We start from the raw sequence: 114,764 nt of genomic DNA on the forward strand, positions 1-114,764 counted from the left end.
TCTCCCCGTCCCTATACGGGGAGAAGTGCCCGGCAGGGCGATGAGGGGTGGCGCTAGCTTCGCAAACCGAAATCATGGCGTGAGGAGAGCAAGATGACCTACGGCTGGCCAACCCTGCTCCCCCTGATCTTCGCCGGACTGATGGGCCTTGCCATTCTGATCTACGTCATTCTCGACGGTTTCGACCTTGGCATCGGCATCCTGTTCGCCGCCGCCGAGGACACCGAGCAGGACACCATGATCGCGGCGATCGGCCCGTTCTGGGACGCCAACGAAACCTGGCTGGTGCTGGCCGTCGGCCTGCTGCTGGTCGCCTTTCCGCTGGCGCATGGCGTCATCCTGACGGCGCTCTACATTCCGGTCTTCGTCCTGCTGGTCGGCCTGATCCTGCGCGGCGTCGCCTTCGATTTCCGCGCCAAGGTGCCGGCGGGGAAGAAACATCGCTGGAACCGTATTTTCTTCCTGGGCTCGCTCATCGCCTCGCTGGCGCAAGGCTATATGCTGGGCGTCTACGTGCTCGGCCTCGATGTCGGGCCAGGCGGCATGGCGTTTGGCGTGCTGGTGGCGTTCTGCCTGGCGGCGGCCTACGCGGCGATGGGCTCCGCCTGGGTGATCTACAAGACCGAAGGCGCGCTGCAGAAGAAGGCGGTGCTCTGGCTGCGCACCGCCCTGGTGCTGACCGCGCTCGGCATGGCCGCCGTATCGCTGGCGACGCCGTTCGCCAGCCCGCGCATCTTCGCCAAATGGTTCGTCTGGCCTGAGATGCTCTATCTGTCGCCGCTGCCGATCCTGTCGGCGCTGCTGTTTGCCTGGCTGTGGCGGCAGACCTTCCATCTGCCGAGGCCTGACGATCGCCATTCGCTGACGCCGTTCCTGACGCTGGCCGCCATCTTCGCGCTCGGCTTTGCCGGCCTGGCCTGGTCGTTCTATCCCTATGTGGTGCCCGATCGCCTGACCATCTGGCAGGCGGCGTCGGCGCCCGAAAGCCTGGCGATCATCCTGGCCGGCACCGTGGTGGTGCTGCCGGTCATCATCTTCTATTCGTTCTATGCCTACCGCGTGTTCGGCGGCAAGGCGACGGATCTGACTTATGATTGAGGGATCCCGGCAGGACCCCCCTCTGCCCTGCAGGACAGAGGGGGGCGCTGGCCCGCCGGCATTTCGAGGCGAGCGCCGCTCAGCTCAGTTGCTCGCCGACAGCACCAGCACCGGCTTTTCGCTGTAAAGCGCCGGGAACAGCGTCTTCAAATTCGCCACCTTGGGCAGGTCGTTGTAGACGATGTAGGGATAGGTCGGGTTCAGCGTCAAAAAGTCCTGGTGGTAGGTCTCGGCCGGATAGAAGGTCTTGCCGGTCTCCAGCGTGGTGACGATCGGCTCGCCGAACACTTTGGCCTTGTCGAGCTGGGCGATGTAGCTCTGCGCGATTTTCTTCTGGGCGTCGTTTTCGGCGAAGATCGTCGAGCGGTACTGGGTGCCCGAGTCCGGACCCTGGTAGTTGAGCTGGGTCGGGTTGTGGGCGACCGAGAAATAGACCTGCAGCAGCTGGCCGTAAGTGACCTTGGACGGATCATAGGTGATCTCGACGGACTCTGCGTGGCCGGTGCGGCCGGTGCCGACCGTCTCGTAGACGGCGTCGTCCTTGGCGCCGCCGGTATAGCCCGAGACCGCCTTGCTGACGCCCTTGACGTGCTGGAACACGCCCTGCACGCCCCAGAAGCAGCCGCCGGCGAAGATCGCCTTCTCTGTGCCGGTGGCCGCTTTTTCGTCGATTGCCGGCGGCGGGATCTTCACGGCATCCTCGGCGGAGATGGCCGGCGTCAGCCAGAAGGCGGCGCCCGCGACGGCAAGGGCGAGTGCGGCGAGCGCCCCCCGGACAAAGCCTGTCGAACGTTTGTTGATAGTGGTCATGGTTGCACTCCTCATGGCTTCCATTTGGGATCAGTCTATTGGATCAGCTACGGTGGCGCGATGCGTGAGTTGCGGCGGAGGCTCACATTCGCGTGCGCCTGCGGACTTTCTGTTTCGACCTCGTTGCCGAAGCAAAACCGCTTCAAGCCTTTCCCGGGGCTTCAGCAACTGTCCCCGGCTGGACAGGGAGCCCGCCAGGGACAGAAGGCCACGCACCAATCTCAATTGGCGGTGGCATCCGTTGCCGGCTTCATCGCGTCGGTCGCCGGTTTCATCGCATCCGTGGCAGGCTTCATGGCGTCCGTAGCGGGCTTCATGGCGTTGGTCGCCATCGGGTCGGCCGGCTTCATCGCGTCGGTTGCCGGCTTCATGGCGTCCGCGGCCGGCGCCATGGCGTTGGCGGCGGGCTTCATTGCATTGCTGGCATCGTCGGCGCGCGCAATGCCGCCGGCAAATAGCGCCGTGGAGCACAAAGCGAGGGCGAGCGCCGGCAGCGTCAGGCGGGAGAAAGTGGTCATGGTCGGTTCCTTGGGTTTACGGGTTGATGGCACGCCCTTTGGGCGGCCGGGCTCTTGCACCGCTGCTCATGCGGCGGTGCAAATCTCTGTTTTAAAAATCTCTGCTCGAACGCGATCTAGTTGGCGGCGGCGGCCAGGATCGGTCCGCCGCCGGGCGACTGCACCAGCACGGCGGTGCTGAGGCCGCCCGAGGCCGCCGGCACATCGAGCGTCTTGGCGTCGCCGCTCCAGCTGCCGAGTTTTGTCAGCGCATGCACGACATTGGCATGCGGCAAGGTGCGGCCGGTGTTCTCGCCGCGCCCCACGGGCACCTCGACGACACCCTTGGTGTAGCGCACCAGCCAGACATCGGCATGGCCGCCCGGAGCGGCGCCGGCGCCGATCGCGACCTTGCCGCCCTCAAGCGCCAGCGACGGGCCGCCGGTCTTGGCCGTGGCCGCGATCAGATGTTCGATCTCGCCGGGTGCGGCGCCGACGACGTCGGCATGGCCGTTGACCACCACTTGCGGCGTGAATGGCCCGTCATGGCCGAGCGGCGGCTCATAGGACACCTGGCGCTGCGTGAATTCCTGCTTGCCGAACGTGTCCTTCCAGCCGAGGTAATCCCAGTAGGTGACGTTGAACGACAGCGCCAGCACGCCGGGCCGGTCCTTGACCTTGATGAGGTTGGCGTTGGCCGGCGGGCAGGACGAGCAGCCCTGGCTGGTGAACAGCTCGACCACGGTGAGCGGCTGGGCGACGGCGCCGGCAAGCGATCCGGCGAGCGCCAGCGCGGCGAGGCCGGACAGTGCGAAAAACCTGCTTGATAGGACTGGCGACATCGGCTTGCTCCGTGGGGACGACGCCACGATGCGCCGCTCATATCCCCACTTCGCCGCCACGGACGGCTTCGTTACAACGCTCACCGGTTTGTGATTGAAGAGCGCTCTGCCCTGCGCGCCTCAGAGATTGGCGAACACGGTCGCCAGCTCCAATCTCACCCACGAGGGGAGATCGGCAGCGTCACTGTGTCAGCAGCGTGTCGGATGCCCGCTTGTTAAAGGCGCACTTGCCCATCACGCTGTAAAAGAAGTCGGCGTTCGTAACGTCTGGAAGTGGGGGATTGTTGCCGCCGTCTTCCCATGCCTGGTCGCTGGTCTCGCTGCAGGGCACAGCGCCGAAGATGTCGACGATTGTGTTGCTGTTGACCTCGACGGGGAGGTATTTGGAAGGGCTCAGGGCCTTTTGTGCCGCAGTGCTGTACCCGGCACCGAGGTAGAGCCGATTCGACGTGCTTGCACTATTCGACTTGAGCGGGTTGACCGGTCCGGACGGCACATCCATCTGCAGATAAACCTGATCCATCATGCTCACGTCGACTGTCGCACCACTGCTGCTTCCGGCGGAATTCGTGGTCACGCATGTCGTTTTGAAATAGATGGTGGAGCCGGTCGTACTTCCGCTTTTTGCTACCGCGGTACTCCTGTAAGTTCCCGCAGTCGGAGTGAAATCGGTTGTTTGTCCTACTGGCGTGCACACTTGGCTCTGAACCACCTTCGCAGATGTTCCCGACCCCGTGGAAATAGTGGTCGTACCGTAACCTTTCGGGTCCGCAGCGGTATAAGTCTTACCCCCGCTCGTGTAGGAATAATTATACGCCTTGTAGGCGTAGTCGATCTTCATCATCGCGGTAGGCGTCGTATTGGAGTTCCACCCAAACGGAAGGCCATACAGGGTCATGGTTTTGTTCCAGTAGCCTGAAACGTGATCGACGTTGAAGGTAGCTTCAACCAGCGCTGGTGTCTTGCTCACAGCCGAGGAGACGCCGACTGGTACGGTGTTGATCCTGGCGATCTGCATAAAAAGGGTCGGCATGGCGAAATTCGCCGAGGCCTGCGCGGTGGCAGTACCATCGGCGGCGACGGTGAAAGTGTTCAGCGTCGCGTCGCCCTGTCCACCGTTGGCCACGTAGGAAGCCTGCATCGCCACCTGGCGCTGCGCTTTTGTCGAAGCCGTATCCATCGTGGTAATCGACAGGATCGCGGCATCGAGTGCCGCTTGCTCGGTCGACCGGGTCTGCACCGCAGAGGTGTAGTCGACCGCAAAGCCTACCGCGCTGATTAGCGGGATCATGCTGAGGACAATTATGGGCGCGAACGAGCCGCTCCTCGAGCTGACAAACCTACCTGCTAACCCCCGCATGCCTTGATCCTTAAAACGAATATCTCTCCGGCTAACATGGCAGTCGCAAATTATGCTCTAACGGACTTGGTTAATGTTTATCGATTTTTCGGCAAAGTCCCGTGAAAAGCCGACAAGTTCGGCGCGTAACTTTGACGCCGGAATTGGTGCACGCAACGCGGGTGGATTCTCTTCCCCTTTATAAGATCGGCGGGTACACCCGTTTGCCCCAGGCAGCCCTTGGGCGCCAAGCCTTGCCGCCGCTTGCCGCCCCTGCTAAAGCGCGCGGCATGAGCACGCCCCTCGACCACATCCGGAATTTTTCCATCGTCGCCCATATCGACCATGGCAAATCCACGCTTGCCGACCGCCTGATCCAGTCCACCGGCGGGCTGGAGCTGCGCGACATGAAGGAGCAGGTGCTGGACTCGATGGACATCGAGCGCGAGCGCGGCATCACCATCAAGGCGCAGACGGTGCGGCTGAAATATCGCGCCAACAATGGCGAGGACTATATCCTCAACCTCATCGACACGCCCGGCCATGTCGACTTCGCCTATGAAGTGTCGCGCTCGCTCGCCGCCTGCGAGGGTTCGCTGCTGGTGGTCGACGCTTCGCAAGGCGTCGAGGCGCAGACGCTCGCCAACGTCTACCAGGCCATCGACAACAACCACGAGATCGTCGTGGTGCTGAACAAGGTCGACCTGCCGGCCGCCGAGCCCGAGCGCATCCGCGAGCAGGTCGAGGAGGTGATCGGCATCGACGCCTCCAACGCCGTGCTGATCTCGGCCAAGACCGGCCTCGGCATTCCCGACGTGCTGGAAGCCATCGTCCACCAATTGCCGCCGCCGCGCGAGGGCGATGCCACGGCGCCGCTCAAAGCCATGCTGGTCGACAGCTGGTACGACGCCTATCTCGGCGTCATCGTGCTGGTGCGCGTCATCGACGGCGTGCTGAAGAAGGGCCAGACCATCCGCATGATGGGCACCGGCGCCAAGTACCTGGTCGAGCGCACCGGTGTGTTCACGCCCGCCCGCATCAATGTCGACGAGCTCGGCCCCGGCGAGTTCGGTTTCTTCACCGGCTCGATCAAGGAAGTGGCCGACACGCGCGTCGGCGACACCATCACCGAGGACAAGCGCCAGACCGCGCATGCGCTGCCCGGCTTCAAGCCGGCGCAGCCGGTGGTGTTCTGCGGCCTGTTCCCGGTCGACGCCGCCGATTTCGAGGATCTGCGCGCCGCCGTCGGCAAGTTGCGCCTCAACGACGCTTCCTTCTCTTATGAGATGGAAACCTCCGCCGCGCTCGGCTTCGGCTACCGCTGCGGCTTCCTTGGCCTGCTGCATCTCGAAATCATCCAGGAGCGGCTGGAGCGCGAGTTCAACCTCGACCTCATCGCCACGGCGCCCAGCGTCGTCTACCGGCTGCTCCTCAATGACGGCTCGATGAAGGAACTGCACAACCCGGCCGACATGCCCGACGTGGTGAAGATCTCTGCCATCGAGGAGCCGTGGATCCGCGCCACCATATTGACGCCCGACGACTATCTCGGCGGAATTCTAAAGCTCTGCCAGGACCGGCGCGGCATCCAGGCCGACCTCTCCTATGTCGGCAAGCGCGCCATGCTGACCTACGACCTGCCGCTCAACGAAGTCGTCTTTGACTTCTACGACCGGCTGAAGTCGATCTCGAAAGGCTACGCCTCGTTCGATTATCACCTGACCGACTACCGCGAGGGCGATTTGGTGAAGATGTCGATCCTGGTCAACGAGGAGCCGGTCGACGCGCTGTCGATGCTGGTGCACCGCACGGCGGCGGAAAAGCGCGGCCGCCAGATGGTCGAGAAGCTCAAGGAGCTGATCCCGCACCACCTCTTCAAGATCCCGATCCAGGCCGCGATCGGCGGCAAGGTCATCGCCCGCGAAACCATCTCGGCGCTGCGCAAGGACGTCACCGCCAAATGCTACGGCGGCGACGTCTCCCGCAAACGCAAGCTCTTGGACAAGCAGAAAGAGGGCAAGAAGCGGATGCGCCAGTTCGGCAAGGTCGACATCCCGCAGGAGGCGTTTATCCAGGCGCTGAAGATGGGGGATTGAGAAGACGGTTGGGGCGTGTCTAGTCCCCCAGCTTGGGCTGCCGCAACAGATTGATCGCAACAGTATCTCCGAAGCAAGGACGCCCTGAGATAGCGGAGCTGATTTGTAGTCTATCGCGTTCGAGCGATGGTCGCTCAACCACAGACCAAGAGCACTGCCAATATATCACGTATCCATCATAAAGATAAACTCACCTTGGTAAAGAATGAGGCGGGGCAAAAGGCCAAGGATTAGAGTTTTTCAAAAAGTGCGCCGAGGAGCGCTCTCCAAGCATAAAAGTAGATTTTCTACACGAGCGAGGAGCCGTTCGCGACCAGGGTCCCGTTTGAGGACTAGCAAATTGCTGACACATAGGGCAGTTTCTAGAAAAGGGGAGGTGGTCCTATGAGCTTGTTTCCGGAGTCCATATTTGCCGATATTCGCGAAGGCCGAGCGGTTTTAGTCACGGGTGCAGGCGTTAGCGGCCAGGCTACAAATCGATTTGGTAGGCCGATCGTAGGTACACCGCAAATTGCTAAGCTCGTCGCTGAAGCGGGTGATCTTTCATACAACGGCGAGGACGTGAAGGAGGTCTTTGATGCAATAGGCAACTCACTGGGTTCTGCGAAATACAAAAAAATATTTGAGGATAATTTTACCAATACACGTCCCAGCGAAGCTCTAGTGCAAACCTTTACGGTTCCATGGCGTCGTGTATACACGTTTAACTTCGACGATACTATCGAGAATATACCTCGTCGCCAACGTTCCCAGAAGCTTTACTTCTACAACGCGCTAAAAGACCGAAGAGTGGAGTGGAAAGGGTATTCCGATTGCCAAGTTGTTCACCTTCACGGCTCTGCTTTAAATTCTGATGTGGGATTTATATTTTCGTCCACAGAATACGCCGAGGCATCGGCTAAAAATCCTGCGTGGTATTCGCAACTTGGCGAAGATTTTATCGACTACACTGTGATATTTGTCGGAACGACTTTGAGAGAACAGATATTGTTTCAAAGTGTGAGGGCGGCATTAACTAAGGATGCGGTCCCCGGCCGTTCTTTTTGTATTACGCCGGATAGCCTTACTGAAATTCAAAGCAAATCTCTGCAAAATCGCGGCATCGTTCATATCAAGGCGAGGCTCGAAGACTTTGCTCCTGAGCTAAATAGGAGATTTCCCGGTGGCTTGCTGCCTCGAGATGTAGAGTCTAGCGGGACAGCTGCAACAGCAAGCCAGCAAAGTCGATTTTCGGAGAACGACGTCGAAGCGCTTCGAACAGTATTCCCTATTTCAAAGAAGAATATAGAAAAGAGATTTTCAACTATAGTTCAGGATATATCAAAGTATCGCAGGCGTTTCTACGAAGGGTACGGTCCAACGTGGCCCATAGTTTCGACGTCCTCCTATGCGATACTCGGAGAGTTTAAGCGCGTCAGTCAAGAAATAGATATTTTACGAAACGAAAAGAGGGCGATAGTTGTGCTTGGCGAGGCCGGTTCTGGCAAATCGACCTTCGTCATGCATTATGCAATAAATTTGGCAGCTTCGGGGCAAGACATCTCTGTATTTGAGTATACGGAGGGGGGGCCTCCATTCAAGGAGGTAATGTATTCCTTGAAGAAGTTTCGCGGCGACAAGCCATGTGTGATCATTATCGACGACCTCCACGTTGTAGCCGAAGACATCTCCGAGGTTTTAAATGGTCGGTCCATGGAAGGGGCGACTATAGTAACAAGCGCCCGAACCGGTGAATGGCATGACCGACTTGGAAAGTTATTTGGGAGCAATGTCGATACCGTCAGATTTGATAGATTTAAGAGTGAAGATGTGGAAATTATCATCAAGGCAATTGAAGCGAATTTCGCGGCCCCCGCTTTTAATAAGCTGAGCCTTGTGGAGAAAAGGCAGCGGTTTACGAAGAGCCGCCAACAGCTGTTGATAGCCATGCTTGAGGCGACAGAATCGAAGGGCTTTGAAGAGATTATTGAAGACGAATTTTCTAGAATAACCGATACCGAGAGGAGATGGCTATTCTTGATGGTGGCTATTGCAACAGTTCCGCGTGTCGGGATTAGCAAGTCTATGGCATCAACCGTTCTTGGCCACCTGAACGTCACCCAGACTTTTGATCAATTGTCTAATGGTCTTCAGGGTATTGTGGATGTCGCGAAATCCGGTAGGTATCAAGCTAGGCATCAGATATACGCCTCTGAAATAGTTCAGAAATACGCCAGTATAGCTGACATTGAAACCGTTTTGGCGGCAATGGTCAGATACTATGTTCAATTTACTTCGCCGATAATTAGAAACCTTACGAGCCATGACGCTCAGTTATTCAAATATCTGTTAAATAGTAATAATATATACCAAATTTTTGCGACCGCTGGAGACAAGAGCGGCGCTGTAAAATTCTACGCCCAATTTGAGGTGTTGCTTCAGCTGGATGGGCATTTCTGGCTTCAATATGCGCTGCTATTGAGGCGTCTCGGAAGACAGCAGGAGGCACTGGAGATGCTGGGAAGATCTATCGAAGCCTTCCCGGGAAATAGGTACGCGCAACATGCTCTGGCGCAGCAGAAACTAATTGTCGCAGCCCATCATGATATGTTTACCACATCTACACAGAAGCTTATTGACGAGGCGGTCACGACGTTGATGGAGCGGCATCATTCAATGGGTGCGGAGAGATTGAAGGGCGCTCTGGATGAGTATCCAATAGTTACTCTTGGATATTACCACATTGATGCTCTAATGTCACACAGCCAGGTTGATAAGGCAGTTGCTGCGGCGAAGTTATATTTCAGCGAAGTCGACGGCTTATTAAAGAAGTATTCTGACCCTATTTTGATGGAGTTGAGGACCCGGCTATTGACGCTGGCGTCGACGTCAGAGTGGCGCCGTTTGTCTTATAAAGGTGGGCAAATCAACTACAACTGACCTACTCAGCGAAGGTGCGTCATGGTGCGGGCGTGGTTGCCTTAGCGCTATTCCCCGAATGGAAATAGCGCCTCGTGAGCAGAACCTGCCCAACAATCTACCTGAGAGGCTGATTCTCTTCTGCTCCCTTCCCGCACAAGCCCGCATCAACGTCGTCGGGAGGCTCTTTTTAGTTGTCGGGCAAGTTCATCAGCGGGCTTCTTGATGCCCAAGAAGCGCCCGTTGGACATCGGCGGCACCTTCATGGCAAGCAATGCGCTCCGGGCGATCCGCGCCGTGGCGCTGGTGGTAGCGACGGCGCTGTTGACGATGGAGATACCAGCGGCTCGGCGATGACTGCGTCGCAACCAGGTTCCGGACCTTCCTCGCCGGCCTGCTTTGCCAGACAATGCGGCGGGACTCGCCGACCTTGGCAATAGTAACTTCCCACCGAACCACGGTCGCCTCGTATTGACATCAGCTCCACACATGCGTCATTGGAAGCGGGCAATTGGGGGATTATCCGTGAAAAAGATCTATGCGAAGCCGACGCTGAGCAAGCGCGAGAGGCTTTCGGCCGTGACGGCTGTCGCGTGTCCAGTGTCGGTCTGCCTGCGCTAGAACGTTCTTGGGAACTGGCAGGGCTGCTACTGCTGCTCGCTCTCCCGCGACAAATCCCACGGCAGGGTTGGTACGAATTCATACCAAGCAGCCACCTCGGTTGATCGCGCGGCGCGGGGCCGGTACACAAATCGGGCGGCGGACCTCTGTAAGGTCGCTAGTGGCCGGCGCGGGGCTCAGGCAATTGTCTCACCGGCATCGCGCCGGCCATCTTCCCTGAATGATTTGAGCACCGCCCGGAGTTCCCGGTGCTGACTTTCGCAGGTTGGTACCTCCCTCCGCCCGCGACAGGAAAGTCAGCGTCGGCGCTCCTCCTCGCACGGCTTTGACTTCGCGGAGGGCGTCCCCCGCTCCGTCCCGGCTTCGCCGGGCCACCTCTCCCCCGCGCAGCGGGGGCGAGGAACTCAACGCCGCGTCCGCGTCAACTCTCGATCCACACCTTCTCAAAGTGCTGCTCCAGTGCCTGGTGCTGTTCGCAGCCTTCGATGCCCTTGCGGTAGGTTCGGTAGACCGAGCGCCAGTAGGGCTGGATGATGAGGCCTGAATCGCGCAAATTCTGCTCGATCTTGGCCATGATCTCCTTGCGGGCCTTGGGGTCGGGCATGGCCAGCGCCTTGTCGAGCAGTTCGTCGAACTCCTTCGAGGCATAGGCGCTCTCGTTCCAGGCGGCGCCCGATTTATACGCCAGCGCCAGCACCTGGACGCCGAGCGGGCGGCCGAGCCATTCGGTGCAGGAATAGGGGAACTTGCTCCAGTCGTTCCAGAAGGTGGCGGCCGGCAGCACGGTGCGCTTGATCTTGAGGCCGGCCTCGCGCATCTGCGCGGCGATGGCGTCGCCGGTGCTCTTCTGCCATTCGATGTCGACCGAGATCAGGTCGTATTCGTGGTCCGCCTTGCCGCTCTCGGCCAGCAGCTTCTTGGCCGCCTCGACATCCCGCTTGGCCGGACCGATATCGGCATATTCGGGGTGCATCGGGCCGACATGGTGGTTGTCGGCGGGCTTGCCGCGGCCATCGAGGCCGAGCTTCAGCACGGCGGAATTGTCAACCGCGAGCTGGGCGGCGCGGCGCACCTTGACGTCGTCATAGGGCGCGTTGGAGACATTGAAGCGGGCGACGATGGTCGAGCCGGTGGCGATCTCGGAGTTCTTCAGCCCCATCTTGTCGGTCTGCGAGACGGCGTCGGAAGCGGTCTCGTGATCGGTGTCGACCTCGCCGGATTCGAAGGCCGACAGCATGGCGTTAGGGTCGGAGCCGTAGTCGATCCACTGGATGCCATCGAGGTAGAACTCGCCCTTCCACCAGGGCTTGTCCCTGCGCTTGACCTCCGCGGCCGTCTCGGCGTCCCATTTCACCAGCTCGCACGGGCCGGTGGTTATCGCCAGCGCCTTCATCGGATCGCCGTCGCCCTCATAGGAGCGGTGCATGATCAGCGCGGGATAATCGGCCATGCCGGCGATCAGCGAGATGTCCGGCTTCGGCAGGTTGAGCTTGATGGTGTAGTCGTCGACCTTCTCGATGCCGCCATCGACCACCTTCTTGGTGTCGGCATTGACCAGCGCGCCCATGCGCGCGGCGACCGAATTGCCGGCAACGCCGGCTTCGCACCAGCGGGTGAGGTTGTGGACGACGTCGTCGGCGTTGAAGGCGTCGCCGTTCGACCAGGTGATGCCCTTGCGCACATGCAGCGTCAGCGTTTTGGCGTCGTCGCTCATCTCCCACTTTTCGAGCAGCCAGGGCTCGAAGGAGAAATCGGTGTTCCAGCGCACGAGATATTCGTTGCAGTGGCGCGCGATATTGGACATTTCGACGCCGTCGAAGGTGCGCGGGTCCTTAAATCCCTTGACGTTCATGGCGACGCGCAGCACGCCGCCCTTCTTCGGCTCGGCGGCGCGGGCGGGCGTCGGGGCGATGCCGCCCAGCGCAAAAGCGCCGGCGGCGCTGACGCCGAGCCCGGCCATCAGCGCCAGATATTCGCGGCGGCTGATGCCGCCCGTCCTGAAATCGTCGGCGACAGGTTTGGCGCGCGGGTGAAGTTTGCGGTCGGTCAGCATGAATTTCATCGTCGTTCCCTCTTTTGTTGGTGCATTGCCCAAAGTTCCCAGCGGTTTTGGGACGACGGCATGCACGGAAACAGGCTCGCCCCGGCTGACAAGCCGACGCGGCGCGGCTGCGACCGCCGGGGCGCCATTGCCTGAGAGGGAATGATAGGGCTGGGTGACGTGGCGGAATGTTCTGGAATCCGCAGGACTTGTGCGATGCTCCGCAGGGGTGGACGGACCTGGGCGCACCACCTCTTGTCTGCCAGCCATCTCCCCCGCAGGGGATCGGTCGGATTGCGAGCAAGAGCGATGCGTTTGCCTGCGGCTTCGCGTTTCACCAGCGGCTTCCCCCACTCCGTCTCGGCTTCGCCGAGCCACCTCTCCCCCTCCGGAGGGAGAGGAAGGAACGCGCTTGGCGAGGTCGCGCCTTTCCTCTACCCCGTCGATCGGGGGAGAGGTGTCGAGCGAAGCTCGACGGAGTGGGGGTCGACCCATGGCGCGATCGGTCAATCCACCAGAACAAAAAACCCGGCGCGAGGCCGGGTTTTTCAAGCGATGCCTGTCAGCCGAGGATCAGCTCACCTGGGTCTTGGAGGACGCGGCCTGGTCTTCGGCCAGCTTCTGCTGGAACATCTGCGCGAAGTCGATCGGGTCCAGCATCAGCGGCGGGAAGCCGCCATTGCGCGTCGCCTCGGCGATGATCTGGCGGGCGAAGGGGAACAGCAGGCGCGGGCATTCGATGAACAGGATCGGCAGCATGTGCTCCTGCGGGAAGCCCGAAATGGCGAAGACGCCGCCATAGACCAGCTCGACGTTGAACAGCACTTCCTGGTCGAAGGAAGCCTTGGCGTTCAGCGTCAGATTGACGTCGAACTGCTTGTCGGAGAGCGGGTTGGCGTTGACGTTGACGTTGATGGCGATGCCGGGCGCCTTGTCGCGGCCGCGCAGCGAGTTCGGCGCGCCGGGGCTTTCGAAGGACAGGTCCTTCACATACTGGGCCAGCACGTTGAGCGACGGCTGTGCCGCGTTGCCGTTGCCATTGGCGCCGACCGGCGCGTCATCATTGCTGGCCATGAGCCACTATCCTTTTCCCCTGGGCAGTCTCGCTCACCGAATTGAATCGGGGCTGACCGAATTGAAATCGGGCGTTCGCTACCATGGCCGGCATGACAAGACAAGGTTTGCCGCCGTGTGGTTCCGAGGCAATCGGCGCGGACGCTTTGTGACGGGAAGATCATCGCCGAGGGCAGTGCCGCCCCTCACCTGCCTGCCGGTGTCCTCTCCCCGTATAGTGACGGGGAGAGGGGTGCTGTCATCGGCGCTTTCGCCAATCGCCAACGTTGCAGGATTGAGCGCCAGCGCCGCCCCAATCAGCCCTTTCTCCCCGTCACTATACGGGGAGAAATGTCCGGCAGGACAATGAGGGGCGGCGCCGGCCTCTCAAAATGGGCCAGAACGCTGCGATCGCCACCTCAATCGTCCTTCAGCCGCCGCCACGGCGAATGGAAGTACGTGAGCACCGGAAGCGCAGGAAGCCGCCGTTTGCAGGCCGGCATCACCTGAATATCGATGCAGTCTCAATCGTCCTTCAGCCGCCGCCAAGGCGAATTGTGGTCCGGGCCGCGCTTGAGGTCGTCCTCGCGCGAATAGTCGCCGTCGTCGAGGTCGATGACCTTGTCGCGCTGCCGGCGGAAGCCGCCGGCGGAGAAATTGCTGGCCACGACGATGCGGCCCTTCAGCCTGCTCCAGGCAAGGTCGCGCACCGGCGGCAGGAACAGGAGCAGGCCGACAATGTCCGTGATGAAACCGGGAATGATCAGCAGCACCGCCGCGACCACGATCATGGCGCCGTGGGCGAGCTGGCCGCTGGGGTCGCGGCCGGCGGCCATCTCGGCGCGGATGCGGCTCATGACGCCGAAACCCTGGTGGCGCAGCAAAAGCACGCCGGCGAAGCTCGAAGCCAGCACCAGTCCGACCGTCGCCAGCGCGCCGACCTCACGGCCGACGACGACGAAACCGGCGATTTCCAGCAGCGGAAGCGCGAGGAGAAAGAGGGGAAGCAGCGAAATGCGCAAGTCTTTACCGATCATTCGATTGTTTTGTCCCGCTGGCGGCCAATCGCCGCTGGCACGGAGGCTGTTAGATAGGTATGCCTGCCTTTGATTTGAATGATTGCGCCTTGCGTTCTATATGCTTTGAATGGTGAACGCTATGCGACCGCGGCCTGCTGGGCTGGACGGTCCGGCCTAGAGGCAGGGATTGATTGGCGGAAAATATGGGCTTCTTCGACTTCGGCACGATTTTCTTCCTGATCGCGGCGGTGGTGATCTTCTTCCAGCTGCGCAACGTGCTGGGCCGCCGGACCGGTAGCGAACGGCCGCCCTTCGACCCTTACACGGCGGCACGCACCGACAAGGACGCCACGCAGAAGCCCGAGAACGTCGTTTCGCTGCCGCGCAAGCGGGCGCCCGGCGAGCCGGCGCCGGCCGACGCCTATACGGCCATCGACGCCTTCGCCAAGCCCGACACCGATCTCAACAAGGGCCTGCGCGCGATCAAGGACAATGACCCCTCCTTCGATCCCAAGGGGTTCGTCGACGGCGCCAAGATGGCCTATGAGATGATCGTCATGGCCTATGCCGACGGCGACCGCAAAACGCTGAAGAACCTGCTGTCGCGCGAGGTCTATGACGGCTTCGTCGCCGCGATCGGCGAGCGCGAGGCCAAGTCGGAAAAGATCCAGTCCTCCTTCGTCGGCATCGACAAGGCCGACATCGTCTCGGCCGAGATGAAGGGCGGCGAGGCGCATGTGACACTGCGCATCGTCAGCGAGCTGATCTCGGCGACGCGCGACCAGGCCGGCACGGTGATCGACGGCGATCCCGAGACGGTGGCCGAGGTCAAGGATGTCTGGACCTTCGCCCGCGACACACGCTCGCGCGATCCGAACTGGAAGCTCGTCGCCACCGAAGAAGAAGACTGAGTCCAGCAAAGGCAGGCTCCGGTGTCGCTGTCGCCTCTCCTCGTTGAAAGGTCCTTCGGCGACCTGCCCGGCTGGGGCGACGACGACCATCTGCCGGCTTTCGCCGCCTTTGCCCGGTCCGCCTTCCATGTGCCGGTAAAACCCTATCGCAGCGGCGCGCTGGGCGTCGACTTCGGCGCCTTCGCCGAGGCCTATGCGCAAGCACGCGAAGCCCCCGCCGCCAGTTCGTCCGAAGCGAGCGCCTTCTTCGAGCGCCATTTTGTCCCCATGCTGGTCCGGCCCGAAACCGGCGCCGGCCTCGTCACCGGTTTCTACGAACCGCAAGTCGAGGCCTCGCCGGTGCGGACGGAGCATTTTGCCGTGCCGCTGCTGTCGCGTCCGGCCGATCTCATCGATGTCGACGACGCCACCCGGCCCGCCGGGATGGATCCTTACCTCGCCTTCGCGCGCCGGACCGTCGATGGGCTGGCCGAATATCCCGACCGTGGCGCGATCGAGCGCGGCGCGCTCGCCGGCCAGGGGCTGGAGATCGCCTGGCTGGCAGACAAGGTCGATGCCTTCTTCATCCATGTCCAAGGCGCGGCCCGGCTTGCCATGACCGACGGGCGGCTTTGCCGCGTCACCTACGCCGCCAAGTCAGGCCAGCGGTTTACGGGCCCCGGCAAAATCCTGAGCGGGCTCGGCGAAATCCCGCTGGCCGAAGTGACGATGCAGTCGATCCGCGCCTGGTTCAAGGCGCATCCTGGGCAGGTCGACGAGATCCTGTGGCAGAACCGCTCCTACATCTTCTTCCGCGAGGCTGCAGTGGATGATGCCGCGCTTGGCCCGATCGCGGCCGCCAAGGTGCCGCTGACGCCGGGCCGCTCGATGGCCGTCGACCGGCTGCTGCACACATTCGGCACGCCTTTTTACATCGACGCGCCGACGCTCACCGCCTTCGACAAAAACCCGTTTCGGCGGCTGATGATCGCGCAGGACACCGGCTCGGCCATAACAGGGCCGGCGCGTGGGGACCTGTTCGCCGGCTCGTGCGATGCCGCCGGCGAGATCGCCGGCGTGGTGCGCAATGCCGCCGATTTTTATGCGCTGGTGCCGCGCGTGCTGGCCGGGGGCGCGAGATGAGCAAGCGCGGGGATAAACTCAGCGACGACGACCGGGTGCTGTGGAACCTGGTGGCGCGCACCGCCAAGCCGCTCAAGGGCCGCGCCGCCGTCGACATTCCGGACATGGCCGTCGATGCCAGGCCGGCGCCGGCGCAGCCGGTCCAGCCCGCCGCCAATGCGCCGGGCGCGGCAAAACCGAAAATCCAGCATGTCACGCACCGGCTCGACGAGCCGACGCTGGACAAGCTGCAAAAGGGCCGGCTGCCGATCGAGGGCCGCGTCGACTTGCACGGCATGACGCAGGACGAGGCCTATTCGCTGCTGTTCTCGTTCCTGCACCGGGCGCATGCCGGCGGCGTCCGCTATGTGCTGGTCATCACCGGCAAGGGGTCTTCCTCGGGCGGCGATGGCATCTTGCGGCGCGCCGTCCCGGCCTGGCTGTCGACACCCGCGTTCCGGCCGCTGGTCTCCAGCCACGACCATGCCGCCCGCAACCATGGCGGCTCGGGCGCGCTTTATATCAGGCTGCGGCGGGCGCGCTCGTGACGCCGTTCGGCGAGCGGCTGCGGGCGCTGCGGGCCGAGCGCGGCGTCAGCCAGAAGGACATGGCGGCGGCGATCGGCGTCAGCGCCGCCTATCTCTCGGCGCTCGAGCATGGCCGGCGCGGCGCGCCGACCTGGACGCTGATCCAGAAGATCATCGGTTATTTCAACATCATCTGGGACGATGCCGAGGAGCTGGCGCGGCTGGCCGAAACCTCGCATCCGCGGGTGAAACTCGATACGTCGGGCCTGTCCCCCGCCGCCACCGAGCTCGCCAATCTTCTGGCCGAGACCATCGAGAAACTCGATGAGGCCGAGCTTCTGCGCATCACCGCGTCGATCCGCGCGGCGCTGGGCCAGCGATCGTAGAAGACAGCGCCCGCCGGCGAGCAGCCGGCGGGCAGCCGTGGTGCGATCAATTCTTGCCGGCCGTGCTGCCGCCATTGCCGCCACGACCATGGTCGCCATGGCCCTGGCCGCCATTTCCACCGCCCAGGCAGTCCGACGCGCCGGCCTCGCCGCAACAGCGGCCGGCCCACAAATCGTTGAGGTTGCTGTTGGCGCAGCTTGGAATGGTCTGCCCGGCCAGAGCTGATCCGGTCAGGGCCGAAACGGCGGCCGCGGCGAGAAGCGTGTTGCGCAAAAAAGCGGTCATTTGAAGTCTCCATGATTTGGGTTTCTATCGTTCACGGCTATGTGTCGCCGGGCGAACGGAAATGGTTCACGGAGGGATGCGGAAATTTTCTGGAGGCCCCCAAGGGAGCCGTGGGTCAAGGCAGTGCGGCAATGGCAGAGGCCCCAGAGATTGCGGAACCTCCACGGTTCATCATCCACGGGCGGAGCGGACGCGCAGACCCGAGGATCCATGCCGCGATCTGCGAGCTTCGCAACCGTGCAGAATGCAATGGTATAGCCGCGCTGGGGTGGCGCCGCCTCAGGCAGGTGCCCCGCTATGGCCCTACTGCACCGAGCCGACCAGAACCTGCTGGCCGCCGCGGATCGAGACCCAGCGGCCGGTGTTGTCGATCGCCTGGCGCTTGAGGAAGCGGTAGCCGGTCTGGTCCCAGAACTTGACCTTGTCGGTCAGATTGTCCAGCACATAGTCGCCGCCGTCGGTGCGCACCGTCAGCACGGCGTGGCCTTCACCGTCGGGCTTGCGGACCACGGTTATCAGGAGATCGGCGAGCGACATGCCCATGTGGGACAGCTGGCGCCGCTTCTCCAGCACATAGTCCTCGCAGTCGCCGACACCCTTGTCGGGATAGGCCCAGACCTCGTCCTTGCCGTAGATGTCCATGTCGCTCATCGGCTTGACGGCGGCGTTGACCCTGGCGGTGACGTTGACCAGCTTGCGCATCAACCCGTCGGTCAGCACCGCCGGCGCGAGATTGGCCGGGCGGATCGAACATTCGCCTGGACGCTGCTTGCAGAAATCGTAGTGGCCGATCGGCTGCGAGGTGAGGCCCCCGGTGGCCATGGCGCCCGAAGCCCAGGCCGGTGCCATCCAGCCCCCCGTTAACGCCAGCCCTGCTGCCGCGCATACGCGCAGCCTTCGCATGGTTGAGGAATTCATTGTCCCCGCTCGCCCTGTTGTTAACGAAACGTTAAGGGCGATTTACACTCCGTGTCAATTACGACGTCGGCCTGATTCGCAGCATGGTTACCCGCGGGGAGGCAGAGCGGCACTTGTGCAACAAAATCGGACCCGCGTCCGGTTCCGTTTCAAAACCGCCTACCGCTTGGCGGTGCGGACCAGCTTCGGCTTCACCGCGACGCGGTTCTGGCGGCCATAGCTGGTGATGAAGTCGACGATGCGCGGCACGATCTCGGAGCGGAAGCGCGAGCCGTTGAAGACGCCGTAATGGCCGACTGCCGGCTGCATGTAGTGGGCCTTCTTGTCGGCGGGAATGTTGACGCACAAATCCTGCGCCGCCTTGGTCTGGCCAAGACCCGAAATGTCGTCGTTCTCGCCCTCGACCGTGAACAGGGCAACGTTGCGTATGACGGACGGATCGATCCTTGTGCCGCGATGCGTCATCTCGCCCTTGGGCAGCGCATGGCGCACGAAGACCGTGTCGACCGTCTGCAGATAGAACTCCGCCGTCAGATCCATCACCGCCAGATATTCGTCATAGAAGTCGCGGTGTTTTTCGGCATTGTCGCCATCGTGCTTCACAAGGTTCATGAAGAATTCCTTGTGGGCGATGATGTGGCGGTCGAGGTTCATGCTCATGAAGCCCGAAAGCTGCAGGAAACCGGGATAGACCTCGCGGCCGAAGCCCGGCACTGGCCAGGGCGCGCGCATGACGACGTTGTCGCGGAACCAGTCGATGCCCTTTTCCTCGGCCAGCAGATTGACGGCGGTCGGGTTGCGGCGGGTGTCGATCGGCCCGCCCATCAGGGTCATCGTCGAAGGCACGAAGGGATCGCCCTTGGCCTCCATCAGCGCCACGGCCGCAAGCACCGGCACGGAAGGCTGGCACACGGCCATCACATGCGTGTCCGGACCCAGCGTGTGCAGCATGTCGATGACGTAGTCGATATAGTCGTCGAGATCGAAGCTGCCATCGGCCAGCGGCACCATGCGGGCGTCGACCCAGTCGGTGATGTGGACATCGGCATAGGGCAGCATCGCCTCGACCGTGCCGCGCAGCAGCGTCGCATAGTGGCCCGACATCGGCGCCACGATCAAAAGCTTCGGGTCGGCCTTGCGCCCGGCGGGAACGGCGCGCTCGAACCGGACGAGATTGCAGAACGGCTTCGACCAGACGGTCTTCTCGGTGACCGCGACGCTCTTCCAATCGACCACCGTCTTGGCCAGGCCGAATCGCGGCTTGCCGTAGCGGCGCGTGGTGCGCTCGAACAGTTCGGCGCCGGCCGCGATGGAACGGCCCCAGGGCGTATGCGAAACCGGGTTGAGCGGGTTAGAGTAGAACAACCGGACCGCGTCGGCATAGAGCCGCGCCGGCTGCAAGGCCGCGTGGTTCATTTCGTAGAGCTGGTAGAACATACGTTACCCCGCGACCGAAGGGACGACGATCAGCGCCGAGCCCTAGATGTCTCGCGGGGAAGTTAACAACTAATTGCTGCGATGCAATACGTCACGTGGCGTGACCAATGCTTCTTTCGCCGAAAGCCTTGAAAACCCGGCACGGCCGGCCCAGCCGGCTCAATGTGCAGTGCCGAAATGTGTAGGATATGTGTCAGGCTTTCGCGGCGACCTGACCATGATGGTCCTGCGGTCGGGAAGGGATCATGGTCAGGAGACGATCAGATCAGACGCGCGCCATGCAGACGGAGGTCTGCCCGGAGCCGATGAAGCCGAGCTGGCCGGCGGCGCCTTTCGACAGGTCGAGCACCCGGCCCTTGATGAAGGGACCGCGATCGTTGATGCGCACGACGACGCTGCGGCCGTTGTTCTTGTTGGTGACCCGCAATTTGGTGCCGAAAGGCAGCGTGCGGTGGGCGGCGGTCATCGCCGAGGGGTTCATACGCTCGCCCGATGCGGTCCTCGAGTGCAGCGCGTACCAGGAAGCGCGGCCACACTGACCGGCGGCGGCGGTTGCCGAAGTGGCGGAGGCGCCGACCATCAGGCCAGCAGCGATCGTTACCGCGACAAGCGCGGTCTGTTTCGTGGTCTTCATATTTGGGGGATGGCTCCGTTTTTGACAGACCCAAGCCGTTAGGTGGGAAATAAGGCAGGAAATGCGGCAGTGATCTGGCGGTTCCATGGCAAGATCACACGTTTGGAGTCAGGGGGTAACAGTTTGTCAGGGATTTTCGGACCAGATTTCATCAGTTATCGATGATGTTCGTGCCGATATCCGAGATCCGTTTGACAAGATCCGGGATTAATCTCCAAGTAGAAACCGCTGGGATCGAGCCACTTCCTTTGGCTCTTTCATCGCGGCTGTGGCGCCGCTCTCGATCGACTGGGAAAGCGAGATCCGACAATGAGACTGACCAAAAATCTGCTGGCGTTGATTGTGCTGGCGATCGGTGCGTTGTGGTCGCTGCAAGGGATCGGCGTGGTCGGCGGCAGCTTCATGACCGGCCAATCGCAATGGCTCTATATCGGACTCGCCGCCATGCTGGTCGGCCTGGCCGGCCTGGTATGGGCGAACCGTGGGCATGGTTGATTTTCGAGCAAGCGCGCCCGCTGCCGAGCGCGCCGCCCGTGGCGACTGCGTCCACTGCGACCAGTACTGCCAGGCCCAGTAAAAACTCTCGTCGCGAGGTGGCAGGCGATCGCGCCCGGCGCGGAGATGGACCGGCGCCGGCGAGCGCGGGCTGTCGTCACTTGCCGCGTTCTCGTCGGAAGCAAGGCCGAGCAGCCAGGCGCTGACATGGGCAAACAACACGGCGGTGGAATGGGTCATCGTCATTCTCCTTTTCCGATCATTCCCGCCCCGCCCATGGGACCAGCACGCGCTCGATGCGGCGGATGGTGAATTCGAGCACGAAGGCGATGGCGGCGATCACCAATATGCCCATGATCACCACGTCGGTGACGAGGAACTGGGCCGCCGACTGGATCATGAAGCCAAGCCCGCGCGTTGCCGCCACCAGCTCGGCCGCGACCAGTGTCGACCAGCCGGCGCCGAGCGCGATGCGCAGGCCGGTCAGGATCGAGGGCAGGGCGCTGGGCAGGATCACGTGGCGGACCACTTGGCGTCGAGTCGCACCAAGCGAACGCGCGGCGTTGACGCGCTCCCGCGAGACGCCGCGGACGCCCGAGGCGGTCGACAGCGCGACCGGCGCCAGCATGGCGATGGCGATCACCAGGATTTTCGACGGCTCGCCGATGCCGAACCAGATGATGACCAGCGGCAGGTAGGCCAGCGGCGGGATCGGCCGCAGGAATTCGAGCAGCGGATCGAAGATGCCGCGCCCCACCGTGCTGATGCCTATGGCGAGCCCCACCGGCACGCCGACCAGGATGGCGGCGGCCAGCGCGGCAAAGACGCGGGCCAGACTGGCGACGACATGCTGCGGCAGCGTCGCGTCGACGAAGCCGTCGCTGATAACCACGATGAACTTGTTCCACACGGCAAGCGGCGAGGGCAGGAACACCGGCGACACCAGTTGCAGGCGGGCCGACAGTGTCCAGAGCGCCAGCACCGCCAGGATGGTGGCGGCGCTGACCATGCGGGCCGAAACGCCCGTCCGTTTCGCCCGTGGCCTCGACCAGGGCACCGACAGGCCGTCGGTTTCGTCTGTCCTTGAACCGGGCCGTTCGGTGTAGGAGGAAATCGTCATGCCGCCTCTCCCTCGAAGATCGCGTCGGTCAGTTCGCCGCGCGCCGCCGCGAAGGCCGGATCGGCCTTGATGGCGCGAATGGGCTCGCCCGCCGCGTAACGCCTGGAGAAGCCCGGCTCGAAGGTTCGCACCACGCGGCCCGGGCCGGGCGCCAGCACGACGATGCGGGTGGCGAGCACCAGCGCCTCCTCGATGCCGTGCGTCACCATCAGCACGCCGGCATGGCTTGCCGTCCAAAGGTCGAGCAGCGTCGTCTGCATGCGCTCGCGCGTCAGCGCGTCGAGCGCGCCGAGCGGCTCGTCGAGCAGCAGGAATTCGGGTTGGGCGGCGAGCGCCCGGGCAAGTCCGACACGCTGGCGCATGCCGCCGGACAGCTCCCAGATGCGTTTGTCGCCGGCTTCAGCGAGCTTGACCAGCGCCAGCAGTTCATCGGCGCGGCGCGCCCGTTCGGCTGGCCTCACACCGCGCAGCCTGAGCGCGAAGGCGACGTTCTCGCGCGTCGTGAGCCACGGAAACAGCGCATCGTTCTGGAACACCACGGCCCGGTCCGAACCGGGCCCGGTGATCGGCTTGCCATTGACCGTGGCACTGCCGCGCGCCGGTATGACCAGGCCGGCGGCGACGTTGAGCAGCGAGGTCTTGCCGCAGCCGGAGCGGCCGACAAGGACGACGAAATCGTTCTTGGCAACGCCGATCGACACGTGCTCGACGGCGGGTGCCGGCTGGCCGTCATAGTGGATGGAGATCTTGTCGAGCACGAGATGCGGCATGGGCCCTCGCCGATTGGAAGAATATCCGCCGGCCCCAAAACCGCGCCTCGTCTGCGGCTTCGGGACAGGCAACACGCGGCGTCAGGGAAGGAGAGCCGCGTGTGCGAGGCGTCAGTTCGAGGCCAGCGCCTCGGTGACGTATTTCGAAGTGACGTATTTCGAATAGTCCGGCAGCACCGCGTCGACCTTGCCTTGCTCCTTGAGGAAGGCGGATGCCGCCGCGATCGCACTGACCGTACCGCCGCCGAGGAACTTCCCGGATGCCTGCTCTTCCAGGGTGGGGAAGACATAACCCTTGAGCAGCTCCGGCACCTCTTCCAGCTTGGCGCCGGTGAGCTTGGCGATCGCGGCGGCCTGCGGCGACGACACCGACCAGGCGTCGGGCTTGGCGAGATAGTCCGCATAGGCGGTGCCCGTCACCTTGACGAAGTCGCGCACGGCTTCCGGGTTCTTCTCGGCGAAGTCGGTGCGCACGATCCAGGCGTCGAAGGTTGGCGCGCCCCAGGCGGCGACCTGCGAGGAATCCAGCACCACCTTGCCGGATGTCTTGATCTGGCCCAGCGCTGGGTCCCAGACATAGGCGGCGTCGATGTCGCCGCGCGCGAAGGCGGCGGCGATTTCCGGCGGCCGCAGGTTGAGGATCTGGACCGATTTCGGATCGACATTCTCGTGCTTGAGCGCGGCAAGCAGGCTGTAATGCGTCGTCGACACGAACGGCACGGCGACCTTCTTGCCGGCGAGGTCTGCGACCTTCTCGATGCCGGCGCCGTTGCGGGCGACCAGCGCCTCGGATTGCCCGATCAGGCCGACGACGAAAATGGTCTGGATCGGCAGTTCGCGGCTGGCGGCGGCCGCCAGCGGGCTCGAGCCGACATAGCCGATATCGACCGAGCCGGAGGCGACCGCGGCGATGACATCGGCGCCGGAATCGAATTTGCGCCAGTCGATGCTGGCCTTGGTCGCCTTTTCATAGGCGCCATCGGCCTGCGGCACTTTCGAGGGTTCGACCACCGTCTGGTAGCCGATGGTGATCTTCAGGTCTTCAGCGAGCGCCGGGCTGAGGAAGGCGGCGCCGGCGAGGGCGGCCGACGACAGAAGGAGAATGCGTCGCGAAATGGTGGGCATCAAAGGGCTCCATGAAAAGGGAAAACCGGATTGCATGTCCATAGTTCGCTAATTCCATGGTTCTTGTAGAGTTAAATCCTTCCAAGGAAGGAGAGCTTGTTGAAAAAAAGCCACTGGCGGCGGGCCGCCACGGCGGAAGTGACGGTTGCCGTCGTCCAAGAGCGGCGAGCCCATCAACTTTGCCCGAGGGCTCGACCTCGACCGTTGCAGATACAGACAGGTTCAAACGAGAATTCCGGGTTTTCCCTACCTCCAGCAAACTGATGCTTCGAATGGCACGGAATTTAGAATGAGGTTCCACGTGTCGGCACCTAAGTATAGTAATCTTATGGCACATAGGTGCGGGGTGCCGATGACAGGGCATCCCAAGCGTATCGTGGAGATCGCTGGCGTCGTCGGTTCCCAGCCGCGGGCCGTCATGCGAGCAAGCCTGGCGTCTGTGTCCTCGAAATCACAAGGCGGGCCTAAAATCGCCGCAACGAGTTGAAAATCAAGCAAGATTAACCGCAATTGGCTTGTATATCATGTCACTGGAATTTATGTGTCATGGAGGCTTCGGCGCGGCGGGGAGGCACGCGAGGCGTTTCGCAACGGATGGCCTAAGGCCATCGCACGACAGAGAAACGTTCGGTTCATGCTCACCAAAAAAGGCAAGTACGGCCTCAAGGCGCTCGTCCATCTCGCGCACATGCCGGCCGGACGGCTCGCCTTCGTCGGCGATATCGCGACCGGCAACAACATTCCGAAGAAATTCCTCGACGCTATACTGGGCGAGCTGCGCAATGCCGGCTTCGTCCAGAGCCGGAAGGGCAAGGAGGGCGGCTATCGCCTGGCCCGGCCCGCCGACGAGATCAAGGTCGGCCACGTCGTGCGCGTCCTCGACGGTCCGCTGGCTCCGATCCCCTGCGCCAGCCGCACACAGTATCAGCGCTGTGAAGACTGCAACGAGGCGACATGCCAAGTCCGACATCTGATGCTGGAAGTCCGGCAGGCGATCGCCGAGGTGCTCGACCAGCGCAGCCTCGCCGAGATGCGCGACATTGCCGACGACCTCCCGGTCGCGAGGGACGACCTGCCGGTAGTGCGGAACGACCTGTCGGTCGCGGTGAAGGTCCAGGCCTGAAGCCGGCACTTTGCATGGGGCTCGCTTGCGCATGACCGGGCGAACCAACCCGACCCGTTCCATCATCATCGTCGGCGGCGGCGCCAGCGGCGTCGTGCTGGCCGCGCATCTGCTCAAATCGCCCAATCCGGACCTGCGCGTCACGCTGATCGAAAAACGCCCGCATTTTGGCCAGGGCATTGCCTATTCGACGCTGCTGTCGGCGCATGTGCTGAATGTCAGCGCCGCAGGCATGAGCGCCTATGCCGACGATCCCGGCAATTTCTGGCGCTGGCTGCTGGAGCGGGGGCTTGCGACACCGGAGCAGGTTCCGGTCTATGCGCCGCGCAGCCTCTATGCGCGTTATCTCAAGGAATTGCTCGACGACCTGGAAACGCGCGAGCGCGAGAGCGGCCGGCTGCGCCTGATCCGTGAGGAGAGCCTGTCGATCACGCCGACGGCGTCCGGGGTCGAGGTGGCGCTGGCCAACGGCACCAGCGTGGTCGCCCATCTTGCCGTGCTCGCTACCGGCCATGACGAACAGCCCGCGCAGGGCCACGCGATCCGGATGGGCTCGGAAGCCGACACCGCGCTCGATCCAGATAGCCGCATCCTGGTGCTGGGCACGGGCTTGAGCATGGTCGATGCATTCCTTTCCCTGGAGCAGCGCGGCCATCGCGGCGACATCATCGCGGTGTCGCGGCGCGGCCTGCTGCCCTCGCCACACCGCAAGGGCAATCCGATCAAGCTCGACGTCGCCGATATCCCGCTTGGCACCCAGCTCTCCTATTTCGTCGGCTGGTTCCGCGACCTCATCCGTCAGAACCAGAAGGCCGGCGTCGACTGGCGCGACGTGGTGGACGGCCTGCGCCCTTTCAACCAGAAGATCTGGCAGAACTGGCCGGCCTCGGCCAAGCGCCGCTTCGTCGAGCACACCAAGGCCTGGTGGGACATCCATCGTCACCGCATGGCACCGGAGGTCTACGCCAGGGTGACGGAGGCCGTGCAATCGGGCCGCATCCGGCCGCTCGCCGGGCGCGTCGTCGCCGTCACGCCGGGCGACGGTTTCGCGGTGGAGGTCCAGTCGCGCCACACCCAGCGCCTCGAAACATTCGGCGTCGCCCGCATCTATGATTGCTCCGGTATCGTGCGCGACATCTCGACCTCGTCGAACAGCGTGGTGCGCTCGCTGGTCGACCGCGGCCTGGCGCGGCCGGATCCGCTGCGCATCGGCCTTGACGTCTCGCCCAATTGCGAGATCATCGCCGCCGATGGCACCGTTTCGCGAAAAATTCTCGCCGTCGGCCCGCTGACGCGCGGCACCTTCTTCGAGATCGACGCCATTCCCGATATCCGAGTCCAGTGCGCCAGGCTGAGCAAGCGGTTGCTGGGGTAGACAACCCCAGGCGGCGATTGTCTTTGGCAAGTGGTGCCCGCCTTAAGCCGCGAGCGTCTTCCGTGATCGCACCATATTCGGCTGGGCGTAGTCTGGTATTCGTCCTGAGCGGCCCTATGTCGGTCTGAACAACTTCCGTTCTTAACTATAAAACGGCAGGACTAAAGTCTTGCGCGCTAGCAGGCCTTGGTCCGAGGGGTCTTCGAACGTTCCGTGCTTGTCCATTGGACGTTCCATTACTTTAGTCAATCGAGATATACGTGGCTTGATATGGACCGCGGTAATCGGGATGCGAATCGGCCTGCCAAAAGGCGCGATCTTCCTTCCGTCGAGTGACCCAATGCCTCCCCAGCCGGTTTCGAGCCAGTGCTTTCCTATGCCCTCGGACCAAAAGAATGGCCGGTGCGGGGATGCTTGGGTTGGAAGCAGATCGCACCGGCCATCGCGGGTTAGGCTTCGATTGGGATCGTCCCCCGCACGACCAAGCTACATATATATTAGCTATTGCTCAACTAAGACTGAAGTCCCTCCAGCTACCAGCCGGAGGGATGGCGTTCAGCCCAAATGCCTCACACACGGCGCGCGCGGTCTCGGCGCCGGAAAAATTCTGCTGGCCGGTGATCAGGTTGCGACGCCTTCGCTGGACCGGATCATGCCGCCGTCCAGTCCCACGGCTTGGCGCTGTCTCGCTGGCGTTTCGGTCGGCACCGCCTCGCCTCGCCTGGATGACGGCCCCATGGAATTTCATTCCCCGTCTGGCCACCGGATTGGCACGATCTATCTTCTTTCCAACTGCGATCGGCTGGAAAAGACGCTAGGGTTGACCCATGGAGGCTCCGACATGAGTGAGCATAGAAAAACCACGGCCGACAGTGGCTCCTCGGATAGGGCGCTCTCGCGCCTCCGGCCGCCCTATGCGTCGTTGCTCGATCTGATCGGGCAGACGCCCATCGTCGAGCTGACCAAGTTCGACACCGGAAAATGCCGGCTGTTCATCAAGCTCGAGAGCCAGAACCCTGGCGGCTCGATCAAGGACCGTATCGCGCTGTCGATGATCGCGGCGGCCGAAAAACAGGGCAAGCTGAAGCCCGGCGGCACCATCGTCGAGGCGACAGCCGGCAATACCGGCCTTGGCCTCGCCCAGGTCGGCATTCCCAAGGGTTACCGCATCATCCTGATCGTGCCCGACAAGATGTCGCGCGAGAAAATCCAGCATCTGCGCGCGCTCGGCGCGGAAGTGCGCATGACGCGTTCCGATGTCGGCAAGGGCCATGCCGAATATTACCAGGACATGGCGGAAAAAATCGCCGCCGAACTGCCCGGCGCCTTCTACGCCAACCAGTTCGCCAATCCGGCCAACCCGCTGGCGCATCAGACGACCACCGGCCCGGAGATTTTCTCGCAGCTTGACGGGGATGTCGACGCGGTGGTGGTCGGCGTCGGTTCGGGCGGCACGCTGACCGGGCTTGGCCGCTACTTCGCCGAGGTGTCGCCGAAGACGGAGATGGTGTTGGCCGATCCTGTTGGCTCGGTGCTGGCGCCGCTGATCAAGACCGGCAAGATGGAAGAGGCGGGAAGCTGGACCGTGGAAGGTATCGGCGAGGATTTCGTGCCGCCCAATGCCGATCTGTCTTTGGTCAAGAAGGCCTATTCCATCACGGACAAGCAGAGCATGCTGGCGGTGCGGGATCTGTTGTCCCGGGAAGGCATCCTGGCCGGTTCTTCCTCCGGGACGCTGCTATCGGCGGCGTTGCGCTATTGCCGCGAGCAGACGGTGCCCAAGCGCGTCGTCACCTTCGTCTGCGACAGCGGCAACAAGTACCTGTCAAAAGTGTTCGACGATTTCTGGCTGGCGGAACAGGGACTGGCCGAACACGAACAGCATGGCGACCTGCGTGACCTCGTGATGCGCACTCACCGCACTGGCGACACCGTCTATGTCGGGCCGGACGAGAGCCTGCTCAACGCCTATGGACGCATGCGCCGCTCCGATGTCTCGCAACTGCCAGTGCTCGACAACGGCAAGCTCGTCGGCATCGTCGACGAGAGCGACATCCTTGCCCATGTCGACGGCCCCTATGACGGGCGCTGGGAGCGCTTCAACGGCCCGGTGCGCACAGCCATGACCTCGAACCTGCACACGCTGCAGGCCAGCCAGACGCTGGATGCGCTGCTGCCGGTGTTCGACCGCAACGAGGTTGCCATCATCTTCGACGGCGACGAGTTCGTCGGCCTGATTACCCGCATCGACCTGATCAACCATCTGAGGCGCGCACGATGACAACATCCGGAAAGAACCGCCTGGCGTTTTCGACGCGCACCATCCATGGCGGCCAGAGCCACGACCCGCTCACCGGTGCGGTGATGGTGCCGATCTACGCCACCTCGACCTATGGCCAGCAGTCGCCCGGCGTGCACAAGGGTTTCGAATATGCCCGCAGCCAGAACCCGACGCGATTCGCCTTCGAGCGCGCCGTGGCCGATCTCGAAAGCGGCTCGGCGGCTTTCGCATTCGCTTCCGGCCTGGCGTCGATCGCCACGGTGCTCGAATTGCTCGATGCCGGCGCGCATATCGTCGCCACCGACGACATTTATGGCGGCTCGTTCCGGCTGATGGAGCGGGTGCGCAAGCGCTCGGCCAATCTGCGGATTTCCTTCGTCGATTTCACCAATCTGGCCGCGGTCGAAGCCGCGATCCGGCCGGAAACAAAAATGCTTTGGGTCGAGACGCCGACCAATCCATTGCTGCGTATCGTCGATCTCGAAGGCGTCGCGGCGCTGGCGAAGCGCAAGGGGATCTTGTCCGTCGCCGACAACACCTTCTGCAGCCCCTACATCCAGCGGCCGCTGGAGCTCGGCATCGACATCGTGGTCCATTCGACGACGAAATATCTGAACGGCCATTCCGACATGGTCGGCGGCGTCGCCGTGGTCGGCGACAACAAGGATCTGGCCGACCGGCTGAAATTCCTGCAGAACGCCATCGGCGCCATATCGGGCCCGTTCGACAGTTTTCTGGCGTTGCGCGGTTTGAAGACCCTGGCGCTGAGGATGGAGCGTCATTCCACCAACGGCCTGAAGATCGCGCAGTGGCTGGAAGCGCGAAAAGATGTGCGCCGCGTCATCTATCCCGGCCTCGCCAGCCATCCCCAGCACGCCATCGCGGTCCAGCAGATGCATGCCTTCGGCGGCATGATCACGGCTGTGCTCGATCGCGATCTTGCCGGCACCAAACGCTTTCTCGAACGCACGCAGCTGTTCACGCTGGCCGAAAGTCTTGGCGGGGTGGAGAGCCTGATCGAGCACCCGGCGCTGATGACGCATGGCTCCATTCCCGCCGAGAAGCGGGCGGAGATCGGCATATCGGATTCGCTGGTACGGCTGTCGGCGGGGATCGAGGATGGCGACGATCTGATCGCCGATCTGGATCGGGCGCTGGGGGGCTGAGTGCCTTTCGGCTGACCGAGGCCCGTGTTGCTCGCGGGCATGCGCTGCGTCGCGCCTTGCTCCGCCCACGACGATGAACTGTCGTCTCGCCGATCTGAACCGGATCAGGCGTCGTGTTTGTGGCGATGCTTTCCGCGATCCTTCTCGGCGTGGGACTCTCCGGAGCGCACCGGCTTGGCGTCGTCCTTGTCGCGGCGCCCTCGGTGCTGGTCGCCTATGGGAGATAGCGGCACGCCGTGGCGCGCGTTTTTCGTTTCGAGACGGGTGATGAAAATATCGAAGCGATTGGGCATCGTCCGGTCAGTGCTCCGTCGTGCTGTCGGGTTTGTTGTCGGAAAGCCTGACATCCGTCGGCAAGGCAATCGCGGCCTGCTTGGTCAGGCTGGTGTCGTCCCGGGCTGGCAGCCGCTTGTCCTGGCGTGCGGCAATTCGGCCGCGGCCGGCATAGTAGGGCTCGAAAGCGTCCTGTATCGTCAGGCTGTCCATCCTGTCCTCCCTTGGGAATCAGGGGCTAAATCTGCCAAAACCGGTTTCGTTCCCTACTGTGGCGAAGGAATGGCGACTGCCTTACATCGGTGTGAGTTTTGCAAGCCGGCGCCAGCCATGCCAAATGGGTTTGGCAAGCCAACAGGCTGAACGGAGACGGCATCGGTGACTGGCGAAACGGGCAAGCGCAGCTATGTGGTCGGGCAGACCGAGATCGCGGCCCGTCCGCTCGATCCGGCGCTCTATCTGGTGGCGACGCCTATCGGCAACCTCGCCGACATCACGCTGCGCGCGCTGGAGACGCTGGCCGCCGCCGACATCGTCGCCTGCGAGGACACGCGCGTGTCGCGCGTGCTGCTCGACCGCTACGGCATCCGCCGGCGCACCACGGCCTATCATGAACACAATGCGGGCGAAGCCGGGCCGAAGCTGATCGCGGCGCTCGAAGCCGGCCAGAGCGTGGCGCTGATCTCGGATGCCGGCACGCCGCTGGTCTCCGATCCCGGCTACCGGCTGGTCGGCGAGGCGCTCGACCACGGCATCCGCGTCGTGCCGATCCCCGGCCCCTCGGCGCCGCTTGCCGCGCTGACGGCGTCGGGCCTGCCGTCGGACGCTTTCCTGTTCGCCGGCTTCCTGCCGGTTAAATCGGGACAACGGCTGGCCCGGCTGGAGGCCCTGAGAGCCGTGCCGGCGACGCTGATCTTCTTCGAATCGCCGCGCCGGCTGGCCGAGTCGCTCGGCGCCATGGTCGAGGCGCTCGGCGGCGAGCGCAAGGCCGCCATCGGCCGCGAATTGACCAAGACGTTCGAGGAGATGCGCACCGGCACGCTGCGGGCGCTCGCCGACCACTACGCGGGGGCCGATACGCCCAGGGGCGAGATCGTCGTCTGCGTCGGCGCCGCCGAGGCCAAGGCCGACGAACCTGAAGACATCGATCGCCTGCTCTTGTCGCTCGCCGCTGAAATGCCCGCCTCCAAGGCGGCGGCGGAAGCGGCGAAAATGACCGGCGGCCAGAAGCAGGCGCTATATCGGCGGCTGCTCGAGCTCAAGGACAGACCATGATCGCGAAAAGCGGAAAACGGTTTTCTCGGACAAACGGTTCCGTTTGTCCAAAAATCATGGCCGAGCAACGAGAAACCAGCGGTGGCTGAGCGCCCGAGCGCCAGCCGCCAAAAGGCCTACCGGCGCGGCCATCGCGGCGAATGGCTGGCGGCGGCCGCGCTGATGTTGAAGGGCTACCGGATTCTCGCGCGCCGCCACCGCACCCGCTTCGGCGAGATCGACCTGATTGCGCGGCGCGGCGACCTCGTCCTGTTCGTCGAGGTCAAGGCGCGGCGCACGCTGATTGAGGCCATGGAGGCGATCGGCCACGAATCGGAGCGCCGCATCGAGGGTGCTGCCGACATCTGGCTGTCGCGGCAGCCCGACTATGGCAGGCTGTCGATGCGCTTCGACATGGTCGCCGTGCTGCCCTGGCGCTGGCCGGTGCATGTCCCGAATGCGTTTTACGGGAGGAGTTGAGGCGGGGTACCGACGGGCGTTGCTCGCCCTTCGCAGGCTCCCTGCCCTTCGGGCCTTCACCATTCGTTGCTCAGGAAGCCAAGCAATTGGCTTTTTGTCCGCTTCGCGGATCGCTCCTCACCCCCAGATCATCAACGCCACCAGCCCGACGATCCCCACCACCAGGCGCCACCAGCCGAACAGCGAGTAGCCGTTGCGCGAGACGTAGTCGAGCAGGTAGCGCACCACGACCAAGGCCGTGACGAAAGCGGCGACGAAGCCGATGGCGATGATCGGCAGATCGGCCGAGGTCAGCACGTTGCGGTTCTTGAACAGGTCGAAGGCGAAGGCGCCGACCATGGTCGGGATGGCGAGGAAGAAGGAAAATTCCGCCGCCGCCCGCTTGTCTACACCCAGAAGCAGCGCGCCGACGATGGTCGAACCCGAACGCGACGTGCCGGGGATCAGCGACAGGCACTGGAACAGGCCGATCTGCAGGTAGAGTCTGGTCGGGAACCGCTCGACGTCGCGATAGACCGGCTTGAGGTTCATGCGGTCGACGACCAGCAGCACGACGCCGCCGATGATCAGCATGATGCAGATCAGTCGGGGTGATTCGAACAGCACCGTCTTGATGAAATCATGCGCCAGCGCGCCGATGATCGCCGCCGGCAGGAAGGCGATGAGGATGCCGATGACGAAATGCCGCGTCAGCCGGTCATGCGGCAGGTCGAGCAGCATCTGCCACAGGCGCCGGAAATAGACGCTGAGGATGGCCAGGATGGCGCCGAGCTGGATCAGGATCTCGAAGGCCTTGCCGGTCGACTGGAACCCGAGGAAATGGCCGGCGAGCAGGATGTGGCCGGTCGAGGACACCGGGATGAATTCGGTCAACCCCTCCAGCAGGCCAAGCAGCAGGGCTTCGACGATGGTCTGGCTTTCCATTTCTACCTCGGCATTGGCGTGACGGCTAACAGAATGGCTTGCTTGTCATGGCGCCGAAGTCCCCCTATAGGTCGCAACACCCCTGACGGCCCGATAGCCGGGCGGCCAAGACTTACCGGTGCGCCCTGCGATTCGCCAGTGTGGCAATCCGGAATTCGCCATACCTGGAACGAGCGCGACGCGCGAATTCCGGATTCTGAACGACACCAGTGCGCTTTATCATCGCGGAACCATGCTGACGCTTTTCCACCATCCCATGTTCGCTACCTGCCGCTTCGTCCGCCTCGCCTTTGGCGAGTATGGCGAGGAGCTGGCGCTGATCGAGGAAAAGCCGTGGACGCGGCGCAAGGAGTTCTTGGCGCTGAACCCGGCCGGCACACTGCCGATCCTGCTGGCCGAAGGTGACGTGCCGATCATCGGCGCGACGGTGATTTCCGAATATCTCGACGAGACGCGCGGCGTGCTCAAGCGCGACAAGCGGCTGTTCGCCGAGGATCCGATGCAGCGCGCCGAAATCCGCCGGCTGATCGACTGGTATCTCAACAAGGCCGAAAGCGAAGTGACGCGCCATCTGGTGCGCGAACGCGTGCTGAAGCCGGTGATGCCGGAAACGGCGGGCGGCGGCTCGCCCGATTCAGGCGCCATCCGCGCCGCGCGCGCCAACATCCGCCAGCACATGAAATACACCAACTGGCTGGCGGGCACCCGTCATTGGCTGGCCGGCGGCAGGGTCACCTATGCCGATCTGGCGGCCGCCGCGACGCTGTCGGTGCTCGACTATCTCGGCGAGATCGACTGGCGCGAACACCCCGCCGCGCGCGAATGGTACACGCGGGTGAAGTCGCGGCCCTCCTTCCGGCCGCTCCTGACCGACCGCGTGCGCGGCCTGTCGCCGGTATCGCACTATGCGGATCTCGACTTCTGACGCGTCGAAACTGCGCGCGCTGATCGACGCGGAGGCGCGGCGCGCCGGCTTCGACGCGGTCGCCGTCACCACCCCGGACGCCATCCCGCTGGCGCCGGCGCGCCTGGCCGAATTCGTCGCCGACGGCTTTCACGGCTCGATGGACTGGATCGCCGAGACGATTGCGCGCCGCGGCGAGCCATCCACGCTGTGGCCCGACGTGCGCTCGATCGTCGTGCTGGCGATGAATTACGGGCCGGACCATGATCCGCGCGACGTGCTGGCCAGGCGCGATCGCGGCGCGATCTCGGTCTACGCGAAAAACCGCGACTATCACGAGGTCATGAAGGGCCGGCTGAAGGAGATCGCCGGCAAGATCGTCGCGCGCGCCGGCGGCGACGTGAAGGTCTTCGTCGACACGGCGCCCGTGATGGAAAAGCCGTTGGCGGAAGCAGCGGGGCTGGGTTGGCAAGGCAAGCACACCAACCTAGTCAGCCGCGAGCACGGCTCCTGGCTGTTCCTTGGCACCATCTTCACCACGGCCGAACTGGAACCGGACAAGCCCGAGATCGACCATTGCGGCTCCTGCCGCGCCTGCCTCGACGCCTGCCCGACCGACGCGTTCCCCGCGCCCTACAGGCTCGATGCGCGGCGCTGCATCTCCTATCTCACGATCGAGAACAAGGGGCCGATCCCGCATGAATTTCGGGAAAAGATCGGCAACCGCATCTATGGCTGCGATGACTGCCTCGCCGCTTGTCCTTGGAACAAATTCGCCCGCGCCGCATCCGAGGCCAAGCTCGCCGCGCGCGACGATCTGCGCGAGCCGCCGCTCGCCGATCTCTTGGCCCTCGACGATGCCGGCTTCCGCGCCTTCTTTTCCGGTTCGCCGATCAAACGCATCGGCCGCGACCGTTTCGTCCGCAACGTGCTGATCGCCGCCGGCAATTCCTGCGACGGCGCGCTCGTCGGCGTCGTCCGGGACCTGCTCGGCGATGCCTCGCCGCTGGTGCGGGGCGCGGCAATATGGGCGCTGGCGCGGCTGGTGCCGGAAACCGAATATGCCGAACGGGCCGCGAACGGCTTGAACAGTGAGGACGACGCGGCGGTGCGCGAGGAATGGCGCCTGGCGCGGCCAAGCAGGGCGCATGCATGAGCGGAAAACAGGTCTTCATTTTCGGTGCCGGTTATTCCGGAAAGGCCTTTGCCCGCGCCAATAGGGGAACCGCCAGCATCTTCGGCACGACACGCTCCGAGGAAAAATTCGAAGCGCTGCGCCAGGCCGGCATCGTCCCACTGCTGTTCGACGGCAAGTTGACGAACGAAATCGGCGCTGCGCTGGAGAAAACCACGCATCTGGTGGTTTCGGTCGGCCCTGAAGAAGCCGGCGATCCGGTGTTGAATGCCGCTCGCCAGGCAATCGCAGGGATGCCGGCGCTGGAATGGATAGGCTATCTTTCGACCGTTGGCGTCTATGGGGATCATGGCGGCGCCTGGGTCGACGAGACGGCCGCCTGCCGGCCGGTGTCGAAGCGTTCGGTGATGCGGGTCGAGGCCGAGCGGGCGTGGTTGAGGCTTGGCGAGGACATCGGGCGCCCAGTGGCGATCCTGCGGCTGTCCGGCATCTACGGCCCCGGCCGCAACGCGCTGGTCAATCTGGAGAACGGCACTGCCAGGCGGCTGGTCAAGCCGGACCAGGTGTTCAACCGCATCCATTGCGACGACATATCAGGCGCGCTGTGGCTTCTGATCAGCGGCAATAGAGGCGGCATCTTCAACGTCACCGACGATGAGCCGGCGCCGCCGCAGGATGTCGTCGCCTACGCCGCACATCTGATGAGCGTTGAGCCGCCGCCCGAAATTCCCTTCGACACCGCCCAACTTTCGCCCATGGCGCGGTCCTTCTATGGCGAGAACAAGCGGGTCGCCAATGCGGCGATCAAGGCGGCGGGCTATCGGTTTCGCTTTCCCGACTATCGCGCCGCTTTCGACCATATGTGGGCAAGCGGCGACTGGCGTGACGGTGCGCCGCGCAGCCCGATGAGGGGCGTGAAGGGATAGGATGATCGAAGCGTGGCGCTTGGCGTGGTATGATTCGGCGATTGCAGGCACGGGGGTGCGGTTCATGAAATCATCGATGCGGTCGCTTTGCCCCAGAAATGCGGTATTGGCGGCAGCGCTGGCTCTGGCAGGCCTGGCCGCGCAGCCGGCAGCGGCCGAGGAGCGGGCGAAAGACCTGTTCGGCGCCGAGAAGCTGCCGACGGCCACCGCCCCGCAATCCTTCGGCTTCTATTCCAAGGGCTGTTTTGCCGGCGGCGTCGCCATTCCCATGGATGGTCCGACCTGGCAGGTGATGCGGCCATCGCGCAACCGCCGCTGGGGCCATCCGGCGATGATCGCGCTGATCGAGAGATTGTCGCGCGACGCCGTCGCCGACGGCTGGCCGGGCCTGTTGATCGGCGACATCGCGCAGCCACGCGGCGGCCCGATGCTATCAGGTCATGCCTCGCACCAGATCGGGCTCGACGCCGACATCTGGCTGACGCCGATGCCCGACCGCACCATGACCAGGGCGCAGCGCGAGACCATGAGCGCCACCTTGATGGTCGACGACAAGACGCATCTTGTGAAGGACGCGCTGTGGACGCCGGCGCACACGCGGCTTTTGAAGCGCGCGGCGAGCTATCCGGAGGTCGAGCGCATCCTGGTCAATCCCGGCATCAAGAAAAAGCTCTGCGACACGGTCAGGGGTGACCGCTCGTGGCTACGCAAGATCAGGCCGTTCTGGGGCCACGACTACCATTTCCACATGCGCATCGGCTGCCAGCCTGGCTCGCCCAATTGCAAGGCGCAGGAAGCAACGCCGGAGGATGATGGCTGCGGCAAGCCGCTGGCCTGGTGGTTCACGCAGGAGCCGTGGCGACCGAACAAGAACCCGGATGCGCCCAAGGCACGTGACCTGATGACGATGGCCAACCTGCCCAGGGAATGCCGCGCGGTGCTCGACGCGCCGGGGCCTGCCTCGGCCGAGGCCGCGACCTATCACGGCGACGCCGTGCCGGTCGCGGTGGCGGTGCCTGAGCCGGAAGCGCCGTCGCTGCCCGCCGTCACGGCAAGCGGCACCGCCGGCCTGCCAAGCGCGGTGAACGCCTTCACCGCGACGCCCGAGGTCGGCGTACCGGTGCCGCGGCCACGGCCGCCAGCGAAGTGATTGGCGCGCCACCCGCAGGCTCAATCGGTTTAGCCCCCGTTTTCATGAAACAGTGGCCGTTTGGCCGCAGAACCTGTCCCTGCGCGCCACCAGGCCCGAAAACCGTTTCCCTTTTCAAACTCATGCGCTAGTCAACGCAGGAACGGCGAATGCCGTCGCGGGCGCCGGGGACGGACGAGAGCATGCCAAGCACGGGCGATGACGAGACTTTGCTGCGGTTTCCGATCCTGATCGGCGATATCGGCGGCACCAATGCGCGGTTTTCGATCGTGCTCGACGCCAATTCCGAGGCCGGCGAGCCGATCATCGTCCAGACCGCCAATTACAACACCATCGACGAGGCGATCCAGGCGGCGGTGCTCGATCGGTCCTCGGTCCGCCCCAATTCGGCGGTGCTGGCCGTGGCCGGCCCGGTCGACGGCGACGAGATCGAGCTCACCAACTGTCCCTGGGTCGTCAAGCCGAGGCAGATGTTCGCCAATCTTGGGCTGAGCGACATTGTCGTGCTCAACGATTTCGAGGCGCAGGCGCTGGCCGTCGTGGCGCTTGGCGAAGAGCACATGGAAAAGATCGGCGGCGGCGCGCCGGAGCCCAATGCCGGCCGCGTCGTCCTTGGCCCCGGGACCGGGCTCGGCGTCGCCGGGCTGGTCCACGCGCTGCATCACTGGATCCCGGTGCCCGGCGAAGGCGGCCATATGGACATCGGGCCGCGCACACCGCGCGATTTCGAGGTTTTCCCGCATATCGAGAAGCTCGAGGGCCGCATTTCGGGCGAACAGATCCTGTGCGGACGCGGTCTCGTCAACGTCTACCGGGCGGTGGCCAAGGCGGATGGAAAGCCGTCGCCCTTCACCACGCCGGCCGAAGTCACCGGTGCGGCACTGGCCAAGACCGATCCGGTGGCGCAGGAAGCCCTCGAGACCTTCGTCACCTGCCTCGGCCGCACCGCCGGCGACCTGGCGCTGGTGTTCATGAGCAGGGGCGGCGTGTTCCTAACCGGCGGCATCGCGCAAAAGATCGTGCCGGCGCTGAAGCAAGGCAATTTCCGCGCCGCCTTCGAGGACAAGGCGCCGCACAGCGCGCTGATGCGCACCATGCCGGTCTATGTCATCACCCATCCGCTGGCTGCCCTTCTCGGCCTTGCCGCCTATGCCAGGAACCCCTCGCTGTTCGGCGTCCAGACATCGGGCCGGCGCTGGCGCGACGAAGTTAGCCACCCCAAGGCATAGGCAAGCCGGCTGCTTGGCGGTAATAGGGGTGCCGAATTGCCCGGCCACGGGAAGCGAAACCGACAAAGCCCTCTGATTTGACACTTCAAACTCCAAACAAGCTGAAAGCCCGGCCCGGCGAGGTCACAGCGGTGCTGCGCCGCATTCTCGCTGAGAACAGCCATGACTATCGCTGGACCTATGTGATGGTCATCACCTGCTCGCTCATCGTTTCGGGCACGACCGCCTTCACGGCCTGGATCATGGCCCCGATGGTCAACCAGATCTTCTACGAACGGCGTGGCGACGCGATCGTGTGGATCTGCGCAGGCTTCATGGCGGCCTTCCTGCTGCGCGGCTTTGCCGGCTATGGCCAGGCGGTGGCGCTGGCCAAGATCGGCAACAATCTGGTGGCGCGCTACCAGAAGCGCATTTTCGATCACCTGATGAAGCTCGGCGTCGGCTTCTTCAATGATACACGCTCCGGCCGGCTGGCGGCGCAGGTCAACGAAAACGTCGGCGGCATCCGCGACCTCCTGTCGTTGACGCTGACCTCGATCACCCGCGACGCGGTGACGCTGATCGGCCTGCTCGGCGTCATGGTCTACCAGGATCCGGTCCTGTCGCTGAGTTCGCTGCTGATCGGACCGCCGCTGATCTGGGCCGTCGTCTACCTCACCCGTCGCGTGCGGCGCATTACCCGCGAATCCGTGCTGATCAATTCGCGCCTGATCGGCGCCGTGCAGGAAGCCACGCAAGGCATCGCCATCGTCAAGGCCTTCACCATGGAGGACGAACTGTCCGGCCGCATCGGCAAGCTCGCCAGCGACGCCGAACAGCGCTCGAACAAGATTGCCCGCGTCTCCGAACGGCTGTCGCCGATTTCCGACATGCTGGCCGGCTTCGCCGTCACCTCCGTCATCGCCTATTCCGGTTATCGGGCTCTGGTTCTCGGGCAGCCGCCGGGCGCGGTCTTCTCGTTCATCACGGCGCTGATCCTGGCCTATGATCCGGCGCGCCGCCTGGCACGCATGCAGGTCGGAATGGAACGGGCTCTGGTCAACGCACGCATGATCTACGAACTGCTCGACCTCGAGCCGAAGCAGGCCGACGCGCCTGGCGCCACCAAGGCAAACTTCACCACGGGCGAAGTTCGCTTCAACAACGTGTCCTTCCGCTATGTCGAGGAGACGCCTGTCCTTCAGGACCTCAGCTTTGTCGCCGCCGCCGGCAAGATGACCGCCGTCATCGGCGCCTCCGGTGCCGGCAAGACCACACTGGTGGCGCTGCTGCAGCGCTTCTACGACGTCGAGAGCGGTACGATCGAGATCGATGGCCAGGACATTTCCAAGGTCACCAAACAGTCGCTGCGCGGCTCGATAGCCTATGTCTCGCAGGCGCCCTATCTGTTCGAGGGCACCATCCGCGACAACATTCGCTATGGCCGCCCCTCGGCCACCGATGCCGAGATCGAGCAGGCCGCGCGGCTGGCGGCGGCCGACGAGTTCATCCGCCAGCAGCCGCAAGGGTATGACACGCCGGTCGGCGAGAATGGCGCTACGCTTTCCGGCGGCCAGCGCCAGCGCGTGTCGATCGCCCGCGCCATCGTGCGTCAGGCGCCGATCCTGCTGCTCGACGAGGCGACATCGGCGCTCGACAACGAGGCCGAAGCGCGCGTCCAGCAGGCGCTCACCAAGGTCATGGAAGGGCGCACCACCATCGTCATAGCGCACCGCCTGTCCACCGTGGTCAATGCCGACCACATCATCGTGCTGGAACAGGGCCATCTGGTCGAAGAGGGCACGCATGCCTCGCTGATGGCCGACCCGCACAGCGTCTATGCCCGTTTCCACCGGATACAGGGCGTCAAGGGCCTGGGGCTTATCGACGACAGCGCCCCGGCCGAAACTTCGGTTCAGGAACTAGAGACCCAGGACATCGCCGGGAGCACGCCATGAGCGAGACCACATCAGGCGAGCCGGCCGGCGATATGGGCCTTGTGGTGGTCGGCGCGGCCGGCCGCATGGGCCAGACGCTGATCCGCGCCATCCACGCCATTCCGGGCGCCCGCGTCATCGGCGCGGTCGAGCGCCCGGATTCGCCTCACCTGGGCAAGGATGCGGGGGAACTCGCCGGCGTCGGCCGCATCGACGTGGCGATCGGCAGCGATCCGTTGCCGGTCTTCGCCAGGGCCGACGGCGTGCTCGATTTCACCACCCCGGCCTCGACGGTCGAGTTCGCCGGTTACGCGGCGCAGGCGCGCATCGTCCATGTCATCGGCACGACAGGCTGTTCGGCCGACGACAACGCGAAAATCGCTGCCGCCGCCCGCCACGCGACCATCGTCAAGTCGGGCAATATGAGCCTCGGCGTCAATCTGCTGGCGGTGCTGGTCGAACAGGCGGCACGCGCGCTCGACGCCGACGATTTCGACATCGAGATCCTCGAAATGCACCACAGGCACAAGGTCGACGCGCCTTCGGGCACGGCGCTTCTGCTCGGCGAAGCGGCCGCCGCCGGGCGCGGCATCGCGCTGGCCGGCAATGATGTGCGTTCGCGCGACGGCCATACGGGTGTGCGACAAACCGGCTCGATCGGTTTTGCCACGCTGCGCGGTGGCTCGGTAGTTGGCGACCACAGCGTGATCCTGGCCGGCACCGGCGAGCGCATCACGCTGTCGCACCATGCCGAGGACCGCGCCATCTTCGCCCGCGGTGCCGTCAAGGCCGCACTTTGGGCGCATGGCCAGAAGCCGGGACTGTATTCGATGCGGGACGTGCTTGGGCTTGCCTGAAACGACCCTGAACCATCTTCGTTCTTACGCAGGACGGAAAACCGCTACACACTTTTCCTGGAATGCTCAGACCCCAGAGGAGCAAAAATGTCGAGAACCCTCGTGCTCGTGCGCCACGGCCAGAGCGAATGGAACCTGAAGAACCTGTTCACCGGCTGGCGCGACGTCGACCTGACGGAGCAGGGCCATGCCGAGGCCAAGGCCGCCGGCCAAAAACTCAAGGCGCGCGGCCTGAAGTTCGATATCGCCTTCACCTCGGCGCTGACCCGGGCGCAAAAAACCTGCCAGCACATTCTCGACGCGGTCGGCCAGAGCGACTTGCAGACCGTTCGCGACCAAGCGCTGAACGAGCGCGACTATGGCGACCTCTCCGGCCTCAACAAGGACGACGCGCGCCAGAAATGGGGCGAGGAGCAGGTGCATGTCTGGCGCCGCTCCTATGATGTGCCGCCGCCCGCCGGCGAAAGCCTGAAGGACACCGGCGCCCGCGTCTGGCCCTATTACCTGCACGATCTGCAACCGCATGTGCTGCGCGGCGGCACGGTGCTGGTCGCCGCCCACGGCAATTCGCTGCGCGCGCTGATCATGGCGCTGGACGGCAAGTCGGGCGAGGAGATCGTCAAGCTGGAACTCGGCACCGGCGTGCCGGTGATCTACCAGCTCAACGCCGATTCGACCGTGGCTTCGAAGGAAGTGCTGGAAGGCTAAGCCGGCAAGCGAGCAGCGGGTTTAAAAAAGCGCGTTGACAGCAATCGCTTGCCCGCTTATTGAGCCCGCACCAGCCCAGATGGCGGAATTGGTAGACGCGCACGGTTCAGGTCCGTGTTCCGCAAGGAGTGGAGGTTCGAGTCCTCTTCTGGGCACCAAATTCCCGTTTTGAACCATTCGATCGGTTCAGAAACCCTGAGAAAAAGCCCGGTTCGTCCGGGCTTTTTTCTTGCCCGATGACCTGCCCTCCTGGCCAGTCCCCGAACAAACCGCTTCAAACCGCGCGCCCCCTTCGCTACGCTCGCGACCATGTCTCAATCCAGCACCGCGATCTTCGGCGCCCGCCGCGACCAGGCTTTTCCCGTCCTCGCCGAGGCGGACATCGAGCGCATGCGCCGGTTCGGCGAGGCCAGTGCCTATGCCGCCGGCGAGCACATTTTCGAGGCCGGCGATGTGTCCCCGGGACTGATCGTGGTGCTGGCGGGCAAGGTCGATATCACCCAGGACGGCAAATTTGGCCGGCGCGAGACGATCGTCACGCATGGCCCGGGCAGCTTCGCCGGCGAGCTGGCGCAGCTTTCGGCCCGTCCCTCGCTGGTCAATGCGCAGGCGGCCGAGCCGGTCGAGGCGTTCGTCATCCCGTCGCAGCGACTGCGCGACCTGATGGTGCAGGAGGCCAATCTCGGCGAGCGCATCATGCGGGCGCTGATCCTGCGCCGCGTCGGGCTGCTCGAGAGCGGCACGATCGGTCCCATCATCGTCGGACCTGCCGACAATGGCGACGTCCTTCGCCTGCAAGGCTTTCTCGCCCGCAGCGGCCAGCCCCACCGCGTGCTCGATTCCAAAACCGATCCTTGCGCGAAGACGCTTTTCGAGCACTTCCAGGTCGATCCCCACCACCTGCCGGTCGTGCTGTGCCCGAATGGCAGGCTGCTGCTCAATCCGGCGGAGAAAGACCTCGCCCGCTGCATTGGCCTGCTGCGGCCGGTCGACGCCAGCAAGGTCTATGACGTCGCCATAGTCGGCGCAGGACCGGCTGGTCTGGCGGCGGCGGTCTACGCGGCCTCCGAAGGGCTGTCGACCATCGTGCTCGATTGCCGTGCCTTCGGCGGCCAGGCCGGCGCCTCAGCGCGCATCGAGAACTATCTCGGCTTCCCCACCGGCATTACCGGCATGGCGCTGATGGCGCGCGCCTACAACCAGGCGCAGAAATTCGGCGTCGAGATGGTCATCCCCGACGAGGTGAAGCTGCTCGGTGCCGCCACCGACGGCGCGCGCTACCAGCTCGCGGTCGGCGACGGCGAGACGGTGCGCACGCGCTCGGTGGTGATCGCCAGCGGCGCGCGCTATCGCCGCCTCGATGTCGCCAATCTCGCCGAGTTCGAGGGCACCTGCGTGCATTATTGGGCCTCGCCCATCGAAGCACGGCTTTGCGGCGGCCAGGAAGTGGCGCTGGTCGGCGCCGGCAATTCGGCCGGCCAGGCGGCCGTCTACCTGGCCAGCCAGGTCAGGAAAGTGGCGCTGCTGGCGCGTGGCGGCAGCCTCGAGGCCTCGATGTCGCGTTACCTCGTCGAGCGCATCAGGGCGCAGCCGAACATCGAGGTGCTGACCGGCGCCGAAATCGAGGCGCTGGACGGCGAGGCAGGCAATCTCGCCACGGTACGCTGGCGCGACCGCTCGAGCGGCGCCTCGACGACGCGGCCGATCCGCCATCTCTTCCTGTTCATCGGCGCCGACCCGAACACCGATTGGCTCGCCCAATCCGACGTGGCGCTGGATGCCAGGGGTTTCATCCGCACCGGATCGGACATAGCATCGGCCCATGGCGTGATGGAGACCAGCCGCAGCGGCGTGTTCGCCATCGGCGACGTGCGCTCCGGCTCGGTCAAACGCGTCGCGGCGGCTGTCGGCGAGGGCGCCCAGGTGGTGGCGGCGCTGCATGCATTTCTTGCGCGGGACGGCAGCCAGGCCGGCGCGCCTCAGGTATGATCCCGAAAAGTGGGAAACCGGTTTTCGGAAAAGATCATGCTTCGAATGAGAGATAGGTCGGGAGAGTGTGATGGCGGATGAATGCAAGCACGCCGCTGGGATCAAGGACGTGACGCCGAGCGCGCTCGGCTGCGAGGAGTGCCTGAAGAGCGGCTCGTGGTGGGTGCATCTGCGGCTCTGCCGCACCTGCGGCCATGTGGGCTGCTGCGACGACTCCCCCAACCGCCACGCCACCAAGCATTTTCACGCCACCAGCCATCCCGTCATAGAGGGTTACGACCCGCCGGAAGGCTGGGGCTGGTGCTACGTCGACGAGGTTTTTCTGGACCTCGGCGACCGCACCACCCCGCAGAACGGCCCGATCCCGCGCTTCTATTGAATGCTGCGAAGAGCAGGGGGAAAGCGGGTTCGGCCTGATTTATCGCACCGAGCCCGTAACAGTTCGGTCGACATCCGGAACGGACTTGCGATCGTTGCCGGCAAGGGCAGCGATGAGCAGCAGGCTGGCCACGACCGGAACGAACAGCACGGCGATGCGGGCCTGTACATGAAGGATGGCGCGCCATTCGCTGCGCTTGTCGGGGCTGTCGCTCATCATACCCACTTTGCCATGGACCCCCCCGCGAGGTCACATAGCCGTCAACGGTTAAACAACTCCTTCCGACTTCGTTAACGCAGGGTTCGAGCACGAAATTCAGCCGAGCCCGATCCGCCTGGCGCCTTGCCGGAACAACGCCTCGGCGTCCGGCTCGAAGCGGAACGTGGCGATGAAATCGTCGGCGCGGTAGTCCGGCAACGCCTTGCGAATGGCGGCGGCAAAGCCGCGCGCCTCTTCGAGCCGCCCCGCCAGCGCCAGGCAATGTGCTGCGATCGCCAGGATGATGGCGTGCGCGTTTGGCCGGGCGGCTGCCTTCAGCGCCCATCCGGCCGCCTCCTCGAACTGGCCGAGCCGGACATGCGCCATGGCCCGCGCCCCCAGCATGCCGAACAGCAGCGGATCGAAAGGGCTCAGATGGCGCGAATGATCGGAAGAGCCGATCGCCGCCCGCGGGTCGCCCGACTGCGAATGGACGAAGGACAGCGCATAGTGGCCGAGCGCGAAATTGGGGCTGAGCTTGACCGCCTGTTCCAGTTCACCGAGCGAGCCGTCCTGTTCGCCCCGCAGCCACAGCGCCCGCCCCATCGCCCAGTGCGCGGCCGGATTGTGGTCATCGACCAGCAAGCTCTGCCCGGCGCTCTCGAAGGCCAGCGCGCTTTCGCGATCGCGGTCGCCCCAGCGCTGGAAGGCGTTCTGCCAATGGGTGAAGGACAGGCCGGCATAGGCGCGGGCGAAGGTTGGATCGAGCCGCAGGGCGCTGGCAAAGAAGTGCCGCGCCGTTTCGTTCTCGGCCTGCGTGAAACGGTACATGTGCCAGAGGCCGCGGTGGTAGGCCTCCCAGGCATTGAGCGAGTTGGGAGCCTTGAGCAGGGCGCGGTTGCGCTCGACCGTCTCGATCTCGGACGAGATCGACGACACGATGCTGTCGCCGATCTCGTCGAGCACGGTGAAGAGATCGTCCGACCGTCGCTCGAAGGTTTCGGCCCAGACGATTCTGGCCGTGCGCACCTCGATCAGTTCGATGTTGACGACCAGCCTGCCGGCCGGGTTGCGCACCGCGCCGGTGGCCACATAGTCGACATTCAGCCGGCGGCCCGCCTCCTCGGGCGCGATGGCTTCCTCGGCCAATGCAAACACCGACCCGCGCGCGATTACGAAGAAATCGCGAAGCTTGGCCAGCCGGGTGATGATGTCGTGTGTGAAACCGTCGGCCGGTCCGCCGCGCGCCTCTCCGGCAAACGGCATCACCGCCAGCGAAGCGTGGCTCGGCTCGGTGGTCTCGGCCACGGTCGGCCCGGCCACCGGCTGCGATACCATGGACAAGCCGGCCGGCCGCCGCTCGCGGATCGCTTGCCAGGCCGCGCGCAGCGGCGCGAAATCCAGCTCTTCCGACCCGAACAGCTGCTCGGCCGCCGCCAGATGTTGCTCGGCCGCGCCGACGGCGCCACGCCGCGCCAGACTGGCCAGCAGCGCCCGGTGCGCGCGCTCCTCGAACGGCGACAGTTCCAGCCATCTGTCGAGATGAGCGACCGCTTCGTCGCAATCCGCCGGCAAGGTTTCGACGAGCCTTTCCAGCACGGCCACGTGCCAGGCACCGAAGCGACGACGTTGTGCCGTCAGCCAGCTGTTGAAAAGCGGGCTTCGCTCGAGCTCCAGGCCGTCAAGGAACTCGCCGGCGAACAATTTCGCCAGCGTCCGCAGGCGCTCGACACCAAGCGTTGCGATGCCTTCGAAGCCGGCGCGGCTGACCTCCAGCGCATCGACAGGGCAATCCTCGAGATCGAGCGCCACCGCATCGCCTTGTGTGACGACCCGATCCCGTTCCGGCCCGTCCAGAGCGGTGCGCAGCTTGCTCAGGCACCAGCGCAGCTCGCCACGCGGATCGTTGGGCAGATCCCACAAAAGCTCGCACAGGCGGGAGCGGCCGACGGGGTGCGGCGCCAGCGCCAGATAGCCCAACAGCGCCCGCAGCTTGCGCGAGCCCGGCAGGGTGGCTGGCACTTGGTCGCGCGTGACCGCCGGCGTTCCGAGCAGGCGCACGGACGGGGCCGTTGCCCTGCCGTCCCGCCTCGCCTGTGCGGTTTCCACGTCCGTTTCCACGCCTGTTCCCACGTTGGCCTGTCAGCCCTTACTCTATCACAGACCCGACACGGCGCATCCGGTGGCGATGCTTTCGCCCCGATGTCGCCTTTGCCGTATGAGCGGCACGTCATATCGCGGCAAGGTGTCGAAACCTCGCCGCCCAGGCCGCCGGTTTGTAACCGGCCCGTGAGAACACGATCGAGGAGATCGACGATGTTGAACAAACAACAAATCAGAACCACCGCGGGGCGCGGCCGATTGTTCGACAGCATCCTGGACACCGTCGGCGACACGCCGGTGGTGCGCATCAACAATCTCGCGCCGGCCCATGCGACCATCTACGTCAAGGCCGAGTTCTTCAACCCGGGCGCCTCGGTGAAGGATCGGCTGGCGCTCAACATCATCGAAGAGGGCGAACGCAGCGGCGCGCTGAAGCCCGGCCAGACCGTGGTCGAGGCGACCAGCGGCAACACCGGCATCGGGCTTGCCATGGTCTGCGCGCAGAAAGGCTATCCGTTGGTCGTTACCATGGCCGACAGCTTTTCCGTCGAGCGCCGCAAGCTGATGCGCATGCTGGGCGCCAAGGTGGTGCTGACGCCACGCGCCGAAAAAGGTTTTGGCATGTACAAGAAGGCGGTCGAACTGGCCGAGGCCAATGGCTGGTTCCTTGCCCGCCAGTTCGAGACGGCCGCCAATGCCGCCATCCACGAGTCGACGACCGCGCGCGAAATCATAAACGATTTCGCCGGCTCGCGGCTCGACTGCTTCGTGACCGGCTATGGCACCGGCGGCACGGTCGTCGGCGTGGCGCGGGTCTTGCGCCGCGAACGGCCCGACACCCGCATCGTGCTCTCGGAACCAACCAACGCGCAACTGGTCGGCAGCGGCAAGGCGCAGCAGCGCGGTGCCGATGGCGCGCCAGCCGCCAGCCACCCGGCCTTCGAGCCGCATCCCGTCCAGGGCTGGACGCCGGACTTCATCCCCAACGTGCTGCAGGAGGCGATCGACGCCAGCCTCTATGACGAGGTGATGCCGATCGCCGGTCCGGAGGGCATCAAATGGGCGCGGGCGCTGGCGCGGAAGGAAGGCATCTTCACCGGCATTTCCGGCGGCGCCACCTTCGCCGTCGCGCGCCAGGTCGCCGAGAAGGCGGCGGCCGGATCGGTGATCCTGTGCATGCTGCCCGACACGGGCGAGCGCTACATGTCGACGCCGCTGTTCGACGGCGTCGAGGCTGAAATGGATGCCGATGAGCTGGCGCTCTCGCGCTCGACGCCCGGCTGCCAGTTCCCGGCTTGATAGGGAGATCGCCATGGACGTCGCGCGGGAATCTGCTGGCATGGTGGCCGAGGAAACGCTTGATCCGCCTGACTGGGCCGAAGTGCAGGCCCTGTCGCGCCGGGCCGTCGATGAAGCCGTCAACTATCTGCGCGACGTGCGAGACCGTCCGGTCTGGCGGGAAATGCCGGCGGATGTGAGAGGCATGTTCCGCGCGCCCTTGCCGCGCTCGCCGACGCCACTTGCCGCCGTTTATGGCGAGGTCTCCCGCACCGTGATGTCCTATCCGATGGGCAACATCCATCCACGCTTCTGGTCGTGGTATATGGGATCCAGCAACTTCACCGGCGCGCTCGGCGATTTCCTGGCGGCGATCCAGGGCTCCAACCTCGGCGGCGGCAACCATGCCGCCGGGCTGATGGACAGCCAGGTGGTGAACTGGTGCAAGGAGATGCTGGGCTTTCCGGCCTCGGCCTCCGGCACGCTGGTCAGCGGCGGCTCGATGGCCAACATCATCGGGCTGACGGTGGCGCGCAACGTCAAGGCGGGCGTCGATGTGCGCGAGCACGGCGTTTCAGCCATCGAGAAGCCGCTGCGCTTCTATGGCTCGGATCAGATCCATTCCTGCCACCGCAAGGCGATGGAAGCGCTGGGCCTCGGCAATCGGGCGCTGCGCCGCATCCCGACAGATGCCGGGCTGCGGATCAATATCGACGCGTTGCGCGCGGCGATCGTCGAGGACCGGGCAGCCGGCTTCAAACCGGCCTGCGTCGTCGGCAATGCCGGCACGGTCAACACTGGGGCGATCGACGACCTGCGGGCGCTTGCCAAACTCGCTCACGAGGAAGGCCTCTGGTTCCATGTCGATGGCTGCATCGGCGCGCTGATCGCCATCGCCCCGCAAAACGCCCACCGCGTCGCCGGCATCGAATGGGCCGATTCGGTCGCGCTCGATCCCCACAAATGGCTGCATTCGCCCTTCGAGGTCGGCTGTGCCCTGGTCAGGGACGCCGCCGCGCACCGCCGGACCTTCGCGGTGACGCCGGAATATCTGGAATCGACGCCGCGCGGCCTCGCTTCCGGCGAATGGTTGCACGATTATGGTCTGCAGACGTCGCGCGGCTTTCGTGCCTTGAAAGTGTGGATGGCACTGAAGGAACATGGCGTCGAAAAATTCGGCCGCCTGATCGACCAGAACATCGCGCAGGTCTCCTATCTGGCCGGGCTGATCGAGGCCGAGCCTTCGCTGGAGCTTGCGGCGGCGCCGACCATCAACATCGTCTGCTTCCGCTATCAGCCCGGTTTGGCGGGCGAAGCGCTGAAGGCGCTCAACACCGAGATCATGTTGCGGCTGCAGGAGCAAGGCATCGCTGCACTCTCCGACACCACCGTGCATGGCGGGCACTGGTTGCGTGTGGCGATCACCAACCATCGCACCCGACGCGACGATCTCGATCTGCTGGTGCGTGAAGTGGTGAGGCTGGGACGTGAGATCACCGCGCAGGGCCACGTGTCTTCCTAGTTCCCGGCCGCCGTGCGAACCTGCCCGCGGTGATTCGGGGAGGTCGGTGGTGACGCTGTTTCGCATGCTTGCGCTGGCGGCACTGGTCCTGGCCAATTCGGCCGAGGCCGCCGACATGGCCTTTTTCGTCAAGAACCTGCGCAAGGAGGGGGTCGCGGTCGAGCTGTTCAGCCGCGATCGCGAGACCGTCTGGCCGGGCAACGACAAGGTGTTCCTTGTCGATCCGGGCTCGCAGAAATCAGTGCCGATCTCCTGCAATCAGGGCGAACGCATCTGCTATGGCGCCTGGGTCGATGGCAACGACAAGATTTCCGCCGGAGTCGGTCCAGACAACGACCAGCCTTGCGATACCTGCTGCTTCATCTGCGTGGAGCACACAACCGAAACCATCGACCTGGTGCCGTAGCGGCGCTTCGGTGCAGGAGCCACCCCGGCGCGTCAGTCGGGAAGGCCGGCCTTGCCAAAGCCATCGAGGAAGTGCTCGCGCGTCGCGTCGTCGCGGAAGGGCTCCGTCCAGACCCAATGGCGGGTCGTGAAATGCGGGTTGCCGACGAGGAACAGTTCCACCTCCGTGCGTGCCTCCTCGAGCCGGCCAAGTTGCGCAAGGCTTGCCGCCAGGAAGCGGCGTGAACTGGTGCGGTAGGTCTCGTCCCGGCGCAGCGTCTCGACGGCGCCTGCGTAGTCGCGCGCCGCATATTGCGCCTGGCCGAGCGTCAGATAGTACCAGCTCGGTGGAAACGGGTTCAGCCGGAACGCCTTGCGGATTTGCTCCAGGGCCTCCTCGACCCGCCCAGCCAGGGTCGTTATGTCGGACAATGTCGCCCAGGCATCGGCCTCGTTCGGGTCGAGTTCGAACGCCCTGGCGAATTCGGCCTCCGACTCGGCGAACTCATGCTCATAGGCAAGCAAATTGCCGAGCACCCAGTGGCACCCGGCATCGTTGGGATCGATCGCGACCGCCTTGCGCGCCAGCTCCAGGGCAATGCGGCGGTTAGGGTCGATCGGCTCGCCCCAATGCACCCATCCCATCCAGTGGTTCATGGCAAGCCAGCGATAGGCCTCGGCGTAGTGGGGATCGAGCGCAACCGCGCGCGTCAGCATCAGATGCGCTTCCCGTGCGGTCTGCGGCGAATCATCGATCAGCTTGCGCGCCCGCACGCACAGGTCGTAGGCGTCGAGATTGGTGGGCCGGTTGCGTGGCGGCGGTGCGCGCAGCCGGCCGAGCAATGCCTCCACGATCTTGGCGGTCACTTCGTCCTGGACGGCAAAGATATCGTCCAGGCCGCGGTCGAAGCGTTCCGCCCATAGATGGTCGCCGCTCGCCGCGTCGACCAGCTGCGCGTTGATGCGCACCCGCCCCGCATCGCGCCGCGCGCTGCCCTCCAGCAGATAACGAACGCCGAGTTCCCTGGCGATCTCGCGCACGTCCATTGCCTTTCCCTTGTAGGCAAAAGTCGAATTGCGCGCGATGACGAACAGGCCGGAGATCCTGGACAGGTCGGTGATCAGGTCTTCGGTCAAGCCGTCGCAGAAAGAGTCCTGCCCGGCATCGTTGCCGAAATTGACGAAGGGCAGCACCGCTATCGAAGGCTTGTCCGGCAGCGGCAAGGGTTTTGGCTTGGCGCCGGCGAGCTGTTTCACGGCCCCCGTGAAACGATAGCCGACGCGCGGAACGGTCGTGATCCATTCCCCGCCCCCTTCACCCATAATGCCAGGCGGGCCGAGCAGCTTGCGCAGCTGCGCGATCTGGACGGTGAGGTTGCCTTCCTCGACGGCCGTGCCCGGCCACGCCGCGTCCATCAGTTCGGCTTTTCCCAAGATTTCGCCGGGTTTTGCGACGAGCGCCGCAAGCAGCTTTAGCCCGCGATAGCCAACGGCAACGGGATCGTCGTTCCGAAGCAGCGTTCCCGCACCCGGATCAAGCACGAACGGACCAAAGGCGAAGCGCTCTCCCTGCATTGGCGCATCTATAGACAATTCCGGGAAAAGTGCGAAGCGGTTTCGCCAGGAAACGCGGGGCTGGCCCTCCCGAGAGTGGCGTCAAAACAAACAGTTAGCGCAAGTTTGGAACTTTTGAGAACTATTTGGGAGGGCTTAATTACGGCGCCGCTCGTATCCTGCAGAATTCAATCTCTTTCCGGGTGAGGTCCACGGTTCCCAACGGTGTGGGGCGCCAAACCCAATGGAGGTTGCCATGAACAATACAATCGCATCGGTCCAGCATCGGGCAGTGCGGCCGGGTGTGCCCGTCCAACGATCGTCGCATCCGCGCTCCCTGCGAAGCATGGTGGCAAGCTGGCGCGAGCGGACACGCTTTCGCTGGGACCTCAAGCGAATGTCCGAGGTCAGTCCGCATCTGATCGACGATATTGGCCTGACGCAATTGCAGGCCAAGGCTGAGATCGCCAAGCTGCCATTCTGGCAGCGCTAAGGCGAAATGCCGCGACGATCTGGAAACAATCGCCGGCATCATCCCTTTAGCGGCGGGCCGTGTCGTGCCATGATCCCCTATCGGCCGTGGGGGCCGATTCTACATCGGGGGTTTTCCATGTCGTTCACATTCGCGCGCCGGCTCGCCGCCGCGTTTTCGCTTGCCGTCCTGTCTGCATCGGCCGCCCAGGCCGGCGACGTCACCTTCGCTGTCAAGAACAGCCATCCCAACGCCATGCGTCTGGAACTCTATAGCCAGGACCGCGACTATGTCTGGCCTGGCAGTGGCAAGGATTTTTATCTCGACGACGGCGAGACCAAGCAGCTGCCGATTTCCTGCAACGAAGGCGAATCGATCTGCTACGGCGCCTGGGTCGATGGCGATGAGGGCACCTATTGGGGCGTCGGCCCCGGCAACAAGGAAAAATGCGAGGATTGCTGCTACACCTGTAGCGGCGGCGAAACCGAGGAGATCGATCTGGTCCCCTGACCGGTTGCCGGCTTGACGGTTTTCCTGTTCGAGCCATAGCTTGGCCATGCATGCCGCCCAAAATCGGTTCCGGTTTCGGCGCGACGACATGCACCGAAACAAGACCATACCAAGGGCACGCCGCGCCTGTGCATTCAGGCGCGGCGTACTCCAGGCAACAGGAGCACCGCGATGGCCGGCACGGTCGAGGGCGAAAAAATCGACGTCGGGTTTTCCGGCAAGCGCTGCATCCATTCGCGCAATTGCGTGCTCGGCGACCCGCATGTCTTCGTGCCCAACGCGCCGGGCCAGTGGATCCATCCCGAGGCGGCCAGCGTCGAGAAGATCGTCGCACTGGCCGAGAACTGCCCCTCGGGCGCGATCACCTATGCGCGCAAGGATGGCGGCCCGCCGGAAAAGCCGCCCGTGGTCAACACCGTGCGGCTGCGCGAAAACGGCCCGCTGGCGGTGCATGCCGAGATCGTGCTTGGCGCCGAGACGTTTTTCCGCGCCACGCTTTGCCGCTGCGGCGCCTCCCAGAACAAGCCGTTCTGCGACAACAGCCATATCAAGGCGGGCTTTGCCGCCACCGGAGAACCGGCGCTGAAGGACACGCCGGCGCTGGAGGTCCGCGACGGACCGCTGCAGGCGACGCCGACCACGAACGGCCCGCTCAAGCTCGAAGGCAATGTCGAGATCGTCACCGGCACCGGCCACACGATCGACCGCACCACAAAGGTCTTCCTGTGCCGCTGCGGCCACTCGGCCAACAAGCCGTTCTGCGATGGCAGCCACAAGAAGGTTGGGTTTGTGGGATAGATGGGTAGCCGATCTCCCCCACGAGGGGGGAGATCGCTTGTGGCCTATCTCTCCCGGCTTTATCCGCAAGCCGGTATCGGCTAAGGGCAGGCAACCAAACAATCTGCCCGGACTTTCGCCCAAAATGACCGCCAAGACCAAGTCTGCCCCTCTCTTCCTCGGCATCGACACCGGCGGCACCTACACCGATGCCGTGTTGTGGTCCGAGACCGAAGGTCCACGGGAGGGGCCGAACAAGGGCAAGGTGCTGGCCAAGGCCAAGGCGCTGACCACGCGGCATGATCTGGCCGTCGGCATTTCGGGCGCCGTCGATGCGGTGCTGGAAAAGGCGGGTACCAATCCGGCCGACATCAAACTGGTCTCGATGTCGACGACGCTCGCCACCAATGCGCTGGTCGAGGGCCAGGGCGGCCGCGTGGCGCTGGTCATGATCGGCTTTTCCGAGGCCGATCTTGCTCGCGACGGCTTGAAGACGGCACTCGGCACCGACCCGGTGGTGTTTTGTGCGGGCGGTCATGATGTGCATGGCAATGCCGCCAAGCTCGACCTGTCCGGTTTGGAGGCAATGCTGCCGGAACTCGGCGTGTCGGTGTCCGGCTTTGCCGTCTGTGCCTATTTCGCCACCCGCAATCCGGCGCACGAGATCGCCGCCCGCGAGCTGATCCGCGACAGGACCGGCCTCCCGGTTACGGCGAGCCATGAGCTGTCGGCCAAGCTCGGCGGTCCGCGCCGGGCGCTCACCACGCTGCTCAATGCCAGGCTGATCTCGATGATCGATCGGCTGGTGGCGGCGACCGAGGGGTTCCTTCAGGCCCGCAACATCGCCGCTCCCTTGATGGTGGTGCGCGGCGATGGCGCGCTGGTTTCGGCGGCATTTGCCCGCCAGCGGCCGATCGAGACGATCCTCTCCGGCCCCGCCGCCAGCCTGGTTGGCGCCCGCCACATGACCGGGCTCGACAACGCGGTGGTCTCCGACATTGGCGGCACCACCACCGACGTGGCGGTCCTCGATGGCGGCCGGCCGCGGCTCGATCCGGAAGGCGCCACCGTCGGCGGTTTCCGCACCATGGTCGAGGCGGTCGCGATGCGCACTTTCGGCCTCGGCGGCGATTCCGAAGTGATGCTGGAGGATGGCGCGCTCAATCCGAAAATCCTGCTCGGGCCGCGCCGCCTGGTGCCGCTGGCGCTGTCCGGCATGGCGCATGGCGAGGCGGTGACGGCGGAACTCGAACGCCAGTTGCGCGCGCCCAACACAGGCCGCATGGATGGCCGCTTCGCGGTCCGCACCGGCGTGCCCGACAGGCTTGCCGCGGGGCTGACCGCCCCCGAGGCAAAGCTCTACGAAGCGATCGGCGCGACGCCGCTTGCCCTCGACAGGCTGCTGACCTCGAATGCCCAGAATGCCACGCTGAACCGCCTGGTCTCGCGCGGGCTGGTGCATATCTCGGGCTTCACCCCGTCGGACGCCGCGCACGTGCTTGGCAAACAGGCGAACTGGGATGCCGCCGCCGCCCGCCTTGGCGCCGAACTGTTCGCCCGCAAGCGCGACGGCCGTGGCCAGGCGATCGCGGCCTCGCCGGAAGTGATCTCTGAACGGGTGCTCTTGACCCTGACGCGCTGGTCGGCCGAATACATCCTGGAAACCGCTTTTGCCGAGGACGGGCTCGACGGCGCGGCGACGGTGGCGCACGCGCTGGTGCAGCGCGCCGTCGACGCTCACCCCGGCATCGCCCGCCTCAGCGTCGCGCTCGACCGGCCGGTCATCGGGCTCGGCGCTTCGGCGCCGTTGCACTATGCCGGCCTGGCGCCCTTGGTCGGCAATGACTGCGTCGTGCCCCGGGATACCGACGTCGCCAACGCGCTCGGCGCCGTCGTCGGCCAGGTCAGGGTTTCGGCGGAGGCCCGCGTCAGCCAACCCAAGGAAGGCCTGTTCCGGCTTGCCTCGGGTGAGACGGTGCGCGATTTCCTCGACGAGGCGGCGGCGATCGCGGCCGCCGAGGCCGATGTCCGCGCCATTGTCGCCCAGCGGGCTCTTGATGCCGGCACCGACAGCGCCGAGATCGACGTGGCGACGGAGTTCCGGGTCTCGACTGTCGAAGCGCAGCGCATGTTCATCGAAGCGCATATCGTGGCGGTGGCCTCGGGCAGGCCGAGGATCGCGGTTTGAGGAAGAAGAGCATCTCCGCCCTCCTCGGGGAGATTGGCCAACCGCCCAAAATGCCCCACCTACACCCTAAGCTGAATTGACCCTGCACCCCTGACATGCCAAACGCCCGCAAAGCCTTTCATCTGGAGTAGCCTGATGACCGATCGCATCGAGATCGCCGGATTGCGCATTGCCCGCGAGCTGCATGACTTCGTCGTCGACCAAGCTTTGCCCGGCCTCGACATCGAAGCGGCGCGTTTCTGGGACGGGTTCTCGGTCATCGTCCATGATCTGGCGCCCAGGAACCGGGCGCTGCTGGCAAAACGCGATGCCATGCAGGAAAAGCTCGATGGCTGGTATCGCGACAATGGCGCGCCCATCGACATGAACGCTTACAAGGCGTTCCTGAAGGAGATCGGTTATCTCGTGCCGGAAGGGCCGGCCTTCAGCGTCTCGACCGACAATGTCGACCCGGAAATCGCGGTCGTGGCCGGACCGCAGCTGGTGGTGCCGGTGATGAATGCGCGCTATGCGCTCAACGCCGCCAATGCACGCTGGGGCTCGCTCTATGACGCGCTCTATGGCACGGACGCCATCCCCGAAACGGATGGCGCTGAGAAGGGCAAGGGCTTCAACCCGGCGCGCGGCGCCAAGGTCATCGCCTGGACCAAGGACTTTCTCGACCAGTCGGTGCCGCTCACCTCGGGCAAATGGGCAGGGGTCAACGGCCTGTCGATTGCCAACGCCGCCCTGAAGCTCAGCGCCGGCGCCGGCTCGACGACGCTGGCCGATCCCAGGCAATTCATCGGCTATCGCGGCGACGCCGCCAATCCGCAAGCCGTGCTCCTGGTGAAAAACGGGCTGCATGTCGAGATCGTCATCGACCGCGACAACCAGATCGGCCGCACCGATCCGGCTGGCATTGCCGACGTCATCCTGGAATCGGCGCTGACCACCATCCAGGACTGCGAGGATTCGGTCGCGGCCGTGGATGCCGAGGACAAGGTCGTCGTCTACCGCAATTGGCTCGGCCTGATGAAGGGCGACCTCACCGAAGAAATCAGCAAGGGCGGCAAGAGTTTCGTCCGCAAGCTCAGCCCCGACCGCGCCTACATCGCCCCCGCCGGCGGCACGGTGACCGTGCCTGGCCGCTCGTTGATGCTGGTGCGCAATGTCGGCCACCTGATGACCAATCCGGCAATCCTGGACCGCGACGGCAACGAGGTGCCGGAAGGCATCATGGACGCGGCGATGACGGCCCTGATCGCGCTGCACGATGTCGGGCCGAAGGGACGGCGGATGAACTCTCGCGCCGGCTCGATGTATGTCGTGAAACCCAAGATGCATGGCCCGGAGGAAGTCGCCTTCGCCGTCGAGATGTTCGATCGTGTCGAAGTCCTGCTCGGCATGGCCCGGAACACCATCAAGATGGGCATCATGGACGAGGAGCGGCGCACCACAATCAACCTCAAGGAAGCGATCCGCGCCGCGAGGGAGCGCGTGGTGTTCATCAACACCGGCTTCCTCGACCGCACCGGCGACGAGATCCACACCTCGATGGAAGCCGGCCCGATGATCCGCAAGGGTGACATGAAGCAGGCCGCCTGGATTTCCGCCTATGAGGCCTGGAACGTTGACACGGGCTTGGAATGCGGGCTCGCCGGCCACGCCCAGATCGGCAAGGGCATGTGGGCGATGCCCGACTTGATGGCCGCGATGCTGGCCGAGAAGATCGCCCACCCCAAGGCCGGCGCCAACACCGCCTGGGTGCCATCGCCAACGGCGGCGACGCTGCACGCCACGCACTATCACAAGGTCGATGTCCATGCGGTCCAGGCGGCGCTGAAGAGCCGGCCCAAGGCCAAGCTCGACGACATATTGTCGGTGCCGGTGGCCGTGCGGCCGAACTGGACGCCCGACGAGATCCAGCGCGAACTCGACAACAATGCCCAAGGCATTCTGGGCTATGTCGTGCGCTGGATCGACCAGGGCGTCGGCTGCTCCAAGGTTCCCGACATCAACGATGTCGGCCTGATGGAAGACCGCGCCACGCTGCGCATTTCCTCGCAGCACATCGCCAACTGGCTGCGCCACAAGGTCTGCTCGGAAATCCAGGTAATGGATTCCTTGCGGCGCATGGCGGCAATTGTCGATCTGCAAAATGTCGGCGACCCGCTCTACCGGCCGATGGCCGCCGACTTCGACGCTTCCATTGCCTTCCAGGCCGCCTGCGACCTGGTGTTCAAGGGAACAAGCCAGCCCAACGGCTACACCGAGCCTGTGCTGCACAAGCGCAGGCTGGAGCTGAAGGCCCATCAAGGGTAGAACGGTGTCGCGTTGAAAGGGTTTGGAGCGCCGACTGGATGTCGTCGGTCTGCGTCGGCGAAGACGGCGGCGTCAGCCCAGCGGCAATGTCGTGCCGAAGGCGGCAGGCTCTTATGGCTGGATACGGTTCCTTTGCTTTTTTCGGTTAGTGCTGGCTGGAAGGCTCGGGAGCATTGGCATGGCCAACACGATGGCGATCGAAAAGAAACTGTTGAATTCCGTCCATGACCGGGCGGTTTTCCAGCGCCGCGTGCGCATCCTGTCCGACCGGCTGGCCGACGAACTGGGCCCGGCCGGCACCGTTCTCGATCTCGGCTGCGGCGACGGCTCCATCGCCAAGGCGATCATGGAAAAAAAGCCGGGGCTGACGTTTCGCGGCATTGACGTGCTGATCAGGCCGCAAACCCATATCCCGGTAGAACTGTTCGATGGCAGCACCATTCCCGCCGCGAATGGCTCCTATGACTGGGTGACGATTGTCGATGTGCTGCATCATGCCGACCACCCGGGCCATCTCGTGCGCGAGGCGGCCCGCGTGGCGCGCAAGGGCGTTGTCATCAAGGATCACCTGCGCGAAGGCTTCGCGGCCTACCAGACGCTTCGTTTCATGGATTGGGTGGGCAACAAGGGGCACAATGTGCGCCTGCCTTACAACTATCTCTCCAAGGCCGAGTGGGACGCCATTTTTGCCGCCGCGGGTATCACACCCCGCACCTGGCGTGAGAAGCTGTCGCTCTATCCGTTCCCGGCCAGCGTGTTTTTCGACCGTCGCCTGCATTTCATCGGGACCTTGCGATAGCTAACCGGAGCTGCGCGGAACGCGGCTACGCCGCCTGCGCCATACGCTCCGAACTCATGCGATAGGAAATCGCTTCGGCCAGATGGATGCGGCCGACACATTCGCTGGCGTCGAGGTCGGCGAGCGTGCGCGCCACTTTGAGCACCCGGTGGTAGGCCCGCGCCGAAAAGGCGAGTTTTTCGCTGGCATCCTTGAGCAGCGACAGGCCTGCGGCGTCCGGCATGGCGATCGTCTCGATGACGGCAGGAGAACAATGCGCGTTGGTGGTGGCGCTGTTGACGCCGAGCCGCTCGAAACGCTCGCGCTGGATGGTGCGGGCACGCGCCACGCGCGACGCCACGTCGGCGCTCTTTTCCGCTCGATCCGGCCGGATCAGGTCGCTGGCCGAGACCGCCGGCACTTCGATCCTGAGATCGATGCGGTCGAGCAGCGGACCTGAAATGCGCGCCTGGTAATCGGTGCGGCAACGATCGCCGCGCAGGCAGCGATAACCCGGTTCGCCGGCCATGCCGCAGCGGCACGGGTTCATCGCCGCCACCAGCTGGATGCGGGCCGGATAGGTGACGCGATGGTTGGCCCGTGCGATCATGCAGTCGCCGGTTTCAAGCGGCTGGCGCAGCGCATCGAGCGTCTGCGGCGTGAATTCGGGGAACTCGTCGAGGAACAGCACGCCGTGATGAGCGAGCGACACCTCGCCCGGCCGCGCGCGCAGGCCGCCGCCCACCATCGCCGCCATCGAGGCCGAATGGTGCGGGGCGCGGAACGGCCGCCGGTCGGTCAGCTTGCCTTCGCCGAGTTCGCCAGCCACCGAGGCGATCATCGAGACTTCGAGCAGTTCCTTCGGCGCCAGTGGCGGCAGGATCGACGGCAGGCGCTGCGCCAGCATCGATTTGCCTGAGCCTGGCGGACCGATCATGAGCAGATTGTGTCCGCCGGCGGCCGCCACTTCCAGCGCCCGCTTCGCCGTCTCCTGGCCCTTGATGTCGGCAAGGTCGGGCAGGTCGCGCGGTGCGGCGCGGATGCCGGCCTCCGGGCGCGACAGCACCTGCGTGCCGCGGAAATGATTGGCGATCGCAATCAGGCTGCGCGGCGCGAGAATGTCGAATTCCCGCCCCGCCCAGGCCGCTTCCGGCCCGCAGGCGAAGGGACAGATCAGCCCTTTGCCTTCGGCATTGGCGCCGATCGCCGCCGGCAAGGCACCGGCAACGGCGGTGATCGTACCGTCGAGCGACAGCTCGCCCAGCACGACATAGCCAGCCAGCATGTCGCCCGGAATGGCGCCAAGGGCTGCCATCAAGCCAAGCGCGATCGGCAGATCGTAGTGGCTGCCTTCCTTCGGCAGATCGGCGGGCGCCAGGTTGACGGTCACCTTCTTCGACGGCATCGACAGGCCCGACGCATGCAATGCCGCCTGCACCCGCTCGCGGCTTTCCGCCACCGCCTTGTCTGGCAGGCCGACGATATGCATGTTGACCTTGCCGGGCGCGATCATCACCTGCACGTCGACCGGCACTGCCTCGATGCCCTGGAAAGCGACCGTACGAACCCGCGCCACCATTGTCTGCCCCCGATGCCGGCTCGCCCTTGCCCCTTAACGGGCCGCGAGCGACGTCAACGCAAGACAACCACAGATTTCAGCCCAGGGCAAGAACATTACAGGAACAAGTGAGGTGAGCGCATGGAGCGACTACTGGCTGGTGCATTCCGAAAGCCGCCGCAACACGCCTAAGATCAAGCTGTTCCGAGATTGGGTCCCAGACGGCTGACGTCAGGGAGAGCGCGAACAGCGCCGGCTCTGAGGCGCCACTCTTGATCAAATCGGGAACATTGGCGCAACCGGTAGCCGCACAGGTTGCGCGCCGGTTGTGCCCGGCTGCAAAAGCGGAACATGGTTAACACAAACTGAAAACAAATTATGTCCGCTTCCCCTCCACCACGTCCCAGAACAGGCTGGCGATGTCGGCGCCGCCGAAGCGCTTGACCTCGCGCACGCCGGTCGGCGAGGTGACGTTGATCTCGGTCATGTAGTCGCCGATGACGTCGATGCCGACCAGGATGAAGCCGCGCTCTTTCAGCGACGGCCCGATGCGGGCACAGATTTCGCGCTCGCGTGTCGTCAACTCGGTCTTCTCGGCGCGGCCGCCGACATGCATGTTGGAGCGGGAGTCGTGCTCGGCCGGCACCCGGTTGATGGCGCCGACCGGCTCGCCGTCGATCAGAATGATGCGTTTGTCGCCCTTGCGCACATCCTTCAGGTAACGCTGCACGATATAGGGCTCGCGAAACATCTGGCCGAACATTTCGAGCAGCGAGGCGAGATTGCGGTCGGCTTCAAGCATGTGGAAGATGCCGGCGCCGCCATTGCCGTAGAGCGGCTTGACGATGATGTCGCCGAATTCCTTGCGGAAGGCGGCGACTTCGAGCGGATCCTTGGTGATCAGCGTGTCCGGCATCAGGTCCGGGAACTCGGTGACGAAAATCTTTTCCGGGCTGTTGCGCACCCAGGCCGGGTCGTTGACGACCAGCGTCTTTGGATGGATGCGCTCGAGGATGTGGGTCGTGGTGATGTAGTTCATGTCGAAGGGCGGGTCCTGGCGCAGCAGGACGACGTCCATTTCGGACAAGTCGGTGCGCACCTTTTCGCCCAGCGAATAGTGGCTGCCCTTTTCGTCGCGCACCGTCATCTCCTCGACGCGGGCAAACACCTTGCCGTCGCGCATCGACAGCCGGTCGGGCGTGTAGTGGAACAGCTGGTGACCGCGCCGCTGCGCCTCCAGCGACAGGGCGAACGAGGTGTCGCCGGCGATCGACACGGTGGAGACATGGTCCATCTGGACGGCGATTTTCAACTTCATGGCAGGTCCCCAGCATAGTCGACGCAAGCGATATAAGCGTCGCGGCGCGTTCTGCCAATCGCGACGTTTTGAACATTGGGATCAGCAAGGCGCGTCTGCCGGTTGCAGACAAGACGAGGACTGACATCATCGCTTTCTTAAGCCTTGCCGTGCGACGGTAAGCTTCGAATGCAGCCGGCCGACCTGACGCAGCGCCGGGCACCCGATGGAACGACGATCATGAACGCGCTCACTGCCGTCCGCGCAGCCTCGACCCAGCAGCTCGAACTCACCATCCTGATGCCATGCCTCAACGAGGCCGAGACGCTCGCCGTCTGCATCGGCAAGGCCAAGGCCTTTCTCGACCAATCCGGCATAGCGGGCGAGGTGCTGATCGCAGACAATGGCAGCACCGACGGCTCGCGGGAGATCGCAGCGCAAGGCGGTGCTCGTGTCGTCCCGGTGGCGCAGAAGGGCTATGGCGCGGCCCTTCTGGGCGGCATCGCTGCCGCCAGGGGACGCTTCATCATCATGGGCGATGCCGATGACAGCTATGATTTCGGTGCACTGGAGGCATTCGTGGCGCGGCTGCGCGGCGGCGCCGACCTGGTCATGGGCAACCGCTTCCACGGCGGCATAGAGGCTGGCGCCATGCCGGCTCTGCATCGCTATCTCGGCAATCCGGTGCTGAGCTTCGTCGGCCGCCTGTTCTTCCGCATCAAGACCGGCGACTTCCACTGCGGCCTGCGCGGCTTCAACGCCGGCAGCATCAGGAAGCTCGATCTGCAGACCACCGGGATGGAATTCGCCAGCGAAATGGTGGTGCGCAGCGCGCTTGCCGGGCTGCGCATCGAGGAAGTGCCGACCACGCTCAAGCCCGACGGCCGCAGCAGGCCGCCGCATCTCAGGACCTGGCGCGACGGCTGGCGGCATCTCAAATTCCTGCTGGTCTACAATCCGCGCTGGATGTTCTTCATTCCAGGGGCGGTGCTTTCCGGCCTCGGCACGCTGTTCGCGGCGCTGCTGGTGTTCGGCCCCTTGCGGGTGGTCGACAATCTTTCGCTCGATCTCAACACCTTCGTCGCCGCCTGTTTCATGATCGTCACCGGCATCCAGCTCATCACCTTCGGTGCCATTTCGCGATACTATGCCGAAATTACCGGCATCCTGCCGCCAAGCCGCGGGTCGGACTGGCTGACCAGGACCATCAGCACCGACCGTCTCGCCGCCAATGCCGGCATCTGCTTTGCCGCCGGCTTCCTGTTCTGCCTCTATGCCGTGGCGCGCTGGGCCCATCTCGGCTTCGGTCCGCTGAACGATTCCGAAATTCCGCGCATCGTCGTGCTGGGCTTGAGCCTGATCGTCATTTCGTTCCAGGTCTTCTTTTCGGCATTCCTGCTCGGTGTGCTGGAGATACCTGTCAAGCGGCTGAAGGCCGGGCTGTCGCGGGAAACGACGGCACGCGAGCAACAATGACCGACGTGCTGCCGGCGCTTGTCCAGGCGCGCCCGTTCCGCTTCATGGTGGTGGGCATCGGTGCGGCGGGATTGTTTTTCGCGCTCTCGTGGCTGCTGGTTTCGCTGGGCGTTCCGCCGTTCGCCGGTAGTGCCATGGCTTATGCGACGGCGTTCGTCATTGCCTATCGGGCGCAACGGGGCTGGACGTTCGGTGCGGAACACGATCACAAGGTCGCGTTCCCGCGCTATCTTACCCTGCAAGCCGGATGCGCCGCTTTTGCCGGCCTCGTCTCGCAGGTGGCGGTGACGCATTTCGGCCTGTCGCCCGTCGCCATGTCGGCGCTGACGACGGTCGTGACAAGCACCATCAGTTATCTGGTCTCGAGGCTTTGGGTGTTTCCGGCGCGCGGCCACGGCTATCCCGGGAAAATGACCGCTGGCCATGCCGCGATGACTTCCAAGGACACCGCCCGTCCCCCCTGGCGGGCGGACATGGTGGCGGCGCTGCTCGCGGCCCTGGTGCCGCTCACGGTCTATGCCGTGACCGGATTTCCGCAACTGGCCAACCCGGCGGGCGACAATGACAGCCTGCTGCAACTGGTCGAGGTCCGCGATCTTCTGGCCGGCCAGGGCTGGTTCGACCTGCACCAGTACAGGATGGGACTGGACGGCGGCTTCGTCATGCATTGGTCGCGGCTGCTCGACGCGCCACTGGCCCTTGGCGTCCTTGCCGTATCGGCCCTGACGGGCAACGTCGCCCTGGCTGAACAGGTCGTGCAGGTGGCCTGGCCTGCCCTGCTGTTCTGGCTGGCGGTCTTCTCCATTATCCGCGCCGCGCGCGCTTTCGCCGGCGGCCACGCTGTCCTGCCCGCCGCCGTCGTCGGTGGCGCCGCGCTCTATTACCTCGGCATTTTCTCCCCAGGTTCGCTGGATCATCACAATGTGCAGCTGATGCTGATCCTGGCGAGCCTTGCCTTGCTGCTCGAGGCTCCCTTGCTGCGGCCGGCCGCCTTGCTTTCGGGCATCTGCGCCACGCTGAGCGTGGCCATCGGCATGGAAAGCGCTCCCTACGCCGGAACCCTTGGCGCCGCTGTCGCGCTGCTGTTCCTTGGCAATGGTGCTCGGGAAAGGCTGACCGCGAGGGACTTTGGCCTGGGCGTCGCCGCTGTTTCGGCTCTCGTCTTCGTCGCCACCGTCCCGGCATCCGCATGGACCCAGGCACAGTGCGACACATTTTCGATTGTGCAGTTCGCCGTCGCCGGACTTGCCGGCGCGGGGCTGGCGGCCATCGCCTCGTGGAAGGCCGCCAGTGCCACTGTCGCCGGCCGCCTGGCCTCGCTCGGCCTGCTTGGGCTAGCCCTTGCGGCTGTGGTTGTATTCCTGTTCCCGCAATGCCTGGCCTCGCCCTATGCCAACCTCGATCCGCGCCTGAAGGAGATGTGGCTCAGCCATATCGACGAGGCGCAGCCGCTGTTCCAGATCGTCACCAATGATCCGGCCAGAGCGGTGGCACGGTTTGCCACGCCGTTGGTGGCCATCATCCTGATGGCGCTCCGCGTCGGCCATGGCTGGCGTCGGCAGGACAGCCTTGTCGGCTCGCTGCTGGTTATGGCGTTCCTGGTCAGCGCCTGGGAAGTTCGCGGCTCGACCTTCTCCATCGCCTTCGCGGTGATCCCGCTTGCGGCATGGATCGCCTGCTGGCGGCAGCGTGCGCAAACCAGTCCGTCCAACAGCGCCGCACTCAGGATGGCCGCGGCCTGGCTGATATCGGTAAATGCAATCTGGGCAGGCGCTGCCGGGGCGGCGTCGAGTGCTTTCCAAACCGACGCGGCTGCCACCGGTGCCAAGGCCGCAGACACGGCTTGCCTCGGCAAGGCATCGTTCGCGGCGCTCGGCCGGATGCCGGCCACAACCGTGCTTTCACTCTCGAATCTTGGCTCGCCGATACTGGCCTTTACTGGTCACCGCGTGCTGGCCGGACTCTACCACCGCAACGTCGCCGGAAATCTGGTCGCGCTTGATGCCTTGCTGGGCTCGGATGCCGATGCCAGAACCGTTGTCGAAAGGCATCATGTCGGCCTTGTCGCACTCTGCCGTGGCAACGCGGAAAGCCGCCTGCTCATGGCCAGGGCACCGGACGGTTTCCTGGCCAGGTTGATGAGCGGGGACGTGCCGGACTGGCTGGAGCCGGTGGCGGAGACCAAGGGAAGACCCCTGGAACTGTATCGCGTCAAGCCAAACGGCTGAAAATCCAAGTGCTTGACGGATTTTGTAGCCGGCTTCACGAAGCTATCCGGCTTACGGTTTGGGCACGGCTCACGGCGAAAGCCGGACCCCGTTTTTCGGGATCATGCTCCGGCTACAAAAATCGGTCCGTGGGATACGTTTCCTAAAGGGTTTGCTGCCAGTCTGGAAATAAATTCCGACGACAAAAGCAGGGACGAACAGGGACACCGATGCAAACTCCGTTTGGCACCGGTCAGGCAAACAGGGAAAGCACGGATCTGGCGTTCACCGATTCGTTGACCGGGCTTGGCAATCATCGCCGCTTCTTCGACAAGGTCGATCGCCTGATCAGCGACCGTTCCGACGATCCCGCGCCCTTCACGGTCGGCATTCTCGACCTCGATGGTTTCAAGCCGATCAACGACCTGTTCGGCCACAAGGCCGGCGACGACATCCTGATCCAGGTGGCGATGCGGCTGCGCGCCTCGATGGATGGCCATTCGACGGTCTGCCGCATCGGCGCCGACGAATTCGCCTTCCTCTACCCGCTGGTGTTCTCGGAGGAGGCGGCGGCGGAAAAATCCCGCATGCTGATCGAGATCCTGTCGGCGCCCTACGATGTCGGCGAACGCACCGCCAGGCTCTCGGCCTCGGTCGGCTGCTCATTGTTCTATTCCGGCGACGAGACCACCGAGATCCTCATCAACAAGGCCGAAACGGCGCTCTACCATGCCAAGCGCTCCGGCCGCGGCCGCGTCGTCGTCTACACCCGCGAGATGGAGGAGGCCGCCAAGCGCGTCACCCGCATCGAACAGGCGCTGCGCCGCGCCGTCTCGGCCGGCGAGGTGGAGCCGCATTTCCAGCCGATCGTCGATCTCACCACGCGCCGCACCATCGGCTTCGAGACGCTGGCGCGCTGGACAGACCGCGACCTCGGCTCGGTGCCGCCGACCGTCTTCATCCCCATCGCCGAGGAGCGCGGCATCATCGGCCCGTTGTCGCAGCTTGTGCTGCGCAAGGCCACGGAGGCCGCCAGGAGCTGGCCGAAAGACCTGTTCCTGTCCTTCAACCTGTCGCCCTCGCAGCTCGTCGACCAGAACACCGGCTTGCACATATTGGCGATCCTCGACCGTACCGGCTTCGACCCGCGCCGGCTGGAGATCGAGATCACCGAGACCGGCCTGATGAACGACCCGGCCTCGGCCGCGCAGATCGTCGAGGATCTGCGCCGCGTCGGCATTCGTGTCTCGCTCGACGATTTCGGCACCGGCCAGTCCTCGCTCGGTCGCCTGCGCGAATTCCATTTCGACAAGCTCAAGATCGACCGCGCCTTCGTCTCCTCCATTCTCGACGACCGGCCGTCCGAACACATCATCCGCGCCATCCTCGCCATGTGCGAAGGGCTTGGCATGGACGTGGTCGCCGAAGGCATCGAAGAGGAGGCGCAGGCCGATCGGCTGGTCCAGTTCGGTTGCGCCGGCGGGCAGGGCTATCTGTTCGGCAAGCCGGCCGATGCCGACGCGACATTGGGCTACCTCCGTGATTCCTTCCGTGGCGCCTTGCGCGCCAAGGCGATCTGAGCGGCAGGTTTCGGCCCTGCCCGCGATGCGGCGATGCCGCCTGGCGGGGTCGAGCGCGGGCGCGATCGCCTTTTTGTCAGACATAAGGCCCGAAATCGGTCTTTTCGCCCTTGCCCGCCGGACGTGTCTGGCTAGGATGCGCGCCGGTTGACCCGGGAGACGAAAAATCATGATGCCATCGGCGCGTTTTGCCGACCTCGAAGGCGCTTCGGTGCTGATCACCGGCGGCGGCTCCGGCATCGGCGCGGCATTGACCGAAGGGTTCATGCGCCAGGGCGCCAAGGTCGCCTTCATCGACATCGCCGACAAGCCGAGCATCGCACTCGCCGACCGTATCGAGGAAGAGCTCGGCCGTCGGCCGCTCTATCTCAGGACCGATCTGCGCGATATCGAAGCACTGCGGGCGTCCGCCGCGAAGGCGGCCGAAGCGCATGGCGACGTCACCGTGCTGGTCAACAACGCCGCCTGGGACGAACGTCACGCCGTCGAAGACGTGACGGTGGAGTTCTGGGACAATAACCAGGCGATCAACCTGCGGCCGCATTTCTTCACCGCGCAGGCGGTGGCGCCGGGCATGAAGCGCGCCGGCGGCGGCTCAATCATCAATTTCACCTCGACGTCCTATCTGATCAATCATCCCGACCTGCCGGCCTACACCGCCGCCAAGGCCGGCATCCTCGGCCTCACCAAGGGGTTGGCCGGCAAGCTCGGGCCCGACCGCATCCGCGTCAATGCCATCGCGCCCGGCTGGGTGATCACCGAGCGGCAGAAGCAGCTCTGGGTCACTGAACAGGCGCTTGCCGCCCATGTCGCCAAGCAGTGCATCAGGGACGTCATGCGGCCGGACGACATGGTCGGCACGGTGCTGTTCCTGGCCTCGGATGCCTCGCGCATGCTGACCGCGCAGATGCTGATCGTCGATGGAGGTTTCCTGTGAGCCCGGGGTTTGCCAGCAGCGTGCCGGCAGTCGCGGCGCTCGATTGGGGCACGACCCGGCTTCGGGCCTGGCTGATCGACGGCGGCGGCAAGGTGCTTGCCGAGCGGCGCGGCGACGATGGCCTGATCACCGCGCGCGAAAAGGGCTTCGCCAACGTTCTGGAGGGCCATCTGGCAGCGATGGGCGCGCCGGAGGAATTGCCAGTCATCATCTGCGGCATGGCCGGCTCCCGCCAGGGCTGGCTGGAGGCGCCCTATGTCGGCGTGCCGTCGCCGCTCGGAGCCATTCTCGGCGGCGCCGCTAGGGTGCCCGGGCAGAAGCGCGACATCCGCATCATTCCCGGCCTTGCCCAGCACCTGGCCGACGCGCCCGATGTCATGCGCGGCGAGGAAACGCAGCTTGCCGGCGCCGGCCTGCCCGCCAGGGGCCGCGAACTGGTCTGCATGCCCGGCACGCATTCGAAATGGGTGCTGGTCGAGGACGGCGCCGTCGCCGGCTTCGGCACCTGGCCGACGGGCGAGCTGTTTTCAGTGCTTGCCGCGCACTCGATCCTGCGCCATTCGCTGGGTGAACATCCGAGCCCGGTTGCTCCAGACAATCCGTTCTTCCGCCGCTGGTGCGAAACAGCGCTGGCCGATGGCGGCGACGTCACCTCTCGGCTGTTTGCCATCCGCGCCGCCGGCCTGCTCCAGGATCTCCAGGCCGATAATGCCGCCGCCTGCCTGTCCGGCTTGCTGATCGGCGGCGAGATCGCGTCGGCCCGGCGCCGGCATGGCGCCGGCGCGACATCGGTCGTGCTGGTTGCCTCGGGCGCGCTGGCCGGGCTCTACCAGGCCGCCCTTGGCCTCGGCGGGCTTGGTGTGCGGACAGTCGACGCGGACGAGGCTGTACGCGCCGGTCTCGTCGAGGCCGCGCGGGAGAATGGCATGATTGCCAGAAGTGGAGCCGCCATATGACCGAGACCGCACCCTTTCCAAAACTTAAGCGCGGTCTGGTCGCCATCCTGCGCGGCCTCAAGGCAAGCGAGGCGATCGCCATCGGCCAGGCATTGTTCGATGCCGGCATCGAGGCTATCGAGGTGCCGCTCAATTCGCCCCAGCCGTTTTCGTCGATCGCCAGGCTTGTTCAAGTGCTGCCGAAGACAGCTTTGGTCGGCGCCGGCACGGTGCTGACCGCGGCCGACGTCGATAGTCTTCACGCGGCCGGCGGACAACTGCTGGTCAGCCCCAACATCGATGCCGAGGTGATGGGCCGCGCCGCGCATTACGGCATGGTCACCATGCCTGGCGTGTTCACTCCCACCGAGGCCTTCCAGGCGATCCGGCTCGGTGCCTCGGCGCTGAAATTCTTCCCCGCCAGCGTGCTCGGCGCATCGGGCATTTCCGCGATCCGGGCGGTGCTGCCGGCGCAGACGCTGGTCGGCGCGGTCGGTGGCGTTTCGGAAAAGGACTTTGCCGGCTACAAGGCGGTTGGCGTGACGGTCTTCGGGCTCGGCTCCAGCCTGTTCAAGCCAGGCATGAGCGTCGACGATGTGGCGGCGCGCGCCCACGCAGCCGTCACTGCCTGGGATGCGGTATTCGGAGAAGCATGATGAGTGAACCGATCGTTTCCGTCTTTTCCGATCATGTCTGCCAGCTCGGCGAAGGGCCAAGTTACGATCCCGGCACGGATGCGCTGTTCTGGTTCGACATCGTCAACAGCCAGCTCCTGGAAAAGCCCTTGGCCGGCGGCGCGCTGAAAATCCACGAGCTTGGCCAGATGGCAAGCGCGATCGCCATCATCGATGACAAGCGACAGCTGATCGCCACCGAAACCGGGCTTTTTGTCCGCGACGTCGCCACCGGCGGAATGACGCTGCACACCGCCATCGAGGCCGACAACCCGGTCACCCGATCCAACGATTCCCGCGTCCATCCCTGCGGTGCCTTGTGGGTCGGTACCATGGGCAAGGGCGAGGAGAAGGGCGCGGGCTCGATCTACTGGTTTTTCAAAGGCGAACTGCGCCGCCTGTTTTCGGATATCACCGTCTCGAACTCGATCTGCTTTTCATCAGACGGCGCGCTTGCTTACTACACCGACACCTCGACCGGATTGCTGATGCGCGTTGCCTGCGATCCGGCGACCGGCCTGCCCGTTGGCGAGCCGAAGATCTTCGTCGACCACCGCTCGGCCAAGGGCTATATCGACGGTTCGGTGCTCGACCGCGACGGCATCCTGTGGAACGCCGTCTGGGGTGGCAGCGTCATCGAGGCCTATGGGCCGGACGGCAAGCTCGTCCGCACGGTCGCCATGCCGGTGACGCAGCCATCCTGCCCGGCCTTCGTCGGCAGGAATGCCGATCGGCTGGCCGTGACCTCGGCCTGGTCGGGCAAGAATGAAAAGCAGCGTCTGCTCGACCTGCAGGGCGGCATGACCTTCCTGCTCGACATTCCTGTCAATGGCCGCCTGGAACCCCGCGTCCTGATCGCCTGACATTGCCGGACGCGAGCCCCGAGGCCTTGGTCTCAATCCTGGCGCTGTCACGCAGGCGTCCGGCGCGCGTCGATTTCGCGAAAGCCGATCGTGCGGGCCGTGCGATGGTAGGTCATCGCACCGTCGGGAAACCGCCACATCATGCCAACGCACAAGCCGAAACTGGTCCTTGTCCACGAGCCTGAAAAGGCTTGTTTCGACCGCTTGCTCGCCGACGGTCATGCATCGCGGCGTGCCGCCGAAATCTCGTCCTATCTGGCGCAGTCGACCGATCTCGCTCTCGAATTCGATGCGCTGGCCGCCGCCTGCGAGGCGCGCGGCCTGTCCTTTGCGCCGGTGGTGCTCGACGATGCCGCCAAGGTGCTCGACGGTGAGGATCCGCGGACCACACTGGTCTGGACGCTGACCGACGGCGTCGCCTATTTCCGTGGCGGCGCGGCACCCGCTTTGGCAAGACTGAGCGGATTCAACACCATCGGCGCCGACGATTCGCTGTTCGCGCTCTGCCAGGACAAGTTCCGCTCCGGCGCCGTGCTTGGCGCGCTCGGCCTTCCGGTGCCGCAGGCCGGTCTCGCGCGGGATGGCGAATGGCTGGTCGAGGCGCCGGCCTCCGCCGCCGGCTGGTTCGTCAAGCCCAACCGCCTCGGCGCCAAGATCGGCATCTGGCCGGATTCGCGCGTAACCGATCTCGCTCACGCGCTGGAGCTTAGCCGGCGTGTTTTCGCCTGTTATCGCGACGATGTCGTGGTCCAGCCCTATGTCTCCGGCCGCAACGTCCGCGCCAGCTTCCTTGGGCTGATGCCGGATACCGGGGTCGAAGCGCTCGGCGTCGCCTTTGTCGAGTCGGGAGGTGATTTCCAGACCATGGAAGACAGTTTGGCGCTCTATGGCGAGACCGGCGAGGCGGCGAAGGCTGCCGGGCAATACGCCGAACCCGAACTCGCTGTGGTCGCGGACAGCCAGCCGGCGGCCGATGCGAGGATCAAGGGGATCGCCGAACGGCTGATCACCGGGCTCGGCCTGCGCGATGTGTTTTCCATGGACCTGCGCGTCGAGGCCGACGACACGGTTCACCTGATCGAATTCGAGGTCTGTCCCGGCCTGCCCTGCTTCGACTTCCGCGCCTATTGCCGCCAGCAATGGGGGTTGAGCTTGGCCGACGCGATGGCTGAAACCGCGGCGAACAGGCTTTTGCGCTAGATACCCTCGACCAAGACGATCTCGCCGTCGGCGACCTTCTGACGGATGGCCACCGCGCGCTGATATTCCGGCGAGTGGTAGCAGTCATGCGCGGCGGCGAGCGATTCGAACTCGATGAGCACATTGCGCGCCCGCCCTGGGCCCTCGGCTTTCTCATGCTCGCCGCCGCGGGCCAGGAATTTCGCGCCGAAGCGCTCGAAAGCTGGTTTTGCCGCCGCGACGTAATCCTTGTAGCCTTCGGCGTCGCGCACATCGACGCGGGCGATCCAGTATCCCTTCGGCATTGTTCTCTCCCTTATTCTACGCGGAGCGCATTTCGTCGAGGATCGCCTGCGCTGCCGCGCGGCGGTCGTTTGCCGCGACGATCGGGCGGCCCACCACAAGATGGCTGGCGCCGTTGCGGACCGCTTGCGCCGGCGTCACCACGCGTTTCTGGTCGCCATGGTCGCTCCCCGTCGGTCGGATGCCCGGCGTCACCACTGCCATGTCCGGGCCGACGATGCGGCGCACCGCTTCGGCTTCCGCGGCCGAGCAGACGATGCCGCCCATGCCGGCATGGAGCGCCTGTTCGGACCGCCGCAGCACCAGCGTGTGCGGGTCATATTCATAGCCAACGTCGATCATGTCCTGCTCGTCCATCGAGGTCAGCACGCTGACGGCGAGCAGGCAAAGCTCGCTGCCGCGCGCCGCCTCCACCGCCGCCTGCATCGCCTTGGGATAGGCGTGGATGGTCAGCATGGTCATGCCCATCCTGACGATGTTCTCGACGCCCTTGGCCACCGTGTGGTCGATGTCGAGCAGCTTCATGTCGAGGAAGATTTTCTTCCCACCGCTGGCCAGCTCCCTGGCGAAGTCGAAGCCGCCGGCAAAAGCCAGCTGATAGCCGATCTTGTAGAAGGAGACGATGCCGTCGAGCTCGCGCACCGCCTGCTCGGCCTCCTTCACGGTCGGCACGTCGAGGCCGACGATCAATCGCTCCTGCATGGAATGAGGCTGCAGGGTTGCGGCGGTCACGCCTCGACCCTGGTCGACAGCATGCGCGAGGTTTCGATCAGCGTGCGGCATAGGTGCTCCATCGATTTGTGCAGTCTTTCGTCACGGAAATGGCCGTCCCCGTCGAAGGCGTCGCCACCCTCCGGCACCGAGCATTCCGGTGTCACCACTTCCATCTGGCAGCGCACCAGCACGGCACGCAAATGGTTGATGCAGCGGATGCCGGCGAAGCGCCCGTTGGAGGACGAGCAGAGGCCGGCGACCTTGCCGGCAAGTGGCCTGACGGACCGGCCGCCATCCCCTCGCACCCGGCTCACCCAGTCGATCGTATTCTTGAGCAGCGGCGGGATCGAACCGTTATATTCCGGCGTCGCGATTAGCAGCCCGTCATGGGCTGATATCAGCCGCGCCAGCTTCTGGGCGTTTTCAGGAACGCCGTTTTCCTTTTCCAGGTCCTCGTCGAGGATCGGCAAGGGGTAATCGGCAAGCGAAATACGGGTCACCTCGGCACCTTGCACCGCAAGTTCCTTCTGCGCCACGTCGGCGGTCCTGCCGCTATAGGCGCCGCTGCGCACCGAGCCGGCGAAGACGAGGATTTTCGGGATCACTGCCATTGGCCACCCTTGTTCTGGGACACGTACAGCCAAGGTTCGATCAAATCAACGGCTGGATGGGGGGAAGGGCAGTAGGGCAGTAGGGCAGTAGGGCAGTAGGGCAGTAGGGCAGTAGGGCAGTAGGAATGGTTCCCTGGCCAATCTTTTCCCCCTACTCCCCTACTGCCTTCTCTTCTAATGCGCCTCGCGCCGGTAGATCCACAGCTGCGTCGGCGGGATGTTGCGGAAGATGAAGTCGAAATGCTTCACCGTGTAGTCGCCGCGGCCGGCCGGGATCGGCGACATCGGACCATAGGTCAGCTGCACGATCGGCCGTCCGACCGGAATGCGGTCGAGCAGGCTCTCGATATAGGCGATGCGCTGGGCGACCGGGAAATTGAGCAGCGGCACGCCGGAAACGACGCTGTCGAAGATCATCCCGCTCCTCTCGCCAAGCGTGGCGTTGAGGTTGAAGGCATCGCCCTCGATGACGTTGACGCCGGGGTAGAGCTGGCGCAGGTGGCGCACGAAATCGGTGGAATATTCGATCGCGTAGAGGTTTTCGGGCCGCACGCCCTGGGCGAGGATGGCGCGGGTGATGACACCGGTGCCGGGGCCGACCTCGAGCACCGGCAGGCCGGACTTGGGATTGACGATCGAGGCCATCTTGCGCGCGGTGATCGAGCTGGTCGGAACGATCGAGCCGACCGTCTTCGGCTTGTCGATCCAGCCCTTGAAGAATTTGAGTTCATCGTCGAACTTCTCGGCAAACGCCTTCCGCAGTCCGTGACCACGTGCCATGCAAGCTCTCCTCAGCGCGCCCCTTGAAACTACTTAACATCTGGATGACGCAAGGCAAGGCGCGGCCTTGCCTATGGCGTGGATAAGATAGTTTTCGTCGCGTCTCAACGCTCGCCGAAAGACTCGAAAAAGTCCTTCATGCGGGCGAAAAAGCCGCTCGATTGGGGCGAATTGTCCTGCGAGGAAAGCTGTTCGAACTCTTCCAGCAATTCGCGCTGGCGACGCGACAGGTTCTGCGGCGTCTCGACCGCGGTCTGGATGTAGAGGTCGCCGACATTGGGCTGGCGCAGCACCGGCATGCCCTTGCCCTTGAGCCTGAACTGGCGTCCGTTCTGCGTACCTTCGGTCACCTTCACCTTGGTCTGCGTGCCGTCGAGCGTCGTCACCTCGAAGGAGCCGCCAAGTGCGGCGGTGGTCATCGAGATCGGCACCTTGCAATAAAGATCGGCGCCGTCGCGCTGGAAGAATTCGTGCGGCTTGACCGCCAGAAAGATATAGAGGTCGCCCGATGGCCCGCCGCGCAGCCCGGCCTCACCCTCATTGGCCAGGCGGATGCGGGTACCGTCCTCGATGCCGGCCGGGATGTTGACCGACAGCGAACGCTCCTCGGTGACACGGCCCTGGCCGGCGCATTTCGGGCAGGGATCCTTGATTGTCTGGCCACGGCCCTGGCATTGCGGGCAGGTCCGCTCGATCGAGAAAAATCCTTGCGTGGCGCGCACCTTGCCGTGGCCGTTGCACATCGAGCAGGTGACCGGCTGGGTGCCCGGCTTGGCGCCGCTGCCAGAGCATTCGGTGCAGGAGATCGAAGCCGGCACGCGGATTTGCGCGGTCTTTCCCGCGAAGGCTTCCTCCAGCGAAATTTCCATGTTGTAGCGCAGGTCGGCGCCGCGCTCGCGGCCACCGGAAGAGCGGCGCTGGCGGCCGCCCATCATGTCGCCGAAAATGTCCTCGAAGATGTCGGCGAAGCCGCCGGCGCCAAAGCCCTGCGCGCCATTCATCCCACCCTGCTCGAAGGCGGCGTGGCCGAAACGGTCATAGGCCGCGCGCTTCTGCGGGTCCTTCAGCGTCTCGTAGGCTTCGTTGATTTCCTTGAACTTGTGCTCGCAGGAATGATCGCCGGGGTTGCGGTCGGGATGGAATTGCATGGCCAGCTTGCGAAAAGCGCTCTTGAGCTCCTTCTCGTCGGCGCCCTTCTGCACGCCCAGCGTTTCGTAGAAATCAGCTTTCATTTTTTCCCGCAGTCCGGATGCTCAACGTCTTGATGCAATGTTGCGTCGGTTGCCGGCACGTTGTTTCGATTTAGGAGCGGTGCTGCCCGTATGCTAGGGCCGGCGCGAACTTGTCCGTGGTTTTCAGTGGTTTTTTCGGCGGTGCTCGCACTTTTTTCAGCGAGGGTTGCAAAAAAGCCCGGCCTTGCGCCGGGCTTTTCGCATTATCTTGCCGTCAAGCCGCTCAGGCCGACTTCTTCTTGTCGTCGTCTTCGTCGATTTCTTCGAAATCGGCGTCGACCACGTCAGAGTCCTTGGCGGCATCCGCCTTGGCGTCGGCTTCCGCCGCTTCCTTCTGCGAGGCCTCGTACATGGCCTGGCCAAGCTTCATGGAAGCTTCGGCAAGCACCTGGCTCTTGGCCTCGATGTCGGCCGGATCGTCGCCCTCGGCAGCGGCCTTCAGCGCCGCGATCGCGTCCGAAATCGCCGTGCGCTCGGTCTCCGAGACCTTGTCGCCATATTCCTTCAGCGACTTCTCCGACGAATGCACCAGCGCTTCGGCCTGATTGCGGGCCTCGACCACGGCGCGACGCTTCTTGTCGGTATCGGCATTGGCCTCGGCATCCTTGACCATCTTCTCGATGTCGGCGTCGGAAAGTCCACCCGAAGCCTGGATGCGGATCTGGTGCTCCTTGCCGGTGCCCTTGTCCTTGGCCGAGACGTTGACGATGCCGTTGGCGTCGATGTCGAACGTGACCTCGATCTGCGGCACGCCGCGCGGCGCCGGCGGAATGCCGACCAGGTCGAACTGGCCGAGCGCCTTGTTGTCGGCGGCCATTTCACGCTCGCCCTGGAAGACGCGGATGGTCACGGCGGACTGGCTGTCTTCGGCCGTCGAGAACACCTGGCTCTTCTTGGTCGGGATCGTCGTGTTGCGCTCGATCAGCCGGGTGAACACGCCGCCCAGCGTCTCGATGCCGAGCGACAGCGGCGTCACGTCGAGCAACAGCACGTCCTTGACGTCGCCCTGCAGCACGCCGGCCTGGATGGCGGCACCGAGTGCGACGACCTCATCCGGGTTGACGCCCTTGTGCGGCTCCTTGCCGAAGAACTGCTTCACGATCTCCTGGATCTTGGGCATGCGGGTCATGCCGCCGACCAGGACCACTTCGTCGATCTCGCCAGCCTTCAAGCCGGCATCCTTGAGCGCCGCCTTGCAGGGCTCGATGGTGCGCTGGACGAGGTCTTCGACCAGGCTTTCGAACTTGGCGCGCGTAAGCTTGAGCGTCAGGTGCTTCGGTCCGGTCGCGTCGGCGGTGATGAAGGGCAGGTTGATTTCGGTCTGCGTCGTCGACGACAGCTCGATCTTGGCCTTTTCGGCCGCCTCCTTGAGGCGCTGCAGGGCGAGCTTGTCGTTCTTCAGGTCGATGCCCTGTTCCTTCTTGAACTCGGCCGCCAGATACTCGACCAGGCGCATGTCGAAGTCCTCGCCGCCGAGGAACGTGTCGCCATTGGTCGACTTCACCTCGAACACGCCGTCGCCGATTTCGAGCACCGAAATGTCGAAGGTGCCGCCGCCAAGGTCGTAGACGGCAATGGTCTTGCCTTCCTTCTTGTCGAGGCCATAGGCGAGCGCTGCCGCTGTCGGCTCGTTGATGATGCGCAGCACTTCCAGGCCGGCGATCTTGCCGGCGTCCTTGGTGGCCTGGCGCTGGGCGTCGTTGAAATAGGCCGGAACGGTGATGACCGCCTTCTCGACCTTCTCGCCGAGATAGGCTTCCGCCGTTTCCTTCATCTTCTGCAGGATCATGGCCGAGATCTGCGAGGGCGACTGCTTCTTGCCGCCGGCCTCGACCCAGGCATCGCCATTGTCGCCCTTGACGATCTTGTAGGGGACAAGCTTCTTGTCCTTCTCCGTCACCGGATCGTCATAGCGGCGGCCGATCAGGCGCTTGACCGCGAAGATGGTGTTTTCAGGATTGGTGACCGCCTGGCGCTTGGCCGGCTGGCCAACGAGACGTTCGCCGTCGCCCGAGATGGCGACGATGGAAGGCGTCGTGCGCGCGCCTTCCGCATTCTCGATTACCTTCGGCTCCTTGCCATCCATGATGGCGATGCACGAGTTGGTGGTGCCGAGATCGATACCGATTACTTTTGCCATTTTTCTAGTCTCTCCGCTAAGCAGGCTCTCAGGACCCGGTAAGGCGTTCCGACGAAAGCCCCTGTTCACAAGAAATACCGTCCGCCCACCGGTTCTCCGGCGCCGCACGGCTTGGCGCGTATATAAGAACAGGCGGCATCGCGCGCAAGCATTCTGCGCAACGCTTCCATGAACCTTTCCGCGCCGGCCCGCGACTGATGTCCAGGTGCCGCATGGTGCGGCCCCGGAAAGGAAGCCCCCCATGACCAGCAACCCAGAGGCTCCATGGTCTCCGGGACCAACAGGAGCTCGGCGCGACCACCGCCTTCGGGACGGGGTCGATGCGCTGGGCTTCCCGCTGATTCCGTTGACCCTGCGCAGGAGCAGGCGTATCGTCACTATGAGGAAAGCAGACAATTCGATCAGGGAAGAACGAGCCGGACCACCGCGCCTTGCCCTGATTTGCGCGGCAAGTCCGGACGTCTCTCCCCTGGACTACGGGGGTAGTGTCATGTCTCGCATCCGCGGCGCGTTCGTGCCTTTTCTTGAGTTCGACAACCGCTTGCGCGGTGCATTGCAGGCCGCCGGCCTGCTGGCTTTGGCGCTTGCCGCCAGCCTGTGGCTGGGCGCCGCCGCCCAAGCGCAGGAAACCCAGATCATCTATCCAGGCTCGATGGCGGTCACCGGCTTTCCCGGCACCATCATCCCCAATGTCGACGAGGGGTTGCCGCCCGGCGTCGATCCGGTCGACGAGACCTTCATCGACATCTCGCGCGCCACCTTGCGCGTCTTCGACGTTTCACACCTGGGTGGTCCGGCCTCGGGCCAGCTCGTTTTCACGCCGCCGCCTTTCGAGGTGACAGCAGGCCAGATCGGCGAGGTGTTCGGCCTCACCTATGATGACGGCGTGCGCGACGGTGTGCCCTCTGGCGTTCCCAACCTCTATGCCGCCGCCACCTCGCTGCATGGCATTGAGATCGTCACGCCGGACGCAGACAAGGACGGCAGGCCGGAGCGGCAGCGCCGCGGCACGGCGGGCGCCACCTTCATGGAGGGCCAGTTCGGCACCGAAAACGGCGGCGGACCGGGCACCATCTGGAAGATCGACGGCATCACCGGCCAGGTCGCCAAATTCGCCGACATCGACACCAACAGCGGACCTGGCATCGGCAATATCACCTTCGATCCCGCCCACCGCCAGTTCTTTGCCTCCGATCTCGACACCGGCCTGATCCATCGCATCGACGCCGACGGCAGAGTGGTCGACACGTTCGACCATGGCGGCGCCGGCCGGCCGGCGCATGGGCTGGCCCCGGTCGCCGACGATGGCGCGGTGATGGACGTAGAGGGCGCGGCCTTCGATACCGAGGACCCCGACAGCTGGGGCTACACCCAGGACGAGCGCCGCGTCTGGGCCGTCTCCTATCATGGCGGCCGGCTCTATTATTCGGTTGGCGAAAAGTCGGAAATCTGGTCGGTGGGCATTGCCCGCGACGGCACCTTCGCCGGCGATCCCCGCTGGGAACTGACTGTGAAGGCCGACAAGGACTACGCCGTCACCGACATCGCTTTCGACAACAGCGGCTTCATGTATCTCGCCCAGCGCGGCCCGATCGAAAACCGCTATGATTACAGCCGCTTCGCCGATTCCGGCAAAGGCGAGGTCATCCGCTACTTCAGGGAAAATCCCGACGATTCCTCGACGGAATCGGTCTGGGTGGAAGCGCCGCAGGAATATGCGGTCGGCTTCCCGCAAGGCAACAGGCAGTCGGCCGGCGGCCTCGATCTGCAATATGGCTACGATGCCGACGGCAATCTCGACACCTCGGTCTGCACCCAGACCTTGGTCAACACAGGCGACAAATTGCGCGACAACCCCGAGTTCGCCGAAAGGCTCGCCGCGGGCGGGCCGCTTGCCGTGCACGGCGTGCAGATCACGTCCAAGGAGCTGGTCAAGCCGGCCAACGTGCCGCCCCTCGGCTCCTGGTTCGTCGATTTCGACGGCTATTTCGAGGATCCCGAAGTGGAAGGCCATGTCGGCGACGTCGCCGTCTGGCATCCCTGCGAGGGCCGGGCCGGCTATTATGAGGACATACCGGGCGGCTATGAGCCCCTCTTCTACCCGCCGGATTTCCTACCGCCGGGCAATCTGCCTCCCTGTCTCGATGTCGAGGACGTGCAGTATTACTGCACGCCGCGCGGTCTCGAGGCCGATCTCTATCTCCATGACCATGCCGGCTTCGGCGGCGATTCGATCAAGGCCCAATCCAGGACGCCAGGCGTCGCTGTGACCTCACCTATGTCGCATGCACCGGGCAAGCCTTACACGATCGACATCACCGGCCACTATCCGGGCGACAGAGTGGATGTTGGACTTTGCTTCTACAGGAAGTCCGACAAGGACAAGGGTGGCTACTACCCTTGCTGCAAGATGACCTTGCCGCTCCGGACCCCAGCCGTCAGCTGCGAACGTTGAGGAGGCAAAGATGAACAGTCTTGCCCCATCCCCGCTCGCGGCCAAATCCCCAAAAACCGTCATGGAGACGATCATGAAACCCCTGTCACTCGCCAGGCGCGGCGCGCGCTGGCTGATGGCGGCCGGGATCGCGGTCGCCCTTGCGCCCGCACTGCCGGCATCCGCCGCCCAGACCGTCCAGGCTGTCACCAGCCAGGATGTGCAGCCGCTGCAGCTCGACAATCCGCGCATCATCAACCCGGAACCCGGACGTGTCGTGCCGTTCTTCACCAAGACCGGTGGCCAGCGCAGTTGCGACTATGTCTTCTATACCTTGACCTTCGGACTGCGCGGCAATCCGCAAGGCTTTGCCAATCCTGCCCTCGAGGCGGCGCTGAAGAAAGCCAAGCTCGACTTCAGGGACCAGCTTCCGCACGGTCTTTCGATCGTCAATGTGACCGTCTCTGGCGACGGCACCGATGCATCGGGTGGGGCCTTGCCGGGCGCTGTCGTAAGCAATTCGGCCGGCCCCAACGACACGGCAACGGTTTCCGATTTGCGGATTTCCGCCAGCGATCTCGATGGCTCGGGCGCACTGAACGAACGCGTCATCACCTTCCGCATCACCGCCAAGATCGACCACGCCGCGTTTCCAGCGCCGGTCAACGTCGACAACCAGGGGACGATCAAGGTCACCGGCGGCATCGGCACGGGCACCATCATCCCGTCGCAGGATCCGGGCAAGCCGGACGACGGCAACATCGCGACCGGGGAAAAGACCTCGATCCGGATCGACCTCACCAAATGCGACAAGCAACCTCCGCCTCCAACCGACCATGAGTGTTTCAAGGTCGAACGCGGCACGGTCGACTGCGTGCCCGGCGGCGGCGCCTTCATCTACCACATGCCTGTCGGCCCCGAGATGGGCGGCAAATGGGTGCAGGTGTCGACGACCTCGCCAGGCATCAGCATCATCCCCGACACCCAGAAGGTGCCGGCGGGCGGCGGCGTGCTCAACTGGAAGATCGTCGGCGCGTCACCCGGCGACGTCATCCACCTCATCGTCACCGGTATCGAGACCTATGCCGGACCGAAGGAGGGCTGGGGCCTGTGCTGCACGCAAACCATCGACATCGTCATCCCGCGTGACCAGAGGTGCCCACCCAGGGATAAGGAACCGGACCTCAAGGTTGAAAAGCATGCCGACGTCACACGCTGCACGATGGGCGGCGGCTGCGACTTCACCATCCGCGTCACCAATGTCGGCACAGCGCCTTACAACGGCAAGATCGTGCTCGACGAGGTGACGCTGCCGGCCGGCTCGACCCTGAGTTCGGGGGCCAATCCGCCCTGGGTCTGCGCGCCGGGAACCACCCCGATGACGTGCACCTACCCGGTGACCACGCTCGCTCCGGGGGCCTTTGTCGACCTCAAGCTCGGCTTCAAGCCGGCCGGAGGCTGGCAAGGCAGCGTGCTGCGCAACTGCGCCACCTACAATTACGGTGCCAGCGGCAAGCCGCTGTTCGGCAGCCAGGCCAATGACCGGGGCTGCGCGTCGATCCCGATCTGCCGCCGCGGCGACCGCAATCCGGATTGCCAGCCGCCGGTCGAGAAGAAGGTCGACCTGGTCCTCAAGAAGCGTGCCCGCACCGAAGTCTGCACCGCCGATGGCGTCTGCACCTTCATCATCGACATCATCAACAACGGCACATCGACCTACAATGGGCCGCTGACGGTGATCGACGACTACCCCGGCGGCGCGCCGGCGTCCTCCACCTTCGGGCCGAGCCCGCCCTGGACATGCGGCCCTAACGGCCCCGGCCAGTTCCGGTGCGACCATGCCGGCATCTCGCTGCCCGCGGGCGCCTCGACACCGATCTTCGTCAAGGCGGTCATGCCGGCCGGCTACCGGTCCGACACGGTCGAGAACTGCGCCGAGGTGAAGGCCATCCCCGGTGAGGTCGATCTCACCAACAACAAGGCCTGCGCCAAGGAACGCATCCGCCGTCCCAACAGCGGCCAGCCGGCCTTGCGCATCACCAAGGTGTGCAACGGTTCGCTGGCCGGCGCGGCGCTGGTGTCCTGCCGCATCACCGTCGCCAATGTCGGCACGGCTGCCCCCACCGGTCCGGTGCGGGTCAACGATGCCGCCACGCTGGTGTCGGGCGGAGCGCCTGTCCAGATCCAGACCGTAACCCCTGACGGCGCGGAATGGGCATGCGGACCGGTTCCGGCCAATGCGTTGTCGTGCCAGATACCGGGCGCCGTCATGACGCCCGGAACCTCCAGGCACTTCGACGTGACGGTTTCGGCCAATGGCGAATTCGAGAACTGCGCGCGCGGCTCCTATGGGCCGGCGCAGGGCGACGACGTCGTCTATCCGATCGGCCAAGCCTGCGCCAGGGGCGGCGGCTCCTCGACCATCCGTGTCGAGAAGACCGGCGACCGCGAATGCAGGCTGGGCCAGCCCTGCTCGTTCGACATTACCATCACCAATGACGGAACGAGCCCCTTCTCGGGCCCGGTCCGCATCGGCGATGCGATCGGCGTCGATGGGCTTGGCCGGCTGGAAGGCGTCGCGATCACTTCGATCGAGCCGCCCTTCGGCTGTTCGCCGGAACCGACGACCTTGCCGGCCTCCTGCATCGCCAACCTGACGCTCGGCGCCGGCGAAAGCCGCTCGCACCGTGTGACCGTGGTCATCCCCGACGATGGGCGTCTTGCCAACCTGCAGGGCAACGTCAACGGCCGGAACTGCGTTGGCGTGCTCTCTCCCGACACACGGGTGCAGGGCGGCGGCGACGTGCTGTCCAACGACGCGACCAACGTGCAGGGCGATCGCGGCAGGGCCTATGCGTGCCATCCCTTCATCATCACGCATGAGGTGAAGAACCAGTGCTCGCCGGGCTTCGTCATGAACGATGCCGGCCGCTGCGTCTGCCCGGAAGGCACCACCTTCCGCAAGGGGCAATGCACCAACCTTCTGCCGCTGCCACCGCCGCCGCGCTGCGTGCTGCTCGAAGGCCAGATCCGTACCGAGGACGGACGTTGCGTCTGCCCGCGCGGCACGGAGCTGCAGAACGGAAAATGCGTCGGGACCGACAAGCCCGAGCAGTGCACCATCCGTGGTCAGGTCCACAATGCGGACGGGGACTGTGTCTGCCCGCAAGGCACCGAGGTGCGAGACCGGGCCTGCCGCCAGATCCGGCCAAAGCCGCAGCAGTGCCGCATTCCTGGCCAGGTCCGCAATGCCGATGGCGATTGCGTCTGCCCGCAAGGCACCGAGATGCGCAATGGCGCCTGCCGTCCGGTCCGGCCGAAGCCCGAGCAGTGCACCATCCGTGGCCAGGTCCATGACTCCGACGGCAATTGCGTTTGTCCGAGGGGTACCGAGGTGCAAGGCAATGCCTGCCGGCGCAAGCAGCCGCAGTTAGAGCAGTGCGACATACGCGGCCAGGTCCACAACAAGCGCGGCGAATGCGTCTGCCCGCGTGGGACCGAGGTGATCGACGGCGCATGCCGCAAGCCCAGGCAAGAGAGCGAATGCGCGCCGGGCTCGCAGATGGTCAACGGCCAGTGCCAGCCGATCTTCACGCGGCACTGTCCGGAAGGCATGGTCGGGCGGTATCCGAACTGCCGGCCGATGCGCGGGCAGCCATCGCTGGAAATCGATCCGGGGCAGTTGCTGCAATTGCTGCCGCGGCGCAGGCAGCCGATCGACCAGCAGCAGGACCCGGTGCCAAACAGGGTGCTGAAGCTCCAGCAGCAATAGGCACCCGCGCGACGCCAAACGAAAACCCGCTGGAGCAATCCGGCGGGTTTTTCTTCATGATCCAGGCAGCGAAGGTTCGCGGCGACAGGATCGGGAACGCCGCGACGTTACCCCCTGCCTGTGGAACCGCTGTACTGGCGCCCTCGACAAGTCCGCGGGAGCGCTTTAGGCAGTCGGTACGCAGCGATCGTATCAAAAGGGCGCCCGGAAAGGCCGCGAGATGAGCAAAAAAACCTTGATCGCACCGTCGGTGCTGGCATCGGATTTCTCGAAGCTCGGTGACGAGGTCGAGGCGGTGGCGGCGGCCGGTGCCGACTGGATACATCTCGACGTGATGGATGGGCATTTCGTGCCAAACATCACCTTCGGCCCGCCTGTCATCAAGGCGATCCGCAATCGCACCAAGGCCTTTTTCGACTGCCACCTGATGATCGCGCCAGCCGATCCCTACCTCGCCGCCTTTGCCGAAGCCGGCTGTGACGGCATGACGGTGCATGCCGAGGCCGGGCCGCATCTCGACCGCTCGTTGCAGACAATCAGGAACCTCGGCAAGAAGGCGGGCGTGTCGCTCAATCCGGCGACCCCGGAAACGGCGATCGAATATGTGCTCGACCGGCTCGACCTGATCCTGATCATGACCGTCAATCCGGGTTTCGGCGGGCAGGCCTTCATCCCGGCGATGGTCGACAAGGTGAGAAGGATCAAGGCGCTGATCGGTGACCGGCCGATCCGCATCGAGATCGACGGAGGCGTCTCGCCGGAAACCGCCCCCTTAGTCACTGCTGCCGGCGCCGACGTGCTGGTGGCCGGTGCTGCCATCTTCAGGGGTGGCAGTGTCGAGGCTTACCGCGCCAACATCGAAGCGATCAGGGCGGCGGCCGACAAGGCCGCCGGCTGACACAGCGCGTCATTCCGGCACCAATTGCTACGGATCGGCGTCGTTGGAGGGGCATGGTCTGCCGCGCGTCCGAATCAGGTTGCGCGACGATCTGATTCGGGCAGTCGCCCGCTGTCTTTGCGCGCGACAGAAAAGATGCTCGCATGGGAGCACAAGAAACAGATGATCCTGCGTGCATACAAAACACGTTAAACTTCTGCTGGTTGTAGAAATAATTCGAATTCTCGCGATCGGCCCCGCGGATTGGGTATATTCCATTATCCTAAAGTACAATAGCGCGATCTTCTGCTTGAGTGCCGGAAGCGTCACGCTATATGGTACGCGTACGGAGAGAGAATTTCGGACTCGAATTGCCCAAGACGACAGTAAGGGGACAAGGAGTCGCTTTTGACATACGGAGCTGCCAATCTGAACGACGACGGCACAGGAGCCAAGAGCACGCTTGCCAGCACGGTCTATCACCAATTGCGTGATGATCTTCTCAGCGGCGCTCTTGAAACCGAAAGCAAGTTGCGCGTCGAGTGGGTCGTTTCCAAGTATGGCGCCGGTGCCTCTCCGGTTCGTGAAGCCCTCAATCGCCTTGCCTCCGAAGGTCTCCTTGGCCGCCATGACCAGCGTGGCTTTTTCATCATGCCGGTCAGCGCGACGGAACTCGAGGAACTGACGCGCACGCGCTGCTGGCTCGAGGAGCGGGCGCTGCGCGAATCCATTGCCCACCGCACCGCCGAATGGGAAGAACAATTGGTGCTGGCGCTGCATCGCCTGGGGCGGGCCTCACGGCTTTCGCCGCAAAGTAGCTCGTCGCTCAATCCGGAGTGGGAGAAAGTGCATCGCACTTTCCATCGGGTGCTGATCTCGGCGTGCCGGTCGCACTGGCTGGTTGGTTTCTGCGACCAGCTTTCCGATCACGCCTACCGCTACAGGCAAATGGCCAATGACGGGGAGAGCATCCAGCGCGACGATTTCGCCGAACACCGGCTGATTGCTGAAAATGCGCTGGACGGCAATGCGGATGGTGCCGTCCAGGCCCTGATCGATCACTACCAGCTGACCGCCGCCATGTGCATGGAACGCTTCAGGCAAGGCGAGGCACCCGCCGGTCCGGGTAAGCGCGCCCAGCGTTGACGGCTGTTTGGTCGGCGCCCTCTGCCGTCCCATCCCTCGGACCTTTTCGGTGGACGCCGGGCAGCCGGCTGCGGCCTTGACGGCAGGGCTGGGAAACGCGAACTCTTCGTCGCGTGCCGCCCGAGATCGCGGCCGGCGTCACCTGGGAAGATTTCATGAGCAATCATCTGTTCGATGCGTTCCGGTCCCGGATGCCGGCGCCTGGGCGTCTGTTGATGGAAACCGATGATGGACGCTCGCTCACCTATGGCGACATGCTGGCACGGTCGGCGCAGCTTGCGCATGCGCTCCTGCAAATGGATGTCGCGCCCGGCGACCGGGTTGCCGTGCAGGTCGAGAAGAGCCCGGAGATGGTTTTGCTTTATCTCGCCTGCTTGCGCGCCGGCGCCGTCTTCCTGCCGCTCAACACCGCCTATACGCTGGCCGAGCTCGGCTATTTCTTTGGGGATGCCGCACCTCGGGTGATCGTCTGCGATCCGGCACGGTCGGCGGACATCCGTGGGATGGTCGAGCCGTCCGGTGCCGTCGTGGTCACACTGGACCGCGGTGGCCAGGGATCCCTCGCGGACCAGGCATCGCGTCAGTCTTCCGAGTTCCACGATGTGGAGCGCGGCGCGGACGACCTTGCGGCGATCCTCTACACGTCGGGAACGACCGGCCGTTCGAAAGGCGCCATGCTCAGCCACGAGAATCTCGCCTCGAACGCACGGGTGCTGGTCGAGCAATGGCGTTTCACCAGGGATGACGTGCTGATCCACGCACTGCCGATTTTCCACACGCACGGCCTGTTCGTCGCCACAAACGTCACCCTGATGGCCGGCGCCTCGATGCTATTCGAGCAGAAATTCGACGCGGGCCGCATCGTCCCGCTGCTGCCGCGCGCCACCGCGCTGATGGGCGTGCCGACCTTCTACACCAGGCTGCTGCAGCAGGACGGGCTGGATCGCGAGGCGGCGAAAAACATCCGGCTGTTCGTGTCTGGTTCGGCGCCGCTGCTGGCCGAAACGCACAAGGCATGGCGCGAGCGCACCGGCCACGCCATCCTCGAGCGCTATGGCATGACCGAGACCAACATGAACACCTCCAACCCCTATGAGGGCGAGCGGCGTGCTGGCACGGTTGGCTTCCCCTTGCCCGGCGTGTCGCTGCGCATCGCCGATCCCGATTCCGGCAAGCCGCTCGCCCAGGGCGAGGTCGGCATGATCGAGGTCAAGGGTCCGAACGTGTTCGGCGGCTACTGGCGCATGCCGGAAAAGACCAAGGCGGAATTCCGCGCCGACGGCTTCTTCATCACCGGCGACCTCGGCATGATCGACGCCGACGGCTACGTCCACATTGTCGGTCGCGGCAAGGACCTGATCATCTCAGGCGGCTACAACGTCTATCCGAAGGAGCTCGAAAGCGAGATCGACGCGCTCGACGGCGTCCTGGAAAGCGCCGTCATCGGCCTTGCCCATCCGGACTTCGGCGAAGGCGTCACCGCGGTCGTCGTGCGCTCGCCCGCGTCGCGGATCAGCGCGGCCGAGATTCTCGACGCCGTCACCGGCCGCATGGCGAAGTACAAGCATCCCAAACGGGTGATCTTCGTCGACGACCTGCCGCGCAACACGATGGGCAAGGTACAGAAGAACCTTTTGCGCGACAGCTACAAGGATCTCTACGTCTCAAATAAAGCCGGCTAAGCAGATGTCGCGCTCCGGCGCGCGCGAACGCTGGCTCAGGTCGGGTACAACAGTTCGGCGACATGGTCGGCGATGGCCAGGCTCGCCGTCAGGCCGGGGCTCTCGATGCCGAACAGATTGACGATCCGGCCCACGCCGTGATCGGCCGGTCCCTGAATCACGAAGTCCGCCGCAGGCTGTCCGGGGCCCGAGAGCTTCGGCCGGATGCCGGCATAGGCCGGCTGCAGCGCGCCATTGGCCAGGTCCGGCCAATAGCGGCGGATCGCCTCGTAGAAGACGGCGCTTCGGCCGGGGTCGACGGTGTAATCCACGCTGTCGATCCATTCGACATCGGGGCCAAAGCGCGCATTGCCGGCGAGGTCGAGCGTCAGGTGGACGCCGAGGCCCCCTTCGACCGGAACCGGATAGATCAGCCGCGAAAACGGCGACCGCCCGGGAAGCGCGAAATAATTGCCACGCGCCAGCCACTGCCGGGGGATGAGATCCCTTGGGAAACCCTCGATCCGACTGGCCACGGCCTGCGCATCCAGGCCGGCTGCATTGACGAAAGCGCCGGCCTCCACGGCAAAGGTCTCGCCATTGGCGTCGCGCGTGTCGATCCGAATCCCATAGGCTTCGATCGCCGCCCCGGCAACGCCGGTGAGGAAAGCGAAGGACGCGCCTGCGGCTTCAGCGTCACCGCGCAGCGAAAGCATCAGCGCGTGGCTGTCGACAATGCCCGTCGATGGCGACAGCAGCGCGCCGGCGCATCTCAGCGCCGGCTCCAGGCTTTCGGCCTCGGCGCGTGTCAAAAGCGCGAGATCGTCGACCCCGCAGCGTTTCGCATTGGCCTCGATCGCCCGCAGCCCGTCCGTCTGGCCGGGTTCGCTGGCGACGATCAGCTTGCCGGCGCGGCGATGGCCGACAGTGTGTTCGGCGCAGTATGCATAGAGCTGCCGGCGCCCTTCGACGCACAGCCGGGCCTTCAGGCTGCCGGGCGCATAATAGAGCCCGGCATGGATGACTTCGGAATTGCGCGAGCTGGTGACGGTGCCGATCGCGTCGACCTTTTCGATCACCACCACCTCGCGGCTCGACAAGGCAAGTGCCCTGGCGACGGCAAGCCCGACGACGCCTGCTCCGGCGACGACACAATCGATTGTCTGCATGGCCTCGCTCTCAGCGCGGAGCGGCAGCCTCGAACACCTTGTCGCCGCCGATCCAGACGCTTCCTATGTCAAGATTGTCCGACAGCGCAACGATGTCGGCCGCCGTGCCATTGGCGAAGCGGCCAAGCCGGTGCGACTGGCCGATCGCCTGGGCCGGGTAGAGCGAGGCCATGCGCAAGACTTCGGACAGCTCGAGCCCGACAGTGCGGTGCATGAACCGGATGGCCGAGATCATGTCGAGGTCGGCACCGGCCAGGGTCCCGTCGGCAAGCCTGAGGCTGCCATCCCTGCGGTAGATGGTGCGGCCGTTGAGCGTGAACGAACTCATCTCGGTGCCGATCGTCGCCATCGCGTCGGTGACCAGCACGATCCTGCCCGGTCCCTGTTTGGCGTCGAGCGCGATCCTGATCGTGGCGGGGTGGACATGGATGCCGTCGGCGATCAGCCCCGCCGACAAGGCGCCGATGTCGATCGCGGCGCCCGCCAGCCCGGGCTCGCGGTTGCCGATCTGGCTCATCGCGTTGAACAGGTGCGTGACGACGCTGGCGCCGGCCTCGGCGAAGGCTTTAGCCGTGGCATGGCCCGTGTCGGAATGGCCGAGGCTGACGATGATCCCGGCCTTGGCCAAGGCCTTGACGCGGGCAGGATCGACGGATTCCGGCGCGATCGTGGTGAGCAGCACCGGCAGCTTCTGGCGCGCCGCGATCAGCATGGCTTGGTCGGCGTCCGTCATCGGCCGGATCAGCGCCGGATCATGCGCACCCTTGCGGGCAATCGACAGATGCGGACCTTCCAGATGCAGGCCGAGGAAACCCGGCACTTTTTGCAGCGCTGCCGCTTCGCCGGCGGCAATCGCGGCGGCCGTGATTGCGGGCGTGTCGGTGATCAGCGTCGGCAGCAGCGCCGTCGTGCCGAATGGCGCATGCGCGCGGCAGATGGTTTCGATCGAGGCGACATCGGGATGATCGTTGAGCATCACACCGCCGCCGCCATTGACCTGGATGTCGACGAAGCCCGGTACCAGCATGCCGCCGCCGGTGTCGACGGCACGGATATCCCCGGGCAGCGCGCCTTGCGGCAGCATGGCCTCGACGAGGCCGTCGCGCACGACAAGGGCCGCGCCTTCGTGCCAGTCGTCGCCGTCGAAGATGCGGGCGCCGGTCAGGGCAAAACGGTCGCTCATACGGTCTCCGTCACCTTGCGAAGGTTGCGCGGCGCGTCCGGATCGAGGCCGCGATGGCGGGCAAAGGCCTCGACGAACATGTAGAAGGAGACGATCAGCGTCAGCGGATCGGTCAGCGGGTGACCGGTGGCGACGTGCGGCAGGCGCGTGGCGCGGTTGGCGAGCGCCGAGGTGACGAAAACCGGCGCGCCCTTGGCCGCCAGGCTGTCGGCGGCGTCGGCGACCGAGGGCTCGGACGCGTCGCGAGCGGCCAGCGCCAGCACCGGAAAGTCGGGGCCGATCAGCGCCAGCGGGCCATGCATGACTTCGGCCGCGCTATAGGCCTCGGCATGCATGCCGCAGGTCTCCTTGAACTTCAGCGCCGCCTCGTTTGCCATCGCCGCCGACGGACCGCGGCCGAGAATGAACAGGGACTTCTGCTTCTCGATCGTCTCGGCCAGCACGCTCATCCAGTCGCAGGCGATCGCCTTGCCGAAATGCTCGGGCAGGCGGGCCAGGGCCGCGAGAAGCGCGTCGTCCCGGGTCGAATGCGCCATGAGGGCAAGACCGGCAACGGCGGAATTGATGAAGGTCTTGGTTGCCGCGACGCTGCGCTCCGGCCCGGCGAGTATGTCTATCGCATAGTCCGAGGCGCGCGCGAGCGGCGAATCGGCGGTGTTGGTGACGGCAATGGTCAGCGCGCCGCCGGCCCGTGCGGTTTCGGCCATCGCGACGATGTCGGGGCTCTTGCCCGACTGCGAGATCGCCAGGCAGGCCGAGCCGTCAAGCCGGAGCTTGCGGCCATAGATCGAGGCGATCGACGGTCCGACCGAGGCGACGGCAAGGCCCGCGGTCAATTCGACGGCATATTTCATGAAGGTGGCGGCATGATCGGACGAGCCTCGCGCCACGGTGACGACGAAATGCGGGTCGCGCTCCTTGATGCCGTGCCCTGCTTCGGCCAGCACGGCACCGGAGCCGTCGAGCAGGCGGGCGACGGCCTGCGGGATCTCCTCGATCTCGCGCTGCATATGCGTGGTGTTGGCAATCATGATCGGCCCTCTTCGCTCGGCCCTGTCAGCCGCAGTTCGGCGACGAAATCATAGGCGTCGCCCCGGTAGATGGAGCGGGTGAACTCGATCACCTTGCCGCTCGCCAGGTAGGAAATACGCTCGATATGCAGGCCGGCAATGCCCGGCGGCACTTCGAGCAGGCGCGCATCGCCCTCGCCGAGATTGGCGGCGGAGATGCGCTGCACCGCGCGCACCGGCCTGTTGCCGGTCAATTCCAGCGCCGCGTAGAGTGAGGAGCCAATTCCAGCCGGGTCCGGCAGCACGCTGGCCGACAATGAAGCGCGTTCGATCGCCAGCGGCGTGTCGTTGGCGATGCGCAGGCGCGCTACGCGCGCCACCAGTTCGCTCGACGACAGGCCAAGCACCATCATCTCGTCGGGCGAGGGCGCGTAGAGGCCGCGGTCGAGCCAGGCCGAGCGCACCGCCATGCCGCGCCGCGCCATGTCTTCGGTGAAGGAGGTCAGCCGCGACAGCGACTGCTCGACGCGCTCCATGCGCGGCGCCACGAAGGTGCCCGAGCCATGGCGCTGCACCAATATGCCGCCCTTGACCAGGTCTTGCACCGCCTTGCGCACGGTGACGCGCGAAATGTCGGCCTTGGTGGCGATGTCGCGCTCGGAAGGCAGCGCGTCGCCCGGGCCGATCAGGCCGCGATTGACGGCGTCCTCGATGCTTTTCCTGAGCTGCAGGTAAAGCGGCGCGCCGCTTTGCGAGGATTGTTTGAGCGTGGCGAAGATCTGGTCGGCGGCATCGCTCATCGCGCAGCCTCCGCGCGCCCAGCGAAAAGGCGTGCCGCCATCTGCACGGCACCGCCTAGCGCATCGTCGAGCGGTTCCTTCAGCAGGGCGCGGTAGCGCGCCGACAGGCGCGGCGCATAGAGCGGCGCCAGCCCGCCGAGCAGGCAGAGCGGTGCTCCGGCGGCGAGGTCGAGCGCGCCAAGCGAGGCCTCGACATCGGCGACCGCCTTGTCGAGGATCCAGTTGGCGACAATGTCGCCTTTTTGCGCGTGCTCGAACACTTTCGGCGCGAAGCCGCCAAAATCGCCGGGCTTGGCGTTGGTGGTGAACTCGACGACGTCCTCGGGATTGTTGCGGAAAACGGCCATCATGCTGTCGGTCAGCGGCGAGGCCTGGCGCACGCCATCGTGCGCGAGCAGGGTCTGCTCCAGCAGGTCGCGGCCGATGCGGGCGCCGCTGCCCTGGTCGCCGACCTGGAATCCCCAGCCGCCGATGGCGCGCGATTTGCCATCCCTGCGCGCCATATAGGCGGTGCCGGTGCCCAGGATCGCCATCGCGCCGTCACCGGAACCGACCGCGCCTTCGAGCGCGATCTCCGCATCGGTCTCCACGCGGCTGGTGCTGAACGGCAGGATCGCCTCGAGCTGCTGCCGGTAAGTGCCGACATTGGCGCCGGCAAGGCCGAGGATGGCGGGTGTTTGCGGGATCAGGTCCGGATCTTGCCCGGCGGCGATGAAAGCCTGCCGCGCCGCATCGACGATGTTCGAGCGGGCGCCGGTGAGATCGGTGCGGATGTTGGCGGCGCCGCTTTTGGCGCGGCCGACAACAGCGCCGTCCGCCGTTGCCAGTGCGGCCCTGCAGCTGGTGCCGCCGCCATCGATACCGAGCACGAATTTCACGCGATTTCTCCTCCGGCAGGATAATACCAATAAAATACCAATAGCCAAGAGTTAATTTCCGTTTCAAAAAGATTAAGCCGTATTTTATTGAAAAGCTTCCGCAATTCGTCGGCTTAGCGATTTCCTGACTGCGAATTCGTTAATGCATGTGGACAAGTGGTATTTTTTTGGTATTGTTTTGTGGATCGGAGGAACTGGGATGGCCGAAACGCGCACCGAAGCGCTGCATGGGAATGCCGAGGGGCTGGATATCCAGGCTCCCGAAGTCATCCTTGCTTCGCTGGCCGATGCGCAGGTCGAGGCCGCCAAAGCGGTCCGCAACGCCATTCCCTCCATCGCCAGGGCAGCCGAGATCATTGCCGGCCGCCTGAGCGGCGGCGGCAAGCTTGCCTATGCCGCGGCCGGCAGCTCCGGCCTGATGGCGCTGGCCGATGCGCTGGAATTGCCGGGCACGTTCGGCATCCAGCGCGACCGCATCGCCATCCTGATCGCCGGCGGCGACGACGCCTTGAGGACACTGGCCGGCGGGCCCGAGGACGACGCCGAGGAGGCCACGACGGCGGTTGCCAATGCGGGTGTCGGCGTGGGCGATTGCCTGATCGCCCTCTCCGCCAGCGGCACGACGCCCTATGCGGTGGGCGCCATCGAGGAGGCGCGGCGCCGGGGAGCCGCCACCATCGGCATCGCCAACAACAGGGGTTCGGCTCTGCTCCAGCAGGCCGACACCGCCATCCTGCTCGAGACACCGCCGGAAGTGATCGCCGGCTCGACCCGCATGGGCGCCGGAACGGCGCAGAAGATCGCGCTCAACATGCTGTCGACGCTGACCGCCGTTCATCTTGGCCATGTCCATGACGGTTACATGGTCAACCTCATGGCCGATAACATGAAGCTGCGCGACCGGGCGGCGCGCATCGTCGCCGCCGTCAGCGGCCGCGGCCAGGAAGAGGCCGCCAGCCTGCTCGAAAAGAGCGGCGGCGCGGTCAAGACAGCCATTCTGCTCGCCGCCGGCGCCGACAGCGCCGATGCGGCGCGCAAGATACTGGAACGGACAGGCCAGAAGCTGCGGCCAGCCCTTTCCGTGCTGGGGCATGATCCCGAGAAGTGAAAACCGCTTTTCGGAAAAGATCATGCTCGAACAAAGAAATAGGCCAGTTGCATTCCCGATTCCCATCGGGGTGAAACGGGCTTGCGAGGGGAACAAGGGCTCCAAAGCCTAGGTTCTCATCAAAACCGAACCTGAAAAAGGTCAACAGGGAGACTGAGCATGACAACGAAACTACTGACGGCACTGCTTCTGGGCACCAGCATTCTCGGCTCGGCCGGATTGGCTCACGCCGAGGACGTAACGCTCAACATCGAAAGCTGGCGCGGCGACGACCTTGCCATCTGGAAGGATAAGCTGATCCCGGCCTTCGAAGCCAAGAACCCCGGCATCAAGGTGGTGTTCGCCCCATCGGCCCCGACCGAATATGACGCCGCCCTCGGCGCCAAGCTCGCCGCCGGTTCGGCGGGCGACCTGATCACCTGCCGCCCGTTCGACAAGTCGCTCGAACTGTTCAAGAAGGGCAACCTTGCCGACCTCTCGGCGCTGCCCGGCATGGAAAACTTCTCGCCGGTCGCCAAGTCCGCCTGGCAGACCGATGACGGCAAGGCGAGCTTCTGCGTGCCGATGGCATCCGTCATCCACGGCTTCATCTACAACAAGGACGCCTTCGACAAGCTCGGCATAAAGGTGCCTCAGACCCGTGACGAGTTCTTCGCCGCGCTCGACAAGATCAAGGCCGACGGCACCTATATCCCGATGGCGATGGGCACCAAGGACCTCTGGGAAGCCGCGACCATGGGCTACCAGAACATCGGCCCCAACTACTGGAAGGGCGAGGACGGCCGCAAGGCGCTGATCAAGGGCGATCAGAAGCTGACCGACAAGGACTGGGTCGCGCCGTATGAGGAACTGGCCAAGTGGAAGCCTTACCTGGGCGACGGCTTCGAGGCCCAGACCTATCCGGACAGCCAGAACCTGTTCACGCTCGGCCGCGCCGCCATCTACCCGGCCGGCTCGTGGGAAATCGGCCTGTTCAACACCCAGGCACAGTTCAAGATGGGCGCCTTCCCGCCGCCGGTCGAGAAGGCCGGCGACACCTGCTACATCTCCGACCATACCGATATCGGCATGGGCCTGAACGCAGCCTCCAAGCACGCGGACGCGGCCAAGACCTTCCTGTCCTGGGTGGCTTCGCCTGACTTCGCCACCATCTACGCCAACGCGCTGCCGGGCTTCTTCAGCCTGAACTCCTCGCCGGTGAAGATGGAAGACCCGCTGGCGCAGGAATTCGTCTCCTGGCGCGGCAAGTGCAAGTCGACGATCCGCTCGACCTACCAGATCCTGTCGCGCGGTACGCCGAACCTCGAAAACGAGACCTGGGTTGAATCGGCCAACGTCATCAACGGCACCGATACGCCCGAAGCCGCGGCCAAGAAGCTGCAGACCGGTCTCGACAGCTGGTATAAGCCGGCCAAGTAAGAGCTCAGGCAGCGGAGCCGGCTGGGCGCATGCCCGGCCGGTTCCGGATTACCCTGTCTTCATATTGCGATTGTCGGCTCTGCCTCACGGCCTTACCCTTGCTGTTGTTGGGGAAGGCTGGCTGATCAGTCGCAGGCCTTTGTCTTGCCGCACCGGGCAAGGTTGGGCCATGCATCGAGGCATCATCTAGCATCACATCGTCTGGAACCGAGAGACGGCGGGGACCGAACTCATGGCCGCACAAACACGACCCAAAAGACCATTCCGCTGGCATATCGCCGTCTTCCTGGCGCCGGCGGTGCTCGTCTATACGGCGATCATGATCCTGCCGCTCGCCGGCACGCTGCAGCTCTCGCTGTTCCGCAATGTCGACCAGTCCCAGATCTTCGTCGGCCTGGACAATTTCCGCACCCTGTTCGGCGATCCCAACTGGTCGGTCAATTTCTGGAATGCGTTGCGCAACAATGTCTGGTTCTTCATCATCCACATGCTGGTGCAGAACCCGGTCGGCGTGCTGTTGGCGGCAATTCTCTCCAGCCCCAGGCTGCGGTTCGCCGCCTTCTACCGCACCGCGATCTTCGTGCCGACCATCCTGTCCTTCGTCATCGTCGGCTTTGCCTGGAAGCTGATCCTGTCGCCGCTATGGGGCGTGGCGCCGCATCTGCTCGACTTCGTCGGCCTGAAAAGCCTGTTCACGCCCTGGCTCGGCAAGGAGCAGTACGCGCTGACCGCGCTCAGCCTGATCTCGGTGTGGCAGTTCATCGGCATTCCGATGATGCTGATCTATGCCGCGCTGCTGTCGATCCCCGAAGAGGTGATCGAGGCGGCCGAATGCGATGGCATCACCGGCCTGTCGCAGTTCTGGAAGATCAAGCTGCCGCTGATCCTGCCGTCGATCGGCATCATCTCGATCCTCACCTTCGTCGGCAACTTCAACGCCTTCGACCTGATCTACACCGCTCAAGGGGCTCTCGCCGGTCCGAACTATTCGACCGATATTCTCGGCACCTTCCTCTACCGCGCCTTCTTCGGCTTCCAGCTGCAGGTCGGCGATCCCAACATGGGCGCGACCATCGCCACGATCATGTTCCTGATCATCCTGGGCGGTGTCTGCGTCTACCTCTTCCTCATCCAGACGCGCCTGCGTCGCTACCAGTTCTGAGGGGACGGAGATGAGCATCGCCACCCGTTCACTGCCCCGCACCATCGGCGCCCACGCGATCCTGCTGACCTACACGGCGATCGCGCTGTTTCCGGTGATCCTGGTCATCATGAATTCGTTCAAGTCCCGCGCTGGCATCTTTGGCGCGCCGCTGACGCCGCCGACGCCAAAGACTTTCGACCTGATCGGCTACACCACGGTGATCGGCCAGGGCGACTTCATCCACTATTTCCAGAACAGTCTCGTCGTCACCGTCGGCTCGCTGTTCTTCGTGCTTCTGTTCGGCGCCATGGCTGCGTTCGCGCTGTCGGAATATCGCTTTCGCGGCAACACGATGATGGGGCTTTATTTGGCGCTCGGAATCATGATCCCGATCCGCCTCGCCACCGTCGCCATCCTGCAATTGATGGTGGCGAGCGGGCTGGTCAACACGCTGACGGCGCTGATCCTGGTCTACACCGCGCAAGGCCTGCCGCTGGCGGTCTTCATCCTGTCCGAATTCATGAAGCAGGTGTCCGACGATCTGAAGAACGCCGGCCGCATCGACGGCCTGTCGGAATACACCATCTTCTTCCGTCTGGTCGTGCCGCTGGTGCGGCCGTCGATGGCAACCGTCGCCGTCTTCACCATGATCCCGATCTGGAACGATCTGTGGTTCCCGCTGATCCTGGCGCCGTCGGAAGAGACCAAGACGGTGACGCTCGGCGCCCAGCTTTTCCTCGGCCAGTTCGTCACCAACTGGAACGCCATTCTGGCAGCACTGTCGCTGGCGATCCTGCCGGTGCTGATCCTCTACGTCATCTTCTCGCGGCAACTGATCCGCGGCATTACTTCCGGAGCCGTCAAGTGAGTTCAGAAAGACCCCTTCGCGTTGTCGTCGCCGGCCTAGGCAATATGGGCCGCAGCCATGCGCTGGCCTATCACACCAATCCAGGTTTTCAGATCGCCGCGCTGGTCAACCGCTCCGACGTGCCTTTGCCTGGGGGGCTGTCCGGCTATGGCATCAGGCGTTCGTTCGATGACGCCCTGCGCGACGAAAAGCCCGACGTCGCCTGCGTCGCCACCTATTCCGACAGCCATGCCGATTATGCGGTGAAAGCGTTCGAGGCCGGCTGCCATGTCTTCGTCGAAAAGCCGCTGGCAACGACGGTGGCCGACGCCAGGCGTGTCGTCGCGGCAGCCAAGGCCAACGGCCGAAAGCTGGTGATCGGCTATATCCTGCGCCACCACCCGTCCTGGATCCGGTTGATCGCCGAAGCGCGCAAGCTCGGCGGTCCCTACGTGTTCCGCATGAACCTCAACCAGCAATCCTCGGGCCATACCTGGGAGACGCACAAGCAGCTGATGCAGACGACATCGCCGATCGTCGATTGCGGCGTGCATTATCTCGACGTCATGCTGCAGATCACCGATGCCAAGCCGGTCGAGGTGCGCGGGATGGGCGTGCGGCTGACCGAGGAAGTCGCGCCCTCCATGTACAATTATGGCCATCTGCAGGTGCTGTTCGATGACGGTTCGGTCGGCTGGTACGAGGCCGGCTGGGGCCCGATGATTTCGGAAACCGCCTTCTTCGTGAAGGACGTGATTTCGCCCAAGGGCTGCGTGTCGATCGTCATGAAGGAGGGCGTGAAGTCCGACGACATCGACACCCACACCAAGACCTCGACCATCCGCCTGCACAGCGCCGCGACCGGCACGGACGGCAAGTTCCTAAAGGCGGACGAGATGTTGTCGATGGAAGGCGAACCCGGCCATCAGGATCTCTGCGATCTCGAACAGGCATTTGTCCTCAAGGCGATCCGCGAGGATATCGATCTCACCAGACATATGGACGACGCCGTGCGGTCGCTCGCCGTCTGCCTTGCCGCCGACGAGAGCGTGCGCGGCGGAAAGGCGGTGCGACTGTGATCAGGCTGTCGTCGTCCGCGCCTTACGGCGCCCGCTTGGCGCCTACTCATCAATTTGGAGGACTGCCGTGGGCTCGCTGAAGATCGAGAACGTGAAAAAGGCCTTTGGGCCGGTCGAGGTGCTGAAGGGCATCGACCTCGAAGTGACGGATGGCGAGTTCGTCGTCTTTGTCGGCCCTTCGGGTTGCGGCAAGTCGACATTGCTCCGGGTCATCGCCGGTCTGGAGGATTCGACCTCGGGCCGGGTGCTGATCGATGGCGAGGATGTCTCGGTCACCCCGCCGGCGAAACGCGGCATCGCCATGGTGTTTCAGACCTATGCGCTCTATCCGCATCTGACGGTGAAGAACAATATGGGCCTCGGCCTCAAACAGGCGAACACGCCGGCGGCGGAAATCGACCGCCGCATCGGCGTCGCCTCGTCCATGCTGTCGCTGGAGCCCTATCTCGAAAGACGACCTGCGGAACTTTCCGGCGGCCAGCGCCAGCGCGTCGCCATCGGCCGCGCCGTGGTGCGCGAGCCGAAACTGTTCCTGTTCGACGAACCGCTGTCGAACCTCGACGCGGCGCTGCGCGTCAACACGCGGCTGGAGATCGCGCAGCTACATCGCCGGCTGAAGGCGACGATGATCTACGTCACCCACGACCAGGTCGAGGCGATGACGCTGGCCGACAAGATCGTGGTGCTCAATGCCGGAAAAATCGAGCAGATCGGCGGCCCGATGGAGCTCTACAATTCGCCGGCAAACGAGTTCGTCGCCGGCTTCATCGGCTCGCCGAAGATGAATTTCGTCGACGGCGCCCGGCTCGGTGAGACAGCCAAGACCATCGGCGTGCGGCCGGAGCACCTGACCGTCGATCCGAAATCCGGCGCCTGGAAGGGCACGGTCGTCCACGCCGAACATCTCGGCGCCGACACCAATCTCTATCTGGATTGCGAGAAGGCCGGCCTGATCACCGTGCGGATTTTCGGCGTGTACGACGCGGAGCCGGGCGCCACGCTCTATGCGACGCCCGATGCGGCGAAGACCTATAGGTTTGGCGCTGATGGGAAGACGATAAAGTAATAGCTGGAGAGGGGCCGGCGCTGCCCCTCATTCGCCTGCCGGCACCTTCTCCCCGTATGGTGACGGGGAGAAGGAATGGCCGCAACGCTGGCGCTCCCTCTCCCCGTTCGTCACGGGGAGAGGGTAGGGGTGAGGGGCGGCGCTAACTTATCAGGCTTACACGTCAGCCCTGAACGTCTGCTTCTGCTGCCCCAATCCTTCGATCCCCAGCTCCACGACATCGCCTGCCTTCAAGAACACCGGCGGCTTCATGCCGAGGCCGACGCCGGGCGGGGTGCCGGTCGAAATAATGTCGCCGGGGTGCAGCGACATGAACTGGCTGAGGTAGGAAACGAGATAGGCAACGCCATAGACCATGGTCTTGGTCGAGCCGTTCTGCATCGTCTTGCCGTTGACCGTCAGCCACATCTTCAGGTTCTGCGGGTCTGAAACTTCGTCCTTGGTCACCAGCCACGGTCCGGTCGGGCCGAACGTGTCGCAGCTCTTGCCCTTGGTCCACTGGCCCTGGCGCTCGGCCTGGAAGGCGCGCTCGGACACGTCATGGGAGACGCAATAGCCGGCGACATGGTCGAGCGCGTCGGCTTCGCTGACATATTTGGCGGTTTTGCCGATAACCACGCCGAGCTCGACTTCCCAGTCGGTCTTCTCGGAGCCGCGCGGGATCAGCACGTCGTCGTCCGGGCCGACGATGGCCGAGCTTGCCTTCATGAAGATGATCGGTTCCGGCGGCACGGTGGCCCCGGTCTCGGCGGCATGGTCGGAATAGTTGAGGCCGATGCAAATGAACTTGCCGGTGCCGGCGACGCAGGCGCCGAGGCGCGGCTTGCCGGAAACCGCCGGCAGCGACTTCGCATCGAGCTTCGAAAGCATGTCCAGCGAGGCCGGATGAAGTGTCTTGCCGGCAATATCGGCAACATGGGCGGAGAGATCGCGGATCGTTCCATCCGCATCGAGCAGGCCGGGCCGTTCGCTTCCCACCTCGCCATAGCGCAGCAGTTTCATGCATCTTCTCCTGATTGCGGCCTCGTGGCCGTTCTACAAACTCTCCGCCGGGGCGGCCGTCTCTGGAACCGGGCGGACCCTAGCCATCGGCCTGCTTCACGACAAGCGCGAACAGCCTGTATTGGCGGCCGGCGATCCGATGTCCGGTTGTCTCAAGGCAGCGCTCAGATCGACCAGCCGCCGTCGATATTATAGGCCTGCCCGGACGTGTAGGTGGCACCGGCCAGGTAGACGGCGAGATCGGCGATCTCCTCGGGCGTGCCGAGCCGGCCCATTGGCTGGCGGGCGATGAAGGCGGCGCGGGCGGCGTCATAATCGCCCTGGGCGTGCATGCGGTCCTGCAGCGACGGGCTCTCGACCGTGCCGGGGCAGATGGCGTTGCAGCGTATGCCCTTGCCGACATAGTCGGCCGCGACCGCCTTGGTCAGCCCGATGACGGCGGCCTTGGTGACGCCATAGGCGAAGCGGTTCGGCACGCCCTTGGTCGAACTGGCCAGCGAAGCCATGTTGATGATCGACCCGTCGCCACGCTCCAGCATGCCGGGCAGCACCGCCCGGATGGTTCGGATCATGGCGCGCACGTTGAGATTGAAAGCGAAATCGAGATCGGCGTCCTTCATCTCCAGGATCGAGCCCGAATGGACGAAACCGGCGCAATTGAACAGCACGTCGACGGCGCCGATCTCTGCAAAGGCGGCATTGACCGCCTCGTCGTTGAGCACGTCGACCTTGCGGGTCTTGATCCCTGATGTGTTGGCGAGTTCCGCCAGCAGCGTCTCGTTGATGTCGGTGGCATGGACGGTGGCCCCAGCCTTGGCGAAGGCCAGCGCGCTCGCCTTGCCGATGCCTTGCGCCGCTGCCGTGATGACAACGACCTTGCCTGTCAGATCCGCCATGCTTTGTTCCTCGCCTGCTTGGGTCAATTGCCTTTATCGGCGGCCGGCGAAAGCGTCATGTGCCAGTCAGGCGCGATTGTGCGGCCTGTGCCAGTTCACAGATAAAGATGTTTTTTCTAGTTAAAGAACATATGGCCAGGCGTCAAGCCCGATCGCGATCCCTGTGGTGACATGCCCTAGAGCCGGATGATTTCAGGTCGAGTCGACCTGAAATCTGGATCCGTCCCTAAATCAAAAGGATAGAGCATGATGTCGTCCGAAAACCGCTTCACACTTTTCGGCATCATGCTCTAGTCGCCGTAAGGCACCCAGACATTCTTCACCTCGATGGCACGGCGCAGAAAAACGTCGCCGGCGGCTTCTTCCGAGGCCCAGTCGAGGCTGCGGCCGTTGCCGCTCCAGACGCGTTTGAGGTTGCCGATGGACTCGGCCTCCGCCTTGGCGCAGGTATCCGCGTCGGCGAACAGCCAGAGCCCGTCGACGTCGTCGTGCCTGGCCAGCACGCCGGCAAGCTCCGCGGTGCGTCCGGTGACGATGTTGATCGCGCCGGCCGGCACATCGGAATATTCGATGACTTGATAGAGATCGGTGGCCAGCAACGGATACCGTTCCGACGGCACGGCGACCACCGTGTTGCCCATGGCCAGCGCCGGCGCGACCAGCGAGATGAAGCCGAGCAGGGGCTGATTGTCCGGCGCGACGATGCCGACGACGCCGACCGGCTCATGCAGCGCCAGCGTCACGGCACGCGCCGGCGGCTGGTGCACGCGCCCCTCGAACTTGTCGGCGAGGCCGGCATAGAGAAACAGCCGTTCGATCGAGAGCTCCACCTCGTCCCGCGCGGCCTTGGCACTGGCTCCGGTCAGTTCGGTGAGCCGGGCGGCAAATTCTTCCGCGCGCCCGGAAAGGTTCTCGGCCAGGTAATAAAGCACCTGCGACCTGTTATAAGCGGTCGCCTCCGGCCAGCTTTTGCAGGCGCGGGCAGCCGAAACCGCATCGCGGATATCCTTGCGGCTGCCGAGCCCGACTTCGCCGGCGAGCTTGCCCTTGGCGGTGGCGACGGCAAGCGAGTAATTGCCGTCCGGCCGCACCTGCTTGCCGCCGATGAACAGCTTCGCGGTGCGGTCGATAGCGACGCCATCCGCCTGTTCCACGGGCTGCACCGACGATGTCGCCTGCTTGATGACCGGGCCGAGCGGCAGTTTCGCCGCCAGATATTCGAACATGCCCTCGCGCCCGCCCTCGCGGCCGAAACCGCTCTCGCGATAGCCGCCGAAGCCGCAGGCGGCATCGAACATGTTGGTGCCGTTGACCCAGACCACGCCAGCCTTCAGTTGCGGCGCGACATGGAGCGCCAGGTTGACGTTCTCGCTCCACACCGAGGCTGCGAGGCCATAGCGCGTGTTGTTGGCGAGTTCGATCGCTTCCTCGGTGTTGCGGAAGGTCATGGTGGCGAGCACTGGCCCGAACACCTCTTCCTGCGCCAGAATATTAGCCGGCGAAACACCGGTGGCGAGCGTCGGCAGGTGATAGTAGCCGGAAGACGGCAGCGTTGCATCCGGCTGCCAGCAGACGGCGCCCTGCCGGGCACCTTCGGCGATCAGTCCCTTGACCCGGTCGAGCTGGGTCAGGTCGACCAGCGGGCCGATATCGGTGTTCTTGTCGAGCGGGCTGCCGACACGCAGCCGGCTCATCCGTGTCTTGACCTTGGCGATCAAGGCATCGGCGATGCCTTCCTGCACCAGCAGGCGCGAACCGGCGCAGCAGACCTGGCCCTGGTTGAACCAGATGCCGTCGACCAGGCCCTCGACAGCGCTGTCGAGATCGGCGTCCTCGAAGACGATGAAGGCCGACTTGCCGCCAAGTTCCAGCGACAGTTTCTTGCCGGAGCCGGCGGTGGCCTTGCGGATGATCTTGCCGACTTCGGAAGAGCCGGTGAAGGCGATCTTCTGGATGCCGGGATGATCGACGATCGCCGCGCCCGCATCCGGTCCGCCCTGCACGATGTTGACGACGCCTTTCGGCACGCCGGCGCGTTCGCAGATCTCGGCGAACAGGATTGACGTCAGCGGCGTGAACTCGGCCGGCTTCAGCACCACGGTACAGCCCGCCGCAAGCGCCGGCGCGATCTTCCAGGCCAGCATCAGCAGGGGAAAATTCCACGGGATGATCTGGCCGACGACGCCGACACCCTTTTGGCCGGGAAAATCCCTGTCCAGCGCCTGCGCCCAGCCGGCGTGGTGAATGAAATGGCGGATCGCCAGCGGCACGTCGATGTCGCGGCTTTCGCGGATCGGCTTGCCGTTGTCGATCGTCTCAAGCACCGCGAACAGCCGCTGGTGGCGCTGCATGGCGCGGCCGATGGCGTAGAGCACTTTCGCGCGCTGGTATCCGGAACTGGCGCTCCATTTCGGCAGCGCCTTTGCGGCGGCCGCAACCGCCGCGTCGATGTCGGCGGCATTGGCATCGGACACCTTGGCCAGCAGCTTGCCGGAAGACGGCTCGCTGGTGTCGAAGGTCTTGCCGCCGCCGGCCGCTTTCCAGTCGCCACCGATGAACAGCGCTTTGGAGAAATCGCGCCCGGCCAGCCATGCATCGGCCTGGTTGCGAGCCTCCGGCGCCGGGCCGTATTCCATGGCGTGATAGCGTTCAAGGACGTTCATCAGGTTCCTCCTTCACCCTCCCCCTTGTGGGGAGGGTCGATCGGCAAAGCCGATCGGGGTGGGGGTGCTCAAGCCATCGCGTGGCGGTGATTGGCCGAATAATGCCCGGTCAGATGATGCTCGAGCTGACGTTCGATATCGGTCAGCAGGCTCGATGCGCCAAAGCGGAACAGCTCCGGCTCCAGCCATGGACGGCCGAGCTCTTCCTTCATCAGCACCAGCCAGTCGAGCGAGACTTTCGCGGTCGAAATGCCGCCGGCCGGCTTGAAGCCGATGAGATAGCCTGTCTCCTCGAAATAGGCCCTGATGGCGCGCACCATGGCGAGGCCGACAGGCAGTGTGGCATTGACGCTTTCCTTGCCGGTCGACGTCTTGATGAAATCGGCGCCCGCCATCATCGCCACCATCGAGGCCAGCATGACGTTGCGCAGCGTGGCGAGGTCGCCGGTGCCCAAGATGACCTTGAGATGCGCGTCGCCGCAGGCGGCCCGCATCGAGACGATTTCATTATAAAGCTCGCGCCACTTGGCGCCGAACACCAGGCCGCGCGGGATGACGACATCGATCTCGTCGGCGCCGTCCTTCACCGAGGCCTCGATCTCCTGCAACCGGGTCGACAGCGGCGCCAGCCCATGCGGAAAGGCGGTGGAGACCGCGGCGACATGGATGCCGGTGCCGCGCACCGCGTCCACGGCCGTGGCGACGAAGGGATGGTAGACGCAGACGGCGGCGGGCCGGATGGTCTCGCCCGCAATGCCGAGGCCTTCCATGATGTCGCGGCGCAGCGGGTTGATCGCCTTGGCGCAGAGCCGGCGCACGCGCTCCTCGGTGTCGTTGGAGTTGAGCGTCGTCAGGTCCATGCAGGCGATCGCCCGCAGCAGCCAGGCGGCCTGGTTGTCGGCCTTGATCGAGCGCCGCTTGGTCAGACTGGCGACGCGGCGTTCCAGCGCGGAGCGGTTGACGCTGCGTACCGATTCGAGAAAACCGAGGTCGAGTTTCAGGCCGGGATTGCGCGCGAAATGATGGTCCAGCGGCACCGGCGTGTTGGCGGCGGCGCGCGCGGGCAGCGGCGTCACCTTGGTGCCAAGATCGGCTTCGCGGATTGTGCTGCTCATCTCCTGCCCTTTCATTCAGCGGCGTGCGCTTGATATCTCACGCGCGCATCCTTCTCCCAAAGCCGTCGACAGTTTTGGGCGACACGCACGAAGATAGCCCGCGAAGTCGCGCTTCACGAGTCCTCAAGCGAGGGATAGCTGAAAAAGGCCGCGAAAGCAGCTGGTTTTTGACCGGAAGGTCAAAACCAGATTTCTGGGAGACGCGCTGGCCTCAGCCGACGAAGGCGCGTTCGACGACGAAGCTCGAGGGATGGCTGAGCGAACCTTCCTGGAAGCCGAGGCTTTCGGCGAGCTCCTTGACGTCCTTCAGCATGTGCATCGAGCCGCAGATCATGATGCGGTCGGTTTCGGGATTGAGCTTTTCGATGCCGAGGTCGCTGTAGAACTTGCCGGAGCCGATCAGCGCGGTGATGCGGCCCATGCGCGCCGACTCTTCGCGGGTCGTCGAATTGTAGAGCGTCACGCGCCCAGTGGTCAGCTCGCCGATCAGCGGGTCGCTTTCGAGCGCCGCCACCAGTTCCTGGCCGTAAATCAGCTCGGCATTGTCGCGGCAGGTGTGGGTCAGAATCAGCTGGTCGAACTTCTCGTAAGTGTCGGGATCGCGCAGCAGGCTGGCAAAGGGCGCGATGCCGGTCCCGGTCGAGATCATGAACAGGCGCTTGGCGGGGGTCAGCGCGTCGACGACCAGCGTGCCGGTCGATTTCTGGCGCATGATGACGGTGTCGCCGGCCTGGATCTTCTGCAATTCGGAGGTCAGCGGGCCATCCGGCACCTTGATCGAGAAGAATTCCAGCTCTTCGTCCCAGGCCGGGCTGGCGACGGAGTAGGCGCGATACACCGGCTTCTCGGCATTGGGCAGGCCGATCATGACGAATTCGCCCGAGCGGAAGCGCAGCGACTGAGGCCGGGTGATGCGGAACGAGAACAGTCGGTCGGTATAGTGTTTCACCGAGACGACGGTCTCGGCATAGACATTGGCCGGAATCGGAAACTGCAGCGGACGGGCTTCAGCGGTGTTGAACGCGGGCGTGGTGTTCATCGATTCCAACCTTCTCGCCCGATGAGAGACGCGGGCGCCAAACTTTCCCGTGCGCGCCCGAACCATTCAGGTTCCGGCGTGCCATGCACGCTACCGAAGCGGTAAGCTCTTGTGTCCGGAATTTATTAGTATACAAACGATATTTGCGTCAAGATGCCGCCGTAAAACACCTTTCCAAACTGTGGCATATCCGTAGTCCCAGCATTTCGGGTTTCGACAATGAAAGAGAATTTTTCGGTGCAGCCGCCGGATTCCCTGGGCAGCGTCGTCGCCGGCATCGATGTCGGCGGAACTTTCACCGACCTACTCCTGATCGATGGCAAGGACGGTGGCAAGGTGTATCTGGCCAAGACCCCGACCACGGTCGACAACCAGGCCTTTGGCGTGGTTTCGGCGCTCGGCGCCACCGGCTTTCCGATCGACGGCATCGACCTCATCGTGCATGGCACGACCACCACCACCAATGCGGTGCTGGAGCGCCGGCTGGCCAAGACCGGCATGATCACCACGCGCGGTTTTCGCGACGTGATCGAACTCGGCCGGCGGACGCGGCCGCAACCCTATGGCATGACCGGAACCTTCGTCCCAATCATTCCGCGCAACCTGCGCCTCGAAGTGTCGGAGCGCGTCGAGGCGTCGGGTGCGGTGCGCACGCCGCTCGATGAAGCTGAGATGCGCGAGGCGGTACAGACGCTCATCGCGGCCGGCTGCGAATCCCTCGTCATCCATTTCCTCCACTCCTATGCCAACCCTGCGCATGAGCGGCGCGCCGCCGAGATCGCCGCCGAATCCTGGCCGAACGGCTACATCACGTCAGGCCATGCGCTGCTGTCGGAGGCGCGCGAATTCGAGCGCGGGGTGACGGCCTCGGTCAACGCCTCGGTGCAGCCGATCCTGGAGCGCTATGTCGAGCGGCTGCGCAAGGAATTGGCCGACAAGGGCTATGCCCGCGACTTCCTGATCATGAACGGCAATGGCGGCATGATCTCGGCCCGTTTCGTCACACGTGAATCGGCCAAGACGGTCATGTCGGGCCCCGCCTCCGGCGTCATCGCCGCCGCCTATACCGGCAAGCGCGCAGGCTTCGAAAACCTTGTCACCTACGACATGGGCGGCACCTCGACCGACGTGGCGCTGATCCGCAACGCCGAACCGGCTGTCTCGAACGAGATCGAGATCGAATATGCCATGCCCATCCATGTGCCGATGGTGGCGGTGCATACGGTGGGCGCCGGCGGCGGCTCGATCGCCCGCGTCGATGCGGCCGGCCTGATCCAGATCGGCCCGGAAAGTGCCGGCGCCAATCCCGGCCCGATCTGCTATGGGCGCGGCGGCACCGAGCCGACGATCACCGACGCCAACCTGGTGCTCGGCCGGCTGGCGCCGAAGAAGCTGCTCGCCGTCGAAAACCCGGTCACATCGGAGCGCGTCACCAGGATTTTCGAGGACAGGATCGGCAAGGCAACCGGGCTGCCGGGTGTCGAGGCGGCGGGCGCTGTCCTCAGGCTCGGCAACATGAAGATGGCCGGCGCCATCCGCATGGTGTCGGTGTCGCGCGGCCATGATCCCCGCGATTTCGCGCTGTTCGCCTTCGGCGGCGCCGGGCCGCTGCATGCGACGGCGCTCGCGCGCGAACTCGGCCTGCCCAAAGTGCTGGTGCCGGCGCGGCCCGGCATCACCAACGCGCTCGGGTGCGTCGTCGCCGATCTGCGCCATGACTTCGTCAACACCATCAACCAGCCCGTGGTCGTGCTGGACGAAAGCCAGCTGCACCAAGTACTGGAACGGCACCGGAACGAAGGCGAAGAGCTGATCGCCAAGGAAGCGGTGAAGCCGGAAACGATCCGCGTCACCCACTCCGCCGACATGCAGTTCGTCGGCCAGACCCACATCATCAACGTGCCGCTGCCGTCCGCGTCGGTGACCCGAAGCCAATTGCAAGCGTTGTTCGAGAAAGCCTATTTCGCCCGCTTCAAGGTCGAGCTGCCGGAAATCCGCGCCAACCTCGTCAACCTCAACACCTCGGTCACCGGCGTGCGGCCGGCGATCGACCTGTCGCGGCTGATCGACCCGTCCGGGCGGGCAAGGACGCTCGACGGGGCGCGGCGCGAGATCCGACCGGTCTGGTACGCCGGCCGTTGGCACGACACGCCGGTTTACAGCAGGGAAAAGCTGCCGCTCGATGCAGTCATCGAAGGGCCGGCGATCCTCGAACAGATGGATGCGACCACCGTGCTCGAACCCGGCGACCGCGCGCGCTCGGATGCAGACGGCAACATCATCATCGACATTGGCGAGGCCTGACATGTCAGTGGATAGCGCAAAGCTCGACGCCATCACGCTTTCGGTTCTCCAGGCCGCTTTGCAGCAGGTCTGCGACGAGATGGACCTGACCTTTTCCCGCGCCGCCTTCTCGCCCGTGATCGCCGAGGCCAACGACCGCTCGGACGGCATCTATTCCGCCATCGACGGTTCGCTGATCGCGCAGGGCAGTCAGGGCCTGCCGGTGTTTGTCGGCGTCATGCAATATTCGACCAGGACGGTGATCGAGATGATTGCCGACGGCCGCTGCCTGGCCCCGGAGCCGGGCGACATCTACATCGTCAACGATCCCTATCTCGGCGGCACGCATCTGATGGACGTGCGCTTCGCCATGCCGGTCTACCGCGGCGGAAAGATCTTCTGCTGGCTGTCGAACACCGGCCATTGGCCCGACATCGGCGGCTCCGTGCCCGGCGGCTTCTCCGCATCCGCGACCGCTGTCGAGCAGGAGGGTCTGCGGCTGCCGCCGGTAAAACTGTTCAAGAAGGGCGTGCTCGACCCTGAAATCTACGCCATCATCTGCTCCAACATCAGGGTCGCCGACCAGCGCATCGGCGACATCCGGGCGCAGGCCGCCGCGCTGTTGATCGGCCAGGACAGGCTCAAAGGTATCCTGGATCGTTACGGAGACGAAACTGTTGTCGAGGCGATCGCCGAATTACGCCGCCGCGCCGCCGAGCAGATGCGCGCCAATATAGCGGCCATTCCCGATGGCACCTACCGCTCCAAGGCTTTTGTCGATTCCGACGGGGTGGTCAACGAACCGCTGACCATAGCGCTCGCAGTCGACAAGAAGGGCGACACGCTGACCTTCGATTTTTCAGGTTCGTCAAAGCCTTGTGCGGGACCGATGAACAGCGTGCTGGCGACGACCCTGTCCTCGGTCTATCTCGCCATGCGCCACATCTTTCCGGATGTGCCGATCAGCGCCGGCGCCTTCGAGCCGCTCGAGGTCAAGCGGCCGGAAGGCACTTTCCTCGACGCAAAGTATCCGCGCCCGGTCTCCGGGTGCGCCGCCGAGGTCTCGCAGCGCATCGCCGAGGCGGTGTTCGCGGCGATGGTGCAGGCGCTGCCCGACAAGGTGACCGCGGCGCCGGCCGGCTCCAGCGGCAATTTCGCGCTCGGCGGCAACGATCCGGCGCGCGGCCGCGACTACGTCATGTACCAGATATCCGGCGGCGGCTATGGCGGCAATTCGGGGCATGACGGCCTGACCAATGGCTGCTCGACCATCGGCATTTCCAAGTCGCCGCCGGTCGAGATCATGGAGCAGGCCTTTCCGGTGCTCTATCGCCACTATGCCTTGCGCGAAGGCTCGGGCGGCGCCGGCAAGCATCGTGGTGGTTTTGGCCTCGCCTATGAGGTCGAGATCCTGCGCGGCGAGGCGCGCGCCTCCTTTGTCATGGACCATGGCCGTTTCGGTCCGCAGGGCGCCCTTGGCGGTCGGGATGGCGAGCCCAACAGCGTGACCGTGTTCCGCAACGGCGAGGAGCATGTGCCGCCGCACCTCTCCAAGGAGCAGGACATCCCACTGAAGGCCGGCGACCGCGTGCGCGTCGGCACGCCGGGTGGCGGCGGCTATGGCGATCCGCGTGAGCGCGATCCGGAACTGGTCGCACGGGACGTCCAGCTTGGTTATTATACGACGGAGCAAGCCAGGGATCTGTTCGGGGCCGACGCACAAGGAACCTGACCGGACGCGGACTGCCCCGCGCCGTGATCGCCGCGGCACATGTCGTTTCCGTCTCCGCCGGGAGCATGAAAGCCCGTAGACTTCGCCGGTCAATGGAGATCTGGACCATGCGTCTTTTCGGTCGTTTCGTGCTTGCCGCTTCCGTAGCTTTTGCGCTCGCAACCGGTGCTGCTTCCGCCCAGGAGAAAAAGCTGAGGCTTGGTACCGAGGGTGCCTACCCGCCCTTCAACCACGCCAATGCCGACGGCACGCTGGGCGGTTTCGACATCGATCTAGGCAAGGCGCTGTGCGCGCAGATGAAGGTCGAATGCGAGTTCACCGTACAGGATTTCGACGGCTCTATTCCGGCGCTGCAGGCCGGCAAGTTCGATGCCATCATCAACATCACCATCACGCCCGAGCGGGCTGAAAAGGTCGAGTTCACCCACAAATACTACCAGACGCCGCCGGCCATCGCGGTGCCGAAGGACTCGACCATCGCGGGCACCTCGCCCGACGATCTGAAAGGCAAGGTGCTGGGCGTGCAGAGCGCCACCATCCACCAGAATTTCGCCGAGCAGAAATATTCGGGCTCGACCGTCAAGGCCTACCCGACCGGCGACGACGCCCGCACCGACATGGCCAATGGCCGCCTCGACGCGATGATGGACGGCTCGATCATCCTCACCGAATGGCTGAAGAAGCCCGACGGCGCCTGCTGCAAGCTGCTCGGCGCGCTGACGGCCGATCCGGCCATTCACGGCCCGGGGGTCGGCATTGCGCTGCAGAAGGGCAACAAGGAATTGGCCGACAAGTTCAACGCGGCAATCGACGCGCTGCGCGCCAACGGAAAGTACAAGGAAATCAACGACAAGTATTTTTCATTCGACGTCTACGGGAGTTGATCCCGGTACCAATCGAGCTCGGCGGCGCCACCCGGCGCTGCCGATTTTTTATGAATGATGGAGATTTTCGTGGCTGAGCGGCGCTCCCCCTTCTACAGCAGCATCGTTGGGCTGGGTGCGACCATGGGTCGGGTCGGCGGCGATTTCATCTCGGCCAAACATTATTCCGGCATCGCCGACGAACATTTGAATACGCGTAAAAATGTCGGCGTGCAGGACCTCAGCACCATGGGCAAGATGGACATCAAGGGTGCCGACGCGGAGGCGCTGGTCAACCATGTCATTGTCAATGACGCCGCGGCGATGAAGCCGGGCCAAGTACGCTATTCCACCGTCTGTCGGGAGGACGGCGGCATCATGGACGACCTCACCGTGTTCCGGCTGGGCGCGGAGCATTTCATGCTGGTCACCGGTTCGGTCAACCGCCTCAAGATGCTGCCCTGGCTCCAGCATCATGCGCAAGGGCGCAGGGCCTATGTCACCGACATCACGGCCGCCGTCGCCTTCCCCACCATCCAGGGCCCGCGCTCGCGCGATCTCCTGAAGGCGATGATTTCGGACGCCGATCTCGACGGATTGAAGCGCTGGGCCTTCACATCAGGCCATATCAACGGAACGCGGGTCCTGATCTCCCGTACAGGCGTGACCGGCGAACTCGGCTTCGAGCTGTTCGTGCCGGCCGACGAGGCGACCTCGGTTTGGGACGCGCTGATGCGCACTGGCCAAGCTTTCGGCTTGAAACCCTATGGCGTGCTGGCCATGTTCACGCTCGGCCTGGAAAAGGCCTATCCGGCGCACGGCATCGACATGGACGAGACGCGCACGCCGTTCCATGTCGGCCTCGACCGCTGGATCAAGTTCGATAAGGGCGATTTCATCGGCCGGGACGCGCTGCTCGAGCTGCGCGACAAGAGCCTCGACGAGCGCTGGACCGGGCTGATCCTCGACGGCGACAAGCCGTCCGCGACGGATGCACGGGTGATGGTCGACGGCGAGGACGCCGGCGTGGTCACCTACAGCGACCACGGCTATTCCCTGGGCAAGGTGCTGGCGACAGCGCATTTGCGATTGCCCTTCACGGCCATAGGCACGGAACTTAGCATCGATATTGACGGCAAACCGACCCGCGCGGTGGTGGTGCCGATGCCGTTCTTCGACCCGGAAGGGGCGAGGCTGAGGGGCTAGCGCGGCTTGGCTGAAAATCGTTGTGGTTCTCAAATTACTTATGGTGACCATCGCCGACGCTCCATGAGAAGCTCATGGTCGGCCCTGAATACCAGCCGGCTCACTATCCCCGCCGATCCAGCCTCGCCACCAGCCGGTCACCCACCCACTGGATGCCGCAGACCAGGATGATCAGCACGATCACCACGGCGACCATCACCGACGTCTCGAAGCGCTGGTAGCCGTAACGGATGGCAAGGTCGCCGAGGCCGCCGGCACCGATGGCTCCTGCCATCGCCGAGGCGCCGACCAGCGTCACCAGCGTCACGGTGAAGCCGGCAACGATGCCGGGGAGCGCCTCGGGCACCAGCACTTCGCGGATGATCGTCCAGCGATTGCCGCCCATGGCGCGCGCCGCCTCGATCAGTCCGTGGTCGACCTCGCGCAATGACACTTCGGCGATCCGCGCATAGTAGGGCGTGGCGGCGATCGACAGCGGCACGATGGCCGCCCATGTGCCGATCGATGTGCCGACGATCAGCCGCGTCACCGGGATCAGCGCCACCAGAAGGATGATGAACGGCACCGAGCGGAAGCCGTTGATCACGGCGCCGAGCACGCGGTTCACCCAGGGGTTTTCCGCGATGCCGCCGCGTTCGGTGGCAATCAGGGCCAGCCCGAGCGGCAGGCCGAACACCAGCGAGATCAGGCCGGAGGCGGCCGTCATCAGCACCGTCTCCCAGATCGATCGCAACAGAAGCTCAAACAGGACTGGCGACATGGCCAAGCACCTCCACCCGCGCCTGGCGAGATTTCAGGAATGTGATGATTTTCGCGAGATGGCTCGCATCGCTGCCGGGAACGGAAAGGAACAGCGTTCCGACCGGCTGCCGCTGGATGTGGTCGATGCCGCCATGGACGAGGCGGAAGGGACCGGGCACGGCGGCCGCAAGGTCGGACAGCAACGGCTCGCGCGCCGCGTCGCCCGCCACGTCGACGCGCAGAACCGTTTCGGTGCCGGCTGCCGGCAGCAGCCGCGCCGCCAGCTCCGGCGGAAGTTGCGGCCGGATGGTCCCGAGCAGGCGTCTTGTGATGTCCGATTGCGGATCGGAAAACACCGACCAGACCGGCCCTTCCTCGACGATGCGCCCGGCGTCGATCACCGCCACGCGGTCAGCGATCGAGCGGATCACCTCCATCTCGTGGGTGATCAAAAGGATGGTCAGGCCAAGCTGGCGGTTGATATCCTTCAGCAGGGCGAGAATGGAGCGCGTCGTCTCCGGGTCGAGTGCCGAGGTCGCCTCGTCCGACAGAAGCAGCGCCGGCCGCGCGGCAAGCGCTCGGGCGATGCCAACGCGCTGTTTCTGCCCGCCGGACAGCGACGCCGGATAGGCTTTTGCCTTCTCCGACAGGCCGACGAGATCGAGCAGCTCCGCCGCCCGCTTCAGCCGCTCCGCCTTCGGCCGGCCCTCGATCTTGAGCGGCAGCGCCACATTGTCCTCGACGATCTTGGCCGACAGCAGGTTGAAATGCTGGAAGATCATGCCGATGCGCCGCCGCAACGGCTGCAACTCGCGCTCGCCAAGTCGGCTGATCTCGCGACCTTCGATGAACACCTCGCCGGTGTCAGGCCGCTCCAGTCCGTTCAGGCAGCGGATCAGGGTGGACTTGCCAGCACCGCTGCGGCCGATGATGCCGAGAACCTCGCCCTTGCGCACCGTCAAGGTAATGCCGTCGAGCGCCGCCGTTTGACCGAAGCGGCGCTTCAGGTCGACAAGGCGCACCACGTCCTGCGTGGCGGCCTGATCCGCGGCCTCGGTGGTTGCGATAAAATGCTGGTTCATAGGCAGGTCCCGAAATGCGATCGCAGCCCGCGCATCGCGCGGACCGCTTAAGCTGTCAAAGGCACGTCGGTGCCCGCATAACTCAATAGGCGCTGAGGCCGGTGCCCTTGTAGACCTTGTCGAACTCGGCCTTCACAGCCTCGTTCTGGTAGGACGCGACCAGCGTCTTCACCCAGGCCTCGTTTTCATTGCCGACCTTGACCGCGATGAAGTTGCGGTACGGATTGTCCGCGATCGGCTCCTGAGCGATGCGGTTCTCCGGCGTCAGGCCGCTCTTCAGCGCCCAGTCGGTGTTAACCACGGCGGCGTCGAGATCCTCGACCGAGCGGCCGACGATGCCGGCATCCAACTCCTTGATCTCGACCTTTTTCGCATTTTCGGCGATGTCGGCGGTGGTGGCGAGAATGCCGGTGCCATCCCTGAGCTTGATCACGCCCTCATTCTGCAGCACGCGCAGCGCCCGGCCTTCGTTGGACGGGTCGTTCGGCACGCCGATCACCGCGCCCTCCGGCAGATCGGCAACCTTGGTGTACTTCTTGGAGTAGAGGCCGATCGGCCACACGCCGGTATAGCCGACACGCACGATGTGGTAGCCCTGCGTCTTGATCTGATTGTCGAGATAGGGCTGGTGCTGAAAGGCGTTGGCGTCGATCTCGCCGCGCTCCAGCGCCTCGTTGGGCTGGGTGTAGTCGTTGAACACCACGGTCTCGATGCTGAGGCCCTTTTCGGCTGCTTGCGCGACGACGACACGCCAAACATCCTCGTCCTCGCCGCTGATGATGCCGACCTTGATCGCCTTCTTGTCCTCGGCCAAGGACGCATGCGGCGCCATCAGGCTGCCGATCGCGACGGCCGACGCGAACAGCAGAGCGAGGCCGCTGCGGCGGGTGAGGGGTGACCGTGGGGAAGAGGGCAAAGTGTTGTTGGGATCGGACATGATTGATCTCTGCGATTGTGAAGTCATGGCAGCAAGGCGGATTGCCGAGGCTTGTTCACATCGTCAGAAATTCTACTGATTTTATCAAAGAACGTGTTTCGCCGTTCTCGGCAAAGCCGGGAATATTCTCTCAAAAAACTCAGGGATGTGAGCACAGGACGCCGCCGGGTCGACCATGACGGCGCCGCGCCGCCATCCGGAGATGTCGGGAAGGCAGTCAAGTTTTCAACGAGCCCGCCTCTGCCGACCGGCTGCGCAATATCTCATGCGGTTCGATTGAGCTTCGAGGACATCGCCCGAAAATGATAGACGGCCCTCGTTGGCTGCCGGGTCATCCACGGCGAAGTCAAAAAGCTTTGCGGCTTGCTCAGCCACTTTTTCGTGAAGCTGCGCGGGTTGATCCGACCGCCGGCTTGCCTAGGTAGAGAGGGCGGCCGGGCGCCACGCGATCTCAATAATCGGTATGACATTTTCCTGCATTCGAAAGCTTGCCCTTTCCGGCCTCATCGTCGTCATCCAGTCCTCCTGCGTCGTTCCCGACGACACGTCGCGCATCGCCAAGGTCGATCCCACGGCGGCCGCGGCACGCAAGGAGATGGTCGGCCTCAGCGAAGCCGATGTTCGAATGTGCGCGGGATTTCCGACCGCCACAGCGGATGTCGGCCAGTCCGGGCAGATCTGGACCTATAAGCGCGTCGTCCAGCGCGGCAATCTCAGCGTCGTCGTTCCTGCCCTGGCCGTGGGGGCGATCCCGACGGTCGGCGGTTCCGTCAATGTCGCTCCCGGCGGTTACTGCGACACGCAGGTCCGCATGGTCGGCGGCCGTGTCGCCGAAGTTGCCTACGCCGGCGACAACAACCTGCCGAACAAGCGCGACGCGCTTTGTGTCAGCACCGTGGATGCCTGCGTGACCTATGCCCGCCAACACAGGCCGGCGGCCAAATAGCGGCAGCGGATTTCGCGGG

At 64.4% G+C, this 114,764-nt stretch carries 99 protein-coding genes and 1 tRNA gene; 59 read left to right on the forward strand and 41 right to left on the reverse strand.

Annotated features, from left to right (window positions below):
- Positions 1–93 precede the first annotated feature (93 nt).
- Entirely contained in the window at positions 94–1,098 is a 1,005-nt protein-coding gene (locus LB557_RS27270; protein ID WP_224644019.1) for a cytochrome d ubiquinol oxidase subunit II, read from the forward strand.
- A gap of 84 nt (positions 1,099–1,182) precedes the next feature.
- Here LB557_RS27270 and msrA read toward each other — a convergent pair whose 3' ends face one another.
- The 4 genes from msrA to LB557_RS27290 form a co-directional block, all read right to left on the reverse strand.
- Positions 1,183–1,908 carry a peptide-methionine (S)-S-oxide reductase MsrA gene (gene msrA, locus LB557_RS27275; protein WP_015314746.1) on the reverse strand — a complete coding sequence of 242 codons (726 nt, stop codon included), beginning with the start codon at positions 1,906–1,908 and terminating at the stop codon, positions 1,183–1,185.
- A 221-nt stretch (positions 1,909–2,129) separates the two neighbouring features.
- Positions 2,130–2,426 carry a hypothetical protein gene (locus tag LB557_RS27280; RefSeq protein WP_015314745.1) on the reverse strand — a complete coding sequence of 99 codons (297 nt, stop codon included), beginning with the start codon at positions 2,424–2,426 and terminating at the stop codon, positions 2,130–2,132.
- A gap of 116 nt (positions 2,427–2,542) precedes the next feature.
- Complete coding sequence (locus tag LB557_RS27285; protein ID WP_224644020.1) at positions 2,543–3,247, reverse strand: DUF1223 domain-containing protein; 705 nt, start codon at positions 3,245–3,247, stop codon at positions 2,543–2,545.
- Between the two features lie 181 nt (positions 3,248–3,428).
- Positions 3,429–4,607, reverse strand: a complete 1,179-nt coding sequence (locus LB557_RS27290; protein WP_224524756.1) for a TadE/TadG family type IV pilus assembly protein — start codon at positions 4,605–4,607, stop codon at positions 3,429–3,431.
- 269 nt (positions 4,608–4,876) lie between these two features.
- On the opposite strand from LB557_RS27290, the gene lepA reads away from it, so the two are divergent.
- The 3 genes from lepA (at position 4,877) to LB557_RS31660 (ending at position 9,937) form a co-directional block, all read left to right on the forward strand.
- Positions 4,877–6,682, forward strand: coding sequence for a translation elongation factor 4 (lepA, locus tag LB557_RS27295; RefSeq protein WP_140712023.1), 1,806 nt, complete (start codon positions 4,877–4,879; stop codon positions 6,680–6,682).
- A gap of 384 nt (positions 6,683–7,066) precedes the next feature.
- On the forward strand, positions 7,067–9,601 hold the full coding sequence (locus LB557_RS27300) for an SIR2 family protein (RefSeq protein WP_224644021.1): 2,535 nt from the start codon (positions 7,067–7,069) through the stop codon (positions 9,599–9,601).
- A 204-nt stretch (positions 9,602–9,805) separates the two neighbouring features.
- Positions 9,806–9,937 carry a hypothetical protein gene (locus LB557_RS31660; RefSeq protein ID WP_263496857.1) on the forward strand — a complete coding sequence of 44 codons (132 nt, stop codon included), beginning with the start codon at positions 9,806–9,808 and terminating at the stop codon, positions 9,935–9,937.
- A gap of 685 nt (positions 9,938–10,622) precedes the next feature.
- Here the strand turns inward: LB557_RS31660 and LB557_RS27305 are convergent.
- From LB557_RS27305 to LB557_RS27315, 3 genes are all read right to left on the reverse strand, one after another.
- Positions 10,623–12,263, reverse strand: a complete 1,641-nt coding sequence (locus LB557_RS27305; protein ID WP_224644022.1) for an ABC transporter substrate-binding protein — start codon at positions 12,261–12,263, stop codon at positions 10,623–10,625.
- Positions 12,264–12,815: 552 nt separating this feature from the next.
- A complete protein-coding gene (gene secB, locus LB557_RS27310; RefSeq protein WP_015314738.1) occupies positions 12,816–13,316 on the reverse strand; it encodes a protein-export chaperone SecB in 501 nt (166 codons plus the stop codon).
- A gap of 503 nt (positions 13,317–13,819) precedes the next feature.
- Positions 13,820–14,317, reverse strand: coding sequence for an FxsA family protein (locus LB557_RS27315; RefSeq protein ID WP_318013382.1), 498 nt, complete (start codon positions 14,315–14,317; stop codon positions 13,820–13,822).
- 200 nt (positions 14,318–14,517) lie between these two features.
- Here LB557_RS27315 and LB557_RS27320 point away from each other — a divergent pair, with 200 nt between their 5' ends.
- The 4 genes from LB557_RS27320 to LB557_RS27335 are packed head-to-tail and all read left to right on the forward strand — an operon-like array spanning position 14,518 to position 17,239.
- Positions 14,518–15,225, forward strand: a complete 708-nt coding sequence (locus LB557_RS27320) for a Tim44/TimA family putative adaptor protein (RefSeq protein ID WP_224644024.1) — start codon at positions 14,518–14,520, stop codon at positions 15,223–15,225.
- 21 nt (positions 15,226–15,246) lie between these two features.
- The gene (locus tag LB557_RS27325; RefSeq protein ID WP_224713131.1) at positions 15,247–16,347 is read left to right on the forward strand and encodes a murein transglycosylase A; all 1,101 of its coding nucleotides are present in this window, start codon (positions 15,247–15,249) and stop codon (positions 16,345–16,347) included.
- Complete coding sequence (locus tag LB557_RS27330) at positions 16,344–16,874, forward strand: Smr/MutS family protein (RefSeq protein WP_224644027.1); 531 nt, start codon at positions 16,344–16,346, stop codon at positions 16,872–16,874. Before LB557_RS27325 ends, LB557_RS27330 begins: the two co-directional genes overlap by 4 nt.
- Positions 16,871–17,239, forward strand: a complete 369-nt coding sequence (locus tag LB557_RS27335) for a helix-turn-helix domain-containing protein (RefSeq protein ID WP_224644028.1) — start codon at positions 16,871–16,873, stop codon at positions 17,237–17,239. The genes LB557_RS27330 and LB557_RS27335 overlap by 4 nt, the downstream gene beginning before the upstream one ends.
- Positions 17,240–17,285: 46 nt before the next feature.
- Here LB557_RS27335 and LB557_RS27340 read toward each other — a convergent pair whose 3' ends face one another.
- The 4 genes from LB557_RS27340 to LB557_RS27355 form a co-directional block, all read right to left on the reverse strand.
- On the reverse strand, positions 17,286–17,525 hold the full coding sequence (locus tag LB557_RS27340) for a hypothetical protein (RefSeq protein WP_224644029.1): 240 nt from the start codon (positions 17,523–17,525) through the stop codon (positions 17,286–17,288).
- A 303-nt stretch (positions 17,526–17,828) separates the two neighbouring features.
- A complete protein-coding gene (locus LB557_RS27345) occupies positions 17,829–18,443 on the reverse strand; it encodes a transglutaminase-like cysteine peptidase (RefSeq protein WP_141907054.1) in 615 nt (204 codons plus the stop codon).
- A gap of 159 nt (positions 18,444–18,602) precedes the next feature.
- Positions 18,603–19,880: a polyhydroxyalkanoate depolymerase gene (locus tag LB557_RS27350; RefSeq protein ID WP_140619858.1), complete on the reverse strand. Its 1,278-nt coding sequence runs from the start codon at positions 19,878–19,880 to the stop codon at positions 18,603–18,605.
- 265 nt (positions 19,881–20,145) lie between these two features.
- On the reverse strand, positions 20,146–20,514 hold the full coding sequence (locus LB557_RS27355; RefSeq protein WP_015314729.1) for a septal ring lytic transglycosylase RlpA family protein: 369 nt from the start codon (positions 20,512–20,514) through the stop codon (positions 20,146–20,148).
- 309 nt (positions 20,515–20,823) lie between these two features.
- On the opposite strand from LB557_RS27355, the gene LB557_RS31895 reads away from it, so the two are divergent.
- A complete protein-coding gene (locus tag LB557_RS31895) occupies positions 20,824–21,009 on the forward strand; it encodes a hypothetical protein (RefSeq protein WP_015314728.1) in 186 nt (61 codons plus the stop codon).
- A gap of 259 nt (positions 21,010–21,268) precedes the next feature.
- On the opposite strand, the gene LB557_RS27365 is transcribed toward LB557_RS31895, so the two are convergent.
- The 3 genes from LB557_RS27365 to tauA form a co-directional block, all read right to left on the reverse strand.
- Positions 21,269–22,129: an ABC transporter permease subunit gene (locus tag LB557_RS27365; protein WP_140712011.1), complete on the reverse strand. Its 861-nt coding sequence runs from the start codon at positions 22,127–22,129 to the stop codon at positions 21,269–21,271.
- A complete protein-coding gene (locus LB557_RS27370; protein ID WP_224644031.1) occupies positions 22,126–22,899 on the reverse strand; it encodes a taurine ABC transporter ATP-binding protein in 774 nt (257 codons plus the stop codon). Before LB557_RS27370 ends, LB557_RS27365 begins: the two co-directional genes overlap by 4 nt.
- A 111-nt stretch (positions 22,900–23,010) precedes the next feature.
- The gene (tauA, locus tag LB557_RS27375) at positions 23,011–24,024 is read right to left on the reverse strand and encodes a taurine ABC transporter substrate-binding protein (protein ID WP_015314724.1); all 1,014 of its coding nucleotides are present in this window, start codon (positions 24,022–24,024) and stop codon (positions 23,011–23,013) included.
- 634 nt (positions 24,025–24,658) lie between these two features.
- Between tauA and LB557_RS27380 the strand changes: the two genes are divergently transcribed.
- The 4 genes from LB557_RS27380 (at position 24,659) to LB557_RS27395 (ending at position 29,969) form a co-directional block, all read left to right on the forward strand.
- Complete coding sequence (locus LB557_RS27380) at positions 24,659–25,147, forward strand: RrF2 family transcriptional regulator (protein WP_140619852.1); 489 nt, start codon at positions 24,659–24,661, stop codon at positions 25,145–25,147.
- 31 nt (positions 25,148–25,178) lie between these two features.
- Positions 25,179–26,522 (forward strand): FAD/NAD(P)-binding protein, encoded by a 1,344-nt coding sequence (locus LB557_RS27385; protein ID WP_224644032.1) that lies wholly within the window; start codon positions 25,179–25,181, stop codon positions 26,520–26,522.
- Positions 26,523–27,363: 841 nt separating this feature from the next.
- Positions 27,364–28,803: a pyridoxal-phosphate dependent enzyme gene (locus LB557_RS27390; RefSeq protein WP_224644033.1), complete on the forward strand. Its 1,440-nt coding sequence runs from the start codon at positions 27,364–27,366 to the stop codon at positions 28,801–28,803.
- Positions 28,800–29,969, forward strand: a complete 1,170-nt coding sequence (locus LB557_RS27395) for a trans-sulfuration enzyme family protein (RefSeq protein ID WP_140788843.1) — start codon at positions 28,800–28,802, stop codon at positions 29,967–29,969. The genes LB557_RS27390 and LB557_RS27395 overlap by 4 nt, the downstream gene beginning before the upstream one ends.
- A gap of 104 nt (positions 29,970–30,073) precedes the next feature.
- Here LB557_RS27395 and LB557_RS27400 read toward each other — a convergent pair whose 3' ends face one another.
- Together LB557_RS27400 and LB557_RS27405 are read right to left on the reverse strand one after the other, a co-directional pair.
- Entirely contained in the window at positions 30,074–30,262 is a 189-nt protein-coding gene (locus LB557_RS27400; protein WP_140660304.1) for a hypothetical protein, read from the reverse strand.
- Between the two features lie 7 nt (positions 30,263–30,269).
- Positions 30,270–30,455, reverse strand: a complete 186-nt coding sequence (locus LB557_RS27405; RefSeq protein ID WP_015314718.1) for a hypothetical protein — start codon at positions 30,453–30,455, stop codon at positions 30,270–30,272.
- 165 nt (positions 30,456–30,620) lie between these two features.
- On the opposite strand from LB557_RS27405, the gene rsmI reads away from it, so the two are divergent.
- The gene (gene rsmI / locus LB557_RS27410) at positions 30,621–31,517 is read left to right on the forward strand and encodes a 16S rRNA (cytidine(1402)-2'-O)-methyltransferase (protein WP_015314717.1); all 897 of its coding nucleotides are present in this window, start codon (positions 30,621–30,623) and stop codon (positions 31,515–31,517) included.
- Between the two features lie 81 nt (positions 31,518–31,598).
- Positions 31,599–31,976 (forward strand): YraN family protein, encoded by a 378-nt coding sequence (locus LB557_RS27415; RefSeq protein ID WP_015314716.1) that lies wholly within the window; start codon positions 31,599–31,601, stop codon positions 31,974–31,976.
- A 117-nt stretch (positions 31,977–32,093) separates the two neighbouring features.
- Here the strand turns inward: LB557_RS27415 and LB557_RS27420 are convergent, their stop codons facing one another.
- A complete protein-coding gene (locus LB557_RS27420; protein ID WP_015314715.1) occupies positions 32,094–32,900 on the reverse strand; it encodes an undecaprenyl-diphosphate phosphatase in 807 nt (268 codons plus the stop codon).
- 232 nt (positions 32,901–33,132) lie between these two features.
- Between LB557_RS27420 and LB557_RS27425 the strand changes: the two genes are divergently transcribed.
- From LB557_RS27425 to LB557_RS27475, 11 genes are all read left to right on the forward strand, one after another.
- Positions 33,133–33,825 (forward strand): glutathione S-transferase family protein, encoded by a 693-nt coding sequence (locus LB557_RS27425; protein ID WP_015314714.1) that lies wholly within the window; start codon positions 33,133–33,135, stop codon positions 33,823–33,825.
- Positions 33,806–34,960: a tRNA epoxyqueuosine(34) reductase QueG gene (gene queG, locus LB557_RS27430; RefSeq protein WP_224644034.1), complete on the forward strand. Its 1,155-nt coding sequence runs from the start codon at positions 33,806–33,808 to the stop codon at positions 34,958–34,960. Before LB557_RS27425 ends, queG begins: the two co-directional genes overlap by 20 nt.
- Positions 34,957–35,865: an SDR family oxidoreductase gene (locus tag LB557_RS27435; protein WP_224644035.1), complete on the forward strand. Its 909-nt coding sequence runs from the start codon at positions 34,957–34,959 to the stop codon at positions 35,863–35,865. Before queG ends, LB557_RS27435 begins: the two co-directional genes overlap by 4 nt.
- A 64-nt stretch (positions 35,866–35,929) precedes the next feature.
- Positions 35,930–37,015, forward strand: a complete 1,086-nt coding sequence (gene mepA, locus LB557_RS27440; protein WP_224713132.1) for a penicillin-insensitive murein endopeptidase — start codon at positions 35,930–35,932, stop codon at positions 37,013–37,015.
- Between the two features lie 182 nt (positions 37,016–37,197).
- Positions 37,198–38,244 (forward strand): glucokinase, encoded by a 1,047-nt coding sequence (locus tag LB557_RS27445; protein WP_224642014.1) that lies wholly within the window; start codon positions 37,198–37,200, stop codon positions 38,242–38,244.
- 77 nt (positions 38,245–38,321) lie between these two features.
- On the forward strand, positions 38,322–40,181 hold the full coding sequence (locus tag LB557_RS27450) for an ABC transporter ATP-binding protein (protein ID WP_224642016.1): 1,860 nt from the start codon (positions 38,322–38,324) through the stop codon (positions 40,179–40,181).
- Positions 40,178–41,017, forward strand: coding sequence for a 4-hydroxy-tetrahydrodipicolinate reductase (dapB, locus tag LB557_RS27455; protein WP_015314708.1), 840 nt, complete (start codon positions 40,178–40,180; stop codon positions 41,015–41,017). The genes LB557_RS27450 and dapB overlap by 4 nt, the downstream gene beginning before the upstream one ends.
- Before the next feature lie 87 nt (positions 41,018–41,104).
- Positions 41,105–41,725 carry a 2,3-bisphosphoglycerate-dependent phosphoglycerate mutase gene (locus tag LB557_RS27460; protein WP_015314707.1) on the forward strand — a complete coding sequence of 207 codons (621 nt, stop codon included), beginning with the start codon at positions 41,105–41,107 and terminating at the stop codon, positions 41,723–41,725.
- A 73-nt stretch (positions 41,726–41,798) separates the two neighbouring features.
- Positions 41,799–41,883 (forward strand) — tRNA-Leu (locus tag LB557_RS27465).
- Positions 41,884–42,034: 151 nt separating this feature from the next.
- A complete protein-coding gene (locus tag LB557_RS27470) occupies positions 42,035–43,714 on the forward strand; it encodes an FAD-dependent oxidoreductase (protein ID WP_140660298.1) in 1,680 nt (559 codons plus the stop codon).
- Positions 43,715–43,784: 70 nt separating this feature from the next.
- Positions 43,785–44,093 (forward strand): UBP-type zinc finger domain-containing protein, encoded by a 309-nt coding sequence (locus LB557_RS27475; RefSeq protein WP_015314705.1) that lies wholly within the window; start codon positions 43,785–43,787, stop codon positions 44,091–44,093.
- 39 nt (positions 44,094–44,132) lie between these two features.
- Here LB557_RS27475 and LB557_RS27480 read toward each other — a convergent pair whose 3' ends face one another.
- Together LB557_RS27480 and LB557_RS27485 are read right to left on the reverse strand one after the other, a co-directional pair.
- Positions 44,133–44,309 carry a hypothetical protein gene (locus LB557_RS27480; RefSeq protein WP_023772044.1) on the reverse strand — a complete coding sequence of 59 codons (177 nt, stop codon included), beginning with the start codon at positions 44,307–44,309 and terminating at the stop codon, positions 44,133–44,135.
- 99 nt (positions 44,310–44,408) lie between these two features.
- The gene (locus LB557_RS27485) at positions 44,409–46,412 is read right to left on the reverse strand and encodes a BTAD domain-containing putative transcriptional regulator (RefSeq protein WP_224713133.1); all 2,004 of its coding nucleotides are present in this window, start codon (positions 46,410–46,412) and stop codon (positions 44,409–44,411) included.
- A gap of 195 nt (positions 46,413–46,607) precedes the next feature.
- On the opposite strand from LB557_RS27485, the gene cysK reads away from it, so the two are divergent.
- From cysK to LB557_RS27500, 3 genes are read left to right on the forward strand one after another with little or no spacing between them, the layout of a single operon-like run.
- Positions 46,608–47,693, forward strand: coding sequence for a cysteine synthase A (gene cysK / locus LB557_RS27490; RefSeq protein ID WP_224642019.1), 1,086 nt, complete (start codon positions 46,608–46,610; stop codon positions 47,691–47,693).
- Positions 47,694–47,706: 13 nt separating this feature from the next.
- Positions 47,707–49,194 (forward strand): pyridoxal phosphate-dependent decarboxylase family protein, encoded by a 1,488-nt coding sequence (locus LB557_RS27495; RefSeq protein ID WP_224642022.1) that lies wholly within the window; start codon positions 47,707–47,709, stop codon positions 49,192–49,194.
- 49 nt (positions 49,195–49,243) lie between these two features.
- Positions 49,244–49,600, forward strand: a complete 357-nt coding sequence (locus LB557_RS27500) for a hypothetical protein (RefSeq protein WP_015314700.1) — start codon at positions 49,244–49,246, stop codon at positions 49,598–49,600.
- A 32-nt stretch (positions 49,601–49,632) separates the two neighbouring features.
- Here LB557_RS27500 and LB557_RS27505 read toward each other — a convergent pair whose 3' ends face one another.
- The gene (locus LB557_RS27505) at positions 49,633–51,153 is read right to left on the reverse strand and encodes a winged helix-turn-helix domain-containing tetratricopeptide repeat protein (protein WP_015314699.1); all 1,521 of its coding nucleotides are present in this window, start codon (positions 51,151–51,153) and stop codon (positions 49,633–49,635) included.
- 235 nt (positions 51,154–51,388) lie between these two features.
- Here LB557_RS27505 and LB557_RS27510 point away from each other — a divergent pair, with 235 nt between their 5' ends.
- From LB557_RS27510 to LB557_RS27535, 6 genes are all read left to right on the forward strand, one after another.
- The gene (locus LB557_RS27510) at positions 51,389–51,625 is read left to right on the forward strand and encodes a DUF1127 domain-containing protein (protein ID WP_015314698.1); all 237 of its coding nucleotides are present in this window, start codon (positions 51,389–51,391) and stop codon (positions 51,623–51,625) included.
- Positions 51,626–51,742: 117 nt separating this feature from the next.
- On the forward strand, positions 51,743–52,114 hold the full coding sequence (locus LB557_RS27515) for a hypothetical protein (RefSeq protein ID WP_140824613.1): 372 nt from the start codon (positions 51,743–51,745) through the stop codon (positions 52,112–52,114).
- A 171-nt stretch (positions 52,115–52,285) separates the two neighbouring features.
- Complete coding sequence (locus tag LB557_RS27520; RefSeq protein ID WP_015314696.1) at positions 52,286–52,912, forward strand: CDGSH iron-sulfur domain-containing protein; 627 nt, start codon at positions 52,286–52,288, stop codon at positions 52,910–52,912.
- Positions 52,913–53,036: 124 nt separating this feature from the next.
- A complete protein-coding gene (locus LB557_RS27525) occupies positions 53,037–55,079 on the forward strand; it encodes a hydantoinase/oxoprolinase family protein (protein ID WP_224642023.1) in 2,043 nt (680 codons plus the stop codon).
- 135 nt (positions 55,080–55,214) lie between these two features.
- Positions 55,215–57,383: a malate synthase G gene (locus LB557_RS27530; protein ID WP_224642025.1), complete on the forward strand. Its 2,169-nt coding sequence runs from the start codon at positions 55,215–55,217 to the stop codon at positions 57,381–57,383.
- Positions 57,384–57,561: 178 nt separating this feature from the next.
- Positions 57,562–58,182: a class I SAM-dependent methyltransferase gene (locus LB557_RS27535; protein ID WP_140619811.1), complete on the forward strand. Its 621-nt coding sequence runs from the start codon at positions 57,562–57,564 to the stop codon at positions 58,180–58,182.
- 25 nt (positions 58,183–58,207) lie between these two features.
- Here LB557_RS27535 and LB557_RS27540 read toward each other — a convergent pair whose 3' ends face one another.
- Together LB557_RS27540 and gshB are read right to left on the reverse strand one after the other, a co-directional pair.
- Complete coding sequence (locus LB557_RS27540) at positions 58,208–59,740, reverse strand: YifB family Mg chelatase-like AAA ATPase (protein ID WP_224586814.1); 1,533 nt, start codon at positions 59,738–59,740, stop codon at positions 58,208–58,210.
- A 355-nt stretch (positions 59,741–60,095) separates the two neighbouring features.
- Positions 60,096–61,037: a glutathione synthase gene (gene gshB / locus LB557_RS27545; protein ID WP_140711959.1), complete on the reverse strand. Its 942-nt coding sequence runs from the start codon at positions 61,035–61,037 to the stop codon at positions 60,096–60,098.
- Between the two features lie 219 nt (positions 61,038–61,256).
- Here gshB and LB557_RS27550 point away from each other — a divergent pair, with 219 nt between their 5' ends.
- From LB557_RS27550 to LB557_RS27585, 8 genes are all read left to right on the forward strand, one after another.
- Positions 61,257–62,492, forward strand: coding sequence for a glycosyltransferase family 2 protein (locus tag LB557_RS27550; RefSeq protein ID WP_140660291.1), 1,236 nt, complete (start codon positions 61,257–61,259; stop codon positions 62,490–62,492).
- Complete coding sequence (locus LB557_RS27555; protein WP_224642027.1) at positions 62,489–64,720, forward strand: GtrA family protein; 2,232 nt, start codon at positions 62,489–62,491, stop codon at positions 64,718–64,720. The genes LB557_RS27550 and LB557_RS27555 overlap by 4 nt, the downstream gene beginning before the upstream one ends.
- Positions 64,721–64,929: 209 nt before the next feature.
- Positions 64,930–66,279 carry a putative bifunctional diguanylate cyclase/phosphodiesterase gene (locus tag LB557_RS27560; RefSeq protein ID WP_224642029.1) on the forward strand — a complete coding sequence of 450 codons (1,350 nt, stop codon included), beginning with the start codon at positions 64,930–64,932 and terminating at the stop codon, positions 66,277–66,279.
- A 169-nt stretch (positions 66,280–66,448) separates the two neighbouring features.
- Positions 66,449–67,216: an SDR family NAD(P)-dependent oxidoreductase gene (locus LB557_RS27565; RefSeq protein WP_015314674.1), complete on the forward strand. Its 768-nt coding sequence runs from the start codon at positions 66,449–66,451 to the stop codon at positions 67,214–67,216.
- The gene (locus LB557_RS27570; RefSeq protein WP_224642031.1) at positions 67,213–68,172 is read left to right on the forward strand and encodes a 2-dehydro-3-deoxygalactonokinase; all 960 of its coding nucleotides are present in this window, start codon (positions 67,213–67,215) and stop codon (positions 68,170–68,172) included. Before LB557_RS27565 ends, LB557_RS27570 begins: the two co-directional genes overlap by 4 nt.
- Positions 68,169–68,807 carry a 2-dehydro-3-deoxy-6-phosphogalactonate aldolase gene (locus LB557_RS27575; protein ID WP_224599552.1) on the forward strand — a complete coding sequence of 213 codons (639 nt, stop codon included), beginning with the start codon at positions 68,169–68,171 and terminating at the stop codon, positions 68,805–68,807. Before LB557_RS27570 ends, LB557_RS27575 begins: the two co-directional genes overlap by 4 nt.
- Positions 68,807–69,688: an SMP-30/gluconolactonase/LRE family protein gene (locus LB557_RS27580; protein ID WP_224642033.1), complete on the forward strand. Its 882-nt coding sequence runs from the start codon at positions 68,807–68,809 to the stop codon at positions 69,686–69,688. Before LB557_RS27575 ends, LB557_RS27580 begins: the two co-directional genes overlap by 1 nt.
- Before the next feature lie 141 nt (positions 69,689–69,829).
- A complete protein-coding gene (locus tag LB557_RS27585; RefSeq protein WP_224642035.1) occupies positions 69,830–70,888 on the forward strand; it encodes a D-alanine:D-lactate ligase-like protein in 1,059 nt (352 codons plus the stop codon).
- Here the strand turns inward: LB557_RS27585 and LB557_RS27590 are convergent.
- The 6 genes from LB557_RS27590 to dnaK all read right to left on the reverse strand — a co-directional run bounded on the left by LB557_RS27590 (position 70,885) and on the right by dnaK (position 76,647).
- A complete protein-coding gene (locus tag LB557_RS27590; protein WP_023781950.1) occupies positions 70,885–71,172 on the reverse strand; it encodes a DUF1330 domain-containing protein in 288 nt (95 codons plus the stop codon). The genes LB557_RS27585 and LB557_RS27590 overlap by 4 nt on opposite strands.
- Before the next feature lie 16 nt (positions 71,173–71,188).
- Positions 71,189–71,872 (reverse strand): orotidine-5'-phosphate decarboxylase, encoded by a 684-nt coding sequence (gene pyrF / locus LB557_RS27595; RefSeq protein ID WP_263496884.1) that lies wholly within the window; start codon positions 71,870–71,872, stop codon positions 71,189–71,191.
- Between the two features lie 26 nt (positions 71,873–71,898).
- A complete protein-coding gene (locus tag LB557_RS27600; protein ID WP_224642039.1) occupies positions 71,899–72,495 on the reverse strand; it encodes an NADPH-dependent FMN reductase in 597 nt (198 codons plus the stop codon).
- 174 nt (positions 72,496–72,669) lie between these two features.
- On the reverse strand, positions 72,670–73,275 hold the full coding sequence (gene pmtA / locus LB557_RS27605; RefSeq protein ID WP_140619794.1) for a phospholipid N-methyltransferase PmtA: 606 nt from the start codon (positions 73,273–73,275) through the stop codon (positions 72,670–72,672).
- 104 nt (positions 73,276–73,379) lie between these two features.
- Positions 73,380–74,507, reverse strand: a complete 1,128-nt coding sequence (dnaJ, locus tag LB557_RS27610) for a molecular chaperone DnaJ (protein ID WP_015314665.1) — start codon at positions 74,505–74,507, stop codon at positions 73,380–73,382.
- A gap of 223 nt (positions 74,508–74,730) precedes the next feature.
- The gene (gene dnaK, locus LB557_RS27615; protein WP_140619792.1) at positions 74,731–76,647 is read right to left on the reverse strand and encodes a molecular chaperone DnaK; all 1,917 of its coding nucleotides are present in this window, start codon (positions 76,645–76,647) and stop codon (positions 74,731–74,733) included.
- 241 nt (positions 76,648–76,888) lie between these two features.
- On the opposite strand from dnaK, the gene LB557_RS27620 reads away from it, so the two are divergent.
- The 5 genes from LB557_RS27620 (at position 76,889) to LB557_RS27640 (ending at position 86,558) form a co-directional block, all read left to right on the forward strand.
- On the forward strand, positions 76,889–79,102 hold the full coding sequence (locus LB557_RS27620; protein ID WP_224642040.1) for a hypothetical protein: 2,214 nt from the start codon (positions 76,889–76,891) through the stop codon (positions 79,100–79,102).
- Between the two features lie 10 nt (positions 79,103–79,112).
- On the forward strand, positions 79,113–82,853 hold the full coding sequence (locus LB557_RS27625) for a DUF11 domain-containing protein (protein WP_224642042.1): 3,741 nt from the start codon (positions 79,113–79,115) through the stop codon (positions 82,851–82,853).
- A gap of 220 nt (positions 82,854–83,073) precedes the next feature.
- Positions 83,074–83,751, forward strand: a complete 678-nt coding sequence (gene rpe, locus LB557_RS27630) for a ribulose-phosphate 3-epimerase (RefSeq protein ID WP_015314661.1) — start codon at positions 83,074–83,076, stop codon at positions 83,749–83,751.
- Positions 83,752–84,138: 387 nt separating this feature from the next.
- Positions 84,139–84,876, forward strand: a complete 738-nt coding sequence (locus LB557_RS27635) for a GntR family transcriptional regulator (RefSeq protein WP_015314660.1) — start codon at positions 84,139–84,141, stop codon at positions 84,874–84,876.
- 155 nt (positions 84,877–85,031) lie between these two features.
- On the forward strand, positions 85,032–86,558 hold the full coding sequence (locus LB557_RS27640) for a malonate--CoA ligase (protein WP_224642044.1): 1,527 nt from the start codon (positions 85,032–85,034) through the stop codon (positions 86,556–86,558).
- Between the two features lie 35 nt (positions 86,559–86,593).
- On the opposite strand, the gene LB557_RS27645 is transcribed toward LB557_RS27640, so the two are convergent.
- The 5 genes from LB557_RS27645 to LB557_RS27665 are packed head-to-tail and all read right to left on the reverse strand — an operon-like array spanning position 86,594 to position 91,577.
- Entirely contained in the window at positions 86,594–87,706 is a 1,113-nt protein-coding gene (locus tag LB557_RS27645) for an NAD(P)/FAD-dependent oxidoreductase (protein WP_224642046.1), read from the reverse strand.
- Positions 87,707–87,716: 10 nt separating this feature from the next.
- Positions 87,717–88,889: an N-acetylglucosamine-6-phosphate deacetylase gene (nagA, locus tag LB557_RS27650; protein ID WP_015314657.1), complete on the reverse strand. Its 1,173-nt coding sequence runs from the start codon at positions 88,887–88,889 to the stop codon at positions 87,717–87,719.
- Positions 88,886–89,920, reverse strand: a complete 1,035-nt coding sequence (locus LB557_RS27655) for an SIS domain-containing protein (protein ID WP_224642048.1) — start codon at positions 89,918–89,920, stop codon at positions 88,886–88,888. The genes nagA and LB557_RS27655 overlap by 4 nt, the downstream gene beginning before the upstream one ends.
- Positions 89,917–90,699 (reverse strand): GntR family transcriptional regulator, encoded by a 783-nt coding sequence (locus LB557_RS27660; RefSeq protein ID WP_140619779.1) that lies wholly within the window; start codon positions 90,697–90,699, stop codon positions 89,917–89,919. The genes LB557_RS27655 and LB557_RS27660 overlap by 4 nt, the downstream gene beginning before the upstream one ends.
- Complete coding sequence (locus tag LB557_RS27665) at positions 90,696–91,577, reverse strand: N-acetylglucosamine kinase (protein ID WP_140711933.1); 882 nt, start codon at positions 91,575–91,577, stop codon at positions 90,696–90,698. The genes LB557_RS27660 and LB557_RS27665 overlap by 4 nt, the downstream gene beginning before the upstream one ends.
- 199 nt (positions 91,578–91,776) lie before the next feature.
- Between LB557_RS27665 and LB557_RS27670 the strand changes: the two genes are divergently transcribed.
- The 6 genes from LB557_RS27670 to LB557_RS27695 all read left to right on the forward strand — a co-directional run bounded on the left by LB557_RS27670 (position 91,777) and on the right by LB557_RS27695 (position 98,240).
- Complete coding sequence (locus LB557_RS27670; protein ID WP_140792345.1) at positions 91,777–92,685, forward strand: N-acetylmuramic acid 6-phosphate etherase; 909 nt, start codon at positions 91,777–91,779, stop codon at positions 92,683–92,685.
- Positions 92,686–92,844: 159 nt separating this feature from the next.
- Positions 92,845–94,104, forward strand: coding sequence for an ABC transporter substrate-binding protein (locus LB557_RS27675; RefSeq protein WP_015314652.1), 1,260 nt, complete (start codon positions 92,845–92,847; stop codon positions 94,102–94,104).
- Positions 94,105–94,336: 232 nt separating this feature from the next.
- Positions 94,337–95,266, forward strand: coding sequence for a carbohydrate ABC transporter permease (locus LB557_RS27680; RefSeq protein WP_015314651.1), 930 nt, complete (start codon positions 94,337–94,339; stop codon positions 95,264–95,266).
- A 10-nt stretch (positions 95,267–95,276) separates the two neighbouring features.
- On the forward strand, positions 95,277–96,116 hold the full coding sequence (locus tag LB557_RS27685) for a carbohydrate ABC transporter permease (RefSeq protein ID WP_140660275.1): 840 nt from the start codon (positions 95,277–95,279) through the stop codon (positions 96,114–96,116).
- Positions 96,113–97,174 carry a Gfo/Idh/MocA family protein gene (locus LB557_RS27690; protein WP_140792341.1) on the forward strand — a complete coding sequence of 354 codons (1,062 nt, stop codon included), beginning with the start codon at positions 96,113–96,115 and terminating at the stop codon, positions 97,172–97,174. The genes LB557_RS27685 and LB557_RS27690 overlap by 4 nt, the downstream gene beginning before the upstream one ends.
- Before the next feature lie 67 nt (positions 97,175–97,241).
- Positions 97,242–98,240 (forward strand): ABC transporter ATP-binding protein, encoded by a 999-nt coding sequence (locus LB557_RS27695; protein WP_224642050.1) that lies wholly within the window; start codon positions 97,242–97,244, stop codon positions 98,238–98,240.
- 156 nt (positions 98,241–98,396) lie between these two features.
- Here the strand turns inward: LB557_RS27695 and LB557_RS27700 are convergent, their stop codons facing one another.
- From LB557_RS27700 to LB557_RS27720, 5 genes are all read right to left on the reverse strand, one after another.
- Positions 98,397–99,242 carry a fumarylacetoacetate hydrolase family protein gene (locus LB557_RS27700; RefSeq protein WP_224642051.1) on the reverse strand — a complete coding sequence of 282 codons (846 nt, stop codon included), beginning with the start codon at positions 99,240–99,242 and terminating at the stop codon, positions 98,397–98,399.
- Positions 99,243–99,406: 164 nt separating this feature from the next.
- The gene (locus tag LB557_RS27705; RefSeq protein WP_140875984.1) at positions 99,407–100,138 is read right to left on the reverse strand and encodes an SDR family oxidoreductase; all 732 of its coding nucleotides are present in this window, start codon (positions 100,136–100,138) and stop codon (positions 99,407–99,409) included.
- Positions 100,139–100,428: 290 nt separating this feature from the next.
- Entirely contained in the window at positions 100,429–102,801 is a 2,373-nt protein-coding gene (locus tag LB557_RS27710) for an aldehyde dehydrogenase family protein (RefSeq protein WP_224642053.1), read from the reverse strand.
- 68 nt (positions 102,802–102,869) lie between these two features.
- The gene (deoC, locus tag LB557_RS27715) at positions 102,870–103,916 is read right to left on the reverse strand and encodes a deoxyribose-phosphate aldolase (protein WP_224524898.1); all 1,047 of its coding nucleotides are present in this window, start codon (positions 103,914–103,916) and stop codon (positions 102,870–102,872) included.
- Between the two features lie 211 nt (positions 103,917–104,127).
- Entirely contained in the window at positions 104,128–104,955 is an 828-nt protein-coding gene (locus LB557_RS27720; RefSeq protein WP_140711915.1) for a ferredoxin--NADP reductase, read from the reverse strand.
- Positions 104,956–105,174: 219 nt separating this feature from the next.
- Here LB557_RS27720 and LB557_RS27725 point away from each other — a divergent pair, with 219 nt between their 5' ends.
- From LB557_RS27725 to LB557_RS27740, 4 genes are all read left to right on the forward strand, one after another.
- Positions 105,175–107,259: a hydantoinase/oxoprolinase family protein gene (locus LB557_RS27725; protein WP_224642055.1), complete on the forward strand. Its 2,085-nt coding sequence runs from the start codon at positions 105,175–105,177 to the stop codon at positions 107,257–107,259.
- A gap of 1 nt (position 107,260) precedes the next feature.
- A complete protein-coding gene (locus tag LB557_RS27730; RefSeq protein WP_224642056.1) occupies positions 107,261–108,970 on the forward strand; it encodes a hydantoinase B/oxoprolinase family protein in 1,710 nt (569 codons plus the stop codon).
- Positions 108,971–109,077: 107 nt separating this feature from the next.
- Positions 109,078–109,854 carry an ABC transporter substrate-binding protein gene (locus LB557_RS27735; RefSeq protein ID WP_224586854.1) on the forward strand — a complete coding sequence of 259 codons (777 nt, stop codon included), beginning with the start codon at positions 109,078–109,080 and terminating at the stop codon, positions 109,852–109,854.
- 54 nt (positions 109,855–109,908) lie between these two features.
- The gene (locus LB557_RS27740; protein ID WP_318013381.1) at positions 109,909–111,039 is read left to right on the forward strand and encodes an aminomethyltransferase family protein; all 1,131 of its coding nucleotides are present in this window, start codon (positions 109,909–109,911) and stop codon (positions 111,037–111,039) included.
- A gap of 103 nt (positions 111,040–111,142) precedes the next feature.
- On the opposite strand, the gene LB557_RS27745 is transcribed toward LB557_RS27740, so the two are convergent.
- The 3 genes from LB557_RS27745 to LB557_RS27755 form a co-directional block, all read right to left on the reverse strand.
- The gene (locus tag LB557_RS27745; protein ID WP_140660263.1) at positions 111,143–111,799 is read right to left on the reverse strand and encodes a methionine ABC transporter permease; all 657 of its coding nucleotides are present in this window, start codon (positions 111,797–111,799) and stop codon (positions 111,143–111,145) included.
- Positions 111,780–112,862, reverse strand: a complete 1,083-nt coding sequence (locus LB557_RS27750; RefSeq protein WP_224642060.1) for a methionine ABC transporter ATP-binding protein — start codon at positions 112,860–112,862, stop codon at positions 111,780–111,782. Before LB557_RS27750 ends, LB557_RS27745 begins: the two co-directional genes overlap by 20 nt.
- Positions 112,863–112,944: 82 nt before the next feature.
- Complete coding sequence (locus LB557_RS27755) at positions 112,945–113,799, reverse strand: MetQ/NlpA family lipoprotein (RefSeq protein ID WP_140711903.1); 855 nt, start codon at positions 113,797–113,799, stop codon at positions 112,945–112,947.
- Positions 113,800–114,262: 463 nt separating this feature from the next.
- Here LB557_RS27755 and LB557_RS27760 point away from each other — a divergent pair, with 463 nt between their 5' ends.
- Positions 114,263–114,745, forward strand: coding sequence for a hypothetical protein (locus tag LB557_RS27760; RefSeq protein ID WP_224642061.1), 483 nt, complete (start codon positions 114,263–114,265; stop codon positions 114,743–114,745).
- Positions 114,746–114,764: the final 19 nt, after the last annotated feature.

It is taken from the genome of Mesorhizobium sp. BR115XR7A (genome assembly GCF_020165315.1).
GTDB lineage: Bacteria > Pseudomonadota > Alphaproteobacteria > Rhizobiales > Rhizobiaceae > Mesorhizobium > Mesorhizobium australicum.

Excerpts from the sequence above, each read along its gene's own strand:
- LB557_RS27270 (WP_224644019.1), top strand. The coding sequence starts at position 94 with ATGACCTACGGCTGGCCAACCCTGCTCCCCCTGATCTTCGCCGGACTG.
- msrA (WP_015314746.1), bottom strand. The coding sequence starts at position 1,908 with ATGACCACTATCAACAAACGTTCGACAGGCTTTGTCCGGGGGGCGCTC.
- LB557_RS27280 (WP_015314745.1), bottom strand. The coding sequence starts at position 2,426 with ATGACCACTTTCTCCCGCCTGACGCTGCCGGCGCTCGCCCTCGCTTTG.
- LB557_RS27285 (WP_224644020.1), bottom strand. The coding sequence starts at position 3,247 with ATGTCGCCAGTCCTATCAAGCAGGTTTTTCGCACTGTCCGGCCTCGCC.
- LB557_RS27290 (WP_224524756.1), bottom strand. The coding sequence starts at position 4,607 with ATGCGGGGGTTAGCAGGTAGGTTTGTCAGCTCGAGGAGCGGCTCGTTC.
- lepA (WP_140712023.1), top strand. The coding sequence starts at position 4,877 with ATGAGCACGCCCCTCGACCACATCCGGAATTTTTCCATCGTCGCCCAT.
- LB557_RS27300 (WP_224644021.1), top strand. The coding sequence starts at position 7,067 with ATGAGCTTGTTTCCGGAGTCCATATTTGCCGATATTCGCGAAGGCCGA.
- LB557_RS31660 (WP_263496857.1), top strand. The coding sequence starts at position 9,806 with ATGCCCAAGAAGCGCCCGTTGGACATCGGCGGCACCTTCATGGCAAGC.
- LB557_RS27305 (WP_224644022.1), bottom strand. The coding sequence starts at position 12,263 with ATGAAATTCATGCTGACCGACCGCAAACTTCACCCGCGCGCCAAACCT.
- secB (WP_015314738.1), bottom strand. The coding sequence starts at position 13,316 with ATGGCCAGCAATGATGACGCGCCGGTCGGCGCCAATGGCAACGGCAAC.
- LB557_RS27320 (WP_224644024.1), top strand. The coding sequence starts at position 14,518 with ATGGGCTTCTTCGACTTCGGCACGATTTTCTTCCTGATCGCGGCGGTG.
- LB557_RS27330 (WP_224644027.1), top strand. The coding sequence starts at position 16,344 with ATGAGCAAGCGCGGGGATAAACTCAGCGACGACGACCGGGTGCTGTGG.
- LB557_RS27340 (WP_224644029.1), bottom strand. The coding sequence starts at position 17,525 with ATGACCGCTTTTTTGCGCAACACGCTTCTCGCCGCGGCCGCCGTTTCG.
- LB557_RS27345 (WP_141907054.1), bottom strand. The coding sequence starts at position 18,443 with ATGAATTCCTCAACCATGCGAAGGCTGCGCGTATGCGCGGCAGCAGGG.
- LB557_RS27350 (WP_140619858.1), bottom strand. The coding sequence starts at position 19,880 with ATGTTCTACCAGCTCTACGAAATGAACCACGCGGCCTTGCAGCCGGCG.
- LB557_RS27355 (WP_015314729.1), bottom strand. The coding sequence starts at position 20,514 with ATGAAGACCACGAAACAGACCGCGCTTGTCGCGGTAACGATCGCTGCT.
- LB557_RS31895 (WP_015314728.1), top strand. The coding sequence starts at position 20,824 with ATGAGACTGACCAAAAATCTGCTGGCGTTGATTGTGCTGGCGATCGGT.
- LB557_RS27365 (WP_140712011.1), bottom strand. The coding sequence starts at position 22,129 with ATGACGATTTCCTCCTACACCGAACGGCCCGGTTCAAGGACAGACGAA.
- LB557_RS27370 (WP_224644031.1), bottom strand. The coding sequence starts at position 22,899 with ATGCCGCATCTCGTGCTCGACAAGATCTCCATCCACTATGACGGCCAG.
- tauA (WP_015314724.1), bottom strand. The coding sequence starts at position 24,024 with ATGCCCACCATTTCGCGACGCATTCTCCTTCTGTCGTCGGCCGCCCTC.
- LB557_RS27380 (WP_140619852.1), top strand. The coding sequence starts at position 24,659 with ATGCTCACCAAAAAAGGCAAGTACGGCCTCAAGGCGCTCGTCCATCTC.
- LB557_RS27385 (WP_224644032.1), top strand. The coding sequence starts at position 25,179 with ATGACCGGGCGAACCAACCCGACCCGTTCCATCATCATCGTCGGCGGC.
- LB557_RS27390 (WP_224644033.1), top strand. The coding sequence starts at position 27,364 with ATGAGTGAGCATAGAAAAACCACGGCCGACAGTGGCTCCTCGGATAGG.
- LB557_RS27395 (WP_140788843.1), top strand. The coding sequence starts at position 28,800 with ATGACAACATCCGGAAAGAACCGCCTGGCGTTTTCGACGCGCACCATC.
- LB557_RS27400 (WP_140660304.1), bottom strand. The coding sequence starts at position 30,262 with ATGCCCAATCGCTTCGATATTTTCATCACCCGTCTCGAAACGAAAAAC.
- LB557_RS27405 (WP_015314718.1), bottom strand. The coding sequence starts at position 30,455 with ATGGACAGCCTGACGATACAGGACGCTTTCGAGCCCTACTATGCCGGC.
- LB557_RS27420 (WP_015314715.1), bottom strand. The coding sequence starts at position 32,900 with ATGGAAAGCCAGACCATCGTCGAAGCCCTGCTGCTTGGCCTGCTGGAG.
- LB557_RS27425 (WP_015314714.1), top strand. The coding sequence starts at position 33,133 with ATGCTGACGCTTTTCCACCATCCCATGTTCGCTACCTGCCGCTTCGTC.
- queG (WP_224644034.1), top strand. The coding sequence starts at position 33,806 with ATGCGGATCTCGACTTCTGACGCGTCGAAACTGCGCGCGCTGATCGAC.
- LB557_RS27435 (WP_224644035.1), top strand. The coding sequence starts at position 34,957 with ATGAGCGGAAAACAGGTCTTCATTTTCGGTGCCGGTTATTCCGGAAAG.
- mepA (WP_224713132.1), top strand. The coding sequence starts at position 35,930 with ATGAAATCATCGATGCGGTCGCTTTGCCCCAGAAATGCGGTATTGGCG.
- LB557_RS27445 (WP_224642014.1), top strand. The coding sequence starts at position 37,198 with ATGCCAAGCACGGGCGATGACGAGACTTTGCTGCGGTTTCCGATCCTG.
- dapB (WP_015314708.1), top strand. The coding sequence starts at position 40,178 with ATGAGCGAGACCACATCAGGCGAGCCGGCCGGCGATATGGGCCTTGTG.
- LB557_RS27460 (WP_015314707.1), top strand. The coding sequence starts at position 41,105 with ATGTCGAGAACCCTCGTGCTCGTGCGCCACGGCCAGAGCGAATGGAAC.
- LB557_RS27470 (WP_140660298.1), top strand. The coding sequence starts at position 42,035 with ATGTCTCAATCCAGCACCGCGATCTTCGGCGCCCGCCGCGACCAGGCT.
- LB557_RS27475 (WP_015314705.1), top strand. The coding sequence starts at position 43,785 with ATGGCGGATGAATGCAAGCACGCCGCTGGGATCAAGGACGTGACGCCG.
- LB557_RS27480 (WP_023772044.1), bottom strand. The coding sequence starts at position 44,309 with ATGAGCGACAGCCCCGACAAGCGCAGCGAATGGCGCGCCATCCTTCAT.
- cysK (WP_224642019.1), top strand. The coding sequence starts at position 46,608 with ATGTTGAACAAACAACAAATCAGAACCACCGCGGGGCGCGGCCGATTG.
- LB557_RS27495 (WP_224642022.1), top strand. The coding sequence starts at position 47,707 with ATGGACGTCGCGCGGGAATCTGCTGGCATGGTGGCCGAGGAAACGCTT.
- LB557_RS27505 (WP_015314699.1), bottom strand. The coding sequence starts at position 51,153 with ATGCAGGGAGAGCGCTTCGCCTTTGGTCCGTTCGTGCTTGATCCGGGT.
- LB557_RS27510 (WP_015314698.1), top strand. The coding sequence starts at position 51,389 with ATGAACAATACAATCGCATCGGTCCAGCATCGGGCAGTGCGGCCGGGT.
- LB557_RS27515 (WP_140824613.1), top strand. The coding sequence starts at position 51,743 with ATGTCGTTCACATTCGCGCGCCGGCTCGCCGCCGCGTTTTCGCTTGCC.
- LB557_RS27520 (WP_015314696.1), top strand. The coding sequence starts at position 52,286 with ATGGCCGGCACGGTCGAGGGCGAAAAAATCGACGTCGGGTTTTCCGGC.
- LB557_RS27525 (WP_224642023.1), top strand. The coding sequence starts at position 53,037 with ATGACCGCCAAGACCAAGTCTGCCCCTCTCTTCCTCGGCATCGACACC.
- LB557_RS27530 (WP_224642025.1), top strand. The coding sequence starts at position 55,215 with ATGACCGATCGCATCGAGATCGCCGGATTGCGCATTGCCCGCGAGCTG.
- LB557_RS27535 (WP_140619811.1), top strand. The coding sequence starts at position 57,562 with ATGGCCAACACGATGGCGATCGAAAAGAAACTGTTGAATTCCGTCCAT.
- LB557_RS27540 (WP_224586814.1), bottom strand. The coding sequence starts at position 59,740 with ATGGTGGCGCGGGTTCGTACGGTCGCTTTCCAGGGCATCGAGGCAGTG.
- gshB (WP_140711959.1), bottom strand. The coding sequence starts at position 61,037 with ATGAAGTTGAAAATCGCCGTCCAGATGGACCATGTCTCCACCGTGTCG.
- LB557_RS27550 (WP_140660291.1), top strand. The coding sequence starts at position 61,257 with ATGAACGCGCTCACTGCCGTCCGCGCAGCCTCGACCCAGCAGCTCGAA.
- LB557_RS27555 (WP_224642027.1), top strand. The coding sequence starts at position 62,489 with ATGACCGACGTGCTGCCGGCGCTTGTCCAGGCGCGCCCGTTCCGCTTC.
- LB557_RS27560 (WP_224642029.1), top strand. The coding sequence starts at position 64,930 with ATGCAAACTCCGTTTGGCACCGGTCAGGCAAACAGGGAAAGCACGGAT.
- LB557_RS27565 (WP_015314674.1), top strand. The coding sequence starts at position 66,449 with ATGATGCCATCGGCGCGTTTTGCCGACCTCGAAGGCGCTTCGGTGCTG.
- LB557_RS27575 (WP_224599552.1), top strand. The coding sequence starts at position 68,169 with ATGACCGAGACCGCACCCTTTCCAAAACTTAAGCGCGGTCTGGTCGCC.
- LB557_RS27580 (WP_224642033.1), top strand. The coding sequence starts at position 68,807 with ATGAGTGAACCGATCGTTTCCGTCTTTTCCGATCATGTCTGCCAGCTC.
- LB557_RS27585 (WP_224642035.1), top strand. The coding sequence starts at position 69,830 with ATGCCAACGCACAAGCCGAAACTGGTCCTTGTCCACGAGCCTGAAAAG.
- LB557_RS27590 (WP_023781950.1), bottom strand. The coding sequence starts at position 71,172 with ATGCCGAAGGGATACTGGATCGCCCGCGTCGATGTGCGCGACGCCGAA.
- pyrF (WP_263496884.1), bottom strand. The coding sequence starts at position 71,872 with ATGCAGGAGCGATTGATCGTCGGCCTCGACGTGCCGACCGTGAAGGAG.
- LB557_RS27600 (WP_224642039.1), bottom strand. The coding sequence starts at position 72,495 with ATGGCAGTGATCCCGAAAATCCTCGTCTTCGCCGGCTCGGTGCGCAGC.
- pmtA (WP_140619794.1), bottom strand. The coding sequence starts at position 73,275 with ATGGCACGTGGTCACGGACTGCGGAAGGCGTTTGCCGAGAAGTTCGAC.
- dnaJ (WP_015314665.1), bottom strand. The coding sequence starts at position 74,507 with ATGAAAGCTGATTTCTACGAAACGCTGGGCGTGCAGAAGGGCGCCGAC.
- dnaK (WP_140619792.1), bottom strand. The coding sequence starts at position 76,647 with ATGGCAAAAGTAATCGGTATCGATCTCGGCACCACCAACTCGTGCATC.
- LB557_RS27620 (WP_224642040.1), top strand. The coding sequence starts at position 76,889 with ATGACCAGCAACCCAGAGGCTCCATGGTCTCCGGGACCAACAGGAGCT.
- LB557_RS27625 (WP_224642042.1), top strand. The coding sequence starts at position 79,113 with ATGAACAGTCTTGCCCCATCCCCGCTCGCGGCCAAATCCCCAAAAACC.
- rpe (WP_015314661.1), top strand. The coding sequence starts at position 83,074 with ATGAGCAAAAAAACCTTGATCGCACCGTCGGTGCTGGCATCGGATTTC.
- LB557_RS27640 (WP_224642044.1), top strand. The coding sequence starts at position 85,032 with ATGAGCAATCATCTGTTCGATGCGTTCCGGTCCCGGATGCCGGCGCCT.
- LB557_RS27645 (WP_224642046.1), bottom strand. The coding sequence starts at position 87,706 with ATGCAGACAATCGATTGTGTCGTCGCCGGAGCAGGCGTCGTCGGGCTT.
- nagA (WP_015314657.1), bottom strand. The coding sequence starts at position 88,889 with ATGAGCGACCGTTTTGCCCTGACCGGCGCCCGCATCTTCGACGGCGAC.
- LB557_RS27655 (WP_224642048.1), bottom strand. The coding sequence starts at position 89,920 with ATGATTGCCAACACCACGCATATGCAGCGCGAGATCGAGGAGATCCCG.
- LB557_RS27660 (WP_140619779.1), bottom strand. The coding sequence starts at position 90,699 with ATGAGCGATGCCGCCGACCAGATCTTCGCCACGCTCAAACAATCCTCG.
- LB557_RS27670 (WP_140792345.1), top strand. The coding sequence starts at position 91,777 with ATGGCCGAAACGCGCACCGAAGCGCTGCATGGGAATGCCGAGGGGCTG.
- LB557_RS27675 (WP_015314652.1), top strand. The coding sequence starts at position 92,845 with ATGACAACGAAACTACTGACGGCACTGCTTCTGGGCACCAGCATTCTC.
- LB557_RS27680 (WP_015314651.1), top strand. The coding sequence starts at position 94,337 with ATGGCCGCACAAACACGACCCAAAAGACCATTCCGCTGGCATATCGCC.
- LB557_RS27685 (WP_140660275.1), top strand. The coding sequence starts at position 95,277 with ATGAGCATCGCCACCCGTTCACTGCCCCGCACCATCGGCGCCCACGCG.
- LB557_RS27700 (WP_224642051.1), bottom strand. The coding sequence starts at position 99,242 with ATGAAACTGCTGCGCTATGGCGAGGTGGGAAGCGAACGGCCCGGCCTG.
- LB557_RS27705 (WP_140875984.1), bottom strand. The coding sequence starts at position 100,138 with ATGGCGGATCTGACAGGCAAGGTCGTTGTCATCACGGCAGCGGCGCAA.
- LB557_RS27710 (WP_224642053.1), bottom strand. The coding sequence starts at position 102,801 with ATGAACGTCCTTGAACGCTATCACGCCATGGAATACGGCCCGGCGCCG.
- deoC (WP_224524898.1), bottom strand. The coding sequence starts at position 103,916 with ATGAGCAGCACAATCCGCGAAGCCGATCTTGGCACCAAGGTGACGCCG.
- LB557_RS27720 (WP_140711915.1), bottom strand. The coding sequence starts at position 104,955 with ATGAACACCACGCCCGCGTTCAACACCGCTGAAGCCCGTCCGCTGCAG.
- LB557_RS27725 (WP_224642055.1), top strand. The coding sequence starts at position 105,175 with ATGAAAGAGAATTTTTCGGTGCAGCCGCCGGATTCCCTGGGCAGCGTC.
- LB557_RS27730 (WP_224642056.1), top strand. The coding sequence starts at position 107,261 with ATGTCAGTGGATAGCGCAAAGCTCGACGCCATCACGCTTTCGGTTCTC.
- LB557_RS27735 (WP_224586854.1), top strand. The coding sequence starts at position 109,078 with ATGCGTCTTTTCGGTCGTTTCGTGCTTGCCGCTTCCGTAGCTTTTGCG.
- LB557_RS27740 (WP_318013381.1), top strand. The coding sequence starts at position 109,909 with ATGATGGAGATTTTCGTGGCTGAGCGGCGCTCCCCCTTCTACAGCAGC.
- LB557_RS27745 (WP_140660263.1), bottom strand. The coding sequence starts at position 111,799 with ATGTCGCCAGTCCTGTTTGAGCTTCTGTTGCGATCGATCTGGGAGACG.
- LB557_RS27750 (WP_224642060.1), bottom strand. The coding sequence starts at position 112,862 with ATGAACCAGCATTTTATCGCAACCACCGAGGCCGCGGATCAGGCCGCC.
- LB557_RS27755 (WP_140711903.1), bottom strand. The coding sequence starts at position 113,799 with ATGTCCGATCCCAACAACACTTTGCCCTCTTCCCCACGGTCACCCCTC.
- LB557_RS27760 (WP_224642061.1), top strand. The coding sequence starts at position 114,263 with ATGACATTTTCCTGCATTCGAAAGCTTGCCCTTTCCGGCCTCATCGTC.